At 58.6% G+C, this 115343-nt stretch carries 85 protein-coding genes, 3 pseudogenes and 2 riboswitches (2 of these 90 cut by a window edge); of the genes and pseudogenes, 42 read left to right on the top strand and 46 right to left on the bottom strand.

Annotation, left to right across the window (positions count from 1 at the left end; genetic code table 11):
* The 7 genes and pseudogenes from IPM39_19045 to IPM39_19015 all read right to left on the bottom strand — a co-directional run.
* A protein-coding gene (locus IPM39_19045; protein ID MBK8988134.1) for a response regulator crosses the window boundary here: on the bottom strand, nucleotides 1-1263 show its 5' portion. Its footprint begins 327 nt before the window's first position; 1263 of the gene's 1590 nt are visible here — the first part of the coding sequence; it begins with the start codon at nucleotides 1261-1263; its stop codon lies beyond the left edge, outside the window.
* Between the two features lie 13 nt (nucleotides 1264-1276).
* Nucleotides 1277-1690 carry a response regulator gene (locus tag IPM39_19040; protein MBK8988133.1) on the bottom strand — a complete coding sequence of 138 codons (414 nt, stop codon included), beginning with the start codon at nucleotides 1688-1690 and terminating at the stop codon, nucleotides 1277-1279.
* 9 nt (nucleotides 1691-1699) lie between these two features.
* Entirely contained in the window at nucleotides 1700-2044 is a 345-nt protein-coding gene (locus IPM39_19035; protein MBK8988132.1) for a response regulator, read from the bottom strand.
* On the bottom strand, nucleotides 2019-3308 hold the full coding sequence (locus IPM39_19030; protein MBK8988131.1) for a GAF domain-containing sensor histidine kinase: 1290 nt from the start codon (nucleotides 3306-3308) through the stop codon (nucleotides 2019-2021). The genes IPM39_19035 and IPM39_19030 overlap by 26 nt, the downstream gene beginning before the upstream one ends.
* Nucleotides 3309-3382: 74 nt before the next feature.
* A complete protein-coding gene (locus IPM39_19025; GenBank protein MBK8988130.1) occupies nucleotides 3383-6172 on the bottom strand; it encodes a GAF domain-containing protein in 2790 nt (929 codons plus the stop codon).
* 15 nt (nucleotides 6173-6187) lie between these two features.
* Nucleotides 6188-7534 carry a hypothetical protein gene (locus tag IPM39_19020; GenBank protein MBK8988129.1) on the bottom strand — a complete coding sequence of 449 codons (1347 nt, stop codon included), beginning with the start codon at nucleotides 7532-7534 and terminating at the stop codon, nucleotides 6188-6190.
* Nucleotides 7535-7766: 232 nt separating this feature from the next.
* Nucleotides 7767-10035 (bottom strand): annotated as a pseudogene (locus IPM39_19015) (AAA family ATPase).
* Between the two features lie 166 nt (nucleotides 10036-10201).
* Here IPM39_19015 and IPM39_19010 point away from each other — a divergent pair.
* Both IPM39_19010 and IPM39_19005 read left to right on the top strand, forming a co-directional pair.
* Nucleotides 10202-10846, top strand: coding sequence for a hypothetical protein (locus IPM39_19010; protein MBK8988128.1), 645 nt, complete (start codon nucleotides 10202-10204; stop codon nucleotides 10844-10846).
* A 133-nt stretch (nucleotides 10847-10979) separates the two neighbouring features.
* On the top strand, nucleotides 10980-13697 hold the full coding sequence (locus IPM39_19005; GenBank protein ID MBK8988127.1) for a DUF11 domain-containing protein: 2718 nt from the start codon (nucleotides 10980-10982) through the stop codon (nucleotides 13695-13697).
* Nucleotides 13698-13815: 118 nt separating this feature from the next.
* On the opposite strand, the gene IPM39_19000 is transcribed toward IPM39_19005, so the two are convergent.
* The 4 genes and pseudogenes from IPM39_19000 to xth all read right to left on the bottom strand — a co-directional run bounded on the left by IPM39_19000 (nucleotide 13816) and on the right by xth (nucleotide 30659).
* Nucleotides 13816-26892, bottom strand: a complete 13077-nt coding sequence (locus tag IPM39_19000; protein ID MBK8988126.1) for a right-handed parallel beta-helix repeat-containing protein — start codon at nucleotides 26890-26892, stop codon at nucleotides 13816-13818.
* 600 nt (nucleotides 26893-27492) lie between these two features.
* Nucleotides 27493-27624: pseudogene (locus IPM39_18995) on the bottom strand (pilus assembly protein).
* Nucleotides 27625-27947: 323 nt separating this feature from the next.
* A complete protein-coding gene (locus IPM39_18990) occupies nucleotides 27948-29888 on the bottom strand; it encodes a glycosyltransferase family 39 protein (GenBank protein ID MBK8988125.1) in 1941 nt (646 codons plus the stop codon).
* A 3-nt stretch (nucleotides 29889-29891) separates the two neighbouring features.
* Nucleotides 29892-30659 (bottom strand): exodeoxyribonuclease III, encoded by a 768-nt coding sequence (gene xth / locus IPM39_18985; protein ID MBK8988124.1) that lies wholly within the window; start codon nucleotides 30657-30659, stop codon nucleotides 29892-29894.
* A 306-nt stretch (nucleotides 30660-30965) separates the two neighbouring features.
* Between xth and IPM39_18980 the strand changes: the two genes are divergently transcribed.
* From IPM39_18980 to IPM39_18960, 5 genes are all read left to right on the top strand, one after another.
* Nucleotides 30966-31841, top strand: coding sequence for a hypothetical protein (locus IPM39_18980; protein ID MBK8988123.1), 876 nt, complete (start codon nucleotides 30966-30968; stop codon nucleotides 31839-31841).
* Nucleotides 31838-32911: a cytochrome c3 family protein gene (locus tag IPM39_18975; protein ID MBK8988122.1), complete on the top strand. Its 1074-nt coding sequence runs from the start codon at nucleotides 31838-31840 to the stop codon at nucleotides 32909-32911. The genes IPM39_18980 and IPM39_18975 overlap by 4 nt, the downstream gene beginning before the upstream one ends.
* 61 nt (nucleotides 32912-32972) lie before the next feature.
* Nucleotides 32973-33296 carry a 4Fe-4S binding protein gene (locus IPM39_18970; GenBank protein ID MBK8988121.1) on the top strand — a complete coding sequence of 108 codons (324 nt, stop codon included), beginning with the start codon at nucleotides 32973-32975 and terminating at the stop codon, nucleotides 33294-33296.
* 4 nt (nucleotides 33297-33300) lie between these two features.
* On the top strand, nucleotides 33301-34653 hold the full coding sequence (locus IPM39_18965; protein MBK8988120.1) for an NAD(P)/FAD-dependent oxidoreductase: 1353 nt from the start codon (nucleotides 33301-33303) through the stop codon (nucleotides 34651-34653).
* Nucleotides 34653-35879 carry a hypothetical protein gene (locus IPM39_18960; GenBank protein ID MBK8988119.1) on the top strand — a complete coding sequence of 409 codons (1227 nt, stop codon included), beginning with the start codon at nucleotides 34653-34655 and terminating at the stop codon, nucleotides 35877-35879. Before IPM39_18965 ends, IPM39_18960 begins: the two co-directional genes overlap by 1 nt.
* 263 nt (nucleotides 35880-36142) lie before the next feature.
* On the opposite strand, the gene alr is transcribed toward IPM39_18960, so the two are convergent.
* Entirely contained in the window at nucleotides 36143-37288 is a 1146-nt protein-coding gene (gene alr / locus IPM39_18955; GenBank protein MBK8988118.1) for an alanine racemase, read from the bottom strand.
* Between the two features lie 127 nt (nucleotides 37289-37415).
* A riboswitch (glycine riboswitch) is annotated at nucleotides 37416-37583 on the top strand.
* Nucleotides 37584-37819: 236 nt separating this feature from the next.
* On the opposite strand from alr, the gene gcvH reads away from it, so the two are divergent.
* The 4 genes from gcvH to IPM39_18935 all read left to right on the top strand — a co-directional run bounded on the left by gcvH (nucleotide 37820) and on the right by IPM39_18935 (nucleotide 43888).
* On the top strand, nucleotides 37820-38206 hold the full coding sequence (gcvH, locus tag IPM39_18950) for a glycine cleavage system protein GcvH (GenBank protein ID MBK8988117.1): 387 nt from the start codon (nucleotides 37820-37822) through the stop codon (nucleotides 38204-38206).
* A gap of 118 nt (nucleotides 38207-38324) precedes the next feature.
* Nucleotides 38325-41234: an aminomethyl-transferring glycine dehydrogenase gene (gene gcvP / locus IPM39_18945; GenBank protein MBK8988116.1), complete on the top strand. Its 2910-nt coding sequence runs from the start codon at nucleotides 38325-38327 to the stop codon at nucleotides 41232-41234.
* 75 nt (nucleotides 41235-41309) lie between these two features.
* Complete coding sequence (locus tag IPM39_18940) at nucleotides 41310-42467, top strand: glycosyltransferase family 4 protein (protein ID MBK8988115.1); 1158 nt, start codon at nucleotides 41310-41312, stop codon at nucleotides 42465-42467.
* Nucleotides 42464-43888 carry a sugar transferase gene (locus tag IPM39_18935; protein ID MBK8988114.1) on the top strand — a complete coding sequence of 475 codons (1425 nt, stop codon included), beginning with the start codon at nucleotides 42464-42466 and terminating at the stop codon, nucleotides 43886-43888. The genes IPM39_18940 and IPM39_18935 overlap by 4 nt, the downstream gene beginning before the upstream one ends.
* Before the next feature lie 154 nt (nucleotides 43889-44042).
* On the opposite strand, the gene IPM39_18930 is transcribed toward IPM39_18935, so the two are convergent.
* The 11 genes from IPM39_18930 to IPM39_18880 all read right to left on the bottom strand — a co-directional run bounded on the left by IPM39_18930 (nucleotide 44043) and on the right by IPM39_18880 (nucleotide 55345).
* Nucleotides 44043-45320, bottom strand: coding sequence for an efflux RND transporter periplasmic adaptor subunit (locus tag IPM39_18930; GenBank protein MBK8988113.1), 1278 nt, complete (start codon nucleotides 45318-45320; stop codon nucleotides 44043-44045).
* Nucleotides 45321-45341: 21 nt separating this feature from the next.
* A complete protein-coding gene (locus IPM39_18925; protein MBK8988112.1) occupies nucleotides 45342-48122 on the bottom strand; it encodes an ABC transporter permease in 2781 nt (926 codons plus the stop codon).
* A 61-nt stretch (nucleotides 48123-48183) separates the two neighbouring features.
* Nucleotides 48184-48846, bottom strand: a complete 663-nt coding sequence (locus tag IPM39_18920) for an ABC transporter ATP-binding protein (protein MBK8988111.1) — start codon at nucleotides 48844-48846, stop codon at nucleotides 48184-48186.
* Nucleotides 48847-48975: 129 nt separating this feature from the next.
* Complete coding sequence (locus IPM39_18915) at nucleotides 48976-49638, bottom strand: SDR family NAD(P)-dependent oxidoreductase (protein ID MBK8988110.1); 663 nt, start codon at nucleotides 49636-49638, stop codon at nucleotides 48976-48978.
* Between the two features lie 111 nt (nucleotides 49639-49749).
* The gene (locus IPM39_18910; GenBank protein MBK8988109.1) at nucleotides 49750-50298 is read right to left on the bottom strand and encodes an adenylate kinase; all 549 of its coding nucleotides are present in this window, start codon (nucleotides 50296-50298) and stop codon (nucleotides 49750-49752) included.
* Nucleotides 50299-50320: 22 nt separating this feature from the next.
* Entirely contained in the window at nucleotides 50321-50749 is a 429-nt protein-coding gene (locus tag IPM39_18905) for a thioredoxin domain-containing protein (GenBank protein MBK8988108.1), read from the bottom strand.
* A gap of 18 nt (nucleotides 50750-50767) precedes the next feature.
* A complete protein-coding gene (locus IPM39_18900; protein ID MBK8988107.1) occupies nucleotides 50768-51115 on the bottom strand; it encodes a hypothetical protein in 348 nt (115 codons plus the stop codon).
* A gap of 38 nt (nucleotides 51116-51153) precedes the next feature.
* The gene (locus tag IPM39_18895; protein ID MBK8988106.1) at nucleotides 51154-51879 is read right to left on the bottom strand and encodes a ubiquinone/menaquinone biosynthesis methyltransferase; all 726 of its coding nucleotides are present in this window, start codon (nucleotides 51877-51879) and stop codon (nucleotides 51154-51156) included.
* 64 nt (nucleotides 51880-51943) lie between these two features.
* A complete protein-coding gene (locus tag IPM39_18890; protein ID MBK8988105.1) occupies nucleotides 51944-54703 on the bottom strand; it encodes a DNA translocase FtsK 4TM domain-containing protein in 2760 nt (919 codons plus the stop codon).
* A gap of 77 nt (nucleotides 54704-54780) precedes the next feature.
* Nucleotides 54781-55077 carry an antitoxin gene (locus IPM39_18885; GenBank protein MBK8988104.1) on the bottom strand — a complete coding sequence of 99 codons (297 nt, stop codon included), beginning with the start codon at nucleotides 55075-55077 and terminating at the stop codon, nucleotides 54781-54783.
* Complete coding sequence (locus tag IPM39_18880) at nucleotides 55064-55345, bottom strand: toxin (GenBank protein MBK8988103.1); 282 nt, start codon at nucleotides 55343-55345, stop codon at nucleotides 55064-55066. The genes IPM39_18885 and IPM39_18880 overlap by 14 nt, the downstream gene beginning before the upstream one ends.
* Before the next feature lie 151 nt (nucleotides 55346-55496).
* Here IPM39_18880 and IPM39_18875 point away from each other — a divergent pair, with 151 nt between their 5' ends.
* Nucleotides 55497-55700, top strand: a complete 204-nt coding sequence (locus IPM39_18875) for a laccase domain-containing protein (protein ID MBK8988102.1) — start codon at nucleotides 55497-55499, stop codon at nucleotides 55698-55700.
* Entirely contained in the window at nucleotides 55687-56292 is a 606-nt protein-coding gene (gene pgeF, locus IPM39_18870; protein MBK8988101.1) for a peptidoglycan editing factor PgeF, read from the top strand. The genes IPM39_18875 and pgeF overlap by 14 nt, the downstream gene beginning before the upstream one ends.
* On the opposite strand, the gene IPM39_18865 is transcribed toward pgeF, so the two are convergent.
* The 5 genes from IPM39_18865 to IPM39_18845 form a co-directional block, all read right to left on the bottom strand.
* A complete protein-coding gene (locus IPM39_18865) occupies nucleotides 56273-57496 on the bottom strand; it encodes a glycosyltransferase (GenBank protein MBK8988100.1) in 1224 nt (407 codons plus the stop codon). The genes pgeF and IPM39_18865 overlap by 20 nt on opposite strands.
* Nucleotides 57497-57529: 33 nt before the next feature.
* Nucleotides 57530-58549, bottom strand: a complete 1020-nt coding sequence (locus IPM39_18860; GenBank protein ID MBK8988099.1) for a phosphatidylserine/phosphatidylglycerophosphate/cardiolipin synthase family protein — start codon at nucleotides 58547-58549, stop codon at nucleotides 57530-57532.
* A gap of 29 nt (nucleotides 58550-58578) precedes the next feature.
* Nucleotides 58579-59280 (bottom strand): TVP38/TMEM64 family protein, encoded by a 702-nt coding sequence (locus tag IPM39_18855; protein ID MBK8988098.1) that lies wholly within the window; start codon nucleotides 59278-59280, stop codon nucleotides 58579-58581.
* A 188-nt stretch (nucleotides 59281-59468) separates the two neighbouring features.
* The gene (locus IPM39_18850; protein MBK8988097.1) at nucleotides 59469-60185 is read right to left on the bottom strand and encodes a TVP38/TMEM64 family protein; all 717 of its coding nucleotides are present in this window, start codon (nucleotides 60183-60185) and stop codon (nucleotides 59469-59471) included.
* 255 nt (nucleotides 60186-60440) lie between these two features.
* Nucleotides 60441-61778 carry an MFS transporter gene (locus IPM39_18845; GenBank protein ID MBK8988096.1) on the bottom strand — a complete coding sequence of 446 codons (1338 nt, stop codon included), beginning with the start codon at nucleotides 61776-61778 and terminating at the stop codon, nucleotides 60441-60443.
* A 108-nt stretch (nucleotides 61779-61886) separates the two neighbouring features.
* Here IPM39_18845 and IPM39_18840 point away from each other — a divergent pair, with 108 nt between their 5' ends.
* The 11 genes and pseudogenes from IPM39_18840 (at nucleotide 61887) to IPM39_18790 (ending at nucleotide 73695) form a co-directional block, all read left to right on the top strand.
* Nucleotides 61887-62792, top strand: a complete 906-nt coding sequence (locus tag IPM39_18840) for a hypothetical protein (protein ID MBK8988095.1) — start codon at nucleotides 61887-61889, stop codon at nucleotides 62790-62792.
* Nucleotides 62793-63048: 256 nt separating this feature from the next.
* On the top strand, nucleotides 63049-63885 hold the full coding sequence (locus IPM39_18835; protein ID MBK8988094.1) for a hypothetical protein: 837 nt from the start codon (nucleotides 63049-63051) through the stop codon (nucleotides 63883-63885).
* A 110-nt stretch (nucleotides 63886-63995) separates the two neighbouring features.
* Nucleotides 63996-65052: pseudogene (locus IPM39_18830) on the top strand (UDP-glucose--hexose-1-phosphate uridylyltransferase).
* Between the two features lie 163 nt (nucleotides 65053-65215).
* Complete coding sequence (locus IPM39_18825) at nucleotides 65216-65557, top strand: hypothetical protein (GenBank protein ID MBK8988093.1); 342 nt, start codon at nucleotides 65216-65218, stop codon at nucleotides 65555-65557.
* Nucleotides 65558-65641: 84 nt separating this feature from the next.
* Nucleotides 65642-67189 carry an acyl-CoA carboxylase subunit beta gene (locus tag IPM39_18820; protein ID MBK8988092.1) on the top strand — a complete coding sequence of 516 codons (1548 nt, stop codon included), beginning with the start codon at nucleotides 65642-65644 and terminating at the stop codon, nucleotides 67187-67189.
* A gap of 73 nt (nucleotides 67190-67262) precedes the next feature.
* Nucleotides 67263-68795 (top strand): acetyl-CoA carboxylase biotin carboxylase subunit, encoded by a 1533-nt coding sequence (gene accC, locus IPM39_18815; protein MBK8988091.1) that lies wholly within the window; start codon nucleotides 67263-67265, stop codon nucleotides 68793-68795.
* Nucleotides 68796-68870: 75 nt separating this feature from the next.
* Nucleotides 68871-69380: an acetyl-CoA carboxylase biotin carboxyl carrier protein subunit gene (locus IPM39_18810; protein MBK8988090.1), complete on the top strand. Its 510-nt coding sequence runs from the start codon at nucleotides 68871-68873 to the stop codon at nucleotides 69378-69380.
* An 8-nt stretch (nucleotides 69381-69388) separates the two neighbouring features.
* A complete protein-coding gene (cyaB, locus tag IPM39_18805; GenBank protein ID MBK8988089.1) occupies nucleotides 69389-70000 on the top strand; it encodes a class IV adenylate cyclase in 612 nt (203 codons plus the stop codon).
* 17 nt (nucleotides 70001-70017) lie between these two features.
* Nucleotides 70018-71040, top strand: coding sequence for a hypothetical protein (locus tag IPM39_18800; GenBank protein MBK8988088.1), 1023 nt, complete (start codon nucleotides 70018-70020; stop codon nucleotides 71038-71040).
* Nucleotides 71041-71126: 86 nt separating this feature from the next.
* Complete coding sequence (locus IPM39_18795) at nucleotides 71127-72308, top strand: amidohydrolase (protein MBK8988087.1); 1182 nt, start codon at nucleotides 71127-71129, stop codon at nucleotides 72306-72308.
* 304 nt (nucleotides 72309-72612) lie between these two features.
* On the top strand, nucleotides 72613-73695 hold the full coding sequence (locus IPM39_18790; protein MBK8988086.1) for a hypothetical protein: 1083 nt from the start codon (nucleotides 72613-72615) through the stop codon (nucleotides 73693-73695).
* 134 nt (nucleotides 73696-73829) lie between these two features.
* Here IPM39_18790 and IPM39_18785 read toward each other — a convergent pair whose 3' ends face one another.
* A complete protein-coding gene (locus IPM39_18785; protein MBK8988085.1) occupies nucleotides 73830-74429 on the bottom strand; it encodes a LysM peptidoglycan-binding domain-containing protein in 600 nt (199 codons plus the stop codon).
* A 127-nt stretch (nucleotides 74430-74556) separates the two neighbouring features.
* Between IPM39_18785 and IPM39_18780 the strand changes: the two genes are divergently transcribed.
* The 8 genes from IPM39_18780 to IPM39_18745 all read left to right on the top strand — a co-directional run bounded on the left by IPM39_18780 (nucleotide 74557) and on the right by IPM39_18745 (nucleotide 85782).
* Nucleotides 74557-75324 carry a hypothetical protein gene (locus IPM39_18780; GenBank protein ID MBK8988084.1) on the top strand — a complete coding sequence of 256 codons (768 nt, stop codon included), beginning with the start codon at nucleotides 74557-74559 and terminating at the stop codon, nucleotides 75322-75324.
* A 109-nt stretch (nucleotides 75325-75433) separates the two neighbouring features.
* Complete coding sequence (locus IPM39_18775) at nucleotides 75434-76021, top strand: hypothetical protein (protein MBK8988083.1); 588 nt, start codon at nucleotides 75434-75436, stop codon at nucleotides 76019-76021.
* Between the two features lie 220 nt (nucleotides 76022-76241).
* Nucleotides 76242-79145 (top strand): CHAT domain-containing protein, encoded by a 2904-nt coding sequence (locus IPM39_18770; protein MBK8988082.1) that lies wholly within the window; start codon nucleotides 76242-76244, stop codon nucleotides 79143-79145.
* Between the two features lie 233 nt (nucleotides 79146-79378).
* Nucleotides 79379-81010 (top strand): S8/S53 family peptidase, encoded by a 1632-nt coding sequence (locus IPM39_18765; GenBank protein MBK8988081.1) that lies wholly within the window; start codon nucleotides 79379-79381, stop codon nucleotides 81008-81010.
* A gap of 154 nt (nucleotides 81011-81164) precedes the next feature.
* The gene (locus tag IPM39_18760) at nucleotides 81165-82949 is read left to right on the top strand and encodes an SAM-dependent DNA methyltransferase (GenBank protein ID MBK8988080.1); all 1785 of its coding nucleotides are present in this window, start codon (nucleotides 81165-81167) and stop codon (nucleotides 82947-82949) included.
* Nucleotides 82950-83026: 77 nt separating this feature from the next.
* Nucleotides 83027-83722: an endonuclease III gene (locus tag IPM39_18755; protein MBK8988079.1), complete on the top strand. Its 696-nt coding sequence runs from the start codon at nucleotides 83027-83029 to the stop codon at nucleotides 83720-83722.
* Complete coding sequence (locus IPM39_18750; protein ID MBK8988078.1) at nucleotides 83719-85461, top strand: GAF domain-containing sensor histidine kinase; 1743 nt, start codon at nucleotides 83719-83721, stop codon at nucleotides 85459-85461. The genes IPM39_18755 and IPM39_18750 overlap by 4 nt, the downstream gene beginning before the upstream one ends.
* Nucleotides 85462-85464: 3 nt before the next feature.
* Nucleotides 85465-85782 carry a hypothetical protein gene (locus IPM39_18745; protein MBK8988077.1) on the top strand — a complete coding sequence of 106 codons (318 nt, stop codon included), beginning with the start codon at nucleotides 85465-85467 and terminating at the stop codon, nucleotides 85780-85782.
* A 9-nt stretch (nucleotides 85783-85791) separates the two neighbouring features.
* On the opposite strand, the gene IPM39_18740 is transcribed toward IPM39_18745, so the two are convergent.
* Entirely contained in the window at nucleotides 85792-87507 is a 1716-nt protein-coding gene (locus tag IPM39_18740) for an ATP-binding protein (protein ID MBK8988076.1), read from the bottom strand.
* 149 nt (nucleotides 87508-87656) lie between these two features.
* Here IPM39_18740 and IPM39_18735 point away from each other — a divergent pair, with 149 nt between their 5' ends.
* Complete coding sequence (locus IPM39_18735) at nucleotides 87657-88385, top strand: metallophosphoesterase family protein (protein MBK8988075.1); 729 nt, start codon at nucleotides 87657-87659, stop codon at nucleotides 88383-88385.
* Nucleotides 88386-88464: 79 nt separating this feature from the next.
* Nucleotides 88465-89373, top strand: a complete 909-nt coding sequence (locus tag IPM39_18730) for a DUF4349 domain-containing protein (protein MBK8988074.1) — start codon at nucleotides 88465-88467, stop codon at nucleotides 89371-89373.
* A gap of 10 nt (nucleotides 89374-89383) precedes the next feature.
* On the opposite strand, the gene IPM39_18725 is transcribed toward IPM39_18730, so the two are convergent.
* The 9 genes from IPM39_18725 to IPM39_18685 all read right to left on the bottom strand — a co-directional run bounded on the left by IPM39_18725 (nucleotide 89384) and on the right by IPM39_18685 (nucleotide 99800).
* Complete coding sequence (locus IPM39_18725) at nucleotides 89384-90166, bottom strand: ATP-binding cassette domain-containing protein (GenBank protein ID MBK8988073.1); 783 nt, start codon at nucleotides 90164-90166, stop codon at nucleotides 89384-89386.
* A 70-nt stretch (nucleotides 90167-90236) separates the two neighbouring features.
* Nucleotides 90237-91226 carry an ABC transporter substrate-binding protein gene (locus tag IPM39_18720; GenBank protein ID MBK8988072.1) on the bottom strand — a complete coding sequence of 330 codons (990 nt, stop codon included), beginning with the start codon at nucleotides 91224-91226 and terminating at the stop codon, nucleotides 90237-90239.
* 15 nt (nucleotides 91227-91241) lie between these two features.
* Nucleotides 91242-92087, bottom strand: a complete 846-nt coding sequence (locus IPM39_18715) for an ABC transporter permease (GenBank protein ID MBK8988071.1) — start codon at nucleotides 92085-92087, stop codon at nucleotides 91242-91244.
* Between the two features lie 89 nt (nucleotides 92088-92176).
* A riboswitch (FMN riboswitch) is annotated at nucleotides 92177-92328 on the bottom strand.
* Nucleotides 92329-92758: 430 nt separating this feature from the next.
* Nucleotides 92759-93256 (bottom strand): DUF1269 domain-containing protein, encoded by a 498-nt coding sequence (locus IPM39_18710; protein ID MBK8988070.1) that lies wholly within the window; start codon nucleotides 93254-93256, stop codon nucleotides 92759-92761.
* A gap of 109 nt (nucleotides 93257-93365) precedes the next feature.
* The gene (locus IPM39_18705; protein MBK8988069.1) at nucleotides 93366-94766 is read right to left on the bottom strand and encodes an efflux RND transporter periplasmic adaptor subunit; all 1401 of its coding nucleotides are present in this window, start codon (nucleotides 94764-94766) and stop codon (nucleotides 93366-93368) included.
* Nucleotides 94767-94868: 102 nt separating this feature from the next.
* Nucleotides 94869-96272: an HlyD family efflux transporter periplasmic adaptor subunit gene (locus IPM39_18700; GenBank protein ID MBK8988068.1), complete on the bottom strand. Its 1404-nt coding sequence runs from the start codon at nucleotides 96270-96272 to the stop codon at nucleotides 94869-94871.
* A gap of 139 nt (nucleotides 96273-96411) precedes the next feature.
* On the bottom strand, nucleotides 96412-97158 hold the full coding sequence (locus IPM39_18695; GenBank protein MBK8988067.1) for an ABC transporter ATP-binding protein: 747 nt from the start codon (nucleotides 97156-97158) through the stop codon (nucleotides 96412-96414).
* A 61-nt stretch (nucleotides 97159-97219) separates the two neighbouring features.
* On the bottom strand, nucleotides 97220-99616 hold the full coding sequence (locus IPM39_18690) for an ABC transporter permease (GenBank protein MBK8988066.1): 2397 nt from the start codon (nucleotides 99614-99616) through the stop codon (nucleotides 97220-97222).
* Between the two features lie 7 nt (nucleotides 99617-99623).
* The gene (locus tag IPM39_18685) at nucleotides 99624-99800 is read right to left on the bottom strand and encodes a hypothetical protein (GenBank protein MBK8988065.1); all 177 of its coding nucleotides are present in this window, start codon (nucleotides 99798-99800) and stop codon (nucleotides 99624-99626) included.
* An 81-nt stretch (nucleotides 99801-99881) separates the two neighbouring features.
* On the opposite strand from IPM39_18685, the gene IPM39_18680 reads away from it, so the two are divergent.
* The 4 genes from IPM39_18680 to IPM39_18665 all read left to right on the top strand — a co-directional run bounded on the left by IPM39_18680 (nucleotide 99882) and on the right by IPM39_18665 (nucleotide 102920).
* On the top strand, nucleotides 99882-100886 hold the full coding sequence (locus tag IPM39_18680) for an ABC transporter ATP-binding protein (GenBank protein MBK8988064.1): 1005 nt from the start codon (nucleotides 99882-99884) through the stop codon (nucleotides 100884-100886).
* Complete coding sequence (locus IPM39_18675) at nucleotides 100883-101713, top strand: ABC transporter permease (protein MBK8988063.1); 831 nt, start codon at nucleotides 100883-100885, stop codon at nucleotides 101711-101713. The genes IPM39_18680 and IPM39_18675 overlap by 4 nt, the downstream gene beginning before the upstream one ends.
* A gap of 86 nt (nucleotides 101714-101799) precedes the next feature.
* A complete protein-coding gene (locus IPM39_18670; protein MBK8988062.1) occupies nucleotides 101800-102510 on the top strand; it encodes a SpoIIE family protein phosphatase in 711 nt (236 codons plus the stop codon).
* 2 nt (nucleotides 102511-102512) lie between these two features.
* Nucleotides 102513-102920, top strand: a complete 408-nt coding sequence (locus IPM39_18665; GenBank protein ID MBK8988061.1) for a hypothetical protein — start codon at nucleotides 102513-102515, stop codon at nucleotides 102918-102920.
* 6 nt (nucleotides 102921-102926) lie between these two features.
* Here the strand turns inward: IPM39_18665 and IPM39_18660 are convergent, their stop codons facing one another.
* The 6 genes from IPM39_18660 to IPM39_18635 all read right to left on the bottom strand — a co-directional run bounded on the left by IPM39_18660 (nucleotide 102927) and on the right by IPM39_18635 (nucleotide 110752).
* Nucleotides 102927-103742, bottom strand: a complete 816-nt coding sequence (locus IPM39_18660; protein MBK8988060.1) for a tetratricopeptide repeat protein — start codon at nucleotides 103740-103742, stop codon at nucleotides 102927-102929.
* A gap of 109 nt (nucleotides 103743-103851) precedes the next feature.
* Entirely contained in the window at nucleotides 103852-105501 is a 1650-nt protein-coding gene (gene groL / locus IPM39_18655; protein MBK8988059.1) for a chaperonin GroEL, read from the bottom strand.
* 42 nt (nucleotides 105502-105543) lie between these two features.
* On the bottom strand, nucleotides 105544-105837 hold the full coding sequence (gene groES / locus IPM39_18650; protein ID MBK8988058.1) for a co-chaperone GroES: 294 nt from the start codon (nucleotides 105835-105837) through the stop codon (nucleotides 105544-105546).
* Nucleotides 105838-106078: 241 nt separating this feature from the next.
* Entirely contained in the window at nucleotides 106079-106360 is a 282-nt protein-coding gene (locus IPM39_18645) for a tetratricopeptide repeat protein (protein MBK8988057.1), read from the bottom strand.
* An 8-nt stretch (nucleotides 106361-106368) separates the two neighbouring features.
* Entirely contained in the window at nucleotides 106369-107286 is a 918-nt protein-coding gene (locus IPM39_18640; GenBank protein ID MBK8988056.1) for a tetratricopeptide repeat protein, read from the bottom strand.
* Between the two features lie 358 nt (nucleotides 107287-107644).
* Nucleotides 107645-110752, bottom strand: a complete 3108-nt coding sequence (locus tag IPM39_18635) for a M20/M25/M40 family metallo-hydrolase (protein MBK8988055.1) — start codon at nucleotides 110750-110752, stop codon at nucleotides 107645-107647.
* Between the two features lie 279 nt (nucleotides 110753-111031).
* Between IPM39_18635 and IPM39_18630 the strand changes: the two genes are divergently transcribed.
* From IPM39_18630 to IPM39_18615, 4 genes are all read left to right on the top strand, one after another.
* A complete protein-coding gene (locus IPM39_18630; protein MBK8988054.1) occupies nucleotides 111032-112141 on the top strand; it encodes a GntR family transcriptional regulator in 1110 nt (369 codons plus the stop codon).
* A gap of 110 nt (nucleotides 112142-112251) precedes the next feature.
* Nucleotides 112252-112923 carry an ABC transporter permease gene (locus IPM39_18625; GenBank protein ID MBK8988053.1) on the top strand — a complete coding sequence of 224 codons (672 nt, stop codon included), beginning with the start codon at nucleotides 112252-112254 and terminating at the stop codon, nucleotides 112921-112923.
* 98 nt (nucleotides 112924-113021) lie between these two features.
* A complete protein-coding gene (locus IPM39_18620) occupies nucleotides 113022-113753 on the top strand; it encodes a phosphate ABC transporter ATP-binding protein (GenBank protein ID MBK8988052.1) in 732 nt (243 codons plus the stop codon).
* Between the two features lie 65 nt (nucleotides 113754-113818).
* Nucleotides 113819-114667: a substrate-binding domain-containing protein gene (locus IPM39_18615; GenBank protein MBK8988051.1), complete on the top strand. Its 849-nt coding sequence runs from the start codon at nucleotides 113819-113821 to the stop codon at nucleotides 114665-114667.
* A gap of 108 nt (nucleotides 114668-114775) precedes the next feature.
* On the opposite strand, the gene IPM39_18610 is transcribed toward IPM39_18615, so the two are convergent.
* Nucleotides 114776-115343, bottom strand: partial view of a hypothetical protein gene (locus IPM39_18610; GenBank protein ID MBK8988050.1) — the 3' portion only. The gene runs 1721 nt beyond the window's last position; the window shows 568 of its 2289 coding nt (coding positions 1722-2289); its start codon lies beyond the right edge, outside the window — the gene reads right to left on this strand; it ends in the stop codon at nucleotides 114776-114778.

Genomic DNA, 115343 nt, shown 5'->3' with positions numbered 1-115343 from the left:
CAAGTACGCTTCAAACAAAGCATAATCCTGAGCAATAGGACCTCGCGTTGTGCTGGCAAAATCAATCAGCCAGGTTTCCTGACGGTGATCGATCAACACATTATATCCCTGTAAATCTCCATGTATGATGCCGTATAGCGTGGACTGTTCAAAAGAATGGGTTCTAACAAAAGAAACAGGATTATGTAGTTGAATATCTTCGCCCAACCACAAGTGTTCATCGTTTTCCAGGCGGAAAGGATGCCGTTTGCCCGTCATGTGTTTGAGCGACTGTTCCAGTTTCTGGTCGGACGACCATAAATGGTGAAAGTAAACAGCTCTTAAATCGGTCAGTTCAACCGAAATAATTTCATCCCGCTGCCAGGGTCGGCATGTCGTCAAATACAAGTTCCGAATAACAGTTCGAATAGCTTCAACATTTGCCTGATAGAAAAACGCGGGGAAACTCTGGACAAACCCCAATCCAGCAAACGTATACAGGATGCCTGTTAATGAACGAGTGTGAGTTGTTTCTATTCTGATAGGTACACGATGTCCACCCACTTTGCCCAAAACATACTCTTGGTAGCGATTCACCTCTTCATCCGCTATGCCGCGTTCACCAATCTTGACAATTAATGCCTCTCCCTGAATGCGATCTTTGTACCAGGGAACGACTTTGAAAACGGCCGCCGCGCTGTACCCTTGTTGTGGCGAATCAATTACAATGCGCTCGCACGTAAAAAACAGCTTACGCAGCAATTCGTCAATTTCCTCAGCAAGGAACTCGATCTCAGGTTTAGATTTCCCTTGAAAACGAAGACGTCTGGCTAACGCGAGAATGATTTCTCCGTTATCTTCGATCACCAATGTCCGATTGACGCGCACAGACTGAGAGAATGCCTGTTTAACAATTTCGGGCATTAGCGTGATTTCTGTTTTTTCTAAGAAGCTGAACGCGGGGGATTTGCCAGATTTGCCGGGCCGCAAAGCCTCTTGCACCATATGAACTTCGGCATACCCGGTCAATATAATGGGGGAGATGGTTGGGTCGAATTGCCGAATGTAGTGCATTAGACGCAGACCCGCTTCATTGTCTACATCGCTCTCGTCTAGCCGAATGTCCAGCACGGCCACATGAAAACGAACACGGTTGAGCAGGTCAACGGCTTCTTCGTATGTAGCAGCGCCGTGTACTTCATACCCTTCATCGGCGAGCAACCCCACAACTGTGTTGCGTACATCGGGGATATCATCTACAACCAGGATACGGCCGTTGCTCATGTTGCTTATCAACCTACAGATTAGCTGGCTCGTTTAATGCCTGCCGAATCGTCGGCAAAAGGTGTGTATGCGTATCCTTTTTCAGGATGTAATCGTGGACCAGACGGCCGGTAGGTGTTGGTTTCATCGCTTTGTCTAATGTGCCAGACGTATCATAACCAGTAATAATGATAATTCTGACTTCAGGCCATTGCAGATAGATATTTTCCGCCAGGGTTATGCCTTCAGTGTCATCTTCATTGGTTTCATCCAGACGTATGTCAATAACCGCCAAATCAAAGCGATCCGCCTCCAAAAATGCCAATGCCTCTTCAGCAGTTTCAGCTACCTGAACACGGTACCCTTCATCTTGCAACAAACCGCGTATCGTGATTCGCCAATCGTTCACATCATCCACGACCAGAACACTGTGGGTTTCTCGAAACATCGCTCCCCCTTATACTGCTGGCACGACTTTTTTAACGTGTTCCAATAGCTCTTGACTGGCAAACGATTTTGAAATGTAATCTACCGCTCCCCGACGATAAGCGAACAAGGCTTCTTCTGGGGTTGGTTTGATCGTTGTTACCATAACTCGTTTTTCAGCGAACTTTTCCTGAATCAGTTCGAGAACTTTGAGCCATCGAGAACTGGCAATAACCAGATCAAATTGATCTTGCTCTAATTCGGCCACAGCCTCTTCAAAACTTTTGGCGACGACAATCTCAAAAGATTCGAGATCACGGCGCGCAAAATCAATCCACCGTGGTTCATCATCAATCAACAAGATTCGCATCTTCATCTCTCCACGCCTCCTTGCTAACATGAGGTAGCGGTATACGTACTAACATAGTGGTCCCATTCTGCCCAGTATCCTCAACTTCTATATCACCACCCAGGCTTTGCGTTATCAATGCTCCCAGATATAGTCCCAGGCCAGACGTGCCTCCAGCCTCTTTAGTCGGTATTGGTCTGGTAAAAAGACGAGGCAATATGGAATCGGCTATACCTGAACCGGTGTCTATGACCTTTATATAAATTATGTTGTTGTCCAGCTTACTATGAATCTTAAGCATTCCGCCCTGAGCCATCGCGCGACAGGCATTGTGGGCTAAATTCGTAAATAATTCAGAGAGCTGGCCCAGAGGACCTTCAAACAGAGGAATAGCGTTGTCAAAGTCAAGGCTAACCTCAGTGGGTCCTGTAGTTTCAGTTAGCCAATGTTGTTCTGCCTGTTGAGCAACTTCATAAAGAATGGCGTTAATGTCCACTATCTGTCGCTCGCCGCGCAGCGCCGCCTGGATGCGGTGGATGATTTGTGAGGTGTAACTCACATTCCTGTCAATGATGTCCAGAATTTCTTGCGTTTCGGGATCACCATGGACGCGCTTGCGCAGCCGGGTGACATTAGGCGAAACAATATTGAGTGTGTTGTTGATGCGATGCTGGATGGCGCTCATGGCTGTGCCCAGGGCCGCCAATTCTTGCTGCGCCTGTGACTCGCGATAGCGACGCGCATTATTAAGGGCGCTGGCCGCCGTGTCTGCCAGAGTTTGCAGCAGCCCCAGATCATGTCCATCATACGCATATTCTTTATCAGGTTGCCAGACGCTTATCACTCCCACAACCTGATCACTGTTCACGATCATTGGCACGCCAACCCAACAGCCCAAATCAGTACCAATATATTCTTTGCGGCCTTCCTGAGCATACCAGCCCTTACCGATCTCTCCAGTTGGATGGAACAATGGTGCTTTGTATTTGATAATCCATTCTGTTCGGCCAGAACCTGCCCGCCGCGGCTGCCAATGGGGGTCGGTTTCCACATCGGCACGCTTGCCCCCTTGAAAGGCCAGACCAAAGCGGACCATATCGGTTGCTATGTCGTAGAGAGCAACATACATTTCCTTTGTATCCATAAGCTGGCTGGTTTGTTTATAGATGATTTCCAGCAATTCTTTTTCCGCAAGGTAAATGTTGGCTGAGAGCAACTGCCCCATTTCGCGCAGTTGGCGCTGCTGCGCCAGCCGCACATTGCTGATGGCAATAGCCGCCTGGTTGGCCATGGCTTGCAAGCTGGTCAGATCGTCTCGGCTGTACACGTAATCAGCTGAAGGGTGGTAGGTAGCGACTACGCCTATCACCTTGTCATTGGTAGCATCGGCACACCAATCCAAGAAGCCGCTTTAGCTTCTCCTTCTGAATAATCTATGCGTCCCTCTTTTTCTTTATACCAACCCCAATGTTCTTTGCCTGTTGGATGAAAGATTGGCTTTTTGGTGTGGATGATTTCTTCGGTTTTGCCTTGTCCCGCCTTCCGCGGTTGGTACCTGTAATCTGTCTCGACGTCAACCTTTTCTCCTAACTCATACATCAAACCAAACCTGACCACATCCGAATAATCATCGTACAAAGCAATGTACATATTATTGGTGTCCATCAGTTTGTTGGCCGAGCGATGAATCAACTCCAACACTTCCTGAACCTTTTTAAATGACGTGCTGTTAAGCTGTTCACTTAAGCGATTCACTTCTTCCAGGTCTTCAAACAAGTGAACCTGGCGCACGGCCGCGGCTGCTGCCCCCGCAATCGCCTGTACCAACTGCTCTTCCCGTTCATTAAACCAATTCAGTTGTGTGCTTTCTAAATCAATTGCGCCATAGACGCGGTTATTAAAAACGAGCGGCGCAATTAATTCTGAGCGGGTATCGGCATGGATTGCAAAATAGTGTTCATCTTCTAGAACATTATCACTGCGATAGGATTTACCTGTATTGACCACGTGAGGCAGAATGCCCTTGCTGTTGTTAACTGAAATTCGTTCCTGTCGTTGATCTTCAGTAGCCCGACCTTCCGGCAAAGCCGCCAACAATAACATAGGCTCTGAAGCGCTGCGGTCTAGCAAATAAATAGCGCCATAATCCGCCCCAGTTAATGCCAATGTCCGTGTGACCAAATTAGACAGGCTATCCTCCAACTCTTCCGTTTCTAACGCGCCATAAACTTCTTGCAAGACCTCAATATCAGCAACGCGCCGATTCAGCTCAGCCTGAGTTTGTTCTAAAAGCTCGATCTTATCCAAAGCGACCACAGTTTGCGCCGCCAGGGCGAAGGCTAACTTTTCGTGTTCCTCCGTATAAGCAGCCAGACGAGATGTTTCAACGTTCAAAACGCCAATAACCTGCTCCCCTCGCTTAAGCGGTACATCCAGTTCGGAACGGGTGTCCGGGCGGCGGCTAAAATAATTCACTTCTTGCCGCACGTCATCAACACGGACAGGCTGACCGGTTCGTATGGCTAATTGGGTTAGCCCTATCGTTGCCGGAATAACGTGCGCTTCCGTACCCACCGCATATTCAATGCGGATTTCTTTGGTCTCTGCATTGTAAAGGCCAATAGCGCCATATTCACTACCCAGAAGTTCCAAAGAGCGATCCAATACGACAGCGAGCAGCTCGGTGCGGTTGTGAGCGTTTGTAATATCACGCGCAATTTCTGCAAAAGCGTCGCGCTGCTCAAACAGTTTAGCCACATAAATGGCAGTAGCAGCATAAAAGCTGATGGTGCGAAGCAGTGTTCGTTCATCGGCCGAAAATTTGTGCGGTTGTCGGTAGCTAACAAACATTACCCCTACCGGTTCGTTTACAACCTGAAGGCTTACACCAGCATAGGCTCTGACATTTTCTTGACGCACAAACGTGCTTGAAGCGTCAAACGTTTCATCGGGAACATCTTCGGAAAGTACCCAGGTGCGCTCAATCACCCGGTGCGCCACCCCTCCTTTGCCAGGTTTATTCATGTTTTGGGCGCTTGCGCCATAGACGGCCGATTTGTCCACGTCCTCAAATTCTTGTTTAGCCGCATCGTAAAGGTGAATGGTACAAATATCTACGCCAATTACGCGAGGTGTTGAAGTAACAATTTCACTGAGTGTTTCTTTCAGATTGAGAGGCAGCGTAAGGCGTGTACCCAGGGCATGTAAGGCGTTTAAGGAATCTATCTTCTTCTCATTTTCCAGATTATAGGCAGCAGATTCGGCCAATGCGCGGAGGATCGCCTTTTCATGTAGGGTGAATTTCAAATGCACTGTCGCGTAAGCGGCGATGACACCCAAAGTTTCGTTTTGCGAATTTCGGATGGGTACAGCTTCAATGGCTCGCCACCGAAGATCGTCACGCAGGTCGGCCAACACAAAACCTCTGATTTTGCGCGCATCATCAATGGAGACAGATTTGCCTTGCTTAAATGCACGCGCCACCGGGTCGCGGGTAGTTACGTCAATGAGTGGCACATTTTGCGCCAACATGCTGACGCCAGAAATAACCCGACAACGCAGTGTCTTTTTATCTGGAAGCCATATGATAATTGTAGAATCTTCTAAAACGCCGACCGCTTTGTGAGCTATTTCTTGCAAGATTGTATTTTCATATACCCATTGAATCTCTTTCGTAATAGCTGCTGGCACAAGATTGTTTGTGTTGATTTGTTGGGTTAGGCGAGTAATTTCTGAGGCAAAGCTGTTGACTGTTTGTCGAATCCGCTTTTGCTCTTCTTCTGGAAAGGAATGGGCCTGACGATAATTAATAAACACGACCCCGAACACATCTTTTTTACGCTTCAGTGGTAACGCAGCCAAAGAGGCAACTTTCTCATTATAAGAGAATGGCCCAGCCAATCCCGACACGTTAACGTCTTCGGCAAACACTTCGCGGCTCTTTTGAGCAACCTGTCCCAGCGGGCGGTTCATATTGGGTATTCCGCGTTCAAAATCCTCTTCGTCGTATAAACCATAACTAACCGGAAAGAAAAATTGGTTAGAGGGTTTATCATAAAAATAGAATGTGACCAGGTCCGCCCCCAACTCCGTGCATAATTTTTTAAGATGTTGCTTGATACCTTCTTTAAGATTGCTGAACTCAATCTTTGCCATTTCCTCACCCCTTTGTCAATGAGACGTTTTGGCTGTTGTGTTCCATGTGCTTAATTCACATAAATAATCTTGCCTGGCGAACACCAAGCCATGTTGATTTAACTGGTTTTCAATAAGTAATATTGGTAAGCCCCATTGTTTTTCCAATGTCACGATTTCTCTACCGTTTAGGGATCTGCCGTGATTACAGGTGAGCAGCTTTTTCAGTTTGCGAAAGCCCTGGGCAATAGTCTGCTCGAATCGAGATGACTCATAGGCAAAGTAAGCCGTGACTCTGGGAATAGTCCCGGTGGGCATTTCTTCTGGAGAAAAAGTCGAGGCAGCCACATGTAAAGCATCAGGTAAAAACGTATCGGTTTCAATGCCCAAAATGATCCGCCGGGTGATTAGCTGGCGAATAAGGAGTTTGATGATGCGTTCACGGCCGTTCTTCCCCGGCGGTGGCGCACCATCAGCAACCAGTACACATAATGCCCGAAGATGATCCGCTATTATGCGTATGCTGGAAGTATATAAATCTTGAGAAATATCTTTATTGGTAACATACCCTTGGATTAAGTTGATAATCGGGACAAAATCGGTTGTCTCGAAAACGGAAGATACTCCCTGGGTAATCATTGCAACCCGTTCTGTTCCAATCACAGTCTCAACAAAAGGGATGGCTAAGGGTTCAAAGCGATTGTGCTGCGGTCGTAATTGGTATGAAATAAACAAGGTATTGGCAAATTCAATAAATCGCCCACAGCGACACCCCGGTTGGCAGGTATGACCACAGGCTAACGCCCGATCTCGGTCAAAGAACATCTCCGTGTTAGGGCCTGCTTTGCGTAATTCAGAAACGTCAGTTCTTAAGCTATCACTCTGTAACCAGTAATTATGATCTGCATCTCGCCCAACAATACGCTCCTGGTTTAATCCCAAGTTTAACCATGTTTGATATGTTAATGTGTCCTTTTCTTGAACCTCGCCGGAAACTTGGTCCCCCTCAAAATAGGTCACCCAAATTTTAGAAGGATTAATTCCCAGCACGCTCGTGGCTAACTGCCACATAGCAATAATTGCTTTTTCTTTAGCGTTTTTTTCAAATACAAAAGCGCCCGGCATTTCAAAAAGACTCAAGTGAAGATCGTCTTGTCCAACCCGATCTAAATCAAAATGGCGAAAACACTTTTGTATGAGAACATATTTATTTGTAGGGTCTCGACTGATCTGGGCTAAAGAAGATTCTACTTGAACCAACCCGGCGCTCATGACAAAAGACATGGGAATTGTGTTGTGCAACATAGAAGCTCTGGGCAAAAGCTCAAAACCCATACCTTGATAATAGTTTATAAACTGACTACGAATGGTGGTTGGGTACATTACAAGTGTGTGATCTCCCTTGTGTTTGAAAGAGCCGCTCGTCTCGAAAATATCATGGTGGCAATTCCGCGAGTTTTATAGCGTTTTGATTTTTGGTGGACGAGTAAGTACTCAAACTATAATGGCTCTGAGGCTGTTCTGTCAACAATGGACAATTCATTAATTTGCCAATTTGGCCTCCCAACGTTTAGGATACCATTTCTGGCAAATGGTGGTTATAGAAACGATCTGATTAACAAACAGAATTAGTATGTTTGTTGCCGGCCAACACAAAACACACGGCCGTTCCCCACCCCACCACCTTCCCCTCCAACCCCCGCCGATACAAACCCGCCACCTGCTCCACTTCCACTCCCGACAAACCCTCCGCCGCCAGCCGCTCGCCATAACTCGGCCGGCCGCCATCCACGCCAAACCAACGCGCCAGTTGACTCTGGGTAATTTGTCGCTGTTCTGTCTGCCGCTCCACGACTAACCGTGCGTCCAGACCAGCCACGCGCACGGCCGTTTCCAACTCCGCCTCCCCCCAATTCACCAATGGATCGGCCGGGTCATGATAAATCGCCTCTTCTGCAGCGACCACCTTTGCCCGCAGTTCCTCCTGCCCAGTCCAATCCACCAGCTCGTACAACCGCTGCGTATGGCGCGGAATCGTCTGCACCAGGCAAATCAACCCATCCTCCGCCAACCAGTGCGCCAGATTTCGGATTTCAGATTGCGGATTGCGGATTGCGGATTGGGTGAAGAGGTTGCGCGCCAGAATGCGGTCGAAGCGCAGGTCCGCTTCGCCGCGCAGTTCAAGCAAATAGTCAAGTTCTTCCAAAGCGCCAATGAGGATGAACGGCCGTTCCACCGCCGGCAACCGCTCCCCCATCTGCCGCAAAGCCTGGCCTGCCTGCTGGTCCGGCGTTAGCGCCCACACCCCACCTTCCGGCGCGCGCCGCACCGCCTCCCATGTCAGCAGCCCGCTGCCCGCGTTCACGTCCAACAACCGATGATGCCGCTGCACCCCCGCCAACGCAAACAGCTTATCCCGCTGCGCCGCCAGATTGCCCCCCGCCTGCGAAATCGTTCGCTGCAGCCACGCTTCTCGCGCCTTATTCGCCGGACTCGTCGTATAAATTTCCCCGCTGCCCAGGCCGCCAATCCCCAATCCCCAGTCGCCGCTTTCCACCATCGCCGCCAACTGCGCTTCCCCGTTTGCGCGCCACCTCTTCCCGAATGCGCCGTTCGTAGCCCTGGTCGCTGGGCTCGTAAAACAGCTTGCCTTGCAGCGCCTCCGGCAAATATTGCTGCGCCACCCAATGATCTTTGTAGGCGTGCGGATAGAGATAACCCTGCCCGTGCCCAAAACCCTCCTTGTCCCGATTGCCATCCTTCAGGTGATTGGGCACGTCGGCTTCTTGCTCCTTCTCCACCGCCGCCAGCGCGTCGAAAAAGGCAAAAGCGCTGTTCGATTTCGGACACGTCGCCAGGTACAACGCCGCCTGCGCCAGGTGGAAGCGCCCTTCCGGCAGCCCGATGCGTTCAAACGCCTCCCAGCAGCTCACCACCACCGCCATCGCCTGCGGATCGGCCAACCCCACATCTTCACCGGCCAGAATCGCCATCCGCCGAAAGATGAAGCGCGGATCTTCGCCGGCGTACACCATCTTCGCCATCCAATACATCGCCGCGTCCGGGTCGGAGCCGCGCAGGCTTTTAATAAAGGCGGAGATGGTGTCGTAATGGACATCGCCTTCCTTGTCGTACAACACGGCGCGGCGTTGGATGGATTCTTCGGCCACGGCCAGATCCACCACGATGACGCCCTGCGCGTCCGGCGGCGTCGTCTCCACCGCCAGTTCCAGGGCGTTCAGCACGCCGCGCGCGTCGCCGTTGGCAATGTCTACCAGGTGGTCCAATGCCTCCGGGTGCAGGTTGACGGCCAGTTTGCCATACCCACGTTCCGGGTCGCGGATGGCCTGGTAGGCAATCTGGCGCAAATCTTCCTGGGTGAGGGGCTTGAGTTGGAAGATGCGGCTGCGGCTGACCAGCGCCTTGTTCACTTCAAAATACGGATTTTCCGTCGTCGCTCCAATCAGAATAAGGGTTCCGTTTTCAACGTGCGGCAGCAAGGCGTCTTGCTGCGCTTTGTTCCAGCGATGCACTTCGTCCACAAAAAGCGTGGTGCGCTGGCCATATAAATCGCGCCGCTCTTTGGCGTCGGCGATGGCCTCGCGGATTTCCTTCACGCCGGCCAGGACGGCGTTGATGGTGATGAAGTGGCTTTGGGTGCTGTTGGAGATAACGCGGGCCAGGGTGGTCTTGCCGGTCCCCGGCGGGCCATAAAAGATGAGCGACGAGAGTTGGTCGGCCTGGATGGCGCGGCGCAGCAAACGGCCGTGCCCGATGATGTGTTCCTGCCCGGCGTATTCGTCCAGGCTGCGCGGCCGCATCCGGTTCGCCAGCGGCGATTCTTTTTCGATTTGGGCTTTACGACTTTGCGCGAATAGGTCCATGTTTCACCACCATTGCAGATGGCCGAATTATACCACGCTGGCAAACGGCCGTTCACCCTCTTCCCGTTTCACATAACCATTTCACATAACGTACTTTTAACCCATATCCAAACCGGTAAAAACGAGTATAATATCAGGGTCAATTGAACAACCCAGGAGGTGCAGCATGTCTCGTCAATCAAAAATCAGCTTGATACTTGGTCTGGCTTTGCTATTGTTAGCCAGCATGACCTTCCCGGTGGCCCAGGCTCAAGAGCAGCCCACCCCCACCAATACCCCCCGCCCCACCCCCACCAACATCCCGCCGGCCGTCAACACCAACCCCGCCTTTCACGGCTCCATCCGCGGCTTTGTCTATACCGACATGAATGGCGATGGCAAATGCGTGGGGACCGGCGTGGCCGGCGAAACGGCCGTCGCCAATATCACCATCCAATTTGTCAACAGCGATGAAAAGGTGGTCCTCACCCAGACAACCGCCGACAATGGCGCCTATGAATTGGCCGGCGCCGGCGAAAGCTATTGGCGCGTCACCGCGCAGCCGCCCGCTGGCTGGGTGGTCACCTCGCAGAACCCGCTGTACGCCCCCATCTACGCCAACACCCCGCTGGCCGCCGACGTCAATTTCTGCCTGCAAAAGGGCACGGCCGTCGCCGTTCCCCTCCCCCTCATCCTGCCTTCAACCGCCGCCACCACCCTTCTGCCCGATTCCGGCGCAGCGGGCAACATGGCCTCTTTCTGGCTGGCCGCCCTTGGGCTGGGGCTGATTTTGCTAGGTCTTGCCATCCACTGGCGACAACACCGCGCCTGACCGCAAACCGCGCCTCCAGGTAATCTGTATACGTTGACAAACGGCCGTTCGCGGCCGTTTTGTGTTATAGTTCCGTGCGGAGGGGAAACGGCCGTTTCTCCTCACGCCATTAACCCAAAAAAGGAAGTACCAAATGCCCAACAACCTCAACAACGTCAGAAACCCTCTCCGAATTGCCTTATTTGCCAGCCTACTCTGTTTACTCCTGCTCACCATCGCCTTTTTCACCCAAAACGCAACAGCCGGCCAGCCCATCGGTGATGGCGCGCCCCTCTGGCGCGATGTGGCTGAAACGTCGCTAGACGCCGGACAACAGCGCACCATCATCCCGCAGCAGTATCGTACCCTCGCCGCCAACACGCTCGCGCTGCCGGCCATTTTGGCCCAGGCTCCCCTGGAAAACACCCCGGCAGCTCAGACCAATCCGCAGGAAATCACCCTCCCCCTGCCAGATGGAACCTTCCAGCGTTTCCTGGTCGTAAAAGCCCCCATTATGGCCCCGGAATTGGCGGCCAAATTCCCGGAAATCACCACGTATGCCGTGCGCGGGCTAGACGACGTGACCGCTTACGGCCGTTTAGACTGGACGCCCACCGGCTTTCACGCCCTCGTCATGTCTGTGTCCGGCACGTTCTACATAGACCCCTACAGCCGCGGCGATACAACCCACTACATCAGCTACTTCAAACGCGACTTCATCAGCAGCTTGGAAGAAGGGACCGAATTGGGGCCTTTGGGCGATCCGGCCCAGATTGAAGCCGACGTGGCCGCATTACGCGCCCTCGGTCTGGCGGCCAGCGGTCCCCAACTGCGCACCTATCGCACCGTCGTTGCCGCCACCGGCGAATATACCCAGTTTCACGGCGGCACGGTTCCTCTGGGCATGGCGGCCATCGTCACCGCCATGAACCGCGTCAACGCCATTTATGAGCGCGAAGTCGCCGTGCGTATGGTTGTGGTTGCCAATAATAACCTGGTTGTCTACACCAACGGCCTGACAGATCCCTATACCAACAACGATGGCTTTGCCATGTTAGCTGAGAATCAGGCCAACATAGACGCCGTGATTGGCTCGGCCAATTACGATGTGGGGCACGTCTTCAGCACCGGCGGCGGCGGCGTGGCCTATCTGGCCATCATCTGCAATGCCAACTTCAAAGCGCGCGGCGTCACCGGCCTGCCATCGCCAATAGGCGATCCCTTTTACGTAGACTACGTGGCCCACGAAATGGGGCATCAATTCGGCGGCAACCATACCTTCAATGGCAGCACCGGCGCCTGTTCTGGCGGCAATCGGAATGGCCCCACGGCCTATGAACCGGGCAGTGGGTCCACGATTATGGCTTACGCCGGGATTTGCGCGCCGCAAAACCTGCAACCGAACAGCGATGATTACTTCCACACCATCAGCTTTGATGAAATCATCGCCCACACCACATTGGGCGGGGGCAACAGCTGCGCCGCCATCACCAACACGGGCAACTCGGCGCCGGTTGTGGAAGCGGGCGCCGGTGGCTTTTTTATCCCCATCAATACGCCGTTCACCCTGGTCGGTTCGGCAACCGATCCCGATAACGATCCGCTAACCTACACTTGGGAACAGTTCGACCTGGGACCGGCCGGGCATCCGAACAACCCGGTTGGCAATGCGCCGCTGTTTCGTTCATTTACGGCCGTTACCACCCCAGCCCGCACCTTCCCCAAAATAGCGGACATCGTCAACAACACGCAAACCATCGGCGAAATATTGCCCGCCACGACACGGCCGTTAACCTTCCGCCTGACAGTGCGCGACAACCACGTTTCCCCCAGCGCCGGTGGTGTGGCCTACGACACCATTGCCTTCAATTCCACGACGGCCGCCGGGCCATTCCAGGTAACATTGCCCAATACGGCCGTTACCTGGCCCAGCAACTCCATCCAGACCGTCACCTGGAACGTCGCCAATACCAACCTGGCCCCGGTCAGTTGCAGCGCCGTAGACATCGCCCTGTCTACCGATGGCGGCTATACCTATCCGGTTTCCCTGGCTGCCGGCGTCGCCAACGATGGCTCCCAGGCCATCCTCGTCCCCCAAAACCTGACGACGACCGCGCGTGTGCGCGTGGCCTGCGCCACCAACATCTTCTTCGACATCTCCAACACCAATTTCACCATCGAACAAGGCGCGGCGACTGCCGCGTTGAGCATAGGCAAGGCGGCGCAGCCGGCAGCGGACCTTGCGCCAGGCGCGCCTCTGACATATACCATCACGGTGACCAACAGCGGCGCGGCCGCCGCCACAGCCACCATCACCGACACGTTTGCCGCCGGTCTGGTCAACCCGGTCTGTAATGGCGTGCCGGGCAATCTGGCCGCGACAACGACGATAGATGCCTCCAGTCAGGCGGTCTATACCTGCGCCACAACCGTTGACCCGGCCCTGGCTGTGGTGGTGGACAAAGCGGTAGATCAGACGGCCGTAACGCCGGGAACGGCCGTTACCTACACCCTCACCCTCTCCAATCCGCATCCGTCCCTCACCCTCAGCAACGTCATCGTGGACGATGCGCCGATGGTAAGCTGCGTCCCGGCGCTGGGTCTGCCCCTGACCCTGCTCCCCAACAGCAGCCAGAGTTACATCTGCGCCAACGTGGTGGTCACAACCACGACGGTAACAACTGCCACCGTCAGCGCGCAGACGGCCATTCAAAACGTCGCCAGCGCCGCCGCCCCGGAGGACCCGTTCGGCCCGGGGACGAGCAATGTGGTGGAAACGGCCGTTCTGCTCACCGCCAGCGACACAACCACCGTCATCGTCAGCGACACGCCGCGCTTCTATCTTTATCTGCCCGCCATCTACAAGCCCTAGCGGCTCCAGAGACCAACAAAAAGAGGCCGGTGGATGAACATCCACCGGCCTCTTTTTTAATTGGGTTGGTTCGTTTGACAGCAAACGAACCAACCATCAAAGCTTTCAGCAAAACACTTTACCTCTCCGGCGTCGCCGCGGGCGTTGGTGTTGCCGGTGGCGTCATGATGGGCGCGGGCGTTGGCGTGTAGCGGGGTTCATCGCTTACTGGCGGTTCCACCTGCGGCTGCTCGCCGCCGCTGGCCCCTGTCACCATTAACGGAACCGGCCCCAGCCGGTTATTGGTCTCGAACGGACACTCATTCACCGTATCGTCCGAATCCACCTGCGCCCACAACTGATGCGTCCCGCCGCTGAAGGTGAACGGCGCGCTGAACGTCTCGCTGTGCCCGGCGCTCATCAGAATGCCCTGCACGCCCCATTCAATCTCGCCTCGTTGGTTGGGCGCCGGCTGGCGGTCGACGTAGAAGTCCAGGAAGAAGTTGTTACCATAGGCCACGCCCACTGTGCCCTGGTTGCGAATGGTCACGTACACCGTCGCCGCCTGACCGCTGCCCGGCGTGCCCGGCACAACCTGAATGCCCGTCACCACCAGGTCAACGCCGGTGGGGTCGCCGCACACCCGGGGCGTGGGCGACGGGGTCGGCGTGAAGGTCGGTGGCGGCGGCGGTGTGACGGCCGGCGATTTGAAGATAACCGGCAGGTAAATGGCCGGGTAGCTGGTGGTATCCGTCGCCGTCGCCGAAGCGCTGACGTCAGATTGCGACTGAACCGTCACCAGGGTTACATCTCTGGCTCCAGGCACCGCTCCGGCCGAAATGCTCACCGTCACCGTCACCTGGCCGCTGGCGCCGGCGGCCAGAGCCAACGTGGCCGGGGAGACTGCCTGGCCCCAACTCTGGCTGGACGCCAACGACAGGCTGTAGCTGTCGGCGCTGTCGCCGTTGTTGCTGACGGTGTGGACGTAAGCAAAACTCGCGCCCGGCCCGCCATAGCCGACATGGTTGGGCACGATGGTTACGGCCGTTACCGGCGGCGCCCCTTCTACCGTTGTCGTATCCACCACGCTGTCGGCAATGTCCGAATTGGTCGTCGAGCGCGCCGTCACCGTGGTCAGGTCCACCTGCCCGGCAGCCGCCGCCGGAGCGATGGTCACGGAGACCGTCACCTGGCCGCTGTCGCCGGCGGCCAGGGTGATCTGGGGCGGGTTGGCGACGGCCGTCCACCCACTGGCAGAAACGGCCGTTAACGCATAACTATCGGCCACCTCGCCGATATTGGTCACCGTGTGGATGTACTGCACCGTCGCCCCCGGCGCGCCCGTGGCGGCGCTGTCGGCTTCGATAGTCACACCCAGGTTGGCCTGTTCGCCCGTGACAGTTGTCGTGTTCACCACCGCCGCCGTGAAGGCCGGGCTGATGGTAGACGTGGCCGTGATGGTGGTCACGTCCACCAGGCCAGACGCGCCGGGCGGCACGAGCAGAGTCATCGTCACCGTCCGCTGCGCGCCGGGAACCAGGAACACGGCCGACGGCGCAACCGTCAGCGGCCAACCCGGTTGGCTGCTGCTCCAGGTGATGGCGAACTGCTCCCCACCATCGCCATTGTTCGTCAGCGTGTGGGTGTAGACGGCCGTCGCCCCCGCGTCCACCGTAGACGTGCGGTCTGGTACAAAGGTAAAGCTGTGGGTTTGCGGCGTGCGCGTGGTGTTGGTCACCACGTCAAACACCGTCGGATCGGTGTCCGAGGTGACGTAGACCTGGGTCGTGTCCACCGCGCCACCAGCGGCGGTGGTGGAGATGGTCACAGAGACCATCACCGGGGCGCTTTCGCCGGCGCCCAGCCGCAGTTGGTTCGGCGTCACGCTGACCACCCAATTTTCGCTGGACGTCACCGTTAGCGAATAATCGTCTGGACCGGTCCCAGTATTGGTGACGGTGTGTTGGTACTGCACCGTCTCGCCGGGAACACCCATGCCCTGCCGGTCTGGCTCGATGTCTACGCCCAGCTCAATGACAGCGCCGTTGACGTTGGTGGTCTCAGTCACGGCCGCCTGATGCACATTGCTGATGGTAGACGAGGCCGTGATGATGGTGACATTGCTCAGGCCAGAAGCCCCGACCGGCACGGTCAGGGTCACGGCTACCGTCGTTTGTTCATCGGCCGCCAGCGTCACTGTGAACGGCGTGATGTCTAGCGCCCACGGCTGGCTGCTTTGTGGCAAGAGGATGAAGGTATCTACGCCATCGCCGGTGTTGTGCAGGGTGTGGGTGTAAACGGCCGTCGTGCCTGGATCCACCGTGCTGCTGCGGTCGGGGAAGAAGGCCAGGCTGTGGTTTTGCGCCACGCGAGTGGTGTCTACGGCCGTGTCAAACACATTGGCGTCAATGCCGGAAGTGGCCGTGATGACCAACGTGTCCATCGTGCCCGGCAGGGCGTCGGTGGGGATGCTGATAACGGCCGTCACCGTCACCCCTTCGCCTGCGCCCAGCGTAAACGGACCCGCCGTCAGGCTGTTTAGCCAACCCTGCTGGCTGACGGCCGTCAGGCTGATGGTGTCTGTCAGGTTGCCCAGGTTGGTCAAGCGGTGTTCATAGGTCACCAACGCGCCGCGATCCGCCGTTTGCGCCAGGTCTGGCTCCAGCGAGATGCCGGTATTGGCGGTGACGGTGGTGGTATTGACGGCCGTGTCTTGCAGCCCGGTGGCGCGACCGGTGGCGGTGACAACGGCCGTTTGCACCAGACCGCCCGCGCCCACCGGCACAGTAACCAGAACGTCCACCATCGTTTGCCCATATGGGGCCAGCGTCACCGAACCGGGCAAGACGCTGACCGACCAATCGGGCCGCGAACTGCCGACGCTCAGGTCCACAATTTCGGTGGTATTGCTGTCGTTGACCAGCGTATGGGTGTAGGGCACAGTCACGCCATCTAACACCGTGCGTTCATTGTCCGGCGTCAGTGTCAGGGCGTTAGCTTGCAGGCCGACGGTGGTGGTATTGGTTAAGGTGTCGCTGGCGTCTGGATTGGTCGCCGCCGCTGTTACCACCACCTGATGCTGCGTACCGCTGATGGTTCCGGCCGGGATTTGCACGCTGACGGAGAAGGTCATGATGCCGCCGGGGGTCAGGAAGCCGGTCTGGTCTGGTGTCAGGCTGACGAGCCAGTTGGTAGGCACGGCCGTATACGTCAGTGCAAACTCATCCAGGCCGTTGCCGGTGTTTTGCAGGGTGTGGGTGTAGATCACCGTCTCGCCGGGCAAGCCGCTGCCGGTCAGCGACGCTTCGATGTCTACCCCGGCCGTCTGGCTGACGGTGGTGGTGTCTTGCACGCTGCGCACCAGGCCAGAATCAGAGACGGCCGTGAGGGTGCTGACTGCCGTAGACCCCGGCTCACCGCCGGTAATCACCAGGCTGACGCCAACCGACGCGCCAACCGGCAGGTCGGTGATGGTCGCCGGTGAGAAGCTGGCCGACCAACCCAGCGCGGTCGGCGGAATGAGGGTATTGGTCAGCGCCAGGGTATACGTGTCGGTGAAGTCGCCGGTGTTGGTGATGGTGTGGAAATAAGTGAAAACTTCCCCAGCGTCAATCGTCGCCGCTAGCGGCGTGGGCAGGAAGACAAAGCCCGGTTTCTGCGTGCGTTCGTCGGCGCCGATGTCTATTTGCGCCCCCTGGATGCGATCTTCCAGGTCGAAGTCCAGGCCATCGAGAACGGCCGTTGAAACCAACGCCGGATCAGATGTGCCCTGGTCTTTGGCGGCGGAGGCGAAGCCGATATGGTAATAGCCATCCACAAACACCGGGTCGCCGGTGCGGTCATGCGCGCCCAACGCCCCATTACCGCCAATTGGTTCGGTTGTCTGGTCGAAGAAAAGATTGTAATCATTCGCCAGTGACGCCGTATTGGAGATGTAGATGGCATCGCCAACGGAGGCCGCGTTGCCCTGGAAGATGTGGTTGACCACCGTCGCCTGACCACCGTCCAGATAGATGGCCCCACCACCGACAAAGAAACCGCTGTCGCCAGGATTGGCCCGGTTGTTGACGAAAGTGTTGTTTTCCAGCACGGCCGTGCCCGTCACCACATACATCCCACCACCCTCGCCGCCAGCATCCGATGGATTGGAGTTAGTATTGGCGGCAAAGACCGAATTGTTCACCGTCAGGTCGCCATCGGCGTGGTACAAACCGCCGCCAAAACGCGCCCCGTTGGTCAACACCCAGGTCCCGGTGATGGTCAGATTGGCTCCGGCGTTGTAGACACCGCCGCCAAAGTCGCGGGTATCGCCGTTGACGCCGCTGCCAGGAGCCGCCTGGCCGTTTTGGATGAACAGGTTAGAGATCGTCGCCGTCACGCCTTCGGTCACATAGATCACCCGCCGGGCGTTTTGGCCATTCAGAATAACCGCATTGGTGATAGGGAACTGGGTTGTCATGCTGTACTGGTCGGCTACGTTAAAGCCGCCAACGATGGCGATGGATTTGTCTATGAAGACGTTTTGTACCAGCGGTTCCAGACCAATGGTGCGGGTGGTGTGGTCGGTATACGTACCCACAGACACCAATACGCTGTCGCCAGCCACCGCCTGGCCGATGGCGTGTTGAATGGTGGCGCAGGGACTGAGCGGGTCGGTGCAGTTGGTATTGTTGGCCGCGCCGTCGGCGGCAACGTAGCGGGTTCCCGGACCGGGCAGGATGAGAATCGTGCCCGATGATGCGCCAAAGTTCAGCGGGTCTACGGTTGAGCGGGCGACCACGCCAGGTCTGGCGGTATCGCCGGCCATTGCCGTGTCCAGGATTGTTACCCGCAGCAGCGTCGTGAAGACTTCGGTGGGCGCTAATGTGACCACCACGTTGGTGACAACTTCCTGGGTATTGATGTCTAACAACGCGGCATTGGCGTAGCGTGGCCCAGAGTTGGGCGTTACGGAAAAAGAGAGTGTCTCGTTGCCGATGTTGCGCACGTTCTGCGTAAAGGTGAGGACCTGCCCTGGCACGGCCGTGCCGTCCGGCGGCGGGTATACTTCCACGCCGCTGGTGGGGCCGGTGCTGGTGCGCAAGATGGTCGTGTCCGACGCCCGATCAATCGGCAAAGAGCCAGATTCACAACGAATGACACTCTCTTCAATCAGCCCCACCGTCGCCGACGCTGGCACAGTCACCGTCAGAATGCGGCTGGTGGCCGCGCCCAGAGCATAATCGTCCCAGCCCAGGACAACGGTTTGCACACTGCCACCTTCCAACTCCGACCAGCCCTGCGTCGAGCTGTTCAGGGTGATGGTGATGGTGTCGGTGTAACCATTAGACAGATACGGGCTGCGGCCGCTGTTCAGCAAGTCAATGTAAGACTCATTGCCAACGTTAATCACTTCCAGCGTATAAGTGACCACGCCGCCAGGAGCAACAGACGCCGAGTCGTTAGGTGGTTCAATCTGGCAGCCGAAATCTTTCAGGTATTCGTCCACGCCCACATCGCTGCGCAGGCCGTGCGGCGGCTGCAAGTTGGCGATATTTGCCTCAAAACCATCCGGCCGGAAGAAAACGGCGTAATCATAATTGATGATCAGGTCATCGGGCGGCACCGGTGTGGGGAAGGCGGGATCGGCGGCGTCTATGTTGCGCGAATGCACGCTGAGGTTGCGGATGCCCACCAAGCCGGGGTCGCCGATGATCGCGTTTTCGTTGGTCAGCCCGGCCGAAAAATCGCCGGGCTGGTTTTCGTGGAAGTTGTTGTAGCTCAGTGAGCCAGATGACGAGCGGACCCCGGCCGGGCTGCTGGCCGCCGTGTTGCTGTAAACGATGCTGTTGCTCAGCAGGAAGCCGCTGCCGCTGTTGTAGACGCCACCGCCAGAACCACCGGCCGCGTTGTTGTTGCGGATGGTATTGTGGTAGAGCCGGAAGAAAGCGCCGCTGTTGAAGATGCCGCCGCCGTTGTTGACGGCCGTATTCTGATAAAACGTCGCATTCACCAGCCGCGACTCAGTGGCCGTGTTGTACACCCCACCGCCGCTCTCCCCGGCGCTGTTATTGCGGAAGTTGGCGTTGCGCACGTCAAACGTGCCGCTGCTGTACAAACCTGCGCCCTGGCTGGTGGCGACATTGCCAGTATAAAGCACATAGTTGAGATACAGTTCGCCATCTTCAATGCGCACGCCCCGCGATGGGAAAGCCAGGCCAATGGACATACCGGTGAAATCGGCTTTGCCATCTGCCCCGCCGTAATAGCCGCCACCATTTACGGCCGTATTCTGCGAGATGTCGCTCACTTCAAAAGACACCGTGCCCGCTCCGGCATTGTAAATGCCGCCGCCGTTGTTGCTGGCCGGGTCGGTGTTGAAGGCATTGCCGCGCACAAAGGCCAACTGCTCAAAGATAGGCGAGGCATTGTTGGCGACGTAAATCACCCGGCCTTCGTCTATGGCATTGATGATGGTGGTCACCACCAGGATATTGGGATTCTTACGGTCGCCGGACGCTGGGTTAAACGTCTCGCGCGGCAGCGAGCCGATGAAGTGCAAATCTTCTCTGACATAGCCGACCTGCTCTGTACCATTTTTCGTCTGCACGCCACGACATTCGCCGCGCCCAATCAACACCTGGTACTGGTCGGTGGCTTCGGCGTAATCAATGGCGTCCTGCAAGACGCTAAAGAATTGCTCGCCCACCTTGATGAGGCAGGCGTTGATTTCGTCCGCACCAATGTCTGGCGCGCCGTTCGTCGGCCGCATGTCGCCGTCGTAGTCGCTGTCTATCAGGTGCAGCGGGTTTAGCGCTGGGTCAGACAGGCGCGAATCACCCTGGTCTTCACCCGCCGAGCCATCGTCCAGGTGGAAATCAGCCAGGAGGAAATCTTTGTAGGTGGGGATTTGGGAGATGCTGCCTACGCCGGGCGTAACATTGGCGTAATTGTCCGGGAAGTTGTTGTAGGCGTTGTTATACTCTACCCGCGGGCTGCCAGCAGCCACAGAAACACCGGTCCCCAGGTTGCGGTCCAGGATGTTGCTGCGGATGTCGCCGTCGCCGGCAGCGTTGTAGATACCGCCGCCTTCCAACGTGGTGGCCTCGTTCTGGACGAAGGTATTGTGCCAGAAACGGCCGTTTGTCCCCGCGTTATACAACCCACCGCCACGACCAGACAGGTTGAAGTAAATGAAGTTGTTGCGTACATCTACATTGTTGCCCGTCCCGCCGGTGACGAAGACAGCGCCGCCGTTGTCGTTGACCACGTTGTTGTGCAGCTTATTGCCATCCAAGAACAGATCGCCATCTTGCTGGTACACCGCGCCGCCATCAAACGCCAGGTTGCCCAAAAATTGACTCTTCTGGACCAGGGCCAGCCCACCGGCGGCATCATTGTACAAACCACCACCGGAAGCGGCCGTGTTGGTCAGCACCCGCGATTGGCGCAGGGTCAGGTTGGCTCCGTTGAAGATGCCGCCGCCCAGCGCGCCAATGCTGTTGGTGATGAGCGTGTTCACCAGGATGGTATTCCCGGCGTTGAACAGCGCCCCACCGCGGTCGCCATCACCGGCGGCCGTGCTGTCGCCGTTGATGAGCGTGATATTGGTAAGGGTGACAACGGCCGTCTGCCCGACATATACCACCCGCCCCCGGTTCAAAGCGTCCAGCGTCGCCGAAATCGGCTCTTTGTAAACCCAACTGCCGTCCAGCGTCAGCGCTTTGGTAATGGCGACCGTCTGCGTCACCAGCGCGCCATCTATGACGCGCCCCTGGACGTTCTGGCACAGGCCATTGATCAGGATGGTGTCACCGGCTTCGGCGGCGTCTACGGCCGTTTGCACACTGCCATATACCGTGCTTTCCGCGCCAGCGATAGCCGCGTAACAGCCACCCACCTCGTCTGCGCCCAAGTCATATAATTGATGCGACGGCCGTATATCTCCCTCGTAATCCGTCGCCAGCGGCGTATCCGGCAGATACACGTCGGCCACCGGCGATTGGATGGTCAGGGTGAAGGAATCGGTCACCAGCAGGTTGAAGCCGGGGTTGACGTTCAGCGTGCCCGGCCCCGGCGTCAGAATCGAGCCGCCCACGTCGGCGTTGTTTTGGAAGAAGTTGTTGTTGCCCATTACCGGCGCAGCGCCGGGCGCGCCAAACACGCCGCCCACCGTGCCCGTTGTATGGCTCATGATGATGTTGCCGCGTATCTCCGGCGCGCCGGCGGCCACATACACGGCCGCGCCCGTCGCCGAAGCGGTATTGCTGATGATGGTGTTGTGGCGCAAGATGTTGTCGGCGCTGTTGTTGTAAAGCCCGCCACCGTTAACGGCCGTGTTGCGATACACAAAATTATTCTGCACCGTCGCCGTAATTCCATCTGGGCTGCTCAGGTAAATGGCCGCGCCGGTTGCCGCCGTGTTGTGGTACAGCCGGTTGCCCGCCTCAATCAGCGCCCCGCTGTCGAAAGCATAGATCGCCCCACCGTTGGTCGCCGTATTGCTGTAAAAGCGGTTGTGGCTGATGGTCGGCGCGGCGCTGTCCACGCAAATGCCGGCGCCGTTGCCATTGGCCCCGCTCACGCTGCCACGAATGATGTCGAAGCCATTGATAGTCGGCGTCACACCCTGTCCCACGTAGATCACCCGGCCGGCGTTTTGCGCGTCCAACACCGTGTAACCCACCTGGGCATTAAACGCCTCATCCCAGCCGCCCAACAGATTGACGGTCTTGGTGATGACCAACAACGTGCCCGGCGCGCTGCCGCAAACGCTGCTGCCAGTACCGCCGCCGGTCTGCACGCCGCGACAAATGCCGGTCACTTTAATTGTGTCGCCCGCTTGGGCATTGTCTATGGCCGTTTGAATGCTGCCATAAATGACGCCGTTGACGCTGACCGAACATCCGGCCAACTCATCCGCGCCCATGTCCGGCCCCTGGTTGGAGGGACGAATCTCGCCTTCAAAGTCACGGGTAATGGGCGAAGCGGGGTCGCCTTTGTCTACGGCCGTCGCCTCGTCGCTCAGGTGGAAATTGCCACTTGCCGGGTCTAACAACCCCGGCGGCGTGGTGGAAACGATGGAATGAGTCCCGGTGACCGCCCCGGTGACATTGGGGCCGATTTGCCCGAAGTAATAGTTGTAATCTACGTCGGGCGCACCGCCATCGGCGAAAATAGCCGCGCCGGCCGGCGCCTGGTTGCCCTGGAAAATGCTGCTGCGGATGACCGGCGCGCCAAGAAAGCTGTAGAAACCACCACCGGCGGTCACGGCCGTATTGCTGATCACCGTCAGGTGCAAATAGGCCGTCGCGCTGCCTTCATCGTGCAAACCGCCGCCCCAAATCGAGGCCGCGTTTTGGTCTACGATGGTATTCGCCACCGTCATCGTGCCGGTGACGTTGAAGATGCCGCCGCCATCTTGCGCCGCATTGTGGTGAATGCGCGCGCCATCCACCACCAGACTGCCGCCGAAATTGAAGAGGCCACCGCCGGCAACGGCCGTGCTGCTCATAATCTCGCTCAGGGCGACTTTGGCGCTGGTGGCCTGCGTGCCGGTGAGCACCCGCGACTGAATGACCGGCGCGCCCAGGTGGTTGTAAAAGCCGCCGCCCAATTCGGCCGTGCCGCTCATAACCACCACGCCGCTGAGGACGGGGCTGCTGTCCAGGTTGTACAGGCCGCCACCGGCGTCGGCGGCGGCCGGGCCGCCGCCCAGGCCGGCGGCATTGCCGTTCACAATGGTCAACGCCTCAATCACCGGCGCGGCGCTGCCGCTGAAATAGAAGCCGCGTCCGCGCCCTTCCGGGTCCACAATCGTCGGCTCTTCATAATTCCGCTGGCTGAAATCGCCATTCCAGCCACCCTCAATCCGCACCGTCTGGGTCAGGTGGACGGTCTGGCTGATCACCTGCCCGTCTACCTCGAGGGTGTGGACGCCGCGGCACACGCCCGCAACCTGAATCAGCGTGCTGGGGCTGTTGGCGTCCACGGCGTCCTGAATGCTGCCATAAATCACGCTGCCGCGTTTGGCGCGGCAGCCGGCCAATTCGTCCCACCCCTGGTCGTAGCCCTGGTCAGACGGCCGGAAATCGCCTTCAAAGTCTATGGACAACACAGTGGCCGGGTCGCCCACGTCAATGGATGGCGACCCCAGAGCCAGACGATACTCGTCATCGGCAAAAAGCGGGTTGGCGGCGATGCTGTGGACGCCAATGGGGATATTGCTCTGCGAAGCGCCGCCGTTTTGCCAGACGTTGCTGTAATCCATGCTGGTTTGCCCGGCGTTAACAAAGAGCGCGCCGCCATCAGCTTGCGCCGTATTGCTAACCAGGATGGTGTTGGTGATGGACAGGCTGGCGCCATTGTTGTACAGGCCGCCGCCGTTGCTCCCGGCGCTGTTTTCCGCCAGGGTGTTGTTGACAAAAAATACCTGGCCGCCCTGGAAACGAACCGCGCCGCCATCGCGCACGGCCGTGTTGTTGACAAACAGGTTGTTCTGCACCGCGGCCACGCCGCTGTTCACGTACACCGCGCCACCGCCGCGGCCGACGGCCGCGCCGCTGGCCGTGTTGGTGAAAAACCGGGTTTCCAGCAGCGAGAACGTGCCCCCGGCCACATACACCGCACCGCCATCCGCCTGGGCGGTGTTGTTGGTGAAGGCGCTCTGGCGAACAGTGACGGCCGCATTGTTGTTAACGTACAGCGCGCCACCTTGCGCCGCCGCCTGGTTGTTATTAAAAATGACATTGTTAAACGTCGGCTGCGCCAGGCTGCCCACCAACACCGCGCCGCCGGAGCCACCGCTGACCCCATTTTGCAGCGTCAGGGTGTCTATGGTTGGCCGAATGTTGGACCCGGCGGCGATATTCAGCAGGCGCGTTCCGCTGGCACTGATTACCGTCAAGGTTGGATCCGGCTCCTCGCCCTGCCCATTGGCGTTAAACGCCGTCCAGCCGCCGCTGAGGCGAATGGTATCGTTGATAAAAATCTCTGCTTCGTTGTACGCGCCTGGGGCGACGTGGATTTCGTCGTTGAAGGAGGCCTGACCCACCGCCCAGCTAATGGTCTGGCAGGGACCAGGATTGTCCTGAGCAAAGTTGGCGACAGGCTGGGTGCAGTTGTTGTTGAGGTTGGTCCCCGTCGGCGAGACATAGCGTGTGCCCACCGTCGCTTTAGCGGTGATGGTATTGACCAGCGTCGCCGAGATGGCTGGATCAAAGGTGGAATGGGCTTCAACTGCGATCAGGTTGACGATGCCGGCCTGGGCATACGGTGGAATGGTGATGCGCACGCGCACCGGCTGGCGCGCGCCCGCGCCCAGCGTAACCGTCAGGGGGTCTTGCGGGATCAATTCCGCCCAGCCAAAGGGATCGTCAACAATAGAAACGGCGAACGAATCGGTGGCGTCGCCGGTGTTGGTGAGGATGTGGGTGAGGGTGATGGTTGTGCCAGGCAGCTCGGTGCGTGAGAAAACCGGGGTGAAGAGCAGGCCGGGCAGCGGCCGGACGGTGGACTGGACGGTGGCGCGGTCGAACACGGCCGTGCTAATTTGCGACGTCGCCGTAATTTGGGTCAGGCCAACAGCATAAGCCAGCGCATCGGCCGGAATGACCACACTGGTAGCCACGCTGGCCGCCTGACCGGGAGCCAGGCCCACCGAACCGGGGCAGACAACGCTCCACAGGTCATTGCTGCACGTAAAGTCGTAGGTATCGGCCAGGGTTCCATCGTTGCGCACGGTGTGGGTGTAGACGGCCGTTGTCCCCCGGTCTACAAATTCCACCGTACTGGGCGGATTCAGGCTTACCTGGCGGAAATCGGGGTAATACTCGTCCGCGCCCACTTCATGCCGGGGCGGGGCGCCATGGTTGGGATTGGGCCGCGCCTGGCCGTCTATGTCCACGTTTACCCAGGCGGGCGTGGCCGGGCTGCCGACGTTGAGCAGCGGGCTGCTGCCACTGAGGTGCAAGTTAAACGCCCCCAGGTTCACAAAGCTGGGATGGCCACCCACATTATTTGTAAAAACGACATTGGTTGCATCGTCAAAAATATTGTTGTAGCTGCCAGTCGTCGCAGCGGGCGCCGCGTTATGGACACCGTCATTGTTACTGCCATTGTTAAAGGCAACGATGGTGTTATGAATTTCGGCTACGCTGCTTAACTCCAGAAACAGACCGGCTCCATTGTCGTTAGCCGTATTGCCAACAATGGTATTGTTCCATATTGTCCCATTGCCCAGAGAATAAATAGCCCCACCGATGGCCGTGCCCGAACCCTGACCAACGGCCGTATTATCATAAATCATGTTGCTGTGCATAGTGAAACGGGCCGCGCCAAACGCGGCCATCCCACCGCCAATATCGGCCATGTTCTGATAAATGTTATTAGCCACCATTTCCGCTTTGGCGTTGCCGAATAGGAAGATTCCGCCACCATATGCAGGGTTGACGGAAGCGGCCGTATTGTTATAAATGTCGTTGAATCGAATGGTCGAGGTGATAGCCGCGCCGTTGTTGTGAATATAAATCCCGGCCCCGCTAGGGTTGGCCTGGTTGTCGTAAATCTCGTTGTAGGCGATGGTGGCCGCGCCGCCGTCGTAAATGCCGCCGCCGCCCAACCCGCCGCTGGCTGTGTTGTTGTGGATGAAGTTGTGGCGGATGATGGCGCGGCCGGCGCCATCGGCAATGTAGATACCGGCCCCATTCACGGCCTGACCATTTTGGATGTGGAAGTTTTCGATGATCGGGTTGATATTGGCGCTGATGTCTACGACACGGCCGTTGCCACCCCCATCCAAAATCGTCGTGTTCAGTGGGTCGGGCGTGGAACTCCACGTGCCTGTACCAGAATTGTAAAGATAGCCACCGGTGATCGTGATAGATTCGGTCACCAGCATAACCGGTATGCCCGGGGCGCTGCTGTAAGACCCGCTTGCCACCCGAATCTCATCTCCATCTATCGCCAATTCTATCGCCCGCGTCAAAGAGCAAGGATCGGCGCTGGAGCAGGCGTTGGCGTTGGTTCCCGACGGCCAGGCGTAATAAGTCGCCGCCGCCGGGGCTGCCATCGCCAACGATGGTCCCCCGCCTAAAAACCAGAGCAAAGCCGTCAAAACAAAAAGAGCTGCCAGCGGAACGAGTCCCAGGTAACCCAGACGTTTCGCGGTGTGGCGCGGCTTCGGTTGGACAAAATCTGCTGCGGATTCACGAGATTGAACGTAGTTTGAACGAGTCATAAGAACAACACCCTTGTACTGCGCCTGAAAGAGTTCATTTCCGACTATCAGGTGTAGTCAACATATTTTATGGTAACTATCAGCCTCATCTCAATGAGTGGGGACAGAGGCAACCAACTGTGTCGGCCTGTTCGGGACAAACACAGCGGCTCCTGCTTACTCTTTGGCGATGCGGCAACTGCTATCATAAAAACCGGCGAAAAGACGTGGTAGATCAACAGAAACAGCATGAGCCTGCGGAGAAATGCGTGCGCGGAGGCGCGTCACTTTTCCGCAGGCTCACAGGGCAATCCATCTCTAGCCACCCACCACACGGACAGAGCACCCGGCGCCCCCGGAAACAGAATAAGGGCCGGCCAGGGTCCCCATCCCAGAAGCGTTGGTTCCGCCAGAAAGCGTGCTTACGGTCGCCCCATCCACCAAAATCCTGATGGTCACCGTTCCGGATTCGAGGATGGCGCCGTCTGTCAGGCCAATGAAAGATATGTTGCTAACCGTGCCGCTGCAACCGCCGGTTCCCTGGGTGATGTTGGCGTCGAAGCCGGTGACAATGGCTTCAACGCCTTGTCCGGTGACGACCTGGCCGTTCAGCCCGCCAATGACACGGGCATACACCACCATCACCGATGAGCCTAAAACGGTCAGGATACCGATGATGACAACGGCAACCAGCACCAGGAGCAGGGCGTATTCAACCAACCCCTGCCCTTCTTCGCGTTTGGGAATTTTCATGAGTCCACTCCTATTAAAACGAACAATAAAGGATCAATACAACTGCCGAAAAATAATAAATCAGCCAATCACAATTCTGATACCTACAGTATAAAGGTAAGCGTCAAGAACAGACACAGGAAATTAGTCAGGACTTTTGTACTAAAAACCGCTCAACAAGGGAAAAACAAAGAGATTGTATGCTGACCCACAACAAACCGGCTGCTTTTTTGCTTCATGAAATCGCCAATCCCATGCTCCCACAAGTAAGCGCAAACCATTATGGACCAAATTATACCCGTAACGGCCGTCTTGGGGAAAGGATGGGCGGGACGTATTCTCGACTACTTGGCCAACGGGATTGCCACGGCGTCGGCATACGGATTGCCGGCCACGTCTAGCAGCAGCACCGGCTCCAGACCGGGATAGCGGTACATACCGCTGCGCATCAACAATCCAGGGTCATCGCCGGGCCAGGACAAGTTAAAGCGGCTCACCACCACGTCGCCGGGCTGCCACTGCCAGGGGGCGAAGGCGGCCGCATCCACCTGAGCCACGCGCTGCCCGGCGGCGTTGATCAGATGGTTGAAGATGTGGTAATCGGCCGGGTCGGGGTTATCGGCTGTGCGCCAATAAAGCTGCCACACGGCCGTTTCCCCGCCATCATCCACCACCAGCCCATAGCCCAACAGGTTCACCCAATTTGCCAGCAAAACCACTTCATCGAAGGCCGCGTCCGGCGGCGGCGCGCCACCAGGCAGCTGCAAAATTTCCAGCGCCCCTTCGCCTGGCCGCAGCGGGAAGGTTTCAGTGGTTACGGCCGTCGCCCGGTACAAATCCGCTTCCGCCGCCAGCGCGCCATCCAGAACCACGACCGCCCGATTGACCGGAAACAAGGCTGATTGACGGCCGTCTACAAAGCGGCGCGGCGCAGCCCACAGCAGCGCGTCCCACAACGCCGAAAACTCATCCAGGTCCGGCCGTTCACCCGCGCCAACCACCAGAATTTCGGCGGCGGCCGTTGCCACCAGCATGGCTTTGGCGCGGTCGGCGGCAGCCACCTGCATCCCTAATGGCGCGCCAAAACCGCCCGGCGTAGCCGTCTGCGCCACAAAAGCCAGCAGCGCCGCCAGCGCCCACACCTGCGCCAGCGCCAGCGCCGCCAACCCCGTCCCCACCAACCCTTTAACCATTGGTCTACGCGAAGCCAGCGCCGCCTGCGCCAACAGCACCCCGGCAGCCATATAGGGCGCGGGCAGCACGGCGATAAAATAATGGATGAACACTGGCGCACCGCGCCACAAAGTAAAAAACAGCGGCGGCAGCAGCGCCCAGGCCAACACGATGAAGGCCGCGTCGGCCGCCGGCTGCCCCCTCTGCCGCCAGACCAGCCAACCTAACCAACCCAGCCCGGCCAGCAGCAGCAGACCCAGAATCCAGCCCAGCGCACCCAACCAGGGCGCCCGCGCCAGAAAATCTTGATAGGCGGTTGGCCCGGCCAGAGAATGAATATCCGCGCCCCGGCTGATCAGCGCGGCGTAACGGAAAGGGTCCAGGCTCCAGCCAACGGCCGTTTGGCCGCCGGCCGGCAGGTGAATTTGGGCGCGGTTTTGCCATAGGTAAAATAGGAAGGGCACGGCCGTACTCCCCGCCAGCGCCCCGCCCACCACCACGTGCCGCCACACCACCCGCCGTCGGAACACCAGCAAAAAAAGCAGCGTCGCCGGAATGAGGGCCAGGGCCGCCAGGTGAATTTGCACGGCCACGCCCAGGCAGAACAGATGCAGCCAGAGCCAGCGCGGCCGTTTTTCCACAAAGGCCAGGGCTGCGCCAATCGCCCAGCCCATCACAAACAAGGGCAGCAGATTTTGCGCCCAAATTTTGCGCGAAAAAATAACCGCCCACGGGCTGACGGCAAACAGCAGCGAGGCGGCAACAGCCGCGCCCACGCCCCAATAACGGCGCGTCAGCCAATAGGCGGCGGCCACCGCCAGGGTGTTGAGCAGCCCGGTGAACAGCGTCGCGGCGTAGACGTGGGGCCAGACCAGCAGCGGGATGGCGTAGAGCCAGACGCTCATGGGGAAATTGGGGAAACCGACGGAACTGCTGATACCGCGCAGGGGGAAACGGCCGTCAACCATCTCCAGCGCCAACGTCAGCAGCCGCGCCTCGTCGGCCTTAAATTCGGTCAGGCTGGGATAAGCTAAGCGGAGAACGGCCGTAACCGCTAAAATCCCGCCCAGCACCACCCACTCCCACCGCCCACTCCCGCCCTCATCATTCATACTTCACAATTCTAACGCCAAACTCACCGGGCAATGGTCGGACCCAGTCACATCTACGTGGATGGCCGCTCCGGCCACACGCGGCCACAAATCAGGGCTGACAAAGAAATAATCCAGCCGCCAACCCACGTTCCGCCCCCGCGCCCCGCCAATGTACGACCACCACGAGTAGGCTCCGGCGCGATCCGGGTACAAGGCGCGGAAAGTATCCACATAACCCTGAGCCACCACCTGGTCAATCCAGGCGCGCTCTTCGGGCAAAAAGCCGGTAGTGGCCTGATTTTGCCGCGGCCGGGCCAGGTCAATCTCCCGATGCGACGTGTTCACATCGCCGCAAAAAACCACCGCTTTACCCTGAGCCTGAAGGTCATTGCAAAAGGCCAGGAAGTCGGCTTTATAGGCCATCTTAAACGGCACGCGGCTGTGGTCGCGGCTGCCATTGGGGAAATAGGCGCCGATAAACACAAAATCGCCATAATCGGCGACGATGGTACGCCCTTCGCGGTCGTATTCAGCGACGCCCAGGCCGATTTGCACCGACAGCGGTTCCACTTTGCTGTAGAGGGCCACGCCGCTGTACCCTTTTTTCTCCGCCCAGGCCCAGTAGGTGCGGTAGCCGTCCGGGGCGCGCAGCGCATCATCTAGCTGATCAGGGTGACATTTGGTCTCTTGTAAGCACACTATGTCTGGCTGAGTCTGGTTCAGCCAATCCAGAAATCCTTTGCCGTGCGCGGCGCGCAGGCCGTTGACATTCCAACTGAATAAGTGCATCATGGGCTAATTCTAGTCGAATGTGCGGGGGATGGAAAATGACGGCCGTGTCAGATTTAAGCCAAATTTAACATTGCTTGGGTGCATTTCGCTTCACATCGGCTATCATCCCCTAAGGGTTCATATGTTTTTAACTTGGTGAGATTGGTCCACTCTAAAAAACAGGAAGTTATTCTTACTCGACAGTGGCGCTGTCAGCGCCTAAATGACAGCAGTGACGTTACTTTTTTATTACAGTGGCGACTAATTGGGTACACGCCACCTGTTGGTTGACGATTTGTGTCCACCACTTTAAGGAAAAAGCCTGTGCGAAATCGTTTATCCGATTCTTTGACGCGCAAACAACCATTTATGGACCCGGCAGCAGCGACCGTTAAACCCTACGAACTGGAACTCAGCCTGTTCGTCATCTTTGTGCTGACCGGCGTCTACGTCGCCTACGAAATCCTGGCCGAACCGCACGGCGGCCATCCCTTCGGCCACACACTGGGCATCATCGGCGCGCTGCTCATGGTGATGACCGAGACATTGTACAGCATCCGCAAGCGCACCACCTGGCTCAATTGGGCCGGGCCGGTGCGCTATTGGCTCTCTTTCCACATCTTCACCGGCATTGTTGGCCCCTTTATGGCTCTGATGCACACCGGGCTGCAATTTCGCGGACTGGCCGGGATCAGTTTTTTCCTGACCCTCGTCGTCGTCGGCAGCGGTTTTGTCGGCCGTTACCTGTACACCGCCCTGCCGCGCAGCATCAGCGGCGCCAGCGCCTCGCGCCAGGAATTGCACCGCGAGATACAGGCCATCGAGCAGCAGCTAACGGACTTCAAGGCGCAGCGGCCGCAGCGCGAACAGGAAATTGTGACAGCCCTCGGCCAGCGCTCCACCACCCGCAGCCCGGCGTTGACGGTTATCGGCCGTGCCTTTTACCAGTGGCGTTACCGCCGCCAACTGCAAAAAGAACTGCGCCGCCTGGATCAATTGGAAGCGCAGCCCCGCCAGCAGCTTGCAGCGCTGTTGGAGCGGAAGCGCACCCTGGAACGGCAAATAGAAATGTTAGCCACGTCGCGCCGCCTCTTACGCACCTGGCATATCCTGCACATTCCGTTTGGCCTGACTTTGTTTTTTTCGGTGGCTATCCACGTGGCCGCCACCTTCTACTTTAGAGCGGGGCTGTTGAAATGAACGATTTCCGCCGCGTCGAGCGCCAACATCCTATTTTTTCGCCGGTGGCGTTGATTTCGGCCCTGGTCCTGGGCTTGGGGCTGGTGGTTGGCATTTATTTCCATGGGGGTGAATCCTTTAGCCCCGGCCCATTGTCGGCCGTGCAGCATGGCGATGTGGCCCTGCAAGGTTTTGCCAACCACGCCGAACTGGCCCACGCCTGCGGCCAATGCCACACGCCCTTTGTGGGCCTTGAGGCGGCGCGCTGCGAAGCGTGCCATGAAAACATCGCCGACGAACGGCAGATGGTGGGGGATCCGCCAACGGCCGTTGGCCTGCACGGCCGTTTCGCCAACGCCGCCGCCTGCGCCGACTGCCATCTGGAGCATCGCGGCCCGGACTACGACCTGAAAACAGCCGCCATCGCCAACTTCGACCACAGCCTGACCCGGTTTAGTCTGGCAAAGCATGGGGTGGATTATGACGAACGGCCGTTGGAATGCGCCGCTTGTCACCAGGAAACCGGCACGTTCGCCGTCAGCCTGGGCGCCTGCGCCGCCTGCCACCAGGAGGCCGACCCTGTTTTCATGGCCGACCACCGCCAGAGCTACGGCGAAGAATGCCTGGCCTGCCACGACGGGTTGGACACCCTGGCCGCCTTCACCCCGGCCGACCATGACCGAATTTTTGCGCTGACCGGGGCGCATACGGCCGTTACCTGCCAGGATTGTCACGTCAACGCTCAATTCCAGGGCATTTCCCCGGAATGCGTCGCCTGCCACGCTGAGCCGCCCATCCACGCCGGTGTTTTTGGCGTGCAGTGCGCCGCCTGCCATACGACCGAAGCGTGGCTGCCCGCCCGCCTGTTGCAGCACAATTTCCCGCTGGATCATGGCGAAGAAGGCGTGTTGCAATGCGTCGCCTGCCACATCACCACCTATGACCAATACACCTGCACCAACTGCCACGAACACGAGCTGAACGAAATGCGGCGTGAACACGATGATGTAGATTTCAGCCAGACTGACTTTTTCGCCTGCGCCGAATGCCATCCGACCGGCCAGGAAGACGAGCATTCTGACGATGGTTAAACAACGATAATTTCTCACGGTTCGGAGCATCGGCGGGACGCCGGCGCTCCCAGAAGCAGCTATGAGCATCATCCAACGATTGAAAAAACGATTAACCGGTTCCACTGAACCGCCACCACCCACGCTGGAATCGGGGCGCGTGGTGGCAGACGCCAGCCGCTGCGTGCAGTGCGGCGTCTGCGGCTACAACTGCCCGGTGGGCATCCCCGTGCGCGACTACGCCCGCCAGGGTTTGCCAGTGGATGACCCCGTCTGCATCGCCTGCGGCAACTGCATCGCCGTCTGCCCACGCGGCACACTGCGTTGGCAAACCGACGCCCACACCATTATCCTGGAACGGTTGACGCAGCAAACAGCCCAATCATCATCGCCAGAGGAAGGTTAGCCTGATGCCCATCACCCAATACCTCATCATCGGCAATGGCGCGGCCGGGGCAACCGCCGCCGAAACCATCCGCCGCCACGACCCGGCCGGCGCGATCACCATCCTCACGGCCGAGCCGTACCCCATGTATTCCCGCCCTGGTCTGGCCTACGCACTGCTCAATGAAATCCCCATCAAACAGGTGTTTTGCCGCACGCTGGCCTGGTATGAACAATTGAACCTGAATCTGGTTTTGGGAAAGGCCAGCCGGTTGGACGTGATGAACCGGTTGGTGTGGTTGGAGGACGGCCGTTCCCTGCCCTACGACCGCCTGCTGATCGCCACCGGGGCGCGGGCTACCCCGCCGCCCTATCCCGGCCACGACCTGCAAGGCGTGGTCTACCTGGACACCTACGACGGGACCAACGACCTGATTGCCCGCAGCAAACGGGCCAAACGAGCCGTGGTTGTGGGCGGCGGCATCACCGCTCTGGAACTAAGCGAGGGGCTGGCCCACCGCGGCGTGGAAACCCATTATTTCCTGCGGCGCGACCGCCTGTGGAGCCAGGTGTTCAACGACGACGAGAGCCGCCTGCTGGAAAAAACAATGCGCGCCCATCACGTCCACATCCATTACAACACCGAAGTGGCCGAAATTTTAGGCGACCGTCGCGGGCGCGTCCGGGGGGTCCGGCTTAACGATGGCCCCAGCTTTCAATGCGACCTGGTGGGTGTGGCGATTGGCGTCAAACCGCTGCTGGACGTGGTACAAAACACGCCCATTCAAACCGACCGGGCTATATTGGTGAATGAGTTTCTGGAAAGCAGCGTGCCCGGCGTTTACGCCGCCGGTGACTGCGCCCAGGTGTACGACCGCTGGACGCAGCGCCACATGGTAGACGTTCTCTGGCCCAGCGCCGTAGCCGAAGGCCAGGCGGCGGGCCTGAACATGGTCGGCCAGCGGCAGGCTTACGTCAAAGGCGCGCCGTTTAACGCCTGCCTGTTGTTCGGGCTGCATATCACCAGCATGGGGCAAATCAGCCCGGGCCGCGCGGCCGACGAAGCCGTGGAAACGGTGCAGCATATCTCGCGCGGCTCTTCGGAGGTGTGGTATACGCAGCCACGCGCTTACCGCAGCGCCTGGGCCGCCAACGGCGACAATACCGTCCGCCTGGCGCTGAGCGGCGATTTCCTGGTGGGGGCCATTGTCATTGGCGACCAACACTTAGCCGATCCGCTGCGTTACCTGATCGAGCAGCAGGTGAACATCCGACATCTGCACGACGATCTGGTGGCCGGCGGCGAGAAGATGCAGCGCAGTTTGTGGCGTTTTTTGCAGCAGATTGGCGCGGTAACGGCCGTTCATGGAGGCGCATAATGGGGCGACGTTTGATCTTGTTTGTCGTGGCGCTGGGCTTGTTTGCCTGTATTGTCGGTGGGGCGGCGGTTTATGCGTTGGTCCGAGACAGCCGTTCTCTCTCCCCCAGCGCCATTGCCCAGGCAGAAGGGATGGCGACGGCCGTCCCCGGCCAGCCCACCCGCGGCAGCGCCGGGCAGCTGCCCAATCCGCTCGCCGTACCTTTTCCCGACGGCAGCCTGGACCACAGCTTTTTTGCCCTCAGCGGCGGTCATCAGCCGGTGGAATGCGCCGCCTGCCATGCGACTGGCGATTACCAGGGAACCGACCCGGACTGCGCGGCCTGCCACGCCCAAGACGACCCCCACGCGGGAGAATATGGGTTAGCCTGCGCCAACTGCCACGTCATCGAAGGCTGGCAGTTTGCCACGTTTGATCACAGCGCCATCGGCAGCACAGATTGTTCGGCCTGCCACGCGCCACCGCCAGACCATTACCCGGGCGCGTGCGCCGCCTGTCACACCGATACGACCGACTTCCGCATCGTCGCCAATTTTGATCACAGCACCATCGGCAGCACAGATTGTTCGGCCTGCCACGCGCCGCCGCCAGACCATTACCCGGGCGCGTGCGCCGCCTGCCACACCGATACAACCGACTTCCGCATCGTCGTCAATTTTGATCACACCACCATCGGCAGCACAGATTGTTCGGCCTGCCACACACCACCGGCCAACCATTACCAGGGCGCGTGCGCCGCCTGCCACACTGACACCAACAATTTCCGCAACGTGACGTTTAACCACAGCACCATCGGCAGCACAGACTGCGCCGCCTGCCACGCGCCGCCGGCCAACCACTTTCCGGGGTCGTGCCGCAACTGTCATGGCGACGTGAATAATTTCCGCAACGTCAACTTTAACCACGCTGGTCTAACGGATTGCCAAAGCTGCCACACACCGCCGGCCAACCATTACCCCGGCCAATGCTCTGCCTGCCATACAACCAATTCCTGGCAAGGGGCGTCGTTTAACCATACTTTCCCCATCAACCATGAAGGGGCCAATGGCAATTGCAGCACATGCCATCCGGGCGGGAATACGGCCGTTTACACCTGCGCCACCTGCCACAACCAACAAGAAATGAATGAGGAACACGACGACGTGTCTGGTTTTACGGGCAACAACTGCGTGCAATGCCACGCCGACGGCCGTGAACACGACGACGACGACGATGATGACGACTAGTACACGTATTCGATGTTCGGTATTCCGCAGGGCGCTACCTCTGGTGAACGCCTACACAAAACGGTATACGATGGCATTTTCCAGAGGCAGCGCCGACTGAAAACTGGTCACTGAATACTGAATACTGCCCCATACTCACCAACCGCTTATCTTTAACTTAAGTCCAATTTATATTTTGTGACTATTATTACAAACGAAGTCGCCAAAAAAGTGTTCACCCTCGGTTTCCCCTCCTGGCCGAGGGTGAACGCTTTTTAAACCCCTTATCGCACATACACCCTGGGCACGCGCGTATTGATGTTGGTTAGTATTTCGTAGGGAATCGTGCCCGCCCACTCGGCCAATTCCTCGCAGCAAATGTTCACGCCGCCCACTTCACCAAGCAAAATCACTTCGTCGTCGTTGTAGGCGCTGTCCCATTCGATATTGACCATGATCTGGTCCATACAAATGCGCCCCACCGTGGGATAACGCCGGCCGCGAATGATCACCTCTGCCCGGTTGGACATCGCCCGGAAGTAGCCATCGCCGTAGCCCACCGGCACGGTGACAACACGCACCATGTGGTCGCTCTGCCAGGTGGAACCATAACTGACAGGATGGCCGGGCTGCACCACCTTGAAGTAGACCACCCGCGATGTCCAGGACAGCGACGGCCGTACCACCACCGTCTTTTTCACCTCCGCCGAAGGATACACGCCATACAACAAAATGCCCGCCCGCACCATGTCGAAGCGCGCTTCGGGCAGTTGCAGAATGCCGCCGGAGTTGGACAGATGGCACAGAGACGGCCGTTCCAGGCCCCGCACCGCATAAAAAGCCAGCACCTCGTTAAAGCGCTCCAACTGCGTCCGCGCCGAACTCAGATCGGCCGCATCCGAATTCGCAAAGTGGGAATAGACGCCCTCCACCAGGCAGTGATCGCAGGCCAGCGCCGCTTCCAGCAGCGTGGCTGCATTGTAATAATGGACGCCAATACGCTCCATGCCCGTGTCAATTTTCAGGTGGACTTTGGCCCGCGCGCCCAGGGTTTGCGCCGTCGCATTGATTTGCGTCAGCTTGTCAACCGAAGAGGCAGTGATGGTGAGGTCGTGCTGCAAAAAGAGGGGAATCTGGTTGCCGATAATGCCGCCCATGACCAAAATGGGCGTGACAATACCTGCTTCGCGCAGCAAAATGCCTTCTTCCAACACGGCGACGCCCAGGTAAGGTGCGCCCAACGCTTCCATGTGGCGGGCGACGGCCAACAGGCCGTGCCCGTAGGCGTTGGCTTTAAGGACGGCCAACACCTGCGCCGGGGCAACGGCCGTAGCAATTGCCTTATAGTTCTCTGTCAGTCGGGTCAGGTTAACGGTGACGGCCGTTGGCCGCATGACCCCATTGCTGCTGATGGTTGCCTGATGTAACATACCGTCCATTTTACCCATTTTGTTGACATTGACAGAAACGAAAAGCTACAATGTCCGCAAGCAGGTTTTTGCCTCACCGCCTGCCGGGTCTTACAATAGCGTCGTAACTTCACAACTGAATAAGGGCAACGGCCGTGCGGGAGAGAATTGAGTTTAGTTGAGAGTTGAGAGTTGAGAGCTGATAGTGAACCACTTACAGCTACCAACTAACCACTAACCACTGATCCAATCGCCGAAGGGGCAAGCCAGGCATCAAACTGGTGAAACTCTCAGGCAAAAGGACCGCGTGGGCGAAGCGTCTCTGGAAAGAGAAAGAACAACCTTTCTCACCGCTGGAGCAAGTTTCGGCTACGAAACGAATCTCGCAGGTTAACGACAGGGGGTGCTGGCAAGATTGAACTGCCATGCACCCCTTTTTTATTGGATTGGCAAGACATGTATCAACCAGTGACCGGCAGCCAACATCAAATGGCCGACCGCCTGATTGACAATGAACAAGTTATACCCCCTAAACCCAAACAGGAGATGATCATGAGTACAATTAAAGATGGATTACTGTATACAAAAGATGATGAATGGCTTGCCGTAGACGGCAACAGCGCGGCCGTTGGCATTACTGATCACGCCCAAGATGCGTTGTCCGACATCGTTTACCTGGAGCTGCCTAACGTGGGCGATTCCTTTAGCGCCGGGGAGACCTTTGGCGTGGTGGAATCGGTGAAAGCGGCGGCCGATTTGTTTATGCCAGTAGCGGGCGAGGTAACGGCCGTCAACGACGCCCTGGTAGACGCCCCCGAAGGCATCAACCAAAACGCCTACGACGCCTGGTTGGTCAAAATCAGCCTCAGCGACCCGTCTGAACTGGAAGGTCTGATGGACGCCGCCGCGTACCAAGAGTATTTAGACAATCGGGAGTAACGGCCGTATTCCGTAAACCGTATCCAGTATTCAGTGTCTCGTACTGAATACTGAACACTGAACACTGAATACTGAACACTGAATACTGAATACTGAATACTGCCCCTCTGGAGGTAACATGATTTCCCCCCCTCTTTCCCACCGCACCGCGGCAACCTCTAACCGCGCTTTACTCCACCCCACCGACCACTTCGTAGATCGGCACATCGGTCCGCGGCCAGAAGCCGTTGTCCACATGCTGCAACAACTCGGCCTGCGGTCCCTGGACCAACTCATCGCCGAAACCGTGCCCGCCGCCATCATGCTGGAGAGCGACCTGAGTCTGGAAACGCCGCGCAGCGAGTCGGAAATCCTGGCCGAACTGCGGGCGATGGCCGCCAAAAACGAACTGTACCGCTCCTTTATCGGCATGGGCTACTACGACTGCACCACGCCGCCGGTCGTACTACGCAACATCTTCGAGAACCCCGGCTGGTACACCCAATACACACCCTACCAGGCAGAAATCGCCCAGGGCCGCCTGGAAGCCCTGCTGAATTTCCAGACGATGGTCACCGACCTGACCGGCATGGAGATCGCCAACGCCTCGCTGCTAGACGAGGGCACAGCCGCCGCCGAAGCCATGACATTGTGCCTGCGCCAACGGCCGCGCAGATCCAACGCCAACATCTTTTTTGTGTCGGAACTGTGCCACCCACAAACCATTGGCGTGGTGCAGGCCCGCGCCGTGCCGCTGGGCATCGAAGTCGTCGTGGGCAGCCACGAGACCTATGACTTCAGCCAGCCCACGTTTGGTGTGCTGGTGCAGTATCCGACCAGCAACGGCGACATTTACGATTACGAAGGGTTCATCCAGCGCGCCCACGCCGCCGACGCCCTGGCGGTGGTGGCGACCGACTTGCTGGCCCTGACCTTGCTGCGGCCGCCGGCCGAATTTGGCGCGGATGTGGTGGTGGGCAACAGCCAGCGCTTTGGCGTGCCCATGGGCTATGGCGGCCCCCACGCTGCCTTCATGTCCACCCGCGACGATTACAAACGGCAGATGCCCGGCCGGTTGATCGGCGTGTCGGTGGATGCGCACGGCCGTCTGGCCATGCGTCTGGCAATGCAGACCCGCGAACAACACATCCGCCGCGAGAAAGCGACCAGCAATATCTGCACGGCGCAGGTTTTGCTGGCGATTATGGCTTCCATGTATGCCGTCTATCATGGACCGGAGGGTTTGAAGCGGATTGCCCAGCGAGTAAGGCTGTTAACGGCCGTTCTCGCCCGCGGCCTCAGCCAACTCGGCTACAGCCTCAACCAGACGCCCACCTTCGACACCCTTACCGTCAGCGGCGGGCCGCACAGCCAGGCGCAAATCCGCCAGGCAGCCCTGGCGCAGCAGGTGAACCTGCGCTACAACGCCGATGGCAGCATCGGCGTCTCGCTGGATGAAATCACGCTGGTAAAAGATTTACACGCTTTGTTCGCCATTTTTGGCGCAGAAGCGGGCGAGATTGACGTGGCCGCACTGGCCGACGCGGTAGAATTAAGCTATGAACGGCCGTTCGAGCGTACCACATCTTACCTCGCCCACCCCGTCTTCAACAGCTATCATTCCGAAACGGAGATGATGCGCTACATCACCCGCCTGCAAAACCGCGACCTATCGCTGACCCATTCCATGATCCCCCTGGGGTCTTGCACCATGAAGCTCAACGCCACCGCCGAAATGCTGCCCATCATGTGGCCCAAGTTCGGCGCGCTGCACCCCTTTGTACCGGTGGAACAGGCGGCTGGCTACCGCGAATTATTCCAAAAACTGGAAGGCTGGCTGGCGGAAATCACCGGCTTTAGCGCCATTTCCTTGCAGCCCAACTCCGGCGCGTCCGGCGAATACACCGGTATGCTCACCATCCGTGCCTACCACCACGCGCGCGGCGAAGGTCACCGCCACATCTGCCTCATCCCCAGCTCCGCCCATGGGACCAATCCCGCCAGCGCCACGATGGCCGGCATGGAAGTGGTTGTGGTCGCCTGCGACGACAACGGCAACATAGACGTGGCCGATTTGCGCGCCAAAGCGGAGGAACACCGCGACGACCTGGCCGCCATCATGGTGACGTACCCATCAACGCATGGCGTTTTTGAGGAAGCTATCGAAGAAATTTGCCAGATCATTCATGAAAACGGCGGGCAGGTGTACATGGACGGAGCCAATATGAACGCCCAGGTGGGCCTGACCAGCCCTGGACACATCGGCGCCGACGTGTGTCACCTGAACCTGCACAAAACGTTTGCCATCCCCCATGGCGGCGGCGGCCCTGGGGTGGGGCCAATTGGCGTGGCCGCACACCTGGCGCCGTTCCTGCCCAACAGCCCGGTGATTGCCGGGGTGGGTGGGGCGCAAAGCGTGGGGCCGGTGTCGTCGGCGCCGTGGGGCAGCGCCAGCGTGCTGCCTATCTCCTATGCTTACATCGCCATGATGGGCACGGCCGGCCTGAAACAGGCGACGCAGGTGGCGATTCTGAACGCGAATTACGTGGCGCAGCGGCTGGACCCGCATTACCCGGTGTTGTACAAAGGCAAGAACGGCCGTGTCGCCCACGAGTGCATCATTGATTTACGGCCGTTAAAAGAGTTCGCCAGCGCCGAAGACGTGGCCAAACGGCTGATGGATTACGGCTTCCACGCCCCCACACTCTCCTTCCCCGTGCCCGGCACGCTGATGATTGAGCCGACGGAAAGCGAATCGCTGCCGGAGCTGGACCGTTTCTGCGAAGCCATGATCCAGATTCGGCAGGAAATCCGCGAAATCGAGAACGGATTGGTCAGCCACGAAGACAGCGCGTTAGCCAACGCCCCCCATACGGCCGAAGATGTGATGGGCGAAGTGTGGGAACGGCCGTATTCCCGCGAAAAAGCCGCCTTCCCCCTACCCTGGGTAAAAGAGCACAAGTTCTGGCCCTACGTCGCCCGCATAGACAATGTCTACGGCGACCGCAACCTGGTATGCGCCTGCATCCCGGTGGAAGCCTACGCCTAAACCTTTCGGGTGCGACGCACTGCGGTAGTGCGTCGCACCTTTCCCCAGGCGGCCGTTTGGTTATAATCGCCCCCTATGCTTTCAACATCAGGCACAACAACACGGGCAGCGGTCGTTGGCATCAACGCCCATCTGCTCTCCGGCGAAGCTGGCTACCGTCGGGCGGGAATCCACCAATACATCGCCCAGGTGCTGCGCCATTTGCCCACCGGCGGCGACAATCCCCAGCCCATCGTCTTCACCCGCTTCGCCGACGACCTGGCCGATGTGCCCGGCCTGACTTTTGTCGGCAGCCGTTGGCCGACCGAACAGCGCAGCGCCCGCATTCTGTGGGAGCAGTTGGCCTGGCCCTGGCAGGCGTGGCGGCGCAAATTGGACGCGCTGCACAGCATGGCCTTTGTCACCCCGCTTTTTTCCCCCTGCCCAACCATCGTTACTGTGTATGATCTGAGCTTCTTGCACTTCCCGCAGCAGTTTCCCACCTTACAGCGCCTTTACCTGTCCAGCCAGACCGGCCGTTCCTGCCGTCAGGCGCGGCGCGTCATCACCATTTCGGAAGCCAGCCGCCAGGATGTACACCGGTTTTTTGGCGTGCCCCTGGACCATATCGCCGTCATTTATCCGGGGGTGGATGGGCTGTACCGGCCGCTGCCGCCGGAGGAAGTGGCCGCGTTTCGTCGGCGCAAGCAACTGCCGGCACGATTTGCGCTGCACGTGGGCACGCTCCAGCCGCGCAAAAACATCCCCACCCTGCTGGACGCCTTTGCCCAACTGCCAGACCATAACCTGCACCTGGTATTGGCCGGGGGCAAGGGGTGGCTGTTTGACGAGATTTTCCGCCGGGTGCAGGCGTTAGGGCTGGCCGAACGGGTCCATTTCCCCGGCTACGTGCCGGATGAAGAGCTGCCCTTGTGGTACAACGCCGCCGATCTGTTTGTTTTTCCGTCGGTTTACGAGGGGTTTGGCATGCCGGTGGTGGAGGCGATGGCTTGCGGCACGCCGGTGGTGGCTTCTAACTCGTCTTCGATTCCAGAGGCGGTGGGGCCAGCCGGGCTGTTGTTTGACCCCCATCACGCGGCGGCACTGGCGGATCGTATGGCAACCGTACTGGATGATCCGGCATTGTCGGCTAGAATGCGGCAGCAGGGAATGGTCCACGCCGCCCAATTTTCGTGGGAGCAAGCCGGCCGACAAACGGCCGTCCTCTACCGTCAGGTATTACAATCGAGATGAGAACCCGCCGCATTCGCCTTGTCACCATCGTTAGCGATTTGATTTTAATCAACCTGGGCTTTCTAGCTGCTTACATAGCCCGTTATCGCTTTCAGTGGTTTTTGCCTGTGCCGCAGCAATTTTTTGAGCCATACGGCCGTTACCTGGGCCAACAGATCATCCTCAACTTGCTGCTCATCTTCACCTTTTCGCAGTCACGGGTGTGGATTCGGCGGCGCGGCGAGTTCTGGGTAGATGAAATCTCACGGGTGGCGTCGGCGACAGCGACGGCCGTTGTCCTGATGATGGCCGTCACCTTCTTTTTGCAGCCGGAAGGCCCCTTTTCCCGGTTGATGTTGTTTTGGATTTTTCTGTTTGTGGTGTTGTTTGTGGGGGCCGCCCGGCTGCTGCGCCGCTGGATACTGGCGACAATGTACCGGCACGGCCGTTGGGTGGACCGCGTCCTGGTTATCGGTTCCGGCGAAACCGGCCGCAGCCTCATCCGCACCCTCCTGGCCCGCCGCGACCTGGGCTACCAGGCCATCGGCTACCTGGTAGATGGCAGCCGCGAAAACAACATTGGTCTGGGACTCATCCCCCACCTGGGGCCTTACCAGGATTTAGAGAACGTCCTCAAGGAACTGCCCAACCTGCACTCCGTTTTTATCGCCCTGCCCGGCGAAATGCACCAGGAAACGGTGCGCCTGCTGAACATTTGTCAGGCGCATGGGGTGCGCGTCCAGGCCGTCCCGGACCTGCTGCAAATCAGCCTGCATCGGGTGGAATTCACCAACATGGCCGGTATCCCCATTTTAGGCGAAAGAGAAATCAGCATTAATCGCTTCGAGCGCTTCCTCAAGCGGGTCATGGACCTGGCTGTTATGGCGATTCTGGCGGTTCCATCGCTGCTGGTAGGTCTGGTCATCGCCATCGCCATCAAGTTAGATTCGCCGGGGCCGGTTATTTATTCTGGCGCGCGGGTGGGTCGTGGTGGCAAGCTCTTCAAGATGTACAAGTTTCGCTCGATGGTGATAGACGCCGAACAGCAAAAAGAGGCGCTGCAAGCGCTGAACGAAGCCGATGGGCCGCTGTTCAAAATCAAGGACGATCCCCGCCTGACGCGGGTTGGCCGCTTTATCCGCCGCACCAGCCTGGACGAACTGCCGCAGTTGATCAATGTGCTGCAAGGGACGATGAGCCTGGTGGGACCCCGCCCACCGCTGCCAGAAGAGGTGGAACAGTACAAACCCTGGCATCGCCAACGGCTGACGGTCATCGGCGGGCTGACCGGCCTGTGGCAGGTCAGCGGCCGCGCCGACCTGACCTTCGACGAATTGTGCCTGCTGGATATTTACTACATCGAGAACTGGTCGCTCTCGCTGGACATCCGTATCTTGCTGCAAACCGTTCCCCACGCCCTATTTGGCCGCGGCGCTTATTAGGGCCAAATCCTCAAGCGTGCTGCTATGGCGTCTGTTTTAGCCAGTATGCGATTGCCCTGACGCGCCGTTGAACCTGCCCATGTCCAATAATCCGCAAAACTTTGCCAACGGCCTACGGGTTAGGGCTTACGGCTCACGGCTTACGAACTTCAAATCACGACTCCCCCACAATCTCCACCCGGCCGGTCATGCCGGGGCGCAGGTCCAGGTCCGTATCATCCAGGTTGATTTGCACGGTGAACACGGCCGCATCCCCCACCACGCCGGCCGCCTGCGGCCCAATCCCGGCCACCACGCCATAGATAGGCTGTGTCGGAAACGCCTTCAGGGTGATCTTTGCCTTTTGCCCAGGTTGAATACTTTCCAGGTCTCGTTCGCTCAGGTTGGTGGTCTGGAATTGCAGTTGGTCGGTGTCCAGCAGGGTGGCGATGGGCGTCCCGGCGGCGACCATCGCGCCGGGCGCGACTTCCACCGACAGCACCGTACCTGGCCAGGGGGCGATTAGCTGCGCTTTGCTCAAGGCGTTTTGCGCCTGCATCAGGCTAAATTGCGCCTGGGCCAGGGAGATTTCGGCCTGCTCCAGACGCAAGCGGGCAGCGGCAATTTCCGATGGCTTAGGACCGGCCAGGGTTTGGCTGAGGGCTTGTTGGGCATTAATGAGGGAGGCGCTGGCGGAAACGGCCGTATCATTGTTTAACCCGGCCACCGCCAGATTGTACTGCGCCTGAGACACTGTCAGATTCTCTTGGGCAAAGGTCAGGCTGCGGCTGGCGCCATTACGCTCTGCTTCCAACTGCTCCTTGTAGCCCGGCAGCCCCAACTCCCACTCCCGGCCGGGATCATAGGCGGTGTTGTACGCTTTTTGGGCGTCGGCCAGTTGGCGCTGCGCCTGCTCCAGGTTGATGCGCGCCGAGGTCAGGCTGTTGCCCGACGCGGCGTCGCTGGTGCGGGCATTATCGTAGGCGGTCTGGGCGGCGCTGACGTTGGCCTGGGCCAGGGCGACGGCCGTTTCATCCGCCTGCCAGTTCAGCAAATCGTCCAGACTTAGCTGCGACTGGGCCAGGCTGTTCTGCGCCTGCGCCACCTGCAAATCGGCGCTGGCGATGGCTTCTTGCAGGCCGCTGTCGTCCAGCGTGGCGAGGACATCGCCGGCCGCCACTGTATCGCCGGGGCGGACGTTGAGTTCCAGTAAACGGCCGTTGGCTTCAAAGCTCAGCGCCAGGGATGTCTGCACAGCCACCAACTGCCCATCGGCCAATACGGTAGATGCGGCGGCCGGCGCACTGGTTGGGCGCGGCGTGGCGGTGGGGGCGTTGGGGTCGGCAACGGCCGTGGCCTCCTCCGCCACCGGCAGCCCGCGTCCCAACCGCTGCGTGCAACCCGCCAACAGCAAAACCAAGACGACAAAAAGAAGGGTGTGTTTGTTGTTCATAGCGTAATCCCCAATCCCCATCTACATTCTTAAAATATCCACCGCCTGTTTTTTGACAATGCGGCGGGCAGAGAAGGCCGCACCCAGGACACTCGCCAGCACGACCATGATGACGATGAAGGGCATCACGGTTGTGTCTACGGCGAAGGTGGTAGGCAGCTGCTGCAAGGCGCGCTGCCCATAAAACGAGACGTAGCCCATGCTGGCCCCGGCGGCGATGCCGGCCAGCGCCGCGCCCAACGTCATGGTGATGGCTTCCACCACCAGCATCCCGGTCAGCTCGCGGCGCAGCATCCCGACCGCCTTCAACATGCCAATCTCCACCCGCCGGGCGTAGATGGTGACGTAAATGACGGCAAACACGCCGAAAACGGCCGTTGTGAAGGAAATCACCGTCAGCACCAGCAGGAAAATGCGCTGCGTCGCCTGCGCCTGGGCATTCATTTTCAGTTGAATTTCCAGAAAGCGCGTCCAGAAGCCATAATCCAGGCCATAGCGTTCGCCCATTTCGGTGGCGGTGGCATCCACATCGGCGTCGGGCATCAGGGTCGCCAACACCTGGGTGAAGATGGGGTCGTCGGGCGGCGGCAGGGGCGCGTCGAGTTTGGTTATCAGGCTGCGAAAACCGTCCAACGACATGAGTACGGCGCTGCCGTTCATGGCGTCCAGGCGGCTGCGGCCGATGGCGTCGAAGCCGGGGATACGCCGGGCAATGCCCACGATGCGCGCCGGTACAGTGTGGTCCAGCCCTTCGCCAGTCAGATTCACCACGTCGCCCAATTCGAGTACCAGATGCTGGGCCAGCCCTTCGCTGATGATAACGGCCGTTGGATCATCCAACATCTGCGTGAGCGATTCTGGTCCACCGGCGGCAAACTCCATCATATCGGGAAAAAGCACATCGGGGAGACGGCCGTTCACCCCCACCACCGTCACCCCCGCCGAACGCAGCCCCACCGGGTCCGCTGCCCGCGAAGAATAGCCATAGCTTACGCCCACCATCTGCCCCAACCCCGGCACAGTGCGCAGCTCCTCATCCAGGAAACTGGGGCGAATCCGGTCTCGTGTATTGTCGCGGTTCCAATAAGCAAAGGAGGTCACGTTCACCGGCGCGCCCATATCCAGCTTCACGCTCGTCTCGTAATTGGCGTTTTCCAGCGCCAACTGTGTCGCCAAAAAACTGGGCAGCACGCCGCTGAACAATACCAGCAGCGAAATCAGCGTATTACGCAGCTGCCCCCGCCCCACATTGCGCCGGGCAAAGTAGGTCAGGCGGGGGAATATCAGCCCCATCACAAACAGCACCAACCGCTCAAAGGGGATGGTGGTGATGAAAAACATCAGGCCCAAGCCCAACACCAGCAGTCCCAGCGCCAGCAAGACAAACATCACCTCCAGCGCCGGGCCGCCAAAGGCATCTACCACCTCAAAACCGGCGATGAGGGCGAAAATGAGCATCAGCGCCAGCCCGGCCAGGAAGAGTTTGGCGTCGGGGCGGCGCTCGCGCAGTTGGGCCAAATCTTCAAGCTGGATGTTGTCGGCCACGCCGGGGTTGATGGCGTGCATCACCTTTGTGTGTGCCGCGTCTTGGGCCGGTTTCAGGCTGCTGAGGACCAGCACCACAAAGGCGGCAACGACCGCCGGTAAGATGGCGCTCAATGTCACCTGCGGCGCAAGGGTAGAATTCAGCCCTGCCTGCATCATCTGGGCTTTGATGATGGGCACAACAATGGTGGCGGTGATAAGCTGCCCCAGCCATACACCCAAGCCCACGCCAATCGCGCCGATGACCAATACTTCGGCGATAACCAAGCCAAAAAGCAGGCGGCGCTCGCCGCCCAGAATGCGCAGCACAGCCATGTCGCGGCGCTGCTCTTGCACGTTGGTCATCACCAGGGTATGCACCAGCAGCCCGACCACCCCCAGGGAGATGAGGCCGTAGGTGTTGATGAGGGCCTGCACGGCCAGGAAGCCTTGCGATGCGCCATCCAGAGCGCTGGCCTTGTTGAGGCTGAAGGCGTAGTCGTCGCCTAACTGCTGCTGCACGCTGCGTACCACATCGCGCACGCGCAGGGCGGCGATTTCGGCGTTGTTGGTTTCGTAGAGGGTGGGGTCTATGGTGGCGACCAGTTGTTGGGCGCGGTCGGGCAGATTGAGCCACGCCTGGGCGTCGCTGAGGGCAATGATGAGGCCGCTGCGCACGCCGCTGCCGGTAACGCCATCCTGCCGCACAATGGCGGTGATGGTAAACCGCTCTGTGGTGCGGCGCGCACTGGCCCCGGCCAGGGCTTCTTGCCCTATTTCGCGGGGCAGCGGGAAGCTGTAAGACACGTCGAGCGTGTCGCCGACTTTGAGGCCGAAGTTGCGGGCGGTTTCCTCAAGAATGGCGGCCTGATTGGCGCCGAGTTGGTAACGGCCGTCTAGCACATCCACAAAACCAATGTTGTCAACATCTGGGTCCAGGGCCAGCAGTGTGCCGCGGCCGATGACGCCGTTGACGTTGAGTTCGACTTCGGTTTCGATGCGGGGGTAAACGGCCGTTACCCGTTCATTGGCCGCCAACACCTGGGGCGTCACCTGGCTCACCACCAGAAACGGCTCCAGGCTGGTATCGCTCTTGTAGATGCCGATGTCATACCGGCCCACTGCGCTGGCGATGAGGTCCACATTGTTCTGGCGCACCGTTTCCACTGTGGCGCTCATCGTCACAATCAGCCCAGTGCTGACCAGCAGCGACAAAATCAGCAAAATCGTGCGTACTTTGCGCCGGGAGAAGTTCTTGAGAACGTATTTGAGAACCATGAAATTTCGGATTTCGGATTTCGGATGTCGGAACGCTCATTCAGACATCCGAAATCCAAGATTATTCCAGAATTTTGCCATCGCGTAGCTCGATGGTGCGGCTGGCGAAGGCGGCCATGCGCGGGTCGTGGGTGACATAAACAACGGTCATGCCTTCGCGGTTCAGCCCGGCTACCAGTTCCATGATGGCAAACCCACTGACAGAATCCAGGTCGCCGGTCATCTCGTCGCCAATGAGGATGGGCGGGTTGTTGGCCAGAGCGCGGGCGATAGCCACACGCTGCTGCTGCCCGCCGGATAGTTCGCTGGGATAGTGGTGGGCGCGGTCGCCCAGGTCTACTTTTTGCAGCAGGTCGCGGGCGCGCTGCTGCCGTTCGCGGCGGCCGATTTTCGCCAGCACCATCGGCGATTCCACATTTTCCTGGGCGGTGAAGTTGCCAAGCAGGTTGTAGTTTTGGAAGATGAAGCCCATTTTTTGCAGGCGCAGGCGAGCGAGTTCGTTTTCGTTCAGGGAGACGAGGTTGGCGTCTTCGACGATGATATGGCCGCGGCTTGGTTCGTCCAGGCCACCGATGATGTTGAGCAGGGTGGTCTTGCCGGAGCCGCTTGGACCCATCAGGCAGACGATTTCGCCGCGCTGGATTTCCAGCGATACGCCGCGCAGGGCGGGCACTGCTTCTTTGCCCATGAGGTAGGATTTGTGAATGTCCTCAACGATAATGATGGGTTCGGTCATAGTTACTTTGCCGCTGTAACTACCATCAGGGCTGATGGTAATCACCTTTGAGTCTCCTGACGAGTCGTTGTGTGCGCCACGCATCATATTACGTGGCGACGGGCGCATAGTTGCGGGTCAGTGGGGAATGTGAACGGCCGTCTCCCTTCCCCCATCGCTACACAAAGCCAGCACAGATTGGGCGACGGCCGTTGCGTCCATTGGTTCCTGGGCTGTCAGGGCATGAACTTGAATGCCATAAGCGGCAAACTCGCGGGCGCACTCGCGGGCAAAGCCGAGCAGCCCGGCTCTGCTGGCGGCGTAGGCGGCATGGTCGGCCAGCGGCTCGGCGACCCCGGCGGTGGAGCTGATATGGATGATAAGCCCACCCCGTTCGCCGTTCTCGTCGGCCATCACCCGGCCGCAAAACTGGCTCATAAAAAAGGCCCCCTTCAGGTTCACATCCAGCGTGCGCTGCCACTCCCATTCATCCATTTTTAGGATGGTGGCTTTGGGTTTCACGGCCGCGTTGTTGACCAAAATATCCAGCCGTCCCCACTCGGCGCGGGTGGTCTCCACCAGATGTGAGCATTGGAATTTATTGGCGACATCGGCGTGGACGCCGATTGCCTGCCCGCCGGCGGCGCGAATGGACGCAGCCACCCGTTCGGCGCGGTCGGGATTGATGTCGTTGACGGCTACTTTGGCCCCGGCGGCAGCCAGGGCGTGGGCAATGGCTGCGCCAATGCCCTGGCCGGCTCCGGTGACGATGGCGATTTTATGAATCAGATTTTGCTCCATGCGCTGCTCCGACTGAGGGGTGTTTAGGGGTCAGTGGTCACTGCTTACTGATTTTGACTGGCAGAAGTATACGGTACTTGGAAAGGGGAGACGAGTGGCGGAAACGGCCGTCTATTCGCCCCACGTCTCTTGCAGCCAGCGTGTTGTCTGGCGGGGTGTGGGCAGCCGGTGGACCCGCAAATGGGCGTAAGCTGGCTGGGTAAGCAGCAGGGGGTATTCACGTCTGTGTCGTTGGTGGGTTTGCAGCGCCCACAGAAACAAGGAGTCGCGGCTAAAAAAGAGGCCGCGCCAGGTTTCCTGGTTGCCATTCCACAACGGTTCCCGGCGGCCGACGCGCCGCACACCGCGGCGCAGCAGCCGCCACATGATGAGCGGCAGCGGATAATCTAACCAGACCAGTGTATCGGCGCGGCCCCAGACAATGTCGCGTACTTTGCTGTAGTTGCCATCTGTAACCCAGGTAACGGCCGTTAATGCCTCTGTCACCTGCTGCCGAAACGACTCGATGGGCGCTGGCGTCCAGTTGGGCAGCCAGTGGAGAGAATCAAGCTCGATATGAGGGCAGCCTTGTCGCCGGGCAATTTCCTGAGCGCAGGTCGTTTTGCCGGAGCCAGAAGTGCCCACCACGACAATCCGCCGACTTTCTATCTCTTGGGCCATTTGCTGCCTGTTTACGCTTGGGTCACTTCAATCTGTCGTTGATCGCCTCGGCAAAGGCATCGTAGCGCTGCGCCCCGACAAAAATGAGGCCGTTGATGTCGAATTGGGGCTGGCTAAAGATGCCCCGCTGACGGCGCAGGTTGTCCAGGTCCATTACCTGGGCCAATTCGTCGGGGCCATCGTAGCAGCTTTCAAATTCAGCCTGATCTACGCCAAAGGAGACGGCAGTGTTGACAAAATAATCGCGATCAGCGCGCCATAAATCAGCTTGATTTTCAAATAAGTATTTGTGCAGCGCCCAAAAGAAGTTGGGGTTTTGCGCACCGGCGCAGTGGGCCGTGAGGGTGGCGTAAACGCTGGGGTTGCCGTGGTTGATGACCGGCCAAAAGACCAGCTTGACCTGCCCTGAGACGACAAAATCGCGGATGATGTCTGGCTCTGTGCCTAACACGTAGGCACGGCAGCTGCCTCAGAGGAAGTCGGAATAGTCTATCATCGTCACCGCCGCATCGGGATTGCCATAGAAGAAGGCGCCTTCCGCGGTGCGACCGGCGACGATTTGCGGGCCGGGAGTTGGCAGCTGTGGGCCGGGAGTTGGCGGCTGTGAGCTGGGCGACGCCGGTTCAGTGGGCACGGCCGTTGCCGGTTCTGGCATCGGCGCGGTGGTGGAGGGCACGGCCGTATGGGTGGGCAATGTGGCGAGAGCGGTGGGGGGCACGGCCGTTGCTGTTTCCGGTTGAGATTGGGTCGCCGGGGCACAGGCGACCAGGAACATCAAGAGCAGAGTAAAAAGAGCTTTGTATCGTGTCATGCCCATGAGTATAGCGCCAATTTAACTCCAGCTTGCTTAACCGATCATAAGGAGTCGGGCGGCGGCGGTAGCTTTGTGCCAACATGAACGGCAACCGTGCCAAACATAAACATTTTGTAGCCCACTTCGGCAAAGCCGATCTGGTCCATGACCGCCGCCAGTTCATCCGGCCCTTTGAAGGCTTGCGTGCTGTCTGGCAGATAGCGGTACGCGTCAGCATTGCCGGAGATGAGGCGACCCAGGGTAGGGATGATGTAGTTCAGGTGGATGCGAATGAACGGCTTGAGCAAATTGTCTTTGGGTGGGCTGGATTCCAGCACCACCACGCGCCCGCCCGGCTTGGTGACGCGCATCTGTTCGCGAAAAGCGCCAGGCACGTCTATGACGTTACGCATCAGGAAGCCAGAGGTGACGGCATCGAATGTGGCGTCGGGGAAGGGCAGCGCCAAAGTGTCGGCAGTGGTCCAGAGAATGGCCTGCCGCGCCGGGATACGTTTACCCGCCTGCATCATTTCGATGGTGAAATCGCCGCCAACGGCCGTAATGCCCGGCCACTGCTTTAATCCCTCCAACGCAATATCGCCGGTTCCGGTGGCAATGTCCAGGAGACGGCCGTTTTCCGGCAGCCGCGCCTGCTGAATGACGTATTTGCGCCATTTTACATCCTGTCCGGCCGTCATCAGCCGGTTCATGGCGTCGTAGCGGCCGGCGATACGGGCGAACATATCTTGCACGTAGTCGGCGCGTTCTTGTCCTTGTAGATGGGCCATTGGTTCGTGTTCCGTGTTCCGTGTTCCGTAAGCCGTGTTCCGTTTACGGCTTACGGAACACGGCTTACGCCTCCCCGCTTTCTCGCGGCTGCACTTCCCGCGCTTTGCTGTTGCCGGTGGGCGGGCCGATGACGCCTAACTCTTCCATGGCGTCAATCAGGCGGGCAGCGCGGGTATAGCCAATGCGGAACCGGCGCTGCAACAGCGAAGTAGAGGCTTTGTTCAACTGACGCACCATCTCGATGGCCTCGGCCATCAGTTCATCTTCATACTGCTGTTTGAATTTGTTCTCTTCTTCGATGGCCTGAAGTTCTTCCCACAACGGCCGCTGCGGTTCTTCCACCTTTGCCGGCGCCGACCGGGCCGGGCGGGGTTGAGTGTCTTGCGGCCGCGGCGCGGTTTTCGGCGGGGCGTTCCCCGTCGCGGCGTTCCCCGCCACAATCGGCGTCGGGGCGACAGCCAGCGGTGTGTGGGCTGGCGATGGGGCTGAAGAACGAACGGCCGTTGGCGGCGTTGCCGTTGGCGGTGCGGCCGTTGGCGGCGCGGCCGTTGGCGGTGCGGCCGTTGGCGGTGCGGCCGTTGGCGGTGCGACCGTTGGCGGTGCGACCGTTGGCGACGCAGGAATGACAACCGCGCGCGGAATAGCCGCTTCCTCGGCCGTGATAGTGCTAAAGCGGCGCGCCCGCTGCCAATACGCAATGATGCCGCCCAATTCTTTATCGCTAACAAAACAGCCTTGCAGCCGAGCCGGGGCGGCCGCGTCTGGGCTTTGGAAGAGCATATCCCCCTGGCCCAACAGCCGTTCCGCGCCGGTCGTGTCCAAAATCACCCGGCTGTCGGTGCTGGAAGCGACGGCAAAGGCGATACGCGCCGGGAAGTTGGCTTTGATGATGCCCGTGACGACATCTACCGACGGCCGTTGCGTGGCGATAATCATATGAATGCCGGTGGCGCGGGCCATCTGCGCCAACCGCGTAATGCCCCGCTCCGTATCTTCCGGCGAGAGCATCATCAAATCGGCCAGCTCATCAATGATGATGACAATGTAGGGCAGCTTTTTGCTATCTTTGTTTTTGCGAATCTTCTTGTTGAAATCCACAATGTTGCGCGCACCCACGTCGGCAAACATCTTGTAGCGATTGTCCATCTCGCGCATGGCCCATTGCAGCGTGCCGATCACCCGGTCCATCTCCACCACCACCGGCGCGGCCAGGTGCGGCACGCCGTTGTAGCCGGTCAATTCCACCCGCTTGGGGTCCACCATCACCAGCTTCAGATCGTCCGGCGTGTTCAGCAGCAGCAGGTTGGCGATGATGCTGTTGACGCACACAGACTTGCCGGAGCCGGTGGTCCCGGCGATAAGCAGATGGGGCATGGCGGCCAGGTCGGCGGCGATGGGCTGCCCGGCCACATCTTGCCCCAACCCCACCGCCAGCGGCGATTTTCGGGCAATTTTGCCAAAATTTTCCGATTCCATCACGTCGCGCAGGGAAACCAGCGCTTTGGCAGTGTTGGGCACTTCGATGCCCACGTACCCCTTGCCGGGAACCGGGGCCTGAATGCGAATGGATCGCGCTTGCAGCGCCAGGGCCAGGTCATCGGCCAACCCGGCGATTTTGCCGACTTTGACTTTGGTGCGCTTGCCGCCGCGCATCTCCAGATAGTTCGGCTCCACGCCAAATTGGGTGATGGTCGGGCCGCGATTGATTTCCACGACAGTGGCCGGCGCGCCAAAACTCTCCAGGGTGTGTTCGATGATTTCCACGTTTTCACGGATAGCCGCGTTGCTCAGGTCCTGGTCGCTGCCCGGCTCCAACATGTCGGCCAGGATCGGCAGCGTCCAATGGCCGGCGCCCGCGGCGGCCATGTCGCCGACAAAGGGAACGGCCGACCCGACGTTGGCCGGCGCGGCGGCCGGTTTGGCCGGGGACGCCGTTTGTGGCGCGGGGCGCTGCGGCTGCCGGATGGGGACGGGGTCACGTTTGGGGGTGGTTACGGCCGTTGTCGGCGGCAGGTCTGGCAAAGGCAGTTGGCGTGGTGGCGCGGCGGCGCGGCTGAGGGTCTGGCCCTGTTTTTGGCCGGTGTTGATGGGGATGTCGGGGCGAACGGCCGTTTCATCTTCTGTCTCGTCTGGCTGCGGCCATAAACCGGGCAACATGCGCCACAGATTAACCAGGTCATGGCGCGAAAGGCCGAACAACAAAACCGCGCCAATCACGCCCGCCGCCACCAGGATAAGGATCGCCCCCGGCGTACCGGCAAGTTCTGTCAGGCCATAGCCGATGATGCCACCCAGGTAGCCACCGCCGGTTTGCGCCTGGGCGACCTGCCAAAAATCGTTAAAGCCATTGTTCATCAGCAGTTGGGCCAGGGAAGCAAAGGCAGCGAAGGTGAGGAACAGCACGCCAAAACCCGCCACCCGGTAGGTGGCAATGCGCGGTGGCTGCTCCATGCCCCACAGCACCAGATACATGCCCAACGCCCCGGTGATCAGGGGGACCAATGCGCCGCCCCAGCCAAAAGCGCGCCCCAGCAGGCCGGACAATGCCGCCGTTAGCTGCCCCTGGTTAGGCGAAAGCAGGCTGAGGACGAGAACGGCCGTGATAAACACCACCACAATACCCGTCAGGATCGCCTTCTGGGGTAGATTCAGGTTGAAGGCTGGTTTTTTGCTGCGCGCCGCCGGTTTACGTGGATTGGCTGCCGGTTTACGCGCGCTGGAAGCCGGTTTGCTGCTGCGCGCACCAGTTCCACCGCGCGTTGTTTTGGCGTTGGCGGTGCTTTTACTGGAAGAATTGGTAGAAGTTGTCTTCTTATTTGCCATAGCTCAAATGTTCCTATGGCATTATAACATGGAACAGGACGTGAGGCAGGTGGGTGAGCGATGCCATTCCAGCCATTTCACTCTTGCACGGTTAATGTCCCATTCAAATACTTGTGGACAATGCTGGCGATAAGCGTCTGATAGGGAACGCCTTCTTCTATTGCCCTGATTTGGATTTCATAATAATCCTTCTGTGTCAGGCGCAAATTAATGCGCTTGTCTTTTCTGATGGTACGGCGAGCCGCGGCGACAGCCTTTTCCTTCTCTTGTACGAGATTGGCGACTGTTTGCCATGCTTCGCTCTCAAGCGAAGCCATTAACGCCTGTTCTTCTTCATCCAGTGGATTAAATGACTCGGCATTAAACTTGTTCATCGTGCCCCTTTAAGCCATACCGTTTTGTGTACTTACGGCTGGGAAAAGCTGTTTTGAGAAAGATGTCTGTCTCCGTTTCCACAAAAGGTACAATCACTGCGTAGTTTTCCACTTCGATCACGAATAGCTTCTGATTTGGGTGAGTTGGGTTTTCTTCGATTCCCAACAGCCTGCCCGATTCGATCAAATACGCGATCTCTTCAAAAGAAATTCCGCGTGTTTGTTTCAGCAACTCGTTTTTGTCGGAACGCCAACTCAGATACTTCATGGCCTCAATATAAATCTGTGTCTGCCTTTTGTCAACGGATCTCAGTTAGAAACGGCCGTTTCCCGCAACCATCCTCACGCATCCAGGCGATCTGGTATTCCCGCTGCGTATCACGTATAGTTGCCGCACAATATGCACCGCGAGAACTGTTATGATTTTTGACGCTTCTAATGAGATACCGCTATTTCGTTTTGCGAGTTTACCGGACAACGGCCGTGTCCAACACGCCATCTTCACCCGCCAGGGCGGTGTCAGCCCGGCCCCGTTTGCCTCGCTCAACCTCAGCGTATCTGTGCCGGACGAGAAGGAGCGCGTCTGCCAACCGGCGGCGGGCGTATGGCGTGTACGGCCGTGACACCCACACTGTTGTCCATGCCCATCTGGTACACGGCCGTGACGTGGCCCGCGTGACCCAGGCCGACAACGGAACCTGGCGGCCCGAAGTAGATGCCATCCTCACCAACGAACCCGGCTGCGCCCTGACGATGAACTTCGCCGACTGCACGCCCATTCTGCTCTATGACCCGGTCAACCACGCCATTGGCCTGGGACACGCGGGCTGGCAGGGCACGGTGAAGGATTTGCCCGGCGCGATGGTGGCGGCTATGCAGCGCGAATTTGGCAGCCGCCCGGCGGAGTTAATCGCCGGGGTTGGACCGTGCATTGGGCCATGCTGTTATGAGGTGGGAGAGGTGGTGGTAACGGCCGTACACGCCGCCTTCCCCGATCCGGAAACGCTCCTCCTTCCCAACCCCCAACCCCCAACCCCCAATCCCCACTTCAACCTGCCCGAAGCCAACCGCCGCAACCTGCAACGCGCCGGCGTGCGTCACATCGAACTATCCGGCCTTTGCACCGCCTGCCGCACCGACCTGTTCTTTTCGCACCGGGCGGAGCAGGGCAAGACCGGCCGTTTCGGCAGCGTCTTCATTCTAGGCGATACTTGATTGGAGATACTCCACGAAAAAGAGCGCGCCGTTGCAGGCAGACAGATTGGTAAAGTTGCAAGTGGCGCTGAATCACGGCGTCGTGGCCAAATTGTTGGCTGATTTCCCGTCCTGCCTGGCCCATTTTCCTGGCCTGGATCGGGTTTTGCAGCAGCCACGTGATCTTTTTCGCCAGGGCGTCCACATCCTTTGGCGCGACCAGGAAGCCGCTGCACCGGTCGCTTACAAGTTCTGGGATGCTAGTGGCCCGCACGGCCACCACCGGCAGCGCGGAGGCCATCGCTTCCAGAATCACAATGCCGAAAGTCTCGATGTCTGAAGCGATGACAAAGACGTTGGCTAACCGGTAGAGGCCGGGCAAATCCCCATCCGGGGAGACGAAGCCGGTGAAATGGCTGCGCGAGGCGATGCCCAACGCTTCGCACTGGCGGGTCAGGGCCGGGCGACGGCAGCCATCGCCAACGAGGAGCAGTTCGGCGTCCAGGTGCTTCATCACCCGCGCCGCTGCCTGAACTACGCAGTCAACATCTTTATCGGCGTCCAAACGGCCCACGTAAAGGATGACCGGCTTGTCGGGCGACAAGCCATAATGGCGGCGCAGCCGGTCGGCTTCATGGGCTGTGCGCGGCGCGGCCTGGAAATGTTGCAGATCGGCGCCATTGGGGATGATGTGGGCTATGCGCCCGGTGCGTTGGCGGATCACGTCGGCTACCGGTCTGGCCGGCGCGATGACGGCAGTGCATTGGCTCAGGAACCAACGGCCGTACTGCCACAACATTTTCTCAAAGTTAAAAGGATTGCCCCAAAACGTCGCGGTGTATTTGGTGACAAACCAGGGCAGTTGGTGCAGTGTTAACACCGTGGGGATGTTGAGCCGCCGCCCGATCTTTGCCGCGCACATGCCCAGCGTCAGTGGTTCGTGCAGGTGGATGATGTCGGGGTTGAAGGCGGCGGCTATCTGGTGGATACGGCCGTTAGGCCACAGCAGGATGCGCTGACCGACGCGCATCGGATTGTGATGGGAAGGCAGGCGCTCGATGCGTAGACGGCCGTTCTGTGTGCTGTACCCATCGCGCCGGTCGCTGGCGGCGATGACTAAGACCTCATGCCCTTCTTGGGCCAGACCTTCGGCCAGCCGGGCGGCGGCCAGTGCCGCACCGCTGATCATGGGTGGATACGATTGGCAAATTTGCAAAATTTTCATTTTGTCCCCCTTTGGTAAGTAACTCTCTCTTCATTAGACAAAAATGGGCCGGGCTTCCGGGTTTGCCTCTGGCCTGTAACAATGCCGGGCATCGGCGAGGAGTTCGGCGGTAAGTTGATGGGCCAGATTGGAGGTTTTGAGGCGCAGGCAGCACTCAAAATTGGTGCGCAGCGCCCAGCGGTCTACGTTGGCGGAACCGATGAGTATGTCGCCCTGGTCGTTCCACGCTTCTTTGGCGTGCATGAAACGGCCGGTATACCGGTAAATGCGCACGCCGGACTGCGCCAACTGGCGGCACAGATGGCGATTCGCCAGGTCAATGAGCGGCACGCGGGTGTGGTGGGAAAAGAGAACGGTGACGCGCACCCCATTTTCGGCCTGGGAGCGCAGCGCGTTCATGATTTCGGCATCGGGCAGAAAGTACCAACTGCGCAGGGTAACGGCCGTTTTCGCCGACAGAATCAGGTCTAGCAGAGCGCGCCGGATGTCTTGCCGGTGGCCGGGCACGGTGAGCAGCAGCGGTATACCGGCGATGGTTAATTCGGTGGGACATTGGGGGGCACGGCCGTTGCCGCTAAACGTGCGTAAACTGTCATACAAGCGCACAAAGCCGTCGCCCAACGGGCCATCCAGACGTAGATTGGTATCCCGCCAGCCCAGGTAATGGTCGCCGATGTTGGAGCCGCCGATGAAGGCGGTACGGCCGTCTATGGCGCAAAATTTGCAATGCAGCCGGTTAAACTGGCCGATGCGCCCGCCTCGCGGCCGGAACAAATCCACCTGGACGCCGGACGCTTTGAGGTGGGCCAGCAGGTGGCGATTGCGATGGCCATGCTGCCAGTTGTCCAGATAAAGCCCTGCTTCATCTACCATCAGGTGAACGGCCACGCCGCTGGCGGCCTTCTGGGCCAGAATGTGGCCGACGCTGCGGGCAATTTGTCCATCGTCGAAGGCGTAGTAGGCCATGTGGATGTGCCGTTGGGCGGTCAGTAACGCGGTATGTAAATCTGCATAAAACGTCTGAACGTCGTTGAATAATTTGGTCTGAGTCATGACAACCTCCCCATAGTCCCGCAAAAGGTTCAGCTTTTCCGGGCAAATACAAGCCGCCAAAGGGTGAACATGCTCATGCTGGAGACAGCAATGCCGACCCAGACAACCGGTGAAAATTGAAAGCCACAAGCGCCAACGGCCGTCACCACAATCACACCGGGCAAGCGGCCAAACAGGTTGGCGACGAAGAAGCGCCGAGGGGAAAGGGCGCTGAGTCCGGGGACGTAATTCATCACGTCGGCGGGGAAGATGGGCAGCATGAAGGCGAACAGGAAGAAGAGCAGCCCTTTTTGAGCGGAAATGGCGTACCATTTGTTCAGCGAACTTACCGGGGCCAGCTTTTCCACTAACGGCCGTCCGGCCGTCCGCGCCAGCCAAAAAGCAACCTGGCTGCCCAACACCGTCGCCGCCAGATTGATCCAGAATCCGGGGACAAAGCCAAAGACATACCCGCCGCCAATCATCAGGGCGTGGCCGGGGATGGTGGCCACAATCACCTGCAACACCAGGACGAGGCCCAACAGCAGCGGGGCCAATGCGCCGAATTGGTCCAGGTAAGCGATTACCGCTTGCCGGTTGCTGACGATGCGCAGAACATCACTGATAGGTTGGCGGAGCCAGAACAACAGACCCGCCCCGATGGCGGCGCTGGATAGTTTGAGGATGAGGGGGAAACGGCCGTTTACTTTTTCATCGCTGGCGCTGTTCAGGTTAGACAAATGGGCAAGCATCAAATTCTCTCCTGTCGTTGTGGGGCAGTGACTGAAACGAAAGTTCTGCTTAGAAGCCCCTGGTAATTGGATGGTATATGCCAAAACTTGTGCTGGTGTGGTGTTTTTGTGCGAATTCGTGCGCCTGGGTACGATCTCGTTTCTCTGCTTGCACAGCCTGTGTGGGAAATCGAACCCGCGTCTGCCGATCAACCCGTTATTTCCTGACTTTTTTGGCCGAAAAAGATGCGCCAGGCGCTTAACATCACGATCCCGGCGATGGCGATGCCGATCCAGACGCTGGTCGAGAGTTGAAAGCCGTAAGCGCCAACGGCCGTCATCAACACCACACCGGGCAGGCGACCCAGCAAATTAGCGACAAAAAAGCGGCGCGCCGAAAGGGAGCTTAGTCCGGCGATGTAGTTCATCACGTCGGCGGGGAAGATGGGAATCATGAAGGCGAACAGGAAGAAAAGCAGCCCTTTTCGGGACGAGACGTCGTACCATTTATTCAGCATGTCTACCGGGGCCAGCTTTTCCACTAACGGCCGTCCCGCCCATCGTGCCAACAGAAACGCGAACTGGCTGCCCAACACCGTCGCCGCCAGATTGATCCAGAACGCGGTGGCAAAGCCGAGTACGTACCCGCCGCCAACCATCAGGGCGTGGCCGGGGATGGCGGCCACAATCACTTGCAGCGCCAGAATGAGACCCAGCAGCAGCGGGGCCAACAGGCCGAACTGAGACAGGTAGACGGCGACAGCCTGCCGGTCGCTGACGATGGCCAACATATCGCCGATGGGTTGGCGGAACCAGAACAACAGACCCGCCCCGATGGCGACGCTGCCTAGTTTGAGGATGAGGGGGAAACGGCCGTTTCCCCTTTCAGACATCACGTTATTGACGGCAGGCAGTTGAATGAACACCAGATTCTCTCCTCCCGGCAGGGGGCAACGACCCCGCTGGCGGTATTTATGTTGATTCATGGGTTGGTTAGTTAGTTGGTTGGTTGGTTGGTTGGATTATTGATGCTGTTAGTATGCCAGGGAGGGCGAAATAAATCTGGTTACGAAACGCCGGTTTCTTGAGGCAAATCTACTAAATTTGGTAGATCAGGCAGAGGCGGGAAAATACAAAGGGACAAAGATACTGCTTTGTCCCTTTGTTTCTTTGTAATAAATTCAAACCCGGATGGGCGCTTCATTGCCGGCATCCAGGATGGCCTGACGCACATCGGTGAAGAACAGAATGATCGCGCCGATGACAAAGAAGGCGGTCAGGGGCAGCAGGGCGGCGCGCGCGCTGCCGGTAAGCTGCACCGCCAGAAAAAAGATGAGCGGCCCCACCCATGACGTGCCCCGTTCGCTGATCTCGTACAGCCCAAAATAGGCGGATTCCTGCCCGGTTGGCGCCATCTTGGCAAACAGCGAACGACTGAGCGCCTGCGAACTGCCCAGGACCAACGCCTCGGCCGCGGCCCAGCCCCACACCTGTTCCGGCGTCGTCAGCCAGCCGTAGGCGTACAGGAGAACGCCGGTCCAGCCGAACAGGGTGATGATCACTGTCCACTTGGCGCCGATACGGCCGGCCACTTTGTTGAAGAACAGCGCGCCCAAGGCAGCCATAAATTGAATCATCAGGATGATACCCACCAACTGCTCTGGCCCCATCCCCAATTCCGAGGCGGCGAAGATAGCGGCGACGGTGTTGACGGTCATGATGCCGTCGTTGTAGATGAGATAGGCGATGAGGAATTGCAGGGTGCGCGGGTGATGGCAGAACATGTCGCGCAGGGTTTGGGCAAACTGGCGGATGCTGTGGGTAAGGAAGTTGGCGCCTGGTGGCAGGGCAACGGCCGTTTGCCTTTCCACCAATCGCCGTTTGGGGTACAACCAGGTAAATCCCAGCCACCATACCCCGGCGCTGGCGAGGGAGAGACGAACGGCGACGGCCGTGTCGGCCAACAGTTGAAATAGCGCCAGATTCAACGCCAGCAGCAGCCCGCCACCCACATACCCATAAGCAAAACCGAGCGAACTAATCCGGTCTTGGGCTTCCGGAGGGGCAATGTCCGGCAGGTAGGCATTGTAAAAGACGACCGCCGCGCCAAAGGAAAAATTCGCCAGAATAAACAGCAGTCCACCGGCCACCACGCCGTCACCGCTGCTTACCAGCCCCAGCAAAATCGTCGCCGTCGCCCCAATGGTGGCAAACAAAATCAGCAGGCGCTTTTTGAGGTTGGTCAGATCGGCCAATGCGCCTAACAGCGGCAAAAACAGCACTTGTAAAATCACAGAAACTGTCACGCAAAGGGGGTAAAACGCTTCCGGTTCAATGAGATAGGCGCGCAGAGGCAGCGTACCGCCCGGTCTGGAAGCAATGAGCGCTGCCAGATAAGGCCCTAAAAAGGCCGTCACCACCGTCGTCGAAAAAGCGGAATTGGCCCAATCATACATGGCCCAGCCGGTAATTTCTCGTTTATGGTTCATGGGGTGGCTCCCTTTGGTTTGGCAAACCATTCACGCGGCGGCAAAGTTGTTTTACAATGATACGGTTCGTAGTGACAGCATAACTGATTTTTGCCTGATATGGAAGATGGATAACGGCCGTAATCAAAAGGGGGAGATATGGATCGCAAACAATTTGGTAAGCTGGTAATGGCGCTGCGCAAAGAGCAGTTCGACGAAAGCGGCGATCGCTTTACGCAAGCCAGACTGGCAGAAGCGATTCAGGCGCAGGATTCGCAAACACCACTTAGCGAAATCGTCATCGGCAAAATCGAACGTGGCGAACGCACTATTTTGGACGATCAGACTTTGCTAAATCTGGCTGATGGATTGAAGCTGACGATAGGTGAACGGCGCACTTTCTTTTTGTTGGCGACCGGGCTTGATCATCCCCAAATATACCCCGACAAACAAGTATCCAGCGAGATTCTTGCGTCAACCCTGGAAATGCTTGCGGACATTCGTTTGCCGGCGCTGCTGCTAGACCGGTATCTGGACGTGGTGGCAGTGAATGAGCTATTGCTCCAGCTTTACCAGGTATCGCAGATTGACCTGTCGTCGCGCCTGGGCAAGCCAGGCGGCGACAATTTGCTGGATTTCATCTTTTCCAAGGGGTTTGCCGGTGTGCGGGCGCATATGTCGCCGCCGGTATGGCATCGTTTTGCCGTGGGCAACGTCATCTACTTCCGCCGCATGACGCTGCCTTATCGCATGACCGATTATTTCACCGGGTTATTTACCCATCTGCGCCAGAATCGGGACTTCCGCTGGTTTTGGGAGCAGGTGTATTATGAGGAGATGCTCTATTTTCACGGTGGGGAATTGTTTCAGATGGGGTCGTCGCTGATGGGGCGCTTTCGTTTTCTCACTGCGCCGTTGGTAACATTCACCCCCTTTGGCAACCTGGAAATTCTGACGCACATACCACGCGATGAGGCAACGGCCGTTGCCTTCCACGAAATGGCGTTACATACCCCGGCCAAAGCCCATCAAATCGGTTCCTGGCCGGACAAGGTTTGGTGCTAAGGGTTCGTTTGCAATTAACTTTGGAGTTTCCAGATTGGACCAATCTTGGAGATTGGTCCAATCTCACCAGGTTAAAAACATATGAACCCTAAGCGCAGCCGGCGCAACAACATAACCGGCCAGCACGTATAGCACGCGGAAATCGTTGTTTATCATCTACAGGAGACTTCATGAGTGGATGACCCACCACGAATGAAGATTGAGAGTTGTCAAATCTTAAAGACTTGATAACTCTGTTTTGACAGGAGTGAAGTCAATGTCTCGAATTAGCAGCAGTTGGGAACTCGTCAAAGCCAGTTGGGGCGTATTGTTGGCCGACAAAGAACTGGCGATCTTTCCGATCATCTCATTTTTCGCCTCCATGATCGTGGTGGCGACCTTTTTCCTGCCCATGTTGTTCGCCGGCGTTTTCGACGCCATCTTTGCCGGTGGCGCCCAGGTCCTCGGGTTTGTCGTCGGCTTCGCCTTTTACATCTTCCTCTACTTCGTCACCTTCTTCTTTAACTCGGCCCTGGTGGGCGCGGCCATGATTCGCCTGGAAGGCGGCGACCCGACCGTGGGCGATGGCCTGCGCATCGCCTTCCAGCACATCGGCGCTATCTTTGGCTATGCTGTCATTGCCGCTACGGTGGGCATGATCTTAAAAGCCATCTCCGAACGCGCCGGTTTCATCGGGCAAATCGTCATCGGCGTCATCGGCTTTGTCTGGAACGTGGCTACCTTCCTGGTGGTTCCGGTGCTGGTCATGGAAAAGGTGGGTCCGGTTGATGGCGTGAAACGCAGCGCGGAACTGCTGAAAAAGACCTGGGGCGAGCAAATTGTCGGTAATTTCAGCATTGGGCTGATTTTTGGTCTGCTGATTTTTGGCGTTATTCTGGCGAGTGTGGCGCTGGTTGTGGCAACGGCCGTTGCCGGGTTAACCTGGCTGGCTGTAGGGCTGGCGTTGGCCGGGCTGCTGGCGCTCATCATCTTGGGCTTGATCAGTTCGTCGTTGAACGGTATCTTTACAGCGGCCGTTTACCAATACGCCACCACCGGCGAAAGTAAATACTTCGAGCCGGAAATGATAAAAAACACGTTCAAGCTGAAGTAGGCTTGTTTTTGCGATGTTCTGTATACAGTGTTCAGTGTTCAGTAAACAGTGTTCAGTACGGAGGCTTTTGGCAGGCGACCACTGAACACTGAACACCTGGGAAAAGCACCATGTTCAACCCCACCGAACACCCCCACAGACGTTATAACCCATTGACCGGTGAGTATGTGCTGGTTTCGCCGCACCGTATGAAACGGCCGTGGCAAGGCCAGGTGGAAAAAACGCCGCCAGAGCAGCGGCCGTCTTACGACCCCACCTGCTACCTCTGCCCCGGTAACGAACGGGCCGGCGGCCTGCGCAACCCGGTTTACGAAAACACCTTTGTCTTCGACAATGATTTCGCCGCGCTGCTGCCGGACACACCGCTGGCAGCAGCGGCCGTTCACCCCCTGCTGCACACCCAAAGCGTGCGCGGCGTCTGCCGGGTGATGTGCTTCTCGCCGCGCCACGACCTGACGCTGCCACAAATGCCCCAGCCCGATGTGCGCCGCGTGATAAATGTGTGGGCCGACCAGACGGCCGAATTAGGCCAGACCTACCGCTGGGTGCAGGTGTTTGAAAACAAAGGGGCCATCATGGGCTGCTCCAACCCGCACCCGCACGGCCAGATCTGGGCCTTGTCTGAGCTGCCCAACGAACCCCGTAAAGAAGATGAACAGCAGCGGGTGTATTGGCAGGCAAACGGCCGTCCCCTGCTGCTCGATTATGCCGAACTGGAACTGGCGCAGGTCGAACGGCTGGTCCTGAGCAACGACCATTGGCTGGCCGTTGTGCCCTTTTGGGCCATCTGGCCGTTTGAACTGCTGCTGCTGCCGCGCCGCCACGTCCTGCGCCTGCCTGATCTGCACGACGCCGAACGGGACGCCCTGGCCGACCTCCTCAAAGGGGTGTTGACGAAATACGACAACCTCTTCGAAACCAGCTTCCCCTATTCCCTCGGTTGGCACGGCGCGCCCTTCGCGCCAGACGCGGCTGCGGCAGAAAACGAATCGGTACACTGGCAGCTTCACGCCCACATCTACCCTCCCTTACTACGCTCGGCCACCGTCAAAAAAATTCATGGTCGGCTTTGAAATGCTCGGCGAAGCGCAGCGCGACCTGACGGCCGAACAAGCCGCCGCCCGCCTACGCAGCCTCTCCACCACCCACTACAAAAGTGTAGCGTAAAGAAAACTGTGCAACATCCCCGCTCTATCTCTCCCCTCTATCTCTACCCTCTATTGCCTTTGTCCGTTACAATCTAGCCAGGATGTACCCAGCCCAATCTAGCAGACGCCCACGATCCGTAACTTTAACGCTCTGGGGGGTTTTTCTCTTAGGCGTGTGGAATTTGGCGCGCGCTCTGGCTTTGGGGCAGCAGCGTGATCTATTACAGGAATTTGCCGCCAAACCGGACCCCACCCTTCGTCTGGTCATCGCCCTGGTTTGGGGTGCGTTTTTTCTGGGGTTGGTGGAGGCGCTGCGGCGGAAACGGCCGTTCACCCGCCGCCTCATCCCCCTCACGATCATGCTCTACACGCTCTACGAAATCGGCCTGATTCTTTTTTTCACCACCGCTGCCAGGCAGACGCTGGCGCTGGACATCCTGACGGCCGTTGGTCTTGTGGCATTTACCGGTTGGGCGCTCAATAGAACGGCCGTTGCGCCCTACTTTCACAACAACGCGCCCTAGCCAAAAGCAGCAAAAACAACCTTCGTCCCTTTTGTCCCTTTGTTCCTTTGTATAAAATTCTCCGAGGAGGGCTAAAAAATCAGCATGACAGACCCCAAAATCGAAAAACTCAACGAACTTCGCGCCCAATCCCAGCTTGGCGGCGGTGAAAAACGCATCGCCCAGCACAAAGCCAAAGGCAAACTAACCGCCCGCGAACGCATTGAACTCCTGCTAGATCGTGGATCATTCCACGAAGTAGACGCCTTCGCCATCCACCGTGAACGCAACTTCAGCATGGACAAGCAGCAGTACCTCGGCGACAGTGTCGTGACGGGTTGGGGGACCATAGACGGCCGTCTTGTCTACGTCTTCAGCCAGGATTTCACTGTCTTCGGCGGCAGCCTCAGCGGCGTCCATGCCGAAAAAGTATGCAAAATCATGGACATGGCTATGAAAAACGGCGCGCCGGTCATCGGCATCAACGACTCCGGTGGGGCGCGCATCCAGGAAGGCGTCGTTAGTCTCGGCGGCTACGCCGACATCTTCCTGCGCAACACCCTGGCCTCCGGCGTCGTGCCCCAGATCAGCGCCATCATGGGACCCTGCGCTGGCGGCGCTGTCTACTCCCCCGCCCTCACCGACTTCATCTTCATGGTCAAAAACACCAGCCACATGTTCATCACCGGCCCCGACGTGGTAAAAACCGTCACCGGCGAAGACGTAACCTTTGAAGAACTGGGCGGCGCCATGACCCACAACAGCAAGAGCGGCGTCTCCCACATGGCCTGCGACTCCGAAGCCGACGCTCTCTACCTCATCCGTGAACTCATGAGCTTCCTGCCTTCCAACAACATGGAAGACGCCCCCTTCAAAGCCAACGGCGACGACCCGCTGCGCACCGAAGAGAGCCTCAACACCCTGGTCCCCGACAACCCCAACAAACCCTACAACATCAAAGACGCCATCAAGCTCATCGTAGACAACGGCGACTTTTACGAAATCCACGAACACTATGCCCAAAACATCGTCGTCGGTTTCGCCCGACTGGGCGGCTACAGCGTGGGCATCGTCGCCAACCAACCGATGGTATTGGCTGGCGTGTTAGACATAGACAGCAGCGAAAAAGCGGCCCGCTTTGTCCGTTTTTGCGACGCCTTCAACATTCCGCTGATTGTCTTTGAAGACGTGCCCGGCTTCTTGCCCGGCGTGGCCCAGGAATATGGTGGCATCATCCGCCATGGGGCCAAGCTGCTCTATGCCTTTTGCGAAGCCACAGTGCCCAAAATCACCGTCGTCACCCGCAAAGCCTACGGCGGCGCCTACTGCGTCATGAACAGCAAACACATCCGCGCCGACCTCAACCTGGCCTGGCCCACGGCCGAAATCGCCGTGATGGGGCCAGACGGAGCGGTCAACATCATTTTCCGCCGCGAATTGGCCGAAGCCGACGACCCCGTCGCCCGCAAAGCGGAACTGGTGCAAGATTACCGTGAGCATTTCGCCAATCCCTATATCGCCGCCCAACGCGGCTACATAGACGACATCATCTTGCCCAGCGAAACCCGCCCGCGCCTGATCAACGCCCTCCACATGCTGCAAAACAAACGGGACAACAACCCGCCAAAGAAACACGGCAACATTCCATTGTAGATTTTTGATTTCGGATTTCGGATTGACAGAGCGGCAAACCATCATCAATCCGAAATCCCACATCCGAAATAACATGAAACGAGACGACGGATTACTCACGAAAAAATTCGATAAATTGTTAATTGTCAACCGCGGCGAGATTGCCGTGCGTGTTTTGCGCGCCTGCCACGAGCTGGGCATCAAAACCGTGGCCGTCTACTCCGACGCCGACCGCAACGCCCCCCACGTGCGTTTTGCCGATGAGGCGTACCACATCGGTCCGCCGCCGGCGCGCGAGAGTTACCTGCGGGTGGATAAGCTGCTGGATGTCGCCAAACGCTCTGGCGCGCAGGCGGTGCATCCTGGCTACGGCTTCCTGGCCGAGCGCGCCGAGTTTGCCCAGGCTTGTGTGGATGCGGGCCTGGTATTTGTCGGCCCGTCCGCCCGCGCCATCAAGATAATGGGCGACAAGCAAGAAGCCCGCGAAACGGTCAAGGCAGCTGGTGTGCCCATCGTGCCCGGCACAGAGCCGGGCCTGAACGATGAAGACATGCAGGCCGCGGCCGATAAAATGGGCTATCCGGTGCTGGTGAAGGCTGTCGCCGGTGGCGGTGGTAAGGGGATGCGCCCCGTGCATCAGGCGGCCGATTTGCCGGACGCCATTGCCGCGGCCCGCCGCGAAGCGTTGGCCGCCTTTGGCGATGACGTGGTCTACCTGGAAAAAATGATCACCGACGCGCGCCACATCGAAATCCAGTTGTTGGCCGACGCCCACGGCAATACCATTTTCCTGGGTGAGCGTGAATGCTCTTTGCAGCGGCGGCACCAAAAGCTCATCGAGGAAGCGCCGTCGTTTGTGGTGGATGAAGATTTGCGCCAACGCATGGGCGCGGTGGCCGTGGCGGCCGCCAAAGCAGTCAACTACGTCAACGCCGGGACGATTGAGTTTTTGCTAGACAAAGACAAGAATTTCTATTTCCTGGAGATGAACACCCGTTTGCAGGTGGAGCATCCGGTGACGGAACTGGTGACGGGCATTGACATTGCTCAGGAACAACTGCGCATCGCGCGCGGCCGTCGTTTGCGCTTCGAGCAAAAGGACGTTCAGATTCGCGGCTGGGCGATTGAATGCCGCATCAACGCCGAGGACCCATACAACAATTATCTGCCGTCCACCGGGGTTATTTCCACCATGCGCCTGCCTACCGGGCCGGGCGTGCGCGTGGACACTGGCGTTTTTCGTGGCTATGAGATTACGCCTTATTACGATTCGATGATTAGCAAGCTGATTTGTTACGGCGAGACGCGGGGCGAGGCGGTGCTGCGGATGCGGCGGGCGTTGGAGGAGTACAACATCACCGGCGTCAAAACCAACATCCCTTTCCATCAGCATATGATGGAGAGCCATCGTTTCCTGACGGGCAATTTCAACACCAAGTTTGTGGAAGATAAGTTTAGCATGTCGGACCGGGCGGCGGATCAGGAGATGGAAGCGGCCGTTTTAGCCACGCTGGTAGCCCATCATCAGAGTATGCAGGCCAGCCAAAAGATCGTCTCGGTTGGCGGTGGCGAGCAAATACGCAGCGCCTGGAAATGGCACAACCGGTGGGAGAGGCTACGGAGATAGGACGATTGGGGATTGACGATTGGGGATTGGTCCTGAGGCTGCCGAAGGATTGGCGATTGACGACGGGGTATGGCTATGAAATATTACACAAAAGTCAACGAGAAAGAATACATTATTGAGATTGGGCAAGATGACGAAATCGTGGTGAATGACAAGCAGTATGCCATTGATTTTCGGCGGTTGGCGCAGGGGGGCACAGTCTCTTTGCTGCTAAATAACCGCTCGCTGGAAGCGGTGGTGGATGAACGGGACGACCATTGGGAAGTGCTGACCGAGGGGGAATTGTACAACGTATCTGTGCAGGATGAACGGGCGTATCGTCTGGCCCAGGCGCGAGGCACGGGATTGGACATGGGCCACGAGGCGGTGGTGAAAGCGCCGATGCCGGGACTGATTATTCGTGTGCTGGTGGCGGAAGGTGACACGGTAGAGCGCAACGAGAAGGTGGTGATTTTGGAGTCTATGAAGATGGAAAACGAGCTGCGCGCGCCGCGAGAAGGGCTGGTGACGGCCGTTCACGTTTCCGCCGGTTCTAGCGTAGAAAAAGACCAGGTCCTCATTGTTATTGGCGACCTTGAGGCATAACAAACTCTATGAATCACGCCAACCAGCTAGAAGTGGAGGTGAAGTTTTTGTTGGCCGACCGGGCCGCTTTTCGCGCCCGGCTGCTGGCCGCCGGCGCTGCCCTTACCCGGGCACGCGTCTTTGAACGCAACACGCGCTTCGATACCCCCGACCAGCGGCTTTTGCAGGGCGAAGAATTATTGCGGCTAAGGCAGGATACGGCCGTGCGCCTGACCTACAAAGGCTTAGCCGCCGCCGACCTCCTCAGCGAAGCCAAAATCCGCGAAGAGCTGGAAATTGAGGTCAGCGATTTTGACACAGCGGCTTTAATCTTCACCCGGCTCGGTTTTGCCCCGGTGCAGGTCTATGAAAAGTACCGCGAAACCTTCACCTGGCATGAGGTGGAAATTGTGCTGGACGAACTGCCTTACGGCGATTTTGTCGAATTGGAAGGGACAGAGGCGGGGATAAAAACGGCCGTATCCACCCTCAACCTGCCCTGGGACAAACGCATCACCAACAATTACCTCGGCCTCATGGCCGCGCTCAAAACCCGCCATGACCTGGAGTTCGACGACCTGACCTTCGCCAATTTCCAACATGTCCAGGCCCATATCGCCAGCCTGCTGCCGGCCGTCTGAACTGAAAAGGAATGCTTATGCTAACCGAACGACCCGATCTGAGTGACGTTTCGCCAGAAATCCAGGCTTATATCGAAGCTCTGGAAACAGAACTCCTGCACCAGCAAAATGACAACACAGGCAAGCAAAAGGAAGAGAAGCCCCCGGAACCCAACGAACCGCCCACGCCCTACAATGTCATCACCATCAGCAAGAGAGGCATGGGCAAACGAACGCCGCGCCACTATTACGGCCGTCAGCGCCGCAGCGGCATGGGGGTTTTTGATCTGGAAACGGCCGACGACGACCCACCCATCATCCTGACCATCGCCCACGAAGAGGAAGCCATCCTGCTCTTCACCGATTTTGGCCGCGCTTTCCGCCTGAACGTCAACAGTCTGGCCGAAGCGCCGGTGCGGGCGCGCGGCCAAAACATGATGACCCTCTTCCAATTCCGGCCGCACGAACACATTGTCGCCGCTCTGCCGGCCGAAGGCGGCCAATATATCGCCCTGGCCAGCCAGCGCGGCTGGGTGCGCCGCGTGCCCGCCGCGCGCCTCGGCCACAGCCTGATCCCCGGCATGAGTTTCCACGACGTGCAGCAGGGCGGCTATCTGGCTGCGGCCTGCTGGACGGAAGGCGACGGCGATTTGCTGTTGGTGACGCAGCAGGGGCAGGGCATCCGTTTTGCCGAGAACCATGTGCATAAAACGGGCAGCCTGGGGATGCGCATAGATTTGGGGGATGCGGTGGCGGCGATAACGGCCGTCACCGAAGAAAGCAGCGTTTTCCTCCTCGGCCACGACGGCAAAGGGAGCATCCGCCAGATGTCCGGTTTCCGCGCCAACAAAGCGCCCGGCGCCGGCGGCAAAGTGGTCCTCAAAACCGACAAGCTCGTCGGCGCGCTTACCGTGCTGCCAGAAGACGACTTGTTCATCATCTCCCAACTGGGCAAAATTATCCGCTTTACCGCCGCCGAAGTACCGCCCAAAGAAGGCGTCGTCCAGGGAGTCAACTGCATTTCCTTACGCAATGACGAAGTGACGGCCGTGACAATTTGAGCAGTCGTGAGCCGTAAAACCGTAAACCGTAAACGGATTACGGCTTACGGAATACGGAATACGGAACACGCCGCCGAAGGAGCCTTATGTTAACCAAAGCCCAAACCATCGCCGATGAACTCATTCGCCTACGGCGCGACATCCATCAACACCCTGAGTTAAGTTTCCAGGAATTTCGCACCGCCGCTCTGGTGGCCGACACCCTTCAGGAAATCGGCATCGCGCCGCAAACCGGTATCGGGCGCACCGGCGTCGTCGCCCAGATTGGCAGCGGCGATGGCCCCACCATCGCCATCCGCGCCGACATGGACGCGCTGCCGATCATCGAACACAATGCCGTCCCTTACGCCTCGCAAAACAACGGCGTAATGCACGCCTGCGGCCACGACGCCCACACCGCCATTTTGCTGGGGGTGGCCCACCTGCTGCAACAAAGCTGCCGCGACGAACCGTGGCACGGCCGTGTGCGCCTGCTCTTCCAACCGGCCGAAGAAGCGTTTGGCGAGGAAGGCATTAGCGGCGCGACAGCCATGATCAACGATGGCGCGCTAGACGGCGTAGACGCCGTCATCGCCTTGCACGTCGCCTCAGACCGGCCGTCGGGCGCGTTTTATTTTCAGGATGGGTATAGTCTGGCGGCGGTGGACCAGTTTGAGGCGTGGATACGCGGTGATGGTGGGCATGGCGCTTACCCCCATAACGGCAGCGACCCGCTGTTTATGCTGGGTCCGATTTTGAATACCTTATACGCCATTCCTTCGCGCCAGATTGACCCCCTGCGCGCTTGCGTGGTCAGTTTGGGGCAGGTGTGTGGCGGCACAACCACCAATGTCATCCCCAATTCTGTTCATTTGCTGGGCACAATCCGTTCGCACGAGGAAACGGTGCGGAAGCAGCTATGGGCCGGCGTGGAACGGGCTTTGAAATTGAGCGAGACGTTGGGCGGGCATTACGAGTTGACCATCTTACCGGGTTACCCGGCCATGTACAACGATGCGCGGGTGAATGGTTGGCTGCGTCAGGTGACAAAAGAGTTGATGGGGGAAACGGCCGTTATCAACGCCGAGTTTGGCATGGGCGCCGAAGATTTTGCCTACATGACCCAAAAAACGCCCGGCGCTATGTTCATGTTGGGCGCGGCCACACCGGATGGCACAAAACGCCACCACCATACCGACATTTTTGACATAGATGAAGACGTTTTGGCTTATGGCACGGCCGTATTGGCCGAAACCGCCCGCCGTTTTGTTACCAAAGTTTTGTTGTAACAGTTAAACAGGTATCGCCAGAGTACCGCCAACCCAGCCCATACTGTCTACCAATATCGGCAAAAGCGTCTGTTTTTGCCTCAAAATTAACATAAAGAACTGTTGTTCTATGGAAATATCTTTAGGTTATCCTTTATAATGCCTATGTCTACTTCGCATAGGAGGAAAATGGTAGATCGTTTCATAACCGGTGTCAGACACTAATACCATCGGCCTTATGCAGACAATTTTGCGACAAGCCAATAGGCGTCCAATCTACCATCCTTTCCAGCAAACCCAGATTATTAAGGAGGCATAGATCAACATGAACAGTTCAGCACTCAAGCAAAGGTTAGCGCCCATGCTGCGTTTCAGAACAATGGCTATTTTGCTGGTTGTGATGGCCGTCGTGCTTGTTATCCCTGGCGTGGCCATGTCCAGCACAATCCCAACGATCTCCATCACCAGCGTCGTCGCCGATCAGACCGTCACCATTCAGACGCAAAATTACCCGGCCAACCAGAATTTTGTGGTAACCATGGGGCCGATGGGGTCACGAGGGATAGATGGCTATTACGTGGCGACCATTAACTCGGGCAATGGCGGCTCGTTCCCGGCCACATTTACCATTCCTGATCAGTTGAAAGGCTCGCACCAGATCGCTATTCGCCTGCAAAGCGCGCAAGGCTTCTTTAGCTTCAACTGGTTCTACAACAATACCGCCGGAACCGGTGGTCTGCCGCCCGGCACGCCAGGTTACACCGGTATCCCCACTTTTGCCATCAGCGCCGTTAACGTAGACCAGAACGTGACCATTACGACCAACAATTTCCCCGCCGGTCAGCAGTTCACCGTAACAATGGGGGCCATCGGCACGCGCGGTATTGGCGGTATTGTGGTGGGTCAGTTAGATTCGGGCGCAGGGGGCACATTGACGGCCACCTTCCCCATTCCGGCGCAGCTCGTTGGCTCTTATCAGATTGCCATTCGGGCGCAAACAGCCCACACGGTCCCGTTGAATCCGTTTTTCGCTTATAACTGGTTCTACAATAACACCACTGGCGCGGGTGGGCAGCCGCCTGTGCCACCGCCGCCGTCGAATTACACCGGCATCCCAACCTTCAAGGTGTGCGAGGTTGCTCGAAACGGCACGGTGACGATTGTGACCAACAATTTCCCGGCCGGGCAAGATTTCAACGTAACGATGGGGCCGATGTATACGGCCGGCGTCAATGGCTTGGCAGCGGGGTCGTTTAACTCCGGCGATGGCAGCAGCCAACGCCTGACGTTCCAGATTCCGGCGCAGTTGTATGATTCAAATCGGATTTCTATCCGGGCGCAAACGGCCCATGCGCACCCATTCTTTGCGTACAATTGGTTCTTTAACAACACGGCCGTTGTGTGCTAGATAATTAGACAAGTAGACACACAAAAAGGCGTCTGGCGGTTTCGTCAGACGCCTTTTTTGTTATACACGCAAAGGTCATCATCTGACAGTTTTGTCACCTTGTTAGATGCCACCTTGTCACCTTGTCAAGTAATTTAAGGAGCGGGGTTGGGAATGATGAGAACCTGCCCGGCCTGAATGTAGTTGGGGTTGGATAGGCCGTTGGCGGCCAGCAGCGCGGCGGCCGATACGTTATACTGTTGGGCTATTTTGGTCAGGTTTTCGCCGGGTTGGACGATGTGCGTGCGGGGTTCGGGCACGGCCGTTGGCGCTGGCGCTTCGGCTGGCGCTTCGGCTGGCCCTTCGGCTGGCGCTTCGGCAGCAGGTTCAGCCGAAGCCGATTCGCTCTCCGGGTTGGTTGTCAGGGTAGGCAAGAACACATCACCGGCGGCGGCATCGGACGGCACGGCCGTTTCCAGCCCATCAGCCGCCTCGGCCGCGCCGCCCACGCCCACTTCCGCGGACAAAGGCTGGTTCTCTCCCATGACGGCCGGGATGATATGGCCGAAAATTAACGGCCGTGACCAAGCCACACCCACAACCACACCAATCAATACCAGAATCAACAAGCCAAACTTAACCAGTTCGCCGCGCCCTTCACGCGCCGGTTGCGCTTGAGCGGTGGGCTGGTTGGGGGCATCAGGGTTATCGGCAGCGGCCGTTTCCGTCGTCTGATCATTCGCTTCATTCGTCATCACATTTCCTCCTTATCTGGTTCGTCCTTCACTTGAGCTAGACATAATTGTAACGGCAATGGCCGCTTTTTGCCTAATCAAGACTTAAACGCGACGAGTCTGGCACGCCGACCGGGTCTGCCGTACAATGGAGAAAAGCCTTGCCGCCAACATCACAGCCACAACAGACGCCGTTTACGGCCGTTCGCCCATCGAGAAAACCATCTTGACTCAAGTTACCCCACAGACTCTCCCCCTCGCTTACCTTCGCCACCACTGCGCGCAAGAAAGCGGCCGCTTCTTCAATCGGCAGGCGTATGATCCCCGTTTCTGTTACGAATTGTTCCGGCGGGCCATTTTGCAGCGCGACCAAGAAGCATGGGACGCTGTTTATCACCAATACGAACGGCTCGTTACCCATTGGGTAGAACGCCACGCCGCGTTCTTAAGCAGCGGCGAAGAGAGCCAGTTCTTCATGAATCGCGCCTTTGAAAAAATGTGGCTGGGCATTACACCGGATAAATTCGCCACCTTTGCCGACCTGCCTTCCATTCTGCGCTACCTGCAAATGTGCGTCCACAGCGTGATGATTGATTTCACCCGGCAGCGCGAACAAAAGCTGCGGCTGGAAGCCATCGAAGAGATGAGCCAGACGCCGCACACAAGGGGAACGGCCGTCGAAGACCACATCGCCGCCGCTTCTACCGGGCAAGAACTGTGGCGCTGGCTGCAAACACAGTGTAAAGACCAAAAGGAAGAGCGTGTTCTGGTTGGTCTATTCGTCCTGGCCCTGAAACCACGCGAATTGTATGACCTGCATCCCGACACCTTCAGCGACATCAAGGAGATTTACCGCGTCAAAGAAAATCTAGTCGCCCGCCTGCGGCGCAGCGAAGAGCTAAAAACCTTCTTTTGACAAATCTGCCTGGGGAAATGCGTGAAAAAGCCGCAAAAAATCGTTTATTCCTCTTAGACGTGACAACATCAGCGAACGGGTCACGCCAACAAATGTTTTGAGGAGTGGCATGATGGACCACGTTGAACAACAATTAAGCGCCCGACTCTACCGCCGGACCTGTCCAGCGGCCACCGACCTGGGGCAGTATCATTTGCAAATGCTGACCGACGAGCAGCAGACGGCCGTTGCCCACCACCTGCGTATCTGCCCCCACTGCCAACAAGAACTGGCCCAATTACAAACCTTCCTGCGCGAATTAGCGCCAGAACTGCATTACAGCCTGCGGGAAAAGATGCAAATCTGGATCGCCCAACGCCTGCCCGCCGCCCGCCCCGACGCGCCCGGCTTTGCCCCGGCGCTGGCCCTGCGTGGCGACGCCGCCGAGCCGCTGATGTACGAAGCCGGTGACTACCAGCTCAATCTGGAAATTCAAGATGACCCAGCCAAACCGGGCCACAAAGCCATTTTAGGTCTGGTCATGGGCATGGGCGACGAGGCGTTTCAGGCGCAGTTATGGCTAGATGGACACTGCCGGCAAACTACGGCCGTAGACAACCTGGGCAACTTCATTTTCGCCGCCATATCCCCCGGCCAATACGACCTCATCCTCAACCGCCTCACCGCCGAAATCCACGTCCAATCCGTCACTGTCTGACAAACCAACGCATCCCTGTAAAACACACCACAGCCCTGGCGTGCAAAGTACGCTATAAAATAGATCACATCGTCTAAGTCTGGCGCACCCACCACCCAACTTCCCACCCATCTCCGCGGCCAATCTGTTTATTATTCCCATCTGTTGGTATCAGTTTGTGTGAAGGTCAAATTTACCGCTTAACCAACCCGATTTATAGATTCACCTGCGGCAGCGTCACATGCTATTACCCGTCATACCAGAACAAACGATTCATAGACCACCGCTCAAGCCGCCAACCTTTGTAGACAAACTTCTGCTGCTGCCGGAGACAGCCCAGCGCGGCCGCTTGGCGACCCACCTACACCGTTATCCGCCGGCGGCGCAAGATGAAATTGCCCGGCTGCTCAAACAACAGGCCGACCGTTACATGCGCACCGATTTACAGTGCTGCCTGCACGTGGCTGGTCTAATCAAATGGATGGCGGAGTTGACCGGCAATCCACTTTTCCACGCCCTGGGGCTGCGCGCAGAGGGCAACGCCTACGCCATCGGTGGCAGCGATTACCGCCGGGGCATTGCCTGCTACGACGAAGCAGCGGCCATTTACGGCCGTCACCAACACAAACTCGAACAAGCCTGGTCGCAAAACGGCAAAATCTACGCCCTCGCCAACCTGGGCCATTACACCGAAGCGCTGTCCATCGGCGAATGGGCCGGCCAGGTTTTCCGCGAAGCCCAGGAATGGCTGCCCCTGGCCGAACTGACGGTAAATTTGGCGATCATTCACGGCCGTTTAGGGCAAGATACCGCCGCCCTGACCCTGCTAGACCAGGCCCGCAGCCTCTACCAGGCATCCGGCGACCAGGCCCAAGACCGCCTATTGGTCGTGGAAATGAACCGGGCCATCATCTTGCGCAACCTGGGCCGCTTCACCGAATCCATCACCGTCAACCAAAGCCTGCTGCAAACCTACACCCAACGCGGCGCAGCCGTAGACACCGCCCGCGCCCAACAAAACCTGGCCCTCACCTACTTCGTCCTGGGCCGCTACAACGAAGCCCTGACCCTGTTAGACGCCGCCGGTGAAGGCTTCCGACAAGACGGCCGTTCCCGCCACGCCATGTTGGTTGAACTCTTCACCAGCGACTGCCTGCTCCAACTGCGCCGCTTCGGCGAAGCGCTGGAAAAATGCCGCCGCGCCCGCCAGTTGTTCGACCAACTCGGCGCGCCTTACGAAATTGGCCGCTGCCTGCTGCACGAAGCCCACGCCTTCACCGGCCTGGGGCAGCACGCCGAAGCCCTGGCCTCGCTGCTGGAGGCTCGCGCCCTCTTTGAACAAGAAGGCAATCGCAGCGCCCTGGCCGACGCCGATTTGCACATCGCCGCGCTGCTGCTGAGCCAACAGCAGGCTGAAGACGCGCTGACCCTGGCCCGGTTGGCCGAAGCCGTTTACCGGGAACACAACCAACCGCTGGGCCAGGCCCGCGCCTGGCTGCTGGCCGCCCAGTCTGCGCTGGCCCTGAATAAACTGGAGAAAGCAGAAGAGATGGTGACGGCCGTTCTGTCCATCGCCACCGCCCACAACCTGCCCACCCTCACCTACCAGGGCTACCATCTGCAAGGCGCTTTGGCCGCCCGGCAAGGCGACCGCCCGGCCGCTTTGTCCGCCTGGCAGCAAGGCATTGCCGCGCTGGAACAACTGGTCGGCCGCCTGATGCTGGAATACCGCGCCGACTTTGCCCAGGACAAAATGCGCCTATACGAAGACGTGGTGGACCTATATCTGGCCGACGAACAGCCGGAAGCCGCCCTGAACATCGCCGAACGGGCCAAATCGCGCGCCCTGCGCGACCTGCTGGCTAACCGCCTGGACCTGCGCATCGAAGCCCGCAGCCCAGCCGACCAACCCCTGGTTGAACAGATTCTCGCCCTGCGCGCCGAACGCGATAATCTTTACCGCCGCTGGCAAACCGGCGAACAACCGGGACAGCGCGAAGATTACACCGCCCAATTGTCCGCCCAACAAACCATCGGCCAGCGCGTCGCCGACGTGGAAAAAGAGATCACCGCCGTCTGGCACAAACTGCTGGTGCGCAACGCGGCTTATGCCCAGGAAGCCACCCTCTGGCAGGTCCACACCGAACCCATCCAACCCTATCTCGATGACGCCACAATCCTGCTAGAATTTTTCAGTTTGCACGACCAGATCGTCGTATTTCTGGTCACACGCCAGGAAGTCCGGGCGGCCCGGCTGCCTGTTAGCCTGGCCCAGGTGCAGCAGCTCCTCCAACTGCTCTGGCTGAATTTGCGCGCCGTGCCCCACAGCCATCCGGCGCGGCAGACAGCCCTGGCCGACAATGCGCGGGGCATTTTGCACAAACTATACCAACAATTGTTCGCGCCGGTGCGCCCCTTGCTCCAGGGGTATCAGCGGCTCATCGTCGTGCCGCACGGGCCGCTCCATTATTTGCCTTGCCACGCCTTGTTTGATGGGCAGGCATACCTGCTGGCGCAGTTTGAGATGAGCTACCTCCCCTCGGCCAGTATGCTGCGTTACTGCCAGACGGCCGTGCGCGCCGACGGTGGTTTATTGGCTCTGGGCTATTCGGGTGACGGCCGTTTGCCCCATGCCCCCCACGAAGCCCAAAGCATCGCCCAGATGTGGGGCGGAACCACCCTGCTGGAACAAGAAGCCACCCTGGAAAATCTGCGCCAACACACCGCCAGCTATCGCCTGATTCACCTGGCGACTCATGGCGAATTTCGCCCCGACAATCCCCTCTTTTCCGGCCTGGCCCTGGCCGATGGCTGGCTGACAACCCTAGACATCTTCAACCTGCGCCTGCAAGCCTCCCTGGTGACGCTGAGCGCCTGCCAAACCGGGCGCAGCCTGGTAGGCGGCGGTGATGAACTGTTGGGGTTAATGCGCGCCTTCCTGTCGGCCGGCGCGGCTTCGCTGCTGGCTACATTTTGGCCGGTTGAAGACATGTCCACCGCCGCCTTGATGGGCAATTTTTACCGGGCGCTAACCACCGGAGCGAGTAAGGGCAGCGCCTTGCGCCAGGCGCAGCTGCACATCATAGACCAACATCCTTACTTTTGGGCGCCCTTTTTTCTGGTGGGTGATACGGGGCCATTGTAACGGCCGTGCCGCAATAAGCGCAATTTTCTCGTCTATTTATAGTAGGGCGAGCCTCCGTGTTCACCTAGAAGTAGGCAGATAAACGGGTTTGCCCCCGCCAACGGCGATTGATCGAAGGAGGCTTCACCGGCTGCGGCTGACCACCATGAATAAAAACCCTGGGAGCGCAGGCGTCTCGCCTGCCAGAGCGGACGGGACGTCCGCGCTCCCGTTTACGAAGGAGGAAACTATCCATGCAAAATCGTTCGACACAAGGTTTAGTATTCGTACTCATTTTGGTGCTGGCCATCCTGGTCTGGTTGGATGCGCCAGGCTGGCTGCTCCTGATATTGTTCTTGCTCCTGCTGGGACTGGTCGGCGGGCTGATGGGCGAGGAACGGCCGTCACCTCCCACTGAGCCACCGGAACCGTCCCGACAAGAGTATCCACCCGAAGAATTTTACGTCCAGGACCAGGTCATCGTCAGTGGGCCGGCAGCGCAGGTAGCCGCCGCTGTGCAAGCCGCCGAGGCCATCATTCGCCCCGAACCACTGCGCCGCATCACCTTTGGCGCGCTGGACGCCGACACGCGCATCTGCCTGAACGACTGCGCCGACGGCGATTTTGCCGATTTTGTCATCAACCTCTACCAGCTCAGCGGCAGCGAGGCCGCCGTGGCCGCGGCCATCGCCGCCATCAATCGGGCCGTAGGCCGGGGCAGCGCCGTGCGCGCCGAACCCAACTGGCTTTCCGGTCATCCCTGGGATCCAACCGGCAGCCCGTGGGACCCCACCGGCAGCCCCTGGGACCCAACGGGCAGCTCCGGCGCGGACAGCCAGAGCGCGCCGCCGGAATTGTTCCTGAAGCAGTGGGCTTTGCAGCAGATCGAACTATCGGGCGCGCGGCCGCCGGGCAGTGGACGCGGCGTGCGCATTGGCGTGTTTGATACGTCGCCTTATGATGACCGGCTAGTGATGGCCGGCAGCCACCGCGCCCTGGATTGGGTCACAGAGCCGGCGCCGCTCAGCATCCAGCTTGCCAATTACCCTGTACCGGCCATAGACAACGCCCAAAAAGACCTGAGCAACCATGGCGTTTTTGCCGCCGGTCTGGCCCACGCCGTCGCCCCGGCGGCCGACATTCACCTGATTCGCGTCTTGAACCGCAACAACAAGGGGGACCTATTCAGCCTAAACCAGGCATTGTTCGACTTTGTGAAGGCCAATGCGCCCGGCCAACGGCCGTCGGACATCATTGGCGCCGTCATCAACCTCAGCCTGGGCATCCGCGTGCCGCCGGATGAGGCAGGCTTTAACCTGCCGGTGGGGGTGCAGTCGCTGCGCGACATTTTGCGGGCGGCGCAGTGCGCCAAAATCGTCGTCGTGGCTGCCGCCGGCAACGATTCGGCCAACCTGCCCCAGCCAGAACCGGCCAACTTGCCGGCCAACTGGTCGCCGATCATCGGCGTGGCTGGCAGTAATTACGAACAGGGTCGGGGCTGTTTTTCTAACCGCGGCGACCTGGCCGCGCCGGGCGGCGACGGCCGTCCTGACCCCACCAATCCCACCCATTTCATCCCCGCCAACGATGTCTGCGGCGGGCAAGATTGCCCAACGGCCGTCATTGGTCCGGTCATCAAAACCGACAGCAACACCGGCTTTGCCTACTGGAGCGGCACTTCGTTTGCCACGCCGCTGGTCTCTGGGTTGGCGGCTCTGGTCATCGAGCGGGGCGGGGGGCAGTTGTCGCCCCCGGAAGTGCGCCAGATCATTGAATGTGGGCTAACGGCCGTGACCGACCCTCACCTGGGCAAAGGCATCATCAACGTGCGCCAAACCCTGGACCAATGTGCGCCCTACCAGGTAAAAGCGGGCAGTTCAGACTGAATGGCTAGAAGACCTGCCAGGTTTCAGAAACCTGGCAGGTTTGGCAGCAATTTGCCCCGACGACGCCCTGACCACTTGTGTTACAATGGACAACATGCCGCAGCAGAGATGACAACGCGGCCGCAGCGCGACCTTGTGGGAAGGGAAACAGCATATGCCAGACAAACAACATACCCTGGGCCAGTATGAAACACCAACGGACGTGGCAGATTTGTTGTTGGGGTTTTGCCTGCGACGGCCGTCTGACCGTTTACTAGACCCCTCTTGCGGCCAGGGCGCGTTTCTGGCCCGCGCGGCCCGGCTGCTGGGTTGGTTGGCCGATGGCCCAGACGCGCCGCCTGATGTGTTGTGGGGCGTGGAATTAGACCCGGACACGGCTGCGCGCGCCCAGGCCGCCCTGCCCCAGGCCCATATTCTCAGCCGCAGCTTCTTCACCCTCCAGCCGGGAACCAACGATCTGCCCCCCGCCTTCGACGTCATCATCGGCAACCCACCCTACACCCGCGCTGAATGGATTGGCCGCCTGCCGACGGCTGACGGCCGTCAGCTAGACCTCTTCGACGACCTACCCCCGGCCCACACCATGCCAGAAGCCGACGACAAACGGCTGCTCATGCCGCGCCCACTGTGGGAGAGCCTGGGCGGACGCTCTGGGCTGCACGCTTACTTCTTTCTGCACGGGGCGCAGTTTTTGCGCGAAGGGGGGCGCTTTGGTTTTGTCGTGCCCAATGGCTGGCTGGACGTGGCCTATGGCAAAGAGCTAAAGCAATTTTTACTCGACCATTTCAAAATCCTCGCCATCATCGAATCAAACGTTGAACGTTGGTTTGATGACGCCAAAGTCAACACCTGCCTGGTGGTGCTGGAAAAATGCAGTGGGACAAACCGGCGGGCCGATAACCAGGTGCGGTTGGTGCGGTTGAAACGGCCGTTACGCAGCCTCATCCCCTACCCGGCCCATGACCCCCGCCGCCTGACCATCCTGGAGCAGATCATCCCCCGCCTGCTGCCCAACGACAGCCGCGAGACGCCGGAAACGGCCGTGCGCGTTGTCACCCAAAGCGATCTGCGCCCGGCGGCCAGGTGGGGGCTGGCCCTGCGCGCGCCAGACGTATATCGGCGGCGGCGCGAAGAAGTGCAGATGGTTTGTTTACAGGATTGGGCGGTGGTGCAGCGTGGTTTCACCACCGGGGCCAATACCTTTTTTTACCTGGACAAGGCCACCGTGACTAAGTGGCAGTTGGAATCAGCGTTTCGCCGCCCGCTGCTCAAATCGCTGCGCGGCCTGGAGACGCTGCGCCTGACGGCCGTCCACTGCCGCCACGAACTCCTGTGGATCCCGCCGGGGGCCGACCTGGCGGGCACGGCCGCAGCCGCTTACCTGGCCTGGGGTGAAAGCCAGGGCTTCCACCAACGCACGACATGCGCCGCACGCCAACCATGGTACAACCTGGCGGTTCAACCAACAGCGCAGATCGTCCTGCCCAAAGGGGTGTGGCGGCGGCATGTGGCCCCACTGCTGGATGATGGCCTGCTGGTAGACCAGCAGCTCTACCAGGTCATTCTGCCGCCAGACGCGCCGCTGGCGGCGACGGCGGCGCTGCTGAACAGCGCCTGGTTTGCCTTGCAGTGTGAACTGCAAGGGCGGCTGAATTTTGGCGCCGGCGTGTTGTGGCTGGCCGCGTATGAATTGGGCCAGATTTTCCTGCCGGACCCCCGCCGCCTGGCAGCAGCGCAGGTGGATGAGCTAACGGCCGCTTTCACCGCGCTGACCGCACGGCCGTTATTGCCCACGGAAGATGAATTGGCGCAGGCGGACAGGATGCGGTTGGATACGGCCGTGTTTGACAGCCTCAACTTTACGGCCAGCGAACGGCAAGAAACCCTGGCCGCCCTGCAAGACCGCCTGATGACCCGCCAGCGCCTGGTGAAAACGTAATTCACCGTCGGCCACCGGCAATATTTCACGCCATTTATGCGTGGTATAATCCCGTCTGAGATTACAATGGAGCAGGTATGAACATAGCGTCTGATCAGGCATTGAGGCAGAAGTATACGGCCGTTTACCAACAACTTGCCGACATTTACGGCCAACCACAGTGGCGGCGGCATCTGCCACCGGTGGATGAATTGGTCTCCACCATCCTGTCCCAATCCACCTCCGACGGCAACCGCGACAAAGGCTTTTACGCCCTCAAAGCGCGCTACGCGGACTGGGAAAGCGTGATGAACGCCCCAGAAGCCGACGTGATCGCCACGATTCGGCCGGCCGGACTGGCGAACCAGAAAGGGCCGCGCATCCAGGCGGCGCTGCGCTACGTCTATGAAGCGCGCGGTGAAATCTCACTCGATTTCCTGGCGGAGATGCCGCTGGCGGCAGCCCGCGACTGGCTGACGACGATCAAAGGGGTGGGGCGCAAAACGGCGGCCATCATTCTGCTGTTTGCCTTTGATCGGCCGGCGTTCCCGGTGGACACCCATGTGCATCGCATTACCGGGCGGCTGGGGCTAATTGGGGCAAAGGTGACGGCCGATAAAGCCCACGATATTTTGGAAGCGTTGGGCGAACCAGAGAGTTTTTATGCCATGCACCTGAATTTGATCCGACACGGCCGTGAAACTTGCCATGCGCGCAATCCCAAATGCCAGATTTGCGTCTTACAAACCGAATGTGCGTATTATCAACATATCATACTGAGGTCCTCCGAATGACCAATCAATCTAACAACGTTGAACAAGCCCGCCTGGCAGCCTTATATGAAGTCAGCTCCCAGCTTGGCGCCAGCCTGGATTTAGGCGAAGTGCTGAATCAGGTGATGGACGCCATTATTTTGCTGACGGGCGCGGAACGGGGCTTTTTAATGCTTTTTGATGACGCGACCGGCCAACTGCACACAGAAGCGGCGCGCAACGTAGACCGTGAAACCATTGAGGGCGCTTCCATGCAAATCAGCCGCACTGTCTTACAGCGGGCAGCCACCACCGGCGACGCCATCCTCACCAGCAACGCCCAGGAAGATGAGCGCTTCTCCGATCAACAGAGCGTCATTGGCTACCAACTACGCTCCATCATGTGTGCGCCGCTGCGGGCGCGGGCGCGCATAATCGGCGCGGTGTATGTGGATAACCGGCTGTTCAGCGGCGTGTTTAAGGAGGCAGACCTGGAACTGCTGGGCACGTTTGCCAACCAGTCGGCCATCGCCATAGACAATGCCCGGTTGTTTACCCAAACCGACCACGCCCTGGCCCGCCGGGTGGAGGAATTGACCGTTTTCCAGCAGATTGACCAGCAGTTGAATCGCTCGTTGGAACTGAACCAGGTGTTGAGTTCGGCCGTGACCTGGGCGTTGGCGATGACCACGGCCGATTCTGGCTCCATTGGTCTGTTGGCGGAGACCGAGGAGGGTCAGGTTTTGCGGCTGTTGGTAACCAGCGGCGCGCCGGCGCAGCAGCGGCGCAGCAGCGTGGCGCTGGATCACCCGGTGTTGGCGCAGGTATTGGCGATGGGGCAGTCTGTGTTGTTGGAGCAGGTTAGCAAGGCCGAAGCGATAGACGGCCGGGCCACTGCCGCCCAATTAGCTGTGCCCATCAAACAAGATGGCCGGGTGGCCGGTCTGATCACCCTGGCCAGCCAGAATCCGCAGACCATCACCGACGAAGATGTGGCCTTTGTGGAGCGCCTGGCCGACCGGGCGGCCGTCGCCATAAAAAATGCGCGGCTGTATGAAGCGATTCAGGCGGCCAATAAGGCCAAGAGTGACTTTGTTTCCGTGGTGACGCACGAACTGCGCCTGCCGATGACCTCTATCAAAGGGTATACCGACCTGATTATGAGCGGCATGACCGGTGAATTGAACGAGCAGCAAAAGCAGTTTTTGGGCGTGATCAAGCGCAATCTGGAGCGCATGAGTGTGCTGATTCGGGATTTGTCGGACATTAACCATATGGAAAGCGGCCGTATGCAGTTTGAGATGGCGGTTTTTGATGCGCGAGAGGTAGTGGAGGAAGTGGCGGATAATTTTCGGCAGCAGCTAACCGCGCGGGAGCAGTCGCTGGAAGTGGTCGTGGCGGAGGGGAACACGGCCGTATCCGCCGACCCACGCCGCATCAGCCAGGTACTTACCAATCTGGTGAGCAATGCCCATAAATATACGCCGGCGTACGGCCGTATCACCATCCACGTCCAACCACAAGAGGGGTGTGTGGAAATAGCCGTCCAAGACAACGGCATTGGCGTCTCCGAAGAAAACCAGGCCCGGCTGTTCACCCAGTTTTTCCGCGCCGAAGACGAGGCGGTGCGTGAGCAGGTTGGTTGGGGTTTGGGCCTGTCTATTGTCAAAAAAATGGTGGAAGCGCAAGGCGGCGGAATCCGGTTTCACAGTGTGTATGGACAGGGCAGTGCATTTGCCTTTACCATACCATCGGCTAATATTACCAGGGAGCTGGAGTAAACCATGAAAGAAAAAATATTAGGCTACAAGCTCTTGTTGAGCTATGAAGTGAAACCGGAAGCCATGCAAGAATATTACCAGTTTGTAATGGGTCGCTATGTGCCCATTTTGCAATCTATGGGCTTGCAAATGAGCGAAGCATGGCATACAGCCTATGGCGCGGCGCCCAACCGACTGATCGGCTTCGTGTGTGAAGACCTGGAAACCATGAACCAGGTGTTGACCAGCGAAAGCTGGACGGCCGTGAATGATGAACTGTCTCGTTTCGTGCTGGACTTCAGCTACAAAGTGATCCCCTACCGGGGCGGCTTCCAGATTTAACCACCCATCTCAACCAAACAAGTCGTCGTTGAGGTCGTCCAGGGATTTGGCCGTCAGGCTGCTGCGTGGCTGGCTTTCCTTGCGCCCCTTGATGGCGTCGTAAAAACGTTCATCGTAACGGCGCGATTTGACCGGGATGGGCATTTTGACGCCCCAACCAAGCAGCAGCACCTCTTCCTTCTCTTGTAAACGGGCCAACATGCCGCGCAGTTGGTCCCGCCCCGCCAGCCCGGTAAGCACGGCGCGGATGTCGTCTTCGTCGCCCAACCAGCCGGTGATGCGTGTGCCCAATTGGGACATGATCTCGTCGTCTATGCCCGACGGCCGTTGGTCCACCACCAGCAGCGTGACAAAGTATTTGCGCAGTTCGCGGGCGATGATGCCAAAAGCGGTTTGCCCGGCCAGTTGGGGATTGAGCAGCTTGTGGGCTTCTTCGATGGCGATGAGCAGCGGCCGTGGCGCGGCCATGCCCAATGTTTTGTGGTCTTCCGTTTTCTTCACCCACTGTTGGCGGATTTTGCGCGTGAGAATGTTGGAGACCAGCAGGTAGTCCAGGTCGTTGTCGTATTCGCCAAAGCCGAGGATGACGTGACGGCCGTTTTCCAGCTTATCAATAATCGCCCGCACCGGGTCGCCGGCCGGATTGGCCGTGACATACTTGCGGTCATAAATGAGCTGCAACTTGCGGTGCAGCGCCTCCGCCGCTTTCTCATGGACATTGTTTTGCCGCGCCCAGGCAGCCACCGAATTGTCGGCTGGGAAGGTTTTACCGCTGTCCGGGTCCACATCCACCGCACCCGGCTCCAATTTCATAAATTCGCTAAACCACGTTTGCCCAAAGGCGCGTTCCAGGGCGTTCAGGGTGACGGCGGCCGTATCCGTAAGGTTCAACGCCTCCGACAGCAGCAAAATATCGCTGGTCTGGAAATCGGTCAGGGCCAGTTCCAGGGTAAAATCAGGCGAATGGCCGCGCACCTGCGCCCCCGCGCCCAGAGCCGCCACCTGCACCTTGCCGCCAAACAACGATTTCAGGCCGCGCACACGGGTATCGCGGTCGGTGTCGGCGTCGTCGAAGGCGTATTCATTGTGCATGTCGAAAACCAGGGCAGCGGCCACGTCTTCCTTCATCAACCCGGCCAGCACCATGCGCGTCAGGAAGCTCTTGCCCGTGCCCGTCGCGCCGAAGATGCCGCTGCTGCGCTTGACAAATTTGTTCAGGTCCAGGCACACTTTGTACCCCTGCTCGATGGTATTGCCGATGTGGAAGACGCCGGGGCCTTCTTCGCCGAAAATTTGGGCGACGTCGGCTTCGTTGGCCGGGCGCACGGCCGCATGGTGGGCGGGCACGGTTTTGACCGGTTTTGGGCCGGGCGTCTCTTCGCCGCGCTGCACGCGCTCTTGCCAGGCAAGGTAATCGTGGGGGTCTTCCGGGCCGCGATCCATGAGCAGCGTGGGGTACATTTCCAGGGTGGTGTAGAGGGTTTTGCCCAGGAGGGCTGCCTGGATGGCGGGGTGCATCCGGTCGGTTTTTTCGTCGGCGAAGCGGGGGTCGGTGGCGCCCAGTTGCAAATCGGTGACCAGGCCGTAGTAACGGAAACGGCCGTTATCGCACACCAAAAAGCTGCCTTCCTGCACCTGGTCGGCCGGCACAGTCAGCCGAATGCGAAAGCCCTCCTTCAATCCACCGCCGATAATATAGCCAATCGCGCTCTGTTCGTTGTTCATGAGTCCTCGAAATAGTCGCTGCTCTGGCGCGACTTGTTGGTTTGTTGGTTCCTCATACACGGTTCATAACCACCGCAAATTATTATACCTTGCCTGGCTAATCATGGTATGATTGTGCTGTTTATGTGGCAATAAGAGAGGCCGAATTTATGCGAGTACTCATCATCTCAGACATTCATGCCAATCTCGCGGCGTTTGAAGCGGTCCTGGCCGATGCCAATGGGCAATGGGATCTGATTTGGTGCCTGGGGGATTTGATCGGGTATGGACCAGACCCTAACGAATGCGTCGCCTTGCTGCGCGAGCATGAACATATCAGCCTGTCTGGCAACCACGATTGGGCGGTGCTGGGCAAGTTAGACATTCAGAACTTCAACCGGGAAGCGCAGATCGCCATTCAATGGACACGCTCAGCCATCAGCACCGATACCCATGATTACCTGGATGCGCTGCCGGCTTTGCGCGTAGAGCCTCCCTTTACCCTGGCCCATGCCAGCCCGCGCCAACCGGTGTGGGAATACATTCTTGATCCATACACGGCGGCCATCAATTTTGAACATTTCGAAACGCCTTATTGTCTGGTAGGCCATACCCACGTCCCGGTCATCTATGAAGAAAGCGACGCCCACACCATCACGTTTCACAGACCGGATTACGACACCGATCAGCTTTTAGACAAGCATCGTCTGATCATCAACCCCGGCAGTGTGGGGCAGCCGCGTGATTCTGACCCGCGGGCGGCTTATGCCTTTTTAGATACCGACAAGCTGGTCTGGCAGTTCAAGCGGGTCAGTTACCCCGTTGCCGTCACCCAAGACAAAATGCGCCAGTATGGCATTCCCACTCGCCTGATTAAACGATTGGAATTTGGCTTGTGAGCCAACCTGTTTTGTTGCCCCTGGGAACTAAACCCCTCGATGAAACGTTTATGAGCCATAACCAACAAGGAGGCTCATGATGACCTGGAAAAATTGTATCCCCCTATTTTTATTCGTTGTTCTTCTGGTGGGCTGTGCCAGTGCGGCTGAATCGTCCAGAAATACAGCAGAGCCCGCGCCGGCGCAAATGCCGGCCGCCGAGTCATATCCTTACGATGAAGGCGGCGTGGCTTTTTTTGATACGGCGAGCGGCCAGGTGGCTAACAGCCAAACCAGCCTGCCGCAAGAACGATTGATCATTCGCGTGGCCGATTTAAACATTGTTGTGGCGGATACCGAAGAGGCGATTGCCACGATTGGTCGCATGGCGGAAGAAAATGGTGGGTGGGTAGTCAGCAGCAGCGTCTATCAATACAGCGAGACGGCCAAAACCGGTGACATTATGGTGCGTGTGCCATCGGTTGGGTTTGTCGGCGCTACGGAAGCGATTAAGGCGCTGGCGCTACAGGTGCGCCAGGAATCTGTTTCTGGACAGGACGTGACCGAGGAGTATGTGGACCTGACGGCGCGTTTGGATAATTTGGAGGCTACGGCCGTGCGCGTGCGCGCGTTTCTGGATGAAACCCGAAACGTAGAGGAAGCGCTGGCGGTGAACCAGGAATTGAGCCGCCTGGAAGGGGAGATTGAAGTTATCAAAGGGCGGATGCAGTACCTCAGCCAATCGGCCACTTTTTCTACCATTTCGGTGCATCTGACGCCGGATGAGCTGAATCAGCCGATTGCCATTGGCAGTTGGCAGCCCCAAGGCATTGCTAAATCGGCGCTGGAGTCGTTGATTACGGCCGTGCAGTTCCTCATCTCTGCCCTTATCTGGCTGGTTATCTTCCTGCTGCCCCTGGCGCTGCTGGTTGGGCTGCCGCTGTGGCTCATCGTCCGCTGGCGGCGCGGCAAACGAAAACCAACCAACCAACCACCAACAGCAAGCTAACAGCTTGCAGCTATCCACTTATCGCTTCACGCACGGCCGTTACGTAATCCTGAAAAATGGCCGTGCGTTGTATCTCGAACCGGCGTGGGCGGGCGAGTTGAATGGCAAAGCGGTGGGTGATAGTCGCCGGTTCCCCTTCCGCCCGGCCCATCACCAGCACCTCATCGGCCAGAAATACCGCCTCGGCAATACTGTGAGTCACCATAAACACCGTCACCGGGTTGGCCTGCCAGATGCGCAGCAGTTCTTGACCCATACGCTCTCGTGTCAGGGCATCCAGCGCGCCAAACGGCTCGTCCAACAGCAGCAGCAAGGGTTTGTGGACCAGCGCCCGCGCCAGGGCCACGCGCTGCGCCATGCCGCCAGAAAGCTGCGCCGGATAGTCTGCGGCTTCACCGGCCAGCCCTACCAGGTCCAACATCTGCCCGACGCGATCGTGGGCAGCACGGCCGTACACCCCTTGTAACTCCAGCGGCAGCGCCACGTTTTCGTACACCGTGCGCCAGGGCATCAGGTTGTCGCGCTGGAAGACAATGCCCAGCGGCATAGCGGCTCCCGGCTCGTCGTGAATCTGACCGGGACGGCCGTTGGTCCACATTTGCCCACCACCCGGCGGCAGCAGCCCACCCAAAATACGCAGCAGCGTAGACTTGCCCACTCCCGACGGCCCCACCAACACCACAAACGCCCCCGGCGCAATTTCCAGCGACACACGGTCCAAAATGAGACGGCCGTCACCATTCGGAAACGCATAGCTAATTTGCTCGGCAGCCAGAAAGCAAGAATCATTCATCAAAAAATCGCCAATCCTTTGGCAAGCTCAGGAGCAATCGTCAATGTCGCTGCGCGACGGCTTCGCCCCGTCAATCGTCAATTGTCAATCCCAACACCACATCATTGGTATAGGCTGCGGCCAGGTTGTCCAGCGGCGCATCCAGAAAGCCCATTTCCAGCAGAATGTCTTGGGTGCGCTGCCAGGAGGCGGCATTGGTCAGCCCCAGCGTCTCAGCGCGCCATAAATCCATAGAGGCGATAAGGACGGGGTAACGGCCGTCTTCCAGCCCTTCGACATATTGTTTGCTAATGGCAAACGCCGCCTCCGGGTCGGCCAGCGTATCGGCCAGGCCGCGCAGCGTAGCCCGCACAAACCCATCCACCAAATGGCGGTTATTCGCCAACGTCGTCTCGTTGGTGATGATACCGTTAGCTACCAGGTCAATATAATCGGCCACCTCAATCACATTCACCGCTTCGCCCCGCGCCGCCAACTGCACCGGTTCATTGTTGATATACACCACTACCGCTTCCGATTGGTCGGCCAGCAGCGATTCAAGCTGGTTAAAACCGATGTCGCTGGCGTTCACGTCGGTCTGCGCCAGACCATTGGCCGCAAGCAGCCCCACGTAGCCCACGTAGCTGGCGCCCCAAAAGCCGGGCAGCCCCACGCGGCGGCCGACCAAATCTTGCGGCGTCACAATGTTGGCCGCCGCCTTGCTGACGATGGCAATGGGATATTGCTGGAACCACTCCGTCACGTAGACCACCGGCAGCCCCTGCGCCCGCGCCAAAATTACTTGCTCGCCGCTGACAATTGCCAGCGGCAGTTGATTGGCTCCCACCAGGGCGATGCCATCTGTCTCGAAGCTGTAATCAAATTCGATTTCCAGCCCTTCCTCAGCGTAGTAACCTTTGTTGGTCGCCACGTACAAAGGGGCGTATTGAGGATCGGGGATAAACCCCATTGGCAGGCGGATTTGGGTGAGGACGGCCGTTTCCTCCCCGCCCCCCCCACCGGCGCACCCCGCCAGCATCGTCGTCAGCAGTAAAATCATAACCATCACTTTTGTACGCATTTGTTTTACCTCTCGTCATTTTTGCCAGCGTAAAACACGCTTTTCAATCAAAGCCACCAGCCCATACAACGACAGGGCGATGGCCGCCAGGGTTAGTAAAATCACAAAAACCAGGTCGGTTTTGAACTGATACCGCGCCGTTACCAGCAGAAACCCGAGTCCCTGGCTTTTGGGCTGCACAAATTCGCCCACCAACGCCCCAATCACCGACAGCGTGGCCCCAACCTTCAGACCGGTCAGGATGATGGGCAGCGCCGCCGGAAATTCCAGTTTTATAAAAATTTGCGACGGCGTGGACTTGAGGGCGCGCATCAGATCATACAATTCCGGGGGCACAGAACGCAGCCCGGCGATGACGTTGATTAGCACCGGGAAGAAGACGACCAAAACCGCCACCAACACCCGCGACCAATAAGTGGAGGCAATCCAAATGGTCAGCAGTGGGGCGATGGCGATGATGGGAATGGCTTGCGAGGCGATGAGATAAGGGGAGATGAGGCGTTCGGCCAGGGGGGATTTTGCCAGCAGGTAGCCCAATGGCAGGGCCACGCCAAAGCCAATAAGCAGGCCGGGGATGACTTCGCTGATGGTGATGAGGCTGTGGCGCAAAAGACGGCCGTCGGCGGCTACAATCACAAACTGCCGCGCCACGTCCACCGGGTCTGGCAAGATAAAACTCGGATAACCACCCCACACCACCAGCAAACGCCAGGCAGCCAGCAGAAACGAAAATGAGATGAGAAGAGTTAGCCAGTTGGGCCACTCCGTAACGGACGCACAATGCCCTCGATGAATCGGTTGACAGATACGGGGCAGGAGGGAAGGAATGCGCAAAGGGCATACGGCCGTTTCCCCATCCACCGGTCAACTCGCCGCAAAAGGCCACAGACCCGCGGCCGCCGCACAGCAAATTGACGGCGCAGCATCCCAGAGGAAACCACAACCGCATGGTCAACCTTCTCCCATCCAGACTGTACTGTCGGCTCTGGAATCTCGCCAGATCAACCGGTTTCATTGACGCCTGTCAATCAGACCGGGTCGCGGGCTTGGCTTGCGCAGCCTTACCGCCGGTCGGGAATTTCGCCCTGCCCCGAAGGTTTATCAGTAAATTGTTCACCAGAGATTATACCGATCTGGCAAGAGGGGGCAACCATAACCGGCCCCGTTCGGCCATCTTCTAACGCTGGTAAATAAACCACAGCCCAAACCCTTCCAGAGAGACTGGCTGTTGGCAGATTAGAAATAGTTGAAGTTGTACAAAAGCGATACCCGTTTGTGTTATACTCAGGGGTTGAAATGAGATTTATGAGGAGAGATTTGAATTATGACAAAAAAAGTGGCTAGAAAACGGCGTCGCACGTTTTCTGAAAAAGTGTTGATGGTTTTGGGCGTCGTCATTGCCCTGAGCATGGTTTTGTCCCTGATTATTAGTTTTGTGCCCAACTCATTCTAATGTTCCCGGACAAAGCAAAAGAAGGAGAGGCAACGGCCGTTGCCTCTCCTTCTTTTGTTTCATTGCATTATATCCGCGCCTAACTCTGATCGCCTAAGGCGCGTTTGAGCTGTTCTTCCACGTTCGACGACAGGGTGGTCTGTAAAACCTTACCTTCATACGGCCGTAAAGCGGCCAGCGCCACTTCCGCATTCGCCGATTGCAGCACAATAAACAACGCCGACTTACCCGGCTGAAGCGCCTCCGATACCTCATTGACAAACTCTTTGTCTACTCCGGTGTCCGACAATTTGCCAACAACCGCCCCACCAATGGCCCCGGCCAGCAGCCCACCAACCGGCACAAGAAACAGCATACCCAGGAACATGCCCAAAAAACCGCCAAAGGCAGCGCCCTGCTTCACCGTTTTTTCCATGGCATTCTTGATGGATACTTTTCCGTTGCTGTCTTTCACAACGATGGCGATATCTTCCAGATTGATGAAGGATTGGCTCTCCAATTCCTTTAAAGTAACAACAACCTGCTCCGCTTTTTCTTCAGAATCAAATGCGATAACAACCAGATTTTTACTCACCATAACCTCCTAAAGTCCAGACCAACTTATAAGAATACCCTGGTATTATACGCTACTGACGGGCGTTTTGAAGCAATGAAATTATCCGGTGATTATGACAAGCGGCGCCGGGTTAGCTTTCAATGTTGATCACGGCCGTCATGCCCCAGCGCAGCGGCAAATTCGGCGCAGCATCCAGATCAATCGTCACCTCAAACACCACATCACCCCGCGCCAGCCCGGCCACCAGAGCCACGTTACTCACCACACCGCGCACGGCTTCGCCTGGAATGGCGTCAAATGTCACCGTTGCCGTATCCCCCACAGTCACAAAAGCCACGTCCAGTTCAGTGAGGTCGCTGGTCTGCACCTGCCAGCCGGAAAAATCGGCCATCGTTACCACCGGAATGCCTCCGCCAACCAGTTCGCCCAGGTTGGTATTGATGCGCGAAACCGTGCCGGTAAACGTCGCCCGCAGCGTCATCCGGTCCAACACGGCTTGGGTAGCGGCCACGCCCGCTTCCGCCTGGGCCACCACCGCTTCCGCCTGGGCGATGGCGGCGTCAGCCTGGGTAACGGCCGTTCGCGCCCCTTCAACCCCCACCTGCGCCTGCCGCACCCCCACTTCCGCAATCGCGACCTCTTCCGCCGATGCCGGGGCCAGCAGCAAATCCAACTGCGCCTGGGCCAAATCCCGATTGGCGATGGCGATGCCCACACCTCCCTGCGCGGCCTGCGACTGCGCCGCCGTAGGGCCAGCCTGCAAAGCGTCCAGCGTGGCCTGGGCCGCCGCCAGATTTAGGCGCGCGGCTTCCAACTGCGCCCGCGTGGTTTCTTCAACCGTGCCATACAACGGGCAAATTTCACCACTGGGTGTGTTGATACAGGTGGTCAAAATGTCGTCGTATTGTTCTTCCAGGGCACGCACCTGGGCGGCAGCCGCCGCCACCTGGGCTTCGGCGCCGCTGATTTGGGCGCTGGTTCCCACGTTGTTCAGCGCTGTGTCGCGCTGCCCAACCGCCTGGTTCACAGCCGCCTGCGCCGCCGCCAGATTGCTTTGCGCCGCGGCGATCTCTTCGGGCCGAGGGCCAGCCTGCACCAGGGTCAGATTGGCCTCGGCCGCCGCCACCTGCGATTCGGCCGTCTGGATGGCCGCCTCGGCCAGGACTTTTTGATTTTGCGCCAGAGTCACAGCAGCCTGGGCAGAGCCAAGCCGGGCCTGGGCCTGCTGCAAAGCCAACTCCGCCTGGGCTGCATCCAGCCGAATGAGCGGGTCGCCGGCGGCCACCTGGTCGCCTTCGCTGACCAATATCTCGGCTACCTGCCCTCCCATCTGGAAGGCCAGGTCCACGTAAAAGAGAGGCTCAATCTGGCCTTCGGCGTTTACCTGCGCGCCACTGGTTTGGGCGACAACCTGAATGGGTTCTTGTGCGGCGGCAACGGCCGTTGCCCGCCCCCACTGTGGTTTAGCCGCAGCCACCAGACTCAGCGCCAGCACCGCTAAACATGTAAAAAGAAGACGTTTTTTATTCATGACTTGTTGTCCTAAGATATTCGAGGTCTTTCAGGAATGTTGATCAGGCGTCAGGCGGCCAAACAACTGCCTGACGAGTGACGTTTGACACCAGACAGACCATCATTGCTGCGTATCAACGCTCACAAAGGTGGTCATGCCCCAACGCAGCGGCAGATCGGCGCTGTTCTCCAGGTCCAACGTCACCCGGTAGGTTACGTCGCCGCGCACCACGTCGGAAACAGAGGCGATGTCCACAATGGTTGCCGGCAGCGTTTGGCCGGGGAAGGCGTCTATGGTCACATCAGCGGCAAAGCCTTTACGAATAGCAACCACACTGACTTCGGACAGATCGGTGGTTTCCACCTGCCAGCCGCCAAAATCGGCCAGGAGCAGCAGCGGCGCGCCGGCCGAGACTATCTGCCCTTCTTTGACATTGATGGCCGCAACTGTGGCGGCAAAGGGGGCTGTGAGGGTGCGTTTTGCCAACGCGGTCTGGGCGGCAGTGACGGCGATCTCGGCTTCGAGAACGGCCGTTTCCGCTTGGGTGACGGCCGTTTCTGCCTGAACCACCCGCAGCGCTGCCTCGGCCGCCCGATTTTGCGCCTCAACCACCGCCGCCTGGGTAACGGCGACCTGTTCCGGGCTGGCCCCCAACTGCAGCAGCGCCAACTGCGACTGCGCCGCGTCCCGCTGGTTGGTGGCGGCGGCGACAGAGCTGTTGGCCGCCGTTTGTTCGGCGGCAATAGGACCGGCGCGTAATTCGTTTAAAGCAGCCTGGGCGGCGTTCACATTGGCTTGCGCCGCGTTCAATTGCAGCCGCGCCTGTTCACGCGCTGCGGCGTCGGCATCGGCGTTTTGCGCCAACGGCTCGAACTGCTTTTGCGCCGCCAGGTATTGGGCCTGGGCGGCGGCCAACCGCGCTTCAGCCGCCTGAATTTCGGCGCTCGTCGCGCCTTGCAGCGCCAGCGCCCGGCCGCCCGCCGCCTGGTTAATGCCCGCCTCGGCCAGACGGACGCCTTGTTCGCTGATGGCAAGCTGGGCAGCAGACGGGCCGGTCAGCACCAGCGCCAGTCTGGCTTCGGCCGCTTCCACGGCCACATCGGCCGCCTGGACGCCGGTTTGGGCAGACAGCAGCCCGGCGTTGGCCGTCGTCAGATTGGCGTTGGCCTGGGTCAGGGCGGCTTCGGCCTGGATGACAGCCAACTGCTCATCGGTCGTGTCCAGGCGCAGCAGCGCCGCGCCGCTCTCGACCACGTCACCTTCAGACACCAGCACCTCGGCCAATTGACCGCCGGATTGAAAAGAGAGGGTCGCGTTTTTTAGGGGCGTCAGCCGCCCTTCGGCTATCACCTGGTCCAGATTGGTCTGGATGTTGATCAGGTTGGGGTCTATAACGGCCGTTGCTGCGGCCGCTGCTGCTGCTTCTTCCGGTTCAGGAACCAGGAATTGTTGGTAAGCAAAATAGCCAGCTACCAACAAAACAACAATTACCATGACGCCAATGGCGGCGCGCTTTACATTCATAAGATACTCCTGGTGTTAGGTATTCGGTATTTGGTATTCGGTAATCCGTAAGCTGTATTCCGTATTCCGTAAGGCGCTGCCTTTGGTAAGCGCTGACGGAAAACGGGATGCGGACTTCGGTTGACGGCGGCTCGTTTGTTTAATGGCTTACCTCGTCCACAATCTCGCCATCGGCCAGGGTGATGGTGCGATTAACCCGGTTTGCCAGCTCGTTGTCGTGCGTCACCATGAGGATGGTTTTGCCATCGGCTACCAGGCTCTCAAACAGGCGGAAGATGGAATCGGCCGTTTTAGAATCCAGGTTGCCGGTTGGTTCATCGGCCGTCAGGATGGGTGGGTCGTTGGCCAGGGCGCGGGCGATAGCCACGCGCTGCTGCTGCCCGCCGGAAACTTCCGAAGGTAGTTTGTAGGCGTGTTCGGCCATTTCTACCTGTTCGAGCAAATGGAGCGCGCGTTCCTTACGCTCTCGGGGCGTGTAGCGGTTGCGGAAGTCCATCGGCAGCATGATGTTTTCCAGGCAGGAAAGCATGGGCAGCAGTTGGAAAAATTGAAAAATGACGCCCAGATTGCGGCCGCGCCACTCGGCCATGGGGCCTTCGCCCAGGTGGTGGATGGCCTGATCACCAACGTATATGCTGCCTGTGGATGGCCGATCAATGCCGGTAATCATGTTAATCAACGTGGATTTGCCGCTGCCAGATTTGCCCACCACGCTGACAAATTCGCCTCTGTCTATTTGCAGATCCACGCCGTTCAGCGCCAAAAAGTCACCGGCGGGCGTGTGATAGGTTTTGACAACCTGGTGTAAATCAATCAGGTGGGTGGGCGTGTAGCCATTGCGGCTAACGGCCGTACCATTACTCTTTTGAAACAGTTTGCTAAACATAAATACCTTGACGTGGACAATAGAAGGTCAACTTTTGCTAAAAGTTGACCTTCTGGCGCCGCTACTCATATGCCAAAACTTCACGGATGGTTAAACGGGATGCGTTGCGTGCCGGGCCTAATGAAGCGGCTGCTCCCAGGATGCTAATGATCACAAACCACAATACCATACCACTGACCGAGAACGTATAGTCCAGCGGAAAGCCCAATAAAGCCACGCCCACCTGCTGGCTGAGGATACGGCTAAACGGTACAGCCAGCAAGCTGCCGCCCGCAAAACTGAGCCAGCCAATGAGGACGCCTTCGGCCATGACAATAAGGCGCACAGAGCCATCGGAAGCGCCGATGGCCCGCAGCACGCCAATTTCGCGGATGCGCTCTAGCACATTGATGCTCATGGTGGTTGTCAGACCCAGCCCGCCGACCATCGCCAGCAGGCCAGCCATCATCACCAGGAAACCGACAACAATGTTGAATTGGAAGTCGGCTTGTTGGCGGATCTCTTCGGTGGTGCGGCTGCCGGCGATACGCAGACCGGCGTTTTGGAAGCTCGTGGAAAGGAGTACGGCCGTATCCTCCTGGCTTTTCAGGTCATGCTGGGCAATAACGACACGCACGCTGTTGGCCTGGCCGATGCTGCGCGTGATGTAAGCGTAATCGCTGTCGGAGACATAGACGCCGGGGCCGGCGGCCGTACTGCGCACCACGCCGACAACTTGCCAGTTGTTTTCACGGCCGTTCATAGTCAGCGTAACCATCTCGCCTAGCTGAACGTCCTGTTCATCGGCCATAAAGTCGGTGTTGACGACGATGGCATAGCGGTCGGTGGGTTGCAGCCAACGGCCGTCTTCCAGCGGCGGGTCCATCAACGCCGAATCCACCGGCGCAGCTTGCAGGCTGATGGCGTCGCTGTCTGTGCCATCGGGCCGCACGCGCTGCGCCGAGGCAGTGGTCCAACCTTCCACGGCTACCACGCCCGGCGTTTGCCAGGCAATTTGCTCGATTTGCGCCAAACGATGGGGGCGATCAAAGTTAAGGCGTACATCATACTGGTGGAAGCGCAAAAAGCTGTCTACAGTGGCCTGCACCGAATCACGCACGCTGAGGACGGCGATAAACAGCGCCGTGCCCAGGATCAGGGTGGTCAGCGTCAGAGCCAGCCGCCCTTTGCGCCGCACCGTGTTGCGCAAGGAGATGATGAGCGGCCGCTGCACCGGCAGCCACTCCTGAAACGCCGTAAACCAGCGCTCCACCAATCCCTTGTTATACCCCTGGCTAATGCCCAGGCTGTTCAGCGCTTTGTGGGTGGTCACTTGCACGCCGTTCAACACCGGCCACAGCGCCGCCAACAGCGGAACCAACAGCCCCACGGCCACTTGCAGCAGCAAAATAGAGGCGGGAACCTGCAGACTGGCGACCTGGAAATTGAGCAGCCCACTGACAAAATCTTTGATCAGGTATTGGGCAAAGCCAATGCCCAACGGCATCCCCACCAGCAAAGCCATCAGGCCGTAAGCCAGCACCGTCACCATATACATTGCCATAATCTGGCGACGCCTGGCCCCCACCAACTTCATCACACCGATTTGCCGGGTATGTTGGCTGAGCAGCGCGGAAATCGTGTTGATGACCAGGAAGCCGGACAAAAACAAAATCAACACGCCAAACACGCCGATGAGCAGCACCAACGTCTCGATGACTTCTTGCGCCCAATGTTCGCCGGGATTGGGCACGCGCATACTATAGACTTCACGCCCACTTTTTTCCAGCTTATCCTTTACCGCGTCGGCGACAGCCTGAATGTGGGTCTTATCGTTGCTGTTTTCGGTAACAGTGAAACGGACTTCGGTGTAGAATCGGCCCATTGCCAGCGATTCCATCGTCTCCGGGGTGACATAGCCGAAGGCGTTGTTGGTGATCTGGGCGTTGGGCACGTGGCTGTCGTGGGCGGAACCGACCAGCTCAAGCTCTTTGTGTGTGCCATCGGCCAGTTCCACCAGGAGAGTATCGCCGAGTTCGGCGCGGAGAAAATCGAGCGAGAGGGCCTCCACCAGCAGTTCTTGCTTGCGCGGCGGCCATTGGCCGTCCACCGGGGTGATGATGTCTAGTTGGGAGGTTTGGAAGTCGGGCACGGCCGTTAACAGTAAATCGCGCCATTGGTTCGGCCCCACCTGGGCCTGCACACGCAGCGAGCGCCGCCCTTCAGCGGCAGCCACCTGCGGCATGGCCGCTATTCCCTTGATCATCTCCTCATCTACGGGCGAGGTATACAACGTGGCCGAAGCCGGCTGCGACGACAAATAGTCGCGGTTGAGTTCGCGCAGCAAGATATGCTGGCCGGTGGCCACCAAACCGACGGAAAACACACCCACGGCAATCGCCGCCACCACCAACAAGGTGCGGACTTTGTTGCTCCACAAGTCTAGGCCGACTTTGCGCCAGCGAGTTCTTAGCATCATAGGGTTCTTATCGCGCCAAAAGAAACGGCAAAAGCGTGTGAAGCTTTTGTCGCTCTGTATTTATTGCCACATCGTTATGATAGTTTGAAAATACGTTGTTGGCTTTTGGCCGCTCCAGTAAGAATTTTAACCAGAACGGCCGTAAAAAGCCCTTATTATCTGCCGCTTCTAACTGTACATTCATTGCCCTCGTATTGCCTACCGCGGCTGTGTACCAATTAGCGATTGACGATTAACGATTTGCGATTTACGATTGATCCCGATCATGAACGCAATCATCGAAACCGAACAACTCAGCAAAATTTATGAACCGCCTCAGGGTTGGCGGCGGGTGACGCGGCCAACGCCGGTAACGGCCGTCTCTGGCATCTCCCTTACAGTGCCGCAGGGGGAACTGTTTGGCCTGCTGGGACCCAACGGCGCGGGCAAAACCACCCTCACCAAGATGCTCTGTACGCTGATTATGCCCAGCAGCGGGCGCGGCCAGGTCGTCGGCCATGCGCTGCAAGACACGCTGGCGATTCGCGCCGCCGTCGGGCTGGTGGTGTCCGACGAGCGCAGCTTTTTCTGGCGGCTGTCGGCGCGGCGCAACCTGAGCTTTTTTGCGGCGATGCACGGGCTGCACGGCCGTGCCGCCGCCAACCGCGTGTCCGAGGTACTGACCGATGTGGATTTGCTGGACGTAGCCGACCGGCGCTTTAGCAATTTTTCCAGCGGGATGCGCCAGCGTTTAGCCATCGCCCGCAGCCTGCTGCACCGGCCGCGCCTTCTGTTTCTCGATGAACCAAGCCGCAGCCTGGACCCCACGGCCACCAACCGGCTGCACGCGCTGCTGCTGCGCCTGATGGCCGGGCAGGGATTGACGATTTTTCTCATCACCCATGACCTGGCCGAGGCGGAAAAGTTGTGCGACCGGGTGGCGCTGCTGCATCACGGCCGTATCCAGGCCATTGGCCGCCCGGCCGATTTGCGCCGCGAATTACGGCCGCAGCGGTTATATACCGTGCAGATGGGTGAAGGGCAGGGAGCGGGAACGGCCGTGCCAGACCAACTCCGCGCGCTGGTCCCGGGTATAACGATGCCGGAACCGGGCCAGGTTGTGTTTCGGGCGGGGGAAGAGGATGGGGTGTTAACAGCCGTGCTAGACCACCTGCGCCAACAGGCCATCCCCATCCAGGCCATCACCGCCACACCCCCCAGCCTGGAAGAAGTATTCGCCCACTACACAACGGAAAGCGCGGAACGCGAAGTACGGAGTGTGGAACAATGATCAACCAACCAACCTTCAAACCATCAAACCTCCTCTGGTCCTTCCTCGCCCGCGACTTCTACACCGAGGTCAGCTACCGGCTGGCGTTTGTGGTGAGCATTGGCGGTATTTTGCTGCGCGCCCTGGTCTTCTTTTTCTTGTCGCAATTCATCAACGCCATCGCTGGCCCCAACCTGGATTTGTACAACGGCGACTATTTCTCGTTTGTCATCATCGGCATTGCTCTGGGCGGCTACTTCAGCACCGGGCTGACCGGCTTCGCCGACGCTCTGCGCCAATCGCAAACCACCGGCACGCTGGAGGCGATGATGATGACCCCCGTGCCCGTCGCCTGGATTGTGGTGGGATCGGCCGCCTGGAGCTATGTCTACACCACTTTTCGGGTGCTTGTGTATCTGGTGATTGGCGTGCTGCTGTTGGGCCTAGACCTGAGCCGGGCCAATTTCCCGGCGGCGCTGCTGATTTTACTGCTGTCGGTGGTCGCCTTTGCCAGCATTGGCATCCTGACGGCCGGCATCATCATGGTCATTAAGCGGGGCGAGCCGATTACCGGGCTGTTTGCCAATCTGGCGAATCTGGTGGGTGGCGTCTTTTACCCGGTGGCGATTTTGCCCGGTTGGCTGCAACTCATCGCCGGGCTGCTGCCCATCACCTATTCCATGCGGGCAATGCGCGCCGCTTTGCTAACGGGCGCGTCCTGGGCCGAGTTGGCTGGGGATATGCTGGCCCTGCTGTTGTTTTGTCTGGTTCTGTTTCCGCTGTCGCTGTTTTTGTTCCGTTTCGCCGTAGACCGGGCGCGGGTGGATGGCAGTCTGGCGCATTATTAAGCGGGTGGCGGTGAAGATGTCCTTGCTTTGAAACTTCCGCCACCTTGCTTATAATCCACCTTGATTTCACACAAGGACAATAACGCATGGACGTACAATTTGCCGTCGCCAAAATCAGTAAATACGCCTCCAGCGAGAGCGGCGATACTCTGGAAATGATCGAACGGCCGCATGGGGGTATCTCCCTGGTGTTGGCCGACGGGCAGCGCAGCGGCAAATCGGCCAAAGCCATCAGCAACGTCGTCGCCCGCAAAGCCATCCAACTGCTGGCCGAGGGCGTGCGCGATGGCGCCGCCGCCCGCGCGGCCCACGACTACCTCTACACCTATCGCGGCGGCAAAGTCAGCTCCACCCTCAACATTCTCTCCGCCGACGCCCGCACCAAGACCTTTGTCATCTCGCGCAACAACGAAGCCCCGGTAATTGTCCACACGCCAACCGCCGGTCTATACCTGCTGGACGAACCTTCGCAAAGTGTGGGGGTGCGCCAGAACACCAAGCCGGTCATCACCGAAATTCCCATCGAAGAAAGGGTGTTGATTGTGGTGTTTACCGATGGACTGCGCCATGCCGGCAGCCCCAGCGGCAGCCATTTGTACGATCCGCTGGCCGCTGTGGCGCGCATGTTGGGGACGGGCATCTGGTCGCCGCGCACCATTGCCGATACCCTGTTGGAAGAGGCCCTGGCAATTGAACACGGCCGTCCAAAAGACGACATCAGTGTGTTGGTAACGGCCGTGCTGCCCCACGCCCAGAACGACATCCGGCGGCTGGAAGTCCACATGCCCCTCAACTAACCATGCCCGACACCGCGTCAGAATCCCCCCGCATCGCCCTGGTTGGCCCATGCGCGTCTGGCAAAAGCACTCTGGGCAGCGCCCTACGCGCCGCCGGCTACAACGTGCGCCAACCGGCCCAGGAACATTCCTACGTGCCCTATATGTGGCAGCGCCTCACGCGCCCCGACATTCTCATCTACCTTGATCTGGATTTTGCCACTCTGGCCCAGCGCCACCCCCACACCCACGGCGGCCCAGAACGGCTGGCCGAGCAACACCAGCGCCTGAGCCACGCCCACGCCCACGCCCACTTCTACCTGGACACCAGTGGCCTCACGCCTCAGGAGATCCAGGCCAAAGTGTTGGCCTTTCTACGGACCAAGACGACCACGACGACGGACGGAACACGGAATACGGAAGCTAACTGACAAAAGCTACCGCTTAAACAATCCACCCAACAACCCCGATTCTCCTTTACGCCGCGCTTTAATGCGCTCGGTCATTTGCTGCGCCGCCGGCAAGCTGCCTAAGCGCAACGATTGTTGATTGGCCCGTTCGGCTTCGTCTAGCTGCCCTTTTTGGAAGTAAACCTGACTGACTTTATGCCACAACAGCGCATTTTGTGGCTCAAAATGCACCGATTCCTTGTAGATTTCCAGCGCTTCATCCAGCTTGTCGGCTTCCAGGTAGAAATCGGCCAGCCGGGCGCGCAGGCGCAGCCGTTGGGGTGGGGTATGGGAGATGGATACGGCCGTTGCCACCGCCGCTGCCGTATTTTCCACATCACCCTGCTGCATCCAATAGGCCACTTCGGCCAGGTGAACGTGGTAATTGTCCGGTTCTTGGTCGTGGAGGTAATCTAAAACCATGCGGGCGTCTGGGAAACGGCCGTGATACACATACACCAACGCCTCAATCATGTTAATCATCACCACGTCCGGCTCCAACGCCTGCGCTTTCTCTAGCCAGGCCATCGCCACGTCCAGGCCCAGCGGCGCATAAGACCCATCCGGCTCCTGCGCCGCCGCCAGCAGCACATAGGCCACCCCCGCATACGCATACGCCGCCGACCCACCAGACCGGAAAATGCGGATCGCTTCCGCCAGCGTGCGCGGATCACCGGAATAACCTTCCACCTTATCCAGGCCAATTTCATACGTCACCCGGCCTTGTGGCGTCGCCGCCGGGTTCTCCGGCCAGGTCATCTTTGCCAGCGCCGCAAGAAGCTGATTTACCAATTGTTCACCCATAAAAAACCTCCCGTCCCCGACAGTGTACTAAACCAGCCCCAAAAAGAAAAGACCCCTCTTCCGAGGGGCCTTCTTAACTGTCAACTACCAACTACCAACTATCAACTAATTAGAAATCCATGCCGCCCATGCCGCCGCCAGGTCCACCGGCCGGCATCGGAGCTTCCTTCTCAGGAATGTCCGTGATCAAGGCTTCGGTCGTCAGAATCATGGAGGCGATGCTGGCCGCATTTTCCACCGCGCCGCGGGTTACTTTGGCCGGATCAATAATGCCTGCTTTCAGCATATTCACGTATTCGTCGGTCAGGACGTTATAGCCAATCTTGCTGTCGCCCTTTTCCGCCTGTTCACGGCGCACGTTCTGAATGATCACGTCGCCATTCATGCCCGCGTTCTCGGCCAGTTTACGCATCGGGGCCAGTAAAGCCTGGCGCAAAATGCCCACACCCGTCGTCTGGTCGCCAGCCGGCACGACCACATCGTCCAACGCCGACAGCGCGTTCAACAACGCTACGCCACCACCAGGGACAATGCCTTCTTCCACGGCCGCGCGCGTCGCGCTGAGAGCATCTTCCACGCGGTGTTTCTTTTCTTTCAGCTCCACCTCGGTCGCCGCACCCACGCGAATGATGGCCACACCACCGGCCAATTTGGCCAGACGTTCTTGCAGTTTTTCACGGTCATAATCAGACGTGCTGCGGTCAATCTCCACTTTGATCTGCTCAACGCGAGATTTGATCAGCGTTTCGTCGCCGGCGCCATCCACAACGGTGGTCTCGTCTTTGGAGGCGACGATTTTCGCTGCCCGACCCAGGTCTTTCAACTGCACGCTTTCCAACTTGCGACCCATTTCTTCGGTGATAACTTCGCCGCCGGTCAGGACGGCAATGTCTTGCAGCATCGCCTTGCGACGGTCGCCGAAACCAGGGGCCTTCACGGCCAGGGCGTTAATCATGCCGCGCAGTTTGTTCAGCACCAGCGTCGCCAGCGCTTCGCCGTCTATATCTTCGGCGATAACAACCAGATTTTTCTTGCCAATCTGGACCAATTTTTCCAAAATCGGCACGATGTCTTGGGCCGAGCTGATTTTCTTGTCGTGAATCAGAATATAAGCGTCCTCGACGATGGCTTCCATGGTTTCGGCGTCGGTGACGAAATAGGGGCTGATGTAACCACGGTCGAACTGCATACCTTCGACGTATTCAGTCTCAAATTCCAGACCGCGCGACTCTTCCACGGTGATGACGCCATCTTTACCGACCTTATCCATCACCTCAGCAATGAGGCTGCCGATGGCTGGATCTTGCGCCGAAATGGAAGCGACGGAAGCGATGTCGTCTACGCTGTCAATGGTGACAGCCATTTCTCGAATACGGGCGGCTAAAGCGGCCGTTCCGGCTTCGATACCTTGTTTTAACAGCATGGGGTTGGCCCCGGCGGCCACGTTTTTCAGACCTTCGTGGACCATGTGTTGGGCCAAAACAGTGGCGGTGGTGGTCCCATCACCGGCGATGTCGTTGGTTTTAATCGCTGCTTCTTTGAACAACTGGGCGCCCATATTTTCAAAGGGGTCTTCCAGTTCGATTTCTTTGGCTACGGTCACGCCATCGTGGGTGATGGTCGGCGCGCCGAATTTTTTGTCAATTGCCACATTGCGGCCCTTCGGACCGAGAGTTGTGGAAACGGCATTTGCTACGGTATCAATGCCTTTCTTTAGTTTGCGACGGGCATCTTCGGAAAAAATAAGTTGTTTAGCCATTGTCTAAATATCTCCTTGCTTTCACTTACTTGAGTTTGCCAATTACTCGATAATTGCCAAAACGTCAGATTCTTTGAGGATGAGCAGTTTTTTGCCATCTATTTTGATTTCTGTGCCGCCGTATTTGGCGTACAGAACGCGGTCGCCCAATTTGACATCCATCTTGATGCGTTTGCCATCGTCATCACGACGGCCGGGACCGACGGCGATGACTTCCCCTTCCTGGGGCTTCTCTTTGGCGGTTTCCGGCAGGACCAGGCCTGATGGGGTTACTTCTTCGCGTTCTTTTGGCTCAACAACCAAGCGGTCGGCAAGCGGTTTTATGTTCAGGGACATGCTGTATCTCCTTTTTTAGGTAATTCTAGGGAATCTGGCACTCGCACGTGTAGAGTGCCAGTTCATAAAAATTCTAGCACAGTTTATGGGCTTGTCAAGGATTTTTTAGCACTCGTTCCCCCCGACTGCTAAGTAATCGTCTAAGAATAACTTCTTGTTCGTTAGATTGGACCAATCTTGGAGGTTGGTCCAATCTGAAGAGGGTTCGCAGGATACGGAATACGTGTTATGCTTGCAAAACTCAACCACCGGGCAGGGCGCGGCGGCATTCTTCGATGCCGGCAGCGGCTGTCTCGCGCCAGGCAAGGCTGACCACAACGACTTGTTCAAACAAAGGAACGGCCTTGGCGCAGTTATCGAGGCTGTCGCGGATGTAGGCGTTGCCCAGCATCAAGAAGAAGCGGGCGTTTAGATCAGTTGCTTTGCCATAGAGGGAAACGGCGCGTTCCAATGATGTAATGGCGTTCGAGTAGTTGGATTGGCGGAAATAGGCCTCGCCCAAACGGCCGTGCGCCCGCGCCACATTAGGGTTTAACCGGACAGACTCCAGTGCATTTTGTTCCGCCAGTGGGTCCTGCCCCAATTGCAATACATATAGGCCAATCCATCATAAGCAGCGGCATATTCAGGATCGGCAGTGATTGCCTGCTCAAAACTGAGAATTGCTTCAGGGATATTGCCTGTGCCGAAAAAATTGTAAGCCAGACCATAATACAAGTCCGGGTCGTTGGGCGCGTATTGCAGACCCAAGAGGTAATTTTCACGCGCGGCATCGTAATACCCCTGATACACCAGCACCGTCGCCATGTAATAGCGCGCCAATGGGTTTTCCGGTTCCAACGCAACAGCCAGGTCGGCCATTTCCTGGGCGCGGCTAAAGCGGTTGGGATCGTTAGGCAGTACCAGCCCGGCAGCGGCGTAGGCATAAGCGTCGGCATTTTGGGGGTTGATGGCAATGGCCTTTTCGGCCACCTGCACTGCCTGAGCATACTGCAGCGCCGCCCCGGTGGGATCGCCCAAATCCAGCAGACGGTCACCATTGGCAACGTGGGCCGAGGCGGCGGCCGTCCACACGGCATCATTTTCAGGGGCCAGGACGGTCGCCTGTTCGGCCACTTGTAGGGCGCGCTCCGGCTGTCGGGTGTTGACCAGGAGGTTGATCAGGCGGATAAAGAACTCCGGTTTGGTCGCATCCAGGCGGACGGCGTTGCCATAAAATTCTACGGCCTTGAGCAGATCGCCATCCCGTTCGTTCAGGTCGGCCAACAAAGCGTATTCGGTGGCGGAGCGGGTGGGTTGTGGCGTCGGCGTGGGGATGATTACGTCGCGCACTTCGTCACGGTTCACAATGACAAACATACCCATGGCAACGCCAAAGATGACAAACAGAACCAGCAGGCAAGATGGCCCCTGGCGCGGATAGCGTGGTGGTGTTCGTTTAATAACCATGGTTCAGACAGGTGTGTGTATTTACACAAAAAAACCGACGATTCTCGCCGGTGATTGATTGAATCTTAGCATTGGGGCATAACAGCGTCAAGCAAGCCTGAGGAAGCGCTCAGGGTTGGTAAAAATATCGGGCATGGTTCATCGAGCAAAATATCATCTTTACAAATTTACGCGGCATTGTCATGCTGAGCGGAGTCTTCGGAGCGAAGCATCCCGCTCCCGCCAGAGGAGGGGGATGCTTCGGGGGATGCTTCGGCTTCGCTCAGCACAGGCTCTCAGCATGACGCGCTTTCTTGCCAAATTTGTAAAGCACATATCGCCTGGAATGAACCATGCCCAAAAATCTATTTCCGACGGACTATTCTTTGGCGACGGCCGGTAGATAGATTTTATACCGTTCTGTGACCGGTAAAATGGTCACCGTCAGCGCAGCGCTGACCGGCGACGCCAGGTCGCAGTTCCACACTTCCACCAGCACCGGGTAAACGCCCGGCTCGGTAAAGGTGTGGTCGAAGGTAAAAGGATTGCTGCCGGTGGTTTGGGCGGTGATAACGGCCGTACCACTGATTGAAACAGTGTAAGTATAGGGAGCAGCGGCCGTCACTGGCAGCAGTTCCACCGCAAACCCGGTCGTGTCGCCGGCGTATAACGTGGTTGTGGTGGTCTGGCTAAGCTGCACGGCCGTTACCGGTTCGCACACGTCACACTGCACCGTCACCTCGCCGACAAGCGTGTCGCTGCACGCCCCATCGCAGTTAACGGCCGTTACCGTATACGAATACGCGCCGGTATGTCCAAAATCTATGCCGCTGGGCGTTTCGCTCTGGCTGGTCATCGGATTGCCCAGCGGGAAGTTCCAATCCCAGGTGAAGGGCGCTTCACCACCATAGACCGGCGTAAAATCTACCACACAGGCATTGATGGTGGTGGTTACATCGTGGATAATGGCCGGTTGGCAGTCGCAGCCGCCGAACCAGTCGAGGATGCGCTGGAGCAGCGCCTGGCCGTTGGCGGCATTGGCATGGACCACAGCCACCCAGGACGTGCCAAAAAAGAGTGTTTTCCAACTGTCGCTCGCCTTGTCCACGTCCAGGCCATTGCCTCCGGCGGCGCTGCTGCGGAAAGCCAGCGAAGCGCCGCTGCCGCTGTTGACAATATCGCCATAGTCGGTGAAGTTAGTCGGGTAACTCAGAGGATAAGGCCCCAGGCCATCGCCAATGGGGTCGCCGGGGACCCCATATTTTGTCGTGGCGTTGCCCGCATCGTTGCTGAAAGAGCCAATGCCCAAATAGTTCTGTCCAAACGGGGTCAGGCCCATGTCGTAGAGATAATCCTGGCTGGAGAGGAAGAGCCGGCCGCCCGCATCCAGATAGGCGGCCAGATTGGCTTCGTCGGCGCTGTTTGGGCCGGCCGTGCCGTACTTGTCGCCGCTGAACCAGATGATGGCCTGATAACCGGTCATCTCGTCCAGCGAAGGGCCATTGCCACTGCCGGCGTTGAACACATCGTAGCTAACGCCGAGAGCGTCCAGGGCGGCGGTGTAATACGGCCGTACATCCGGGCTGTCGTTGTCATCGTCCACCAGCAGCACACACGGCCGTGACGCCAGATAGAAATCCTGGGTCTGGTTTTGGTCCAGGGTGATGGCGCGTTCGGTGGGTTGATAGCCAACGGCCGTTACCCGCATCGTATAGTCGCCCGCCGGCAGCGCCGCCTGGTAAACACCGGTCGTGGGATTGCTCATCACGCTCACCGGCGTGTCCACAAATTCAATCTGCGCCGCCAGCGGCAGGCCAGAATCCAGCGATACCACCGTTCCCGACACCGTGAACGAGGACGCGGCCGTCAGGACTACGTCTTGCGTCGTCACCGTGTTGGTAACGATGGTCACATCCGGTATCGTGACCGGCAGATAGCCATACGCCTGCACCGTCATGGTGTAAGTATCGGCTAACAGGGTGCGGGTGTAGTACCCGCTGGCGTCGCTGGCAGCGGCGAAAGTCTGCCCGGCGGGCGATTGCAGGGCAATGTTCGCCGCGGCAATTGGGTCGCCGCTGCCTTGTGCGGTGACATGCCCGTCTACCGCGCCCACGCCATCATAAACCAGACAGCCGGTCATGTGGACAAAAGTTGCCAGACTGGCCCGGACAAATTCAGTGAAGTAGCTCATGTCCAGAGTGCTGAGACGGTCACTGACGCTGTGGTAATAGGGGTTGAAGTCGCCGAAATCTTCAATGCCCAAAATGGCCGGATACCCATACTGCCAGAAGGAAGCGTGATCACTGGCGCCGCTGCCGTTAGGAGTGATAGTCGGAATCAGGTCAAAGCCATAGGCGTTTATCACGTCTACGAACAACTGCGCCTGAGCCAGGGTTGCCGGCAGGCTGCTGCTGGCGTGCAGGTCAATGTCGCGGCTGCTGTTGGGCGTGTTCCAGGCGATCATGTCTAGATTCAGCACTCCGGCGATATTCTCGCCGCTGTTGAAGGCGCGTTGGGCGTAGGCGGCGCTGCCGTTAAGCCCCTGCTCTTCGCCGGTCCACAGACCAAAGCGCACCGTACAGCCCCATTGATACTGGCTGAGGATGTCGGCGGCGATCATGGCCGCGACTACGCCGCTGGCGTTGTCGTCGGCGCCGGGGGCCAACGGGCCGGAGGGCATGTCGTCCAGGTGGGCGGAGAGGATGTAGATGGTGTCGGGGTCGGTCAGGCCGGTAATCTGGCCGATGACGTTGGGGTAGGTGGCCCCACCCCACTGGTGGTATTCCACCGCCAGCCCTAAATCGGTGAAATGCTCGCCGACAAATTGGGTGGCTTTTTGAATGGGCGTGCCGCTGTTGGTGTGGCGGCTGACCAGGGTATAGGGCGAACCACCGATGGTCACCGGCCATTCGCCGCTCAGGTCGCCATCGTACTGGTAGACGGTGCTGCTGTTCACGCTGGCGACCATGCTTTGAATGATGGGGTCGGGTTCGACGACGGCCGGTGCGCGGAGTACGGCCGTTGCCCCCGGCAGCGGTTTGGGGTCGAAAGTAACTTGCTGAAGCTGTATCCCTTGCGCCGCCAGGCTTTCGGCTGCTTCCGGCGTGGCCCGTACCAGGCGCCATTCCGCTTCGCGGAGCAGCACCTGGTCAACGGCCGTCCAATCCAGTTCCGCCTCTTTTTGGTTAGGACGGGGATAAGCCAGGTAATAAGTGGCGCGCGCCGGGATAGATTCCAGGATTTGGGCTTGCAGGCCAGAAGTCGCTAACGCCTCCGGGTCTGCGCCCAAGATGAGAGCTGGCCCGGAACGGCCGTTCACATGGGCGTAAATGGTCACTGTTTCCGGCAGAGCCGCCTGCTCCGCGGGCAGGGGGGCATAGGCCAATACCCGCTCTGCGGCGGCGGTGGTGGCCTGGGCTGGGCCAAGTCCCGCCACGCCAATAATAAACAGACTCAATAATAGAATAAATAAAAACTGGGGTTTCATGCTGCCTCCTCGAATTTGCAATAACTCAGTGTGCGTTTTCCAGAGGTAACACCGACTGAAAACTGGTCACTGAATACGGATTACGGCTAGTAGTCTGGCGTAATCTGGGGGTGGGGCAAGTGATAAACGGCCGTTTTCCCCATGCAATATGTCATACAATGCCACCAGATTTGCCCATCATCCCCCAAAAAACCGCGAAACTTTAAGGAGCCATCTTTCCTGCTCATTGCCGTCAGGTAGATGATTTGTTATGATTGCATCGGTACAAAGGGTACAAATATGCAACAAACAGCGGCTCATCTTTATCAGGAAATCGCGGAGGCGATCCGGCGACAAATTGCCGAGGGCGAACTGCCGCCGGGTGAACGGCTGCCGCCGGTACGCACTCTGGCCCGGCAGTGGAACTGCACGCCGGGCACAGTCAGCCGCGCCTATGCTTTGCTGGCGGCGGAAGGGTTGGTGAACGGCCATCGGGGCGGCGGTACGCGAGTGGCGCAACAGCCGCTGCCGGGCGAACGGCCGTTTCTGCAATGGGCCGCCTTCATCCACCGCGCCGAACAATTTTTGCTAGAAGGGTTGGCGCAGGGATACAGCCCGGCGCAAGCGCAAGTTGCCCTGTCGCTGGCGGCCGGGCGCTGGCAGGCGCTGCAAGAAAAGGGAGTGGTGGTGGAAACGGCCGTTCCCACCCACGAACTGCGTTTTGTTGGCAGCCACGATCTGGCGGTAGATTTGCTGGCCCGGCAGTTGGCCGAGGCGCAGCCAGGGGCGCATATGGCGCTGCGCTACGCCGGCAGCCTGGGTGGACTGCTCGCCCTGGCGCGGGGCGAAGCCGATGTGGCTGGGGTCCACCTTTGGGACGAGGCCAGCGGCGACTACAACCTCCCGTTCGTCAGCCGTATGTTTCCCGGCCAGCGCGTCGCGCTCATCACCCTGGCCTATCGCTCATTGGGGCTGCTGCTGCCGCCGGAAAATCCCCTGGCCATCAGCGGTCTGGCCGACCTGACGCAGCAGGGTACGCGCTGGATGAACCGGCAGGGGGGCAGCGGCACGCGCGTCTGGCTGGATGCTCAACTGCGCGCCCTAAACATCGCGCCGGAAGCAATCGCCGGCTACGAGCAGGAGACGCCGACCCATTTAGGCGTGGCTCAGGCTATCGCCGACGGCCGGGCCAACGCTGGTCTGGCTATTCACGCCGCCGCCGCCGCCTATGGGCTGGCCTTTGTGCCGCTGACCCAGGAAGTGTATCAACTGGTGGTTCCAGAGGTGGTGTGGGAAACGGCCGTTTGCCAGACCCTCTTCGCCATCCTCCAAACCGACGCCTACAAAGCGCTGCTCCACACTCTGGGCGGCTACGACAGCCGCGCCACCGGCGAAGTGGTATGGATTTGAGTCGGTGGCCGGTAAACGGTAATACCGGCAGCCGGCAATGACTGACAACGTAACAATCTGCAACTCTCAACTAAACCATGTGGCAAGGCTTCCTTCAAGCAGTTGAACTGATGATCGCCCGCGACCCGGCGTTGTGGGAGATTGTGCGGCTTTCCTTGTACGTCTCCGGCGTCGCCCTGTTCATCAGCACCCTGATCGGCATCCCGTTGGGGGCGTGGATTGGGTTGAGCCGTTTCCCCGGCCGCGGGCTGCTGATGGCGCTGCTCTATACCGGCATGGGATTCCCACCGGTGGTCATCGGCCTCTTTGTCTACCTGACACTTTCGCGCAGCGGGCCAGTGGGCGGGCTAAACAGCAGCCTCATCCCGGCGCTCTTCACACCGGGGGCGATGGTCATCGCCCAGACCATTATCGCCTTTCCCCTGGTAGCCGGTTTTACGATGGCCGCCGTGTTAGGCGTGGACCCAAACATCCGCCAGCAGGTGCGGGCATTGGGCGCCACCCGCTGGCAGGCGACGCTGGCTGTTTTGGCCGAGGCACGGGTGGGAGTGCTGGTTTCGGTGATCGCCGGGTTTGGCGGCATCATCTCCGAAGTGGGGGCGGTGATGCTGGTAGGCGGCAACATCGAGGGTAAGACACGGGTGCTAACGACGGCTATCGTCCTGGAGACGCGCAAGGGGAACTTTGACCTGGCCATCGCCCTGGGCCTCATTTTGTTGGGGCTGACTTTTTTGGCTAATTTGCTGATGCTGCAGTTACAAGGACGCACGACAGCGGAGTAGCTGGCGAATAATCTATTACCCTTTATCGGTAATCCACAGGCGCCACCTCTGGCAAATGCCAACGGAAAACCGGATACGGACTTCGGCCTACAGATACTATGAACGAGATTGTGTACGAGCTGGAAAACGTGCGCCAGGCATATGGCGGACGCACGGTGCTGGACGTGGACCGGCTGTCTGTCCGGCGCGGCGAGGTGCTGGCTCTGGTCGGGCCGAGCGGCGCGGGCAAAAGCACGCTGCTGCGCCTGTTGAATTTTTTAGAAACGCCGGTAAACGGCCGTTTCCTCTTCCAAAACACCCCGTTTAGCGCCGACCAGCCTATGCCGTTAGCCCTCAGCCGCCGGGTGACAACGGTGTTCCAACGGCCGTTCCTCCTCAGTCGCAGCGTGCAGGCCAACGTGACCTATGGGCTGCGTTTGCGCGGCCGGCGCGATGGGCAAAATCGCGTGGCCGCCGCCCTGGAACAGGTCGGTTTGCTGCCGTTGGCCCGGCAGCCGGCCCGAACCCTCTCCGGCGGTGAGGCGCAGCGGGTCGCCCTGGCGCGGGCCATCGTCCTGGAGCCGGAAGTGCTGCTGCTCGATGAGCCGACGGCCAACCTGGACCCATACAACGTGCGCCTGATCGAAGAGATTGTGGGGCGGTTGAACCAGGAGCGATCCACGACACTCGTCTTGGTAACGCACAATATCTTCCAGGCAAAGCGGCTGGCGACACGAGTGGGTTTTTTGTTGGATGGGCGGTTGGTGGAAACGGCCGCTGCCAACACCTTCTTCAACCATCCCGCCGACCCGCGCACCCAGGCATTTGTCGCCGGCGAGATGGTTTATTAACAGTGGTGCAGCGCCCTTTCCGGTGCGTTCCACCTGTATGCTCGAAACCCGAAAGGAGTAGAAAGATGAAAACGAGATGGCAGCTTTACCTTTATTTGTTCCTGGTCCTCATCCTGGCCGCTTGTGGCGGACAACAGGGGAGCGAGCCAACCGGGGCAGATGGGTCGCGCACCCTCCTGCTGGCGACCACCACCAGCACGCAAGATTCCGGCCTGCTGGACGATATTCTGCCTGTGTTCAGCGAGCAGTACAACGTCACGGTGGAAGTGGTGGCCGTGGGGACCGGGCAGGCGCTGCAATTGGGGATTGATGGCAACGCCGATGTCGTCCTGGTTCACGCCCGCGCTAGCGAGGATGAATTTATGGCCAACGGCCACGGTGTGCGCCGCGAGGACGTGATGTATAACGATTTTGTTATCGTCGGGCCGCCGGATGATCCGGCGGGCATTGGCGGCGGGCAGGACGCGGCGGCGGCGCTGGCGCAGTTGGCCGCGGCTCAGTCCCCGTTCGTTTCGCGCGGTGACGATTCCGGCACGCACAGCAAAGAGAAGGCTGTCTGGGCGGCGGCCGGGCTGGAACCGGCCGGCGATTGGTACATTTCGGCCGGGCAGGGCATGGGGGCGGTGCTGACGATGGCCGATGAATTGGCCGCCTATACCCTGACAGACCGGGCAACGTATCTGGCGCGTACTCTGGAGGGCACGAAACTCGTTATCCTGGTGGAAGGGGACCCGCTGCTGTTTAATCCCTATGGCGTGATAGCCGTCAACCCAAACAAGGGGGCGCACATTCAGACCGATCTGGCGAATCAGTTCATTGATTGGTTAATTTCAGCGCCGACGCAGGAGCTGATCGGGCAGTTTGGCGTGGCCGAGTTTGGCAGCCCGCTGTTTGTGCCCAGCGCGGGATCGTAGGTCATCAAGACCAGACAGGCTGCCAAAAACCTGTCTGGTCTATCCAGTTCTGCACCCGTCATTGCGCCACGGCAAACACAAACACCCCGGCGTGGCTGTACAGCAGGTTCAGCTTCGGGTTGCGCGCCAGCACAGCCGGGTCGAAAAACCGCCGCGAACACCTACATAGATATGGGTGACGCCTTGCTGGCGCAGCCAGTCGGCGGCTGCCGGATCAGCCCAGTCCGGTGTATCGGTAGGCGCCCGGTTAAATGCGCGAATTTCGCTAAAATAATCCCGGTTGTAGATGTGGTCAATGGGCGGCATAGTCGTTGCCAATCCGGTGAGCGGCAAAATCCAGGCCCCGCCATCGCTGCCGGCCCAGGTTGCGCCCAACCACAGCCAACTGTTGGCAGCGATTTTAGCGTCAGGCGGCACGTTTTCATCCAGCCAGGCCAGGCCGATGGCGTCGGCCGGATGCGCCAGCACGGTCTGGTTGTTGAGGACGACAATTTGCTGATGGACGCCAAAGATGAAAACGGCCGTTACCCCCACCCCCGTCACAAACCAGCCCATCGCCTGCCCCAGCCAATGTCGCCGCTCCAGCCAGCGCCACAATTGGTCCGCAGCGCTGCCCAGGAACAGACTCAGGGGGATGAACATGGTGATGTACCAACTGTTGAGGTTGATCAGGGAG

This window comes from Candidatus Leptovillus gracilis, from assembly GCA_016716065.1.
Lineage (GTDB): Bacteria > Chloroflexota > Anaerolineae > Promineifilales > Promineifilaceae > Leptovillus > Leptovillus gracilis.
This window is presented reverse-complemented; position numbering and strand designations above follow the sequence as displayed.

Bases quoted from the DNA above. Each gene is read 5' to 3' on its own strand.
- IPM39_19005 (MBK8988127.1), top strand. From the start codon at position 10,980: ATGCCCAACAACCTCAACAACGTCAGAAACCCTCTCCGAATTGCCTTA.
- IPM39_18770 (MBK8988082.1), top strand. From the start codon at position 76,242: ATGCTATTACCCGTCATACCAGAACAAACGATTCATAGACCACCGCTC.
- IPM39_18810 (MBK8988090.1), top strand. From the start codon at position 68,871: ATGAAATATTACACAAAAGTCAACGAGAAAGAATACATTATTGAGATT.
- gcvP (MBK8988116.1), top strand. From the start codon at position 38,325: ATGATTTCCCCCCCTCTTTCCCACCGCACCGCGGCAACCTCTAACCGC.
- IPM39_18670 (MBK8988062.1), top strand. From the start codon at position 101,800: ATGGACGTACAATTTGCCGTCGCCAAAATCAGTAAATACGCCTCCAGC.
- IPM39_18990 (MBK8988125.1), bottom strand. From the start codon at position 29,888: ATGAATGATGAGGGCGGGAGTGGGCGGTGGGAGTGGGTGGTGCTGGGC.
- IPM39_18960 (MBK8988119.1), top strand. From the start codon at position 34,653: ATGGGGCGACGTTTGATCTTGTTTGTCGTGGCGCTGGGCTTGTTTGCC.
- IPM39_18705 (MBK8988069.1), bottom strand. From the start codon at position 94,766: ATGAATAAAAAACGTCTTCTTTTTACATGTTTAGCGGTGCTGGCGCTG.
- IPM39_18860 (MBK8988099.1), bottom strand. From the start codon at position 58,549: ATGACTCAGACCAAATTATTCAACGACGTTCAGACGTTTTATGCAGAT.
- IPM39_18965 (MBK8988120.1), top strand. From the start codon at position 33,301: ATGCCCATCACCCAATACCTCATCATCGGCAATGGCGCGGCCGGGGCA.
- IPM39_18820 (MBK8988092.1), top strand. From the start codon at position 65,642: ATGACAGACCCCAAAATCGAAAAACTCAACGAACTTCGCGCCCAATCC.
- IPM39_18750 (MBK8988078.1), top strand. From the start codon at position 83,719: ATGACCAATCAATCTAACAACGTTGAACAAGCCCGCCTGGCAGCCTTA.
- accC (MBK8988091.1), top strand. From the start codon at position 67,263: ATGAAACGAGACGACGGATTACTCACGAAAAAATTCGATAAATTGTTA.
- IPM39_18680 (MBK8988064.1), top strand. From the start codon at position 99,882: ATGAACGCAATCATCGAAACCGAACAACTCAGCAAAATTTATGAACCG.
- IPM39_18690 (MBK8988066.1), bottom strand. From the start codon at position 99,616: ATGATGCTAAGAACTCGCTGGCGCAAAGTCGGCCTAGACTTGTGGAGC.
- IPM39_18880 (MBK8988103.1), bottom strand. From the start codon at position 55,345: ATGAAGTATCTGAGTTGGCGTTCCGACAAAAACGAGTTGCTGAAACAA.
- cyaB (MBK8988089.1), top strand. From the start codon at position 69,389: ATGAATCACGCCAACCAGCTAGAAGTGGAGGTGAAGTTTTTGTTGGCC.
- IPM39_18975 (MBK8988122.1), top strand. From the start codon at position 31,838: ATGAACGATTTCCGCCGCGTCGAGCGCCAACATCCTATTTTTTCGCCG.
- IPM39_19025 (MBK8988130.1), bottom strand. From the start codon at position 6,172: ATGGCAAAGATTGAGTTCAGCAATCTTAAAGAAGGTATCAAGCAACAT.
- IPM39_18785 (MBK8988085.1), bottom strand. From the start codon at position 74,429: ATGACGAATGAAGCGAATGATCAGACGACGGAAACGGCCGCTGCCGAT.
- IPM39_18940 (MBK8988115.1), top strand. From the start codon at position 41,310: ATGCTTTCAACATCAGGCACAACAACACGGGCAGCGGTCGTTGGCATC.
- IPM39_18760 (MBK8988080.1), top strand. From the start codon at position 81,165: ATGCCAGACAAACAACATACCCTGGGCCAGTATGAAACACCAACGGAC.
- IPM39_18780 (MBK8988084.1), top strand. From the start codon at position 74,557: ATGGAGAAAAGCCTTGCCGCCAACATCACAGCCACAACAGACGCCGTT.
- IPM39_19035 (MBK8988132.1), bottom strand. From the start codon at position 2,044: ATGAAGATGCGAATCTTGTTGATTGATGATGAACCACGGTGGATTGAT.
- IPM39_18725 (MBK8988073.1), bottom strand. From the start codon at position 90,166: ATGAATGATTCTTGCTTTCTGGCTGCCGAGCAAATTAGCTATGCGTTT.
- IPM39_18635 (MBK8988055.1), bottom strand. From the start codon at position 110,752: ATGAAACCCCAGTTTTTATTTATTCTATTATTGAGTCTGTTTATTATT.
- IPM39_19010 (MBK8988128.1), top strand. From the start codon at position 10,202: ATGTCTCGTCAATCAAAAATCAGCTTGATACTTGGTCTGGCTTTGCTA.
- IPM39_18710 (MBK8988070.1), bottom strand. From the start codon at position 93,256: ATGGTGAGTAAAAATCTGGTTGTTATCGCATTTGATTCTGAAGAAAAA.
- IPM39_18665 (MBK8988061.1), top strand. From the start codon at position 102,513: ATGCCCGACACCGCGTCAGAATCCCCCCGCATCGCCCTGGTTGGCCCA.
- IPM39_18755 (MBK8988079.1), top strand. From the start codon at position 83,027: ATGAACATAGCGTCTGATCAGGCATTGAGGCAGAAGTATACGGCCGTT.
- IPM39_18840 (MBK8988095.1), top strand. From the start codon at position 61,887: ATGGATCGCAAACAATTTGGTAAGCTGGTAATGGCGCTGCGCAAAGAG.
- groL (MBK8988059.1), bottom strand. From the start codon at position 105,501: ATGGCTAAACAACTTATTTTTTCCGAAGATGCCCGTCGCAAACTAAAG.
- IPM39_18700 (MBK8988068.1), bottom strand. From the start codon at position 96,272: ATGAATGTAAAGCGCGCCGCCATTGGCGTCATGGTAATTGTTGTTTTG.
- IPM39_18970 (MBK8988121.1), top strand. From the start codon at position 32,973: ATGAGCATCATCCAACGATTGAAAAAACGATTAACCGGTTCCACTGAA.
- IPM39_18795 (MBK8988087.1), top strand. From the start codon at position 71,127: ATGTTAACCAAAGCCCAAACCATCGCCGATGAACTCATTCGCCTACGG.
- IPM39_18720 (MBK8988072.1), bottom strand. From the start codon at position 91,226: ATGCGTACAAAAGTGATGGTTATGATTTTACTGCTGACGACGATGCTG.
- IPM39_18910 (MBK8988109.1), bottom strand. From the start codon at position 50,298: ATGGCCCAAGAGATAGAAAGTCGGCGGATTGTCGTGGTGGGCACTTCT.
- IPM39_18730 (MBK8988074.1), top strand. From the start codon at position 88,465: ATGACCTGGAAAAATTGTATCCCCCTATTTTTATTCGTTGTTCTTCTG.
- IPM39_18800 (MBK8988088.1), top strand. From the start codon at position 70,018: ATGCTAACCGAACGACCCGATCTGAGTGACGTTTCGCCAGAAATCCAG.
- IPM39_18695 (MBK8988067.1), bottom strand. From the start codon at position 97,158: ATGTTTAGCAAACTGTTTCAAAAGAGTAATGGTACGGCCGTTAGCCGC.
- IPM39_18660 (MBK8988060.1), bottom strand. From the start codon at position 103,742: ATGGGTGAACAATTGGTAAATCAGCTTCTTGCGGCGCTGGCAAAGATG.
- IPM39_18835 (MBK8988094.1), top strand. From the start codon at position 63,049: ATGTCTCGAATTAGCAGCAGTTGGGAACTCGTCAAAGCCAGTTGGGGC.
- IPM39_19030 (MBK8988131.1), bottom strand. From the start codon at position 3,308: ATGGCCAACCAGGCGGCTATTGCCATCAGCAATGTGCGGCTGGCGCAG.
- IPM39_18735 (MBK8988075.1), top strand. From the start codon at position 87,657: ATGCGAGTACTCATCATCTCAGACATTCATGCCAATCTCGCGGCGTTT.
- IPM39_18915 (MBK8988110.1), bottom strand. From the start codon at position 49,638: ATGGAGCAAAATCTGATTCATAAAATCGCCATCGTCACCGGAGCCGGC.
- IPM39_18845 (MBK8988096.1), bottom strand. From the start codon at position 61,778: ATGGTTTGCCAAACCAAAGGGAGCCACCCCATGAACCATAAACGAGAA.
- IPM39_18625 (MBK8988053.1), top strand. From the start codon at position 112,252: ATGATCGCCCGCGACCCGGCGTTGTGGGAGATTGTGCGGCTTTCCTTG.
- IPM39_18615 (MBK8988051.1), top strand. From the start codon at position 113,819: ATGAAAACGAGATGGCAGCTTTACCTTTATTTGTTCCTGGTCCTCATC.
- IPM39_19000 (MBK8988126.1), bottom strand. From the start codon at position 26,892: ATGACTCGTTCAAACTACGTTCAATCTCGTGAATCCGCAGCAGATTTT.
- IPM39_18685 (MBK8988065.1), bottom strand. From the start codon at position 99,800: ATGAATGTACAGTTAGAAGCGGCAGATAATAAGGGCTTTTTACGGCCG.
- IPM39_18865 (MBK8988100.1), bottom strand. From the start codon at position 57,496: ATGAAAATTTTGCAAATTTGCCAATCGTATCCACCCATGATCAGCGGT.
- IPM39_19040 (MBK8988133.1), bottom strand. From the start codon at position 1,690: ATGTTTCGAGAAACCCACAGTGTTCTGGTCGTGGATGATGTGAACGAT.
- IPM39_18630 (MBK8988054.1), top strand. From the start codon at position 111,032: ATGCAACAAACAGCGGCTCATCTTTATCAGGAAATCGCGGAGGCGATC.
- IPM39_18875 (MBK8988102.1), top strand. From the start codon at position 55,497: ATGATTTTTGACGCTTCTAATGAGATACCGCTATTTCGTTTTGCGAGT.
- IPM39_18765 (MBK8988081.1), top strand. From the start codon at position 79,379: ATGCAAAATCGTTCGACACAAGGTTTAGTATTCGTACTCATTTTGGTG.
- IPM39_18640 (MBK8988056.1), bottom strand. From the start codon at position 107,286: ATGGTTATTAAACGAACACCACCACGCTATCCGCGCCAGGGGCCATCT.
- xth (MBK8988124.1), bottom strand. From the start codon at position 30,659: ATGCACTTATTCAGTTGGAATGTCAACGGCCTGCGCGCCGCGCACGGC.
- IPM39_18900 (MBK8988107.1), bottom strand. From the start codon at position 51,115: ATGGGCATGACACGATACAAAGCTCTTTTTACTCTGCTCTTGATGTTC.
- IPM39_18925 (MBK8988112.1), bottom strand. From the start codon at position 48,122: ATGGTTCTCAAATACGTTCTCAAGAACTTCTCCCGGCGCAAAGTACGC.
- IPM39_19020 (MBK8988129.1), bottom strand. From the start codon at position 7,534: ATGTACCCAACCACCATTCGTAGTCAGTTTATAAACTATTATCAAGGT.
- IPM39_18745 (MBK8988077.1), top strand. From the start codon at position 85,465: ATGAAAGAAAAAATATTAGGCTACAAGCTCTTGTTGAGCTATGAAGTG.
- IPM39_18885 (MBK8988104.1), bottom strand. From the start codon at position 55,077: ATGAACAAGTTTAATGCCGAGTCATTTAATCCACTGGATGAAGAAGAA.
- IPM39_18895 (MBK8988106.1), bottom strand. From the start codon at position 51,879: ATGGCCCATCTACAAGGACAAGAACGCGCCGACTACGTGCAAGATATG.
- IPM39_18775 (MBK8988083.1), top strand. From the start codon at position 75,434: ATGATGGACCACGTTGAACAACAATTAAGCGCCCGACTCTACCGCCGG.
- IPM39_18930 (MBK8988113.1), bottom strand. From the start codon at position 45,320: ATGAACAACAAACACACCCTTCTTTTTGTCGTCTTGGTTTTGCTGTTG.
- groES (MBK8988058.1), bottom strand. From the start codon at position 105,837: ATGTCCCTGAACATAAAACCGCTTGCCGACCGCTTGGTTGTTGAGCCA.
- gcvH (MBK8988117.1), top strand. From the start codon at position 37,820: ATGAGTACAATTAAAGATGGATTACTGTATACAAAAGATGATGAATGG.
- IPM39_18620 (MBK8988052.1), top strand. From the start codon at position 113,022: ATGAACGAGATTGTGTACGAGCTGGAAAACGTGCGCCAGGCATATGGC.
- IPM39_18675 (MBK8988063.1), top strand. From the start codon at position 100,883: ATGATCAACCAACCAACCTTCAAACCATCAAACCTCCTCTGGTCCTTC.
- IPM39_18790 (MBK8988086.1), top strand. From the start codon at position 72,613: ATGAACAGTTCAGCACTCAAGCAAAGGTTAGCGCCCATGCTGCGTTTC.
- IPM39_18935 (MBK8988114.1), top strand. From the start codon at position 42,464: ATGAGAACCCGCCGCATTCGCCTTGTCACCATCGTTAGCGATTTGATT.
- IPM39_18890 (MBK8988105.1), bottom strand. From the start codon at position 54,703: ATGGCAAATAAGAAGACAACTTCTACCAATTCTTCCAGTAAAAGCACC.
- IPM39_18740 (MBK8988076.1), bottom strand. From the start codon at position 87,507: ATGAACAACGAACAGAGCGCGATTGGCTATATTATCGGCGGTGGATTG.
- alr (MBK8988118.1), bottom strand. From the start codon at position 37,288: ATGTTACATCAGGCAACCATCAGCAGCAATGGGGTCATGCGGCCAACG.
- IPM39_18855 (MBK8988098.1), bottom strand. From the start codon at position 59,280: ATGCTTGCCCATTTGTCTAACCTGAACAGCGCCAGCGATGAAAAAGTA.